This window comes from Pseudomonas sp. 05N433 (assembly GCF_056396925.1).
In genome coordinates this window covers 1-83,503 of sequence record NZ_JBFTML010000025.1, presented here as the reverse complement: position 1 = coordinate 83,503, position 83,503 = coordinate 1, and the positions used below count along the sequence as shown (strand labels likewise).

Here is an 83,503-nt window from a genome sequence, read left to right as displayed (position 1 = left end):
TTGCCCGCGATGAGGTCATCAGCATCACCCAAAAGACAGGCATGAAAAAGGCGACCCGAAGGTCGCCTTTGTATTCGCTCAGCCAGCGTTGATCAGAACTCGTGATCAGCGTTGTCCGGGTTCAGGTCGCTGATGCCCAGTTTGCCGGCGGCAGCTTCGATCGAACCGGTCTGCTTGACCAGAGAGGCAATGGCGTCGCGCACGATCTGATTGCCAGCGGTGTTGCCGGCAGCGATCAGTTGGTCGTAGTGCTCACCCTTGTTGGCGTGATCGACCATGATCTGGATCTTGGCTTCGGTCGCAGCCAGGTCGGCTTTCAGCGTGGTGTCGGCAGCAGGGTCAGCCTTGGCCACCAGGGACGACAGGCTGGCGCCGGTCATTTTGGTGCCGTCGACACGGGTGTATTCGCCCAGGTACACGTTACGAATGCCTTTGGCATCGTAGAAGTGCGAGTTGTGGGTGTTGTCGCTGAAGCAATCCTGTTCGTCTTCCGGGGAGTTGGCTTCCAGGGAAACCTTCATGCGCTCGCCCGCCAGTTCGCCCAAGGACAGGCTGCCCATGCCGAACAGCATTTTGCGCAGACCGGATTCAGCCGGTTCCGCTTCCAGGGTGGCGCGGTAGTTGTCGGCCACGTTCGGCTTCCAGTTACCGACCATTTCTTCCAGGTCGTTGACCAGCAGTTGGGTCACGGATTTCAGGTAAGCGCGACGACGATCATTGTGACCGCCGGTAGCGCCTTTGCCTTCCAGGTAGTCGGAGGCTGGGCGGTTGCCGGCGCCAGGGCCGGTGCCGTTCAAGTCCTGGCCCCAGAGCAGGAATTCGATGGCGTGGTAGCCGGTGGCGACGTTGGCCTCGGAACCGCCCAGCTCGTTCAGGCTGGCGAGTTTTTCCGGGGTGATGTCTTTCACGTCGACCTTGTCTTCGCCAATCTGAATCTGGGTGTTGGCGATGATGTTGGCAGTAGCGCCCGGGTTACCCAGTGCGTGTTCGTAGGATTTGTCGACGTAGTCGATCAGGCCTTCGTCCAGTGGCCAGGAGTTCACCTGACCTTCCCAGTCGTCGATGATGGTGTTGCCGAAGCGGAACACTTCGCTCTGCAGGTAAGGCACGCGGGCCGCGACCCAGGCAGCCCGGGCGGCTTTGAGAGTGTCGGCGTCCGGCTTGGCGAGGAACGCGTCGACGGCGGTTTGCAGGGTTTTCGCGGTGGATTCGGCATCGCTGTAAACGGCAAAGACCATGTCGGCGTAATGCGCGACCACAGCCTTGGCGGCGGCTTCATCGACTTTAGCTGTGGTAGCAGGCGCAGCTGTGCTGGCGGCCGGGGTCGGCGCTTGTTGAGCGGCAGCCTTGTCTTTGCCTTCGCCGCAACCGGCGAGGGAAATAGCGATGGCCAGCAGACTGGCGGTGGCCAGAGGCATACGAATCATGGCGAACATCCTGCTTCGGTGATGGAGTGGGCGCGCACGGGCGGCGCGCAAAAGTGCGACATAATGCAAATCTTTCGCATTACCTGTAAAGGGTTACGCCTGCAAATATTTCTTATTCACGCAGATCAAAAGATCGCCGTTGTTTCAGAGGATGGCCGCGTTACTGCGCTGGGCCTGCTTGAGGTAGACGCTCAATTCCCGCGCCGGCAGCGGTTTGCTGTAGTGATAACCCTGACCTTCGTGGCAGCCTTCGGAGATGATGTAGGCCTCTTGCTCGGCGGTTTCCACGCCTTCGGCAATCACCTGCATGCCCAGGCTTTTGCCCAGCTGGATGATGGCCCGGACGATGGTCGCATCGTCGTCGTCATCGAGCAGGTCCTGAACGAAGCTCTTGTCGATCTTGATCTTGTCCAGCGGCAGGCTTTTCAGATAACTCAATGACGAATAACCGGTGCCGAAGTCGTCGATGGCGATCAGCGCGCCGGAGCGACGCAGGCTCAGCAAGTGCTGGGCGGCGGTGCTGATGTCTTCCATCAGGCCGGTTTCGGTGACTTCCAGCTCCAGGCTGCGCGGTGGCAGGCGGTAGATCTGCAGCAGGTTATTGACCACCCGCGGCAACTCGGCGTGGTGCAATTGCACGGTGGACAGGTTCACCGCCATGCGCAGGTCGACGAAGCCCTGATCGTGCCACTCGCGCAGTTGTTTGCAGGCCTGGTCCAGCACCCATTCGCCAATGGCAATGATGGTGCCGTTCTGCTCGGCCAGCGGGATGAACWGGTCCGGCGGCACCAGCCCATGCTCGGGATGCTGCCAGCGAATCAACGCCTCGACACCTACCACGCGATGATCGCGGTAGCTGATCTGCGGCTGGTAGACGAGGTAGAACTGGTCGCGGATCAAGGCGTCACGCAGATCTTTTTCCAGCTCGCGACGCCGACGCATTTCCGTGTCGACGCTGGCGATATAGAACTGATAGCGGTTGCGCGAGCGCGTCTTGGCCAGGGTCATGGTCTGCTCGGCTTTTTGCAGCAGCTTCTCGGTGCTGTCACCGTCCTCGGGGAACAGGGTGATGCCGATGGTGGCGCGCAGGCGGATTTCCTGATGATCGAGGGCGAACGCCGCTTCCAGATCATCGAGAATGCTTTGGGCCAGTTCGGCGGCTTCGTAGGGTTGTTCGATGTCGGCCTGGACCAGCGCGAACTGGTCGCCACCCAAGCGGGCGAGGGCGCCGAGGCGGCCGCTGTGAGCCCGCAGGCGATCGGCCAGGGCCAGCAGCAACTGGTCGCCGGTCTGGTAGCTGAACTGTTCGTTGACGCCTTTGAAGTCATCGAGCCCGACACACAACACCGCGACCCGACGCTGCAGTTTGCCGGCGTCGACAAGGATCTTGTCCAGCTGTTGCTGCAATTGCTGGCGGTTCGGCAGACCGGTGAGAAAATCGTACTGGGCCATGCGTAACAGGCTGTTTTCTGCTTCGTGGCGCAGGTGAGTGTTGCGCTCAATGGATTCGAGCAGCTGGTTGGCGGTGTTGATCCAGACCCCCAGCTCGTTTCTTTCATGACCCTTGAGCTGTGGGATCTTGTGGGCGCTGGGCCGGTCCGGGTTGATTTCAGTCAGATGTTCGATGATCCGCGACAATGGTTTGGTCAGCAGCCAGTGGTAAACCAGATACAACACCAGGCTCATGGCCAGGGCGCGCAAGACGCCAGAGATGAAGATGATCACCGAACTGACGATGAAGCTCTGGCCGTAGGTGGCGGTGTCGAGGGTAATGCTCAGGTCGCCGTAGTACTCGCTGTAGGGACCGCGACCCACCAGTTGGGTGGTGAACGTGCGTTCCTGGCCGAGGATCAGGTCAGTCAGCCAGCGGCTGTGGGACTGCTGAAGCTCGCGGGATTTTTGCGCGAGCATGGCTTCGTGGGGGTGGCCGATGGAGGCCATGCGCACGGCGTCATCCTGGAACAGGCCTTCGATCACCTGCATGCCCATTTCCCGATCCAGGCTGTAGACCGCCTGAGTGGAGGGATCGCGGAACATGTCGAGGATGCGCTGGGCATCGTTGGCAACCGCCTGACGTGTTTTATAGGCATCGAAAACAATCTGTGCGCAGCTCAAGACCACGCCGACGATCAATGCCGACAGGAGCACGACCCGGAGTAACTTCACCGACAAGCTGTTCTTGAGTTCCAGCTTCAAAGGGTTATTCCTTGTTCCGTGCGGGTAGCGTCAAGTTGCCATGAGTATTGGCAATCCCGTGATGGCAGTCAAAGGGACAATCCAACCCGGGGGATATTGCCGGTAGCTTGGCCGCTAGGCTGCTGTTTGGAGTATTTGCCCTATTAACACTGTGTCGGTTGCCGGGGCCTTCAACTTGAGGAGGTTGAGGCAATTTTTCCTTGTGTTGATGTTAGACCGCTGTGCTGCGGGGGCAAGAGGGCGAATGCGGTTCGCGTTGTGGGAAAGCACGCCCCACGTACGGATTTTCGATGGCGTAAAAAACCCGGCATAAAAGCCGGGTTTTTTGACTGGCGCGAAGCTTAAGCGGTGAAGGTTTTGCCTTCGAACTGCTCAGCCACGAATTTCCAGTTGACCAGGTTCCAGAACGCTTCGACGTACTTCGGACGAAGGTTGCGGTAGTCGATGTAGTAAGCGTGTTCCCAGACGTCGCAGGTCAGCAGCGGGGTATCGCCGCTGGTCAGCGGGTTGCCGGCGCCGATGGTGCTGGCCAGGGCCAGGGAACCGTCAGCCTTTTTCACCAGCCAGCCCCAACCGGAACCGAAGGTGCCGATGGACGTTTTGCTGAACTCTTCCTTGAACTTGTCGAACGAACCGAAAGCAGCGTTGATGGCATCAGCCAGAGCGCCGGTTGGTTGACCGCCGGCGTTTGGCGCCAGGCAGTTCCAGTAGAAAGTGTGGTTCCAGACCTGAGCGGCGTTGTTGAAGATACCGCCCGAGGAAGTCTTGACGATTTCTTCCAGGGTCTTGCCTTCGAACTCGGTGCCTGGCACCAGGTTGTTCAGGTTCACGACATAGGTGTTGTGGTGCTTGTCGTGGTGGTATTGCAGAGTTTCCTCTGAAATGTGCGGCTGCAGGGCATTGTGCGCGTAAGGCAGCGGCGGCAATTCGAAAGCCATGATGATTCTCCTAATCAGGTCAGTTGCGGTGAGCGCAAGGCCGATCACGGGCGGCCAGACATGCGCCGGGGAGTTTGTACTCTTTGCGGCGCAGGGATCGGATCATAGCACCGGGGGTGCGGCATAACCACGCAACAACTGTGTGGAATAGAGGTTCCAGAGCCTTTTGGAATAAATCATGAAGCGATGATCAACTGGAACGCTACGGTGAACATCATTACGGCCACCAACAGGTCGAGGATTCGCCAAGTGCTTGGCCGTGCCAACCACGGTGCCAACCACGCTGCGCCAAGGGCCAGGGTAAAAAACCACAGCAACGAAGCACTGGCCGCGCCCACGACATAAGCACCGGGCTCGGTCTGTTGTGCGCCAAGGGAGCCGATCAGCAACACGGTGTCCAGATAAACGTGCGGGTTGAGCAGGGTCACCGCCAAAGCGCTGAGCAGTACCGCCCGCAATGAGCGCACGGTCTGGTTCTCACCTTGTTGCAGGCTCTGTTTCGAGCACGCCCGACGCAGCGCCAGGCTGCCATACCACAGCAGAAACGCCGCGCCACCCCAACGAGCGATGGCCAACAGAGTCGGGTTCTGCGCCAGCAACGTCGCCAGGCCGAACACCCCGGCGGCTACCAGCAACGCATCGCAGGTGACGCAGAGCGCCGCCACCGGCAGGTGATGTTCACGTCGAAGACTCTGCGCCAACACAAACGCATTCTGAGTGCCGATCGCCATGATCAGCCCGGCGGCCACCAACAGGCCGTTCACATAGCTTTGCCACATAAGATTTTTACTCCGCGTTGGCCGCCAGATCCCGCAGTACCTGCAGGGCGCGTTCGGCATCGGCCTGGCCGACGAACAAATGGTCGTGGTAGTAGCCGGCAATCACGTTGCAACTGATGCCGGCCTGGCCCAGTGCCGTGGCGAACGCGGCGGTCAGGCCGACGGCTTCAAGGGCTGAGTGCACGTCCAAGGTGATCCAGGCAGCGATGTAGTCGAAGCTGAAACTGGCCTTCTCGGCGTGGGAACGTTGCAGAATCACCGTCAGCCCTTCCTGTTCGCGGAAGCTGCCGACAATCTCAAGGCCTGCGGGCAGCTTGCCGTCAGGCAACGTGCAGAACACGTATTCGCCGTCGTTGAGTTGCGGGCTCATGCTGCGCAGCAGGGTTGCCAAAGAGGTTTCGCCAGCCATGTCGGTGATCCTTGTTCAAGAGTTCTTGCTGGCCATTCTCCGGTGGGAAGTTGTATAAGAAAAACCAATAGTGCTGATCGCTCATTAGGAAAACTGATGTTAGACTACAAATTACTGTCCGCCCTCGCCGCCGTGATCGAGCAGGCCGGATTCGAACGCGCCGCGCAGGTCTTGGGCTTGTCCCAATCGGCCATCTCCCAGCGCATCAAACTGCTCGAGGCGCGGGTCGGCCAACCGGTGCTGGTGCGGGTCACGCCACCGGCTCCGACGGAGATTGGCCGGCGATTGCTCAACCATGTGCAGCAGGTGCGATTGCTGGAGCGCGATCTGCAAAGCCTGGTGCCGGCGCTGGACGAAGAAGGCCTGCCGGAACGCCTGCGCATCGCGCTGAACGCTGACAGCCTGGCCACCTGGTGGGCTGCGGCGGTGGGGGATTTTTGCGCGCAGGAGCATCTGTTGCTCGACCTGGTGGTGGAAGACCAGACCGTCGGCCTCAAACGCATGCGTGCAGGCGAAGTGGCGGGGTGTCTGTGCGCCAGTGAGCGGCCGGTGGCCGGTGCGCGCAGCGTGCTGTTGGGGGCGATGCGCTACCGTGCGTTGGCCAGCCCTGCATTCATTGCCCGGCATTTTCCCCAAGGTGTGCGTGCCGATCAGTTGGCCAGAACCCCGGCGCTGGTATTTGGCCCGGACGATTTCCTGCAGCATCGTTACCTCGCGTCAGTCGGCGTGAATGGCGGTTTCGAACACCATTTATGCCCGTCTTCCGAAGGTTTTCTTCGTCTCACGGAAGCAGGGCTTGGCTGGGGCCTGGTGCCTGAATTGCAAGTGCGCGAGCAACTGGCGCGCGGCCAATTGGTGGAGCTTTTGCCAGATAAGCCGATCGATGTGCCGCTGTACTGGCATCATTGGCGCAATGGCGGTCAGCTGTTGGGGTTACTCACCGATCAATTGGTGCGTTCGTCGAAGCAATGGCTGGTGCCGTTGGACTGACGGCTGGCGTCAAGACCTCACGCCCTATGCAAAACGAAAAACGCAAAACGAAATATTCGGAGCAATACATGAAGATTCTGGTCACCGGCGCAAGCGGCTTCATTGGCGGACGCTTTGCGCGTTTTGCCCTGGAGCAGGGCCTGGATGTGCGGGTCAACGGTCGCCGGGCCGAGAGCGTCGAGCATTTGGTGCGCCGTGGTGCCGAGTTCATCCAGGGCGACTTGAGCGACCCGCAACTGGCGCGCGACCTGTGTTCCGACGTCGAAGCCGTGGTCCATTGCGCAGGCGCTGTCGGTTTGTGGGGGCGCTATCAGGATTTCCATCAAGGCAACGTCGAGGTCACCGAGAACGTGGTCGAGGCCTGCCTGAAACAACGGGTGCGGCGCCTGGTGCACTTGTCGTCGCCATCGATTTACTTCGATGGCCGCGATCACCTGGGGTTGACCGAAGACCAGGTGCCCAAGCGCTTCAAGCATCCTTACGCCGCAACCAAATACCTGGCCGAGCAAAAAGTTTTCGGTGCGCAGGAGTTCGGCCTCGAAACCCTGGCCTTGCGCCCGCGCTTCGTGACGGGCGCAGGCGACATGAGCATTTTCCCCAGGTTGCTGAAGATGCAGCGCAAAGGGCGGTTGGCGATTATCGGCAATGGCCTGAACAAGGTTGACTTCACCAGTGTGCAAAACCTCAATGAGGCGTTGTTCAGTAGCTTGCTGGCCAGCGGTTCGGCCTTGGGCAAGGCCTACAACATCAGCAACGGAGCACCGGTGCCGTTGTGGGATGTGGTCAATTACGTGATGCGCAATATGGATGTGCCACAGGTGACCCGTTACCGTTCCTACGGCTTGGCCTACAGCCTTGCCGCGCTCAACGAGGGTGTTTGCAAGCTGTGGCCGGGTCGTCCCGAGCCGACCCTGTCGCGGCTGGGCATGCAGGTAATGAACAAAAATTTCACCCTGGACATCAGTCGCGCCCGGCATTATCTGGATTACGATCCGAAAGTCAGCCTCTGGACCGCCCTCGATGAATTTTGCGCCTGGTGGAAGGCTCAGGACATTCGCTGACACACAAGGGCCGGCCCTCACTGAACCGAGTTCGGGGTTCAGGGTCAACCGGTGCGGCAGCGAGGGTTATACTTCGCCGCATCAAGCCATCACCGCGTTTTACAAAGGTTGACTCAATGTCCATGCGTAACGATGCCAACGACGACTTCGACGATGTACCGAGCCTGCGTGCCGACAGCCTCGACGACGATGATTTTCCGACCACCGCGCGCACTTCCGTGCATTCGCGCACCACACCGGTAGTCAAGGTCAAAGGCCCGAGCACCGGCCCGCTGTGGGCGTTGGTCGGTGCGTTGTTCTTTGCCTTCGCTGGCCTTGCCTGGTGGAGTTTCCAGCAGATATCGCTGATGGAACAACAACTGGTGGCGACCCAGGAAAGTTTCGCCCGTATCAGTGAGGAAGCGGCGGGGCGCTTGCAGGACATTTCCGGCAAGGTCGTGGCCAGCCAGTCCACGGTCAACACCGGCAGTGAAGCGTTGAAGCTGCAAATCAAACAACTGGAAGGCAAGCTCCAGGACCAGAGCAAACAGCTGGAAAGCAAACTCCAGGATCAGAGTAAACAGCAGCAAGGCGTGCTCGGCCAGACCTCCGATCTGGACAAGCGCCTGGCGCAAATGACCACGCAGGCCAGCGAACAACAAGCCGCCAATGCTCAGTTGCAGGCCCAGGTCAAAGCCTTGAGCGGCGAGCTGGCCGCGTTGAAGAGCGCACCGGCCGATACCAGCAAAGTCGACGCCCAACTCAAAAGCCTTGGCGCCGATATCGCTGCGCTGAAGCGGCAAGGCAACCCGAGCGCTGCAGTCGAGCGTCTGGAGCAAGACATGATCGTGCTCAAAAGCCAACAGGACAACCGCCCGGCCGCCGCGCAAGGTGGTAACAATACTGCCGAGTTCGACGCCTTCCGTGGCCAGGTCACCCGCAACATCAACACCCTGCAGGCGCAGATCCAGAACCTGCAACAACAGCTGCACGCCCGGCCTCAATAGCCCGATGCGGTGATGTTGTGTGGAGTGGGCCTGTGGAGTGGGACTTTTGTGGCGAGGGAGCTTGCTCCCGCTCGACTGCGCAGCAGTCGCAAATCAGGCACCGCAGGTTATCTGAATAGCGGTGTTGAATGGGTTTGGGGCGGCTGCGCCACCCAACGGGAGCAAGCTCCCTCGCCACAGAAAGCAACACAACGCCTGGTCGTTAGTGGTGTCCGGGTTGACGTCTTCGCGGGCAAGCCTCGGTCTTTCTAGCGAACCTTGTCTTCCCGCCCGCGCAACACCCTGTTCGGCATGGCAATCGCCGCCACCAACCCCAGCAGCGACACCGCCGCGCTGACCATCAGCAAATGCCTGAAGGTCAGCAGCAGCTCGGCGCGCAAGGCGTTTTGCGCATCCCCCGGCGCGGCGTTCAAACCATCGAGCAAGACATTCCCCGAACGCCCCTCGGCAATCAGCGACGAGCCGGCCAGGTGCGCGAAACTGGAATCCTGCAACAACGCCAGCAACAGTGCCGACATCAACGCCACGCCCACTGCGCCGCCCAGAGCGCGGAACAGATTGGTGGTGCTGGTGGCAACGCCAATGTCCCGTTGATCCACCGAGTTTTGCGTGCCCACCAACGACGTCGGGAACTGCATTCCGCTGGCGATGCCGCTGAGCAACATGAACAGGCTGCTCAGCACGAACGCCTGCGGCGCACTGAACGCCATGCCGAGAATYGCCAACGGCATGAGCAACGCGCCGGTCAGGATCATCGGTTTGTAACGACCGGTCACCGAGGTCCGGCGCCCGGCGAAATAGGCGCCTATCGGCAAGCCCATGGCCAGCGGCAACAGGTGCAGTGCCGCGCTGTCGGCCCCGGCGCCGGTGACGCTCTGGAAGCGCAGCGGCATCAGCACGATCAGGGAAATCGCCTGGAAACTGGTGAAGAAAATCGTGCACCAGCAAAGGATCGCATTGCGGTTGGCGAACAAATGCATCGGCAGCAACGGTTCCCGCGCCCGCCGTTCATGCCAGACGAACACCGCCAGCACCGCCACCGCACAACCGAGCAAACCCGCCACTTCGGGACTGCGCCACGAATGCCCCTGGCCAACCTGAGTGATGCCCAGCAACAACGCCGTCAGGCCAATGATCATCAGCAACGTACCGAGGTAGTCGATGATCGGCTTGCGCTGCGGCACCGGCAGCCCTACCAGCGTGCGATAAGCCACCCACCAGGCACCCAGGCCCAACGGCAGGTTGATCAGGAATACCCAGCGCCAGGACAGGTATTCGGTCATGTAGCCACCGAGTACCGGGCCGGCCACGCTGGCCACCGCGTACATGCTGCTGAAATAGCCCTGATAGCGACCGCGTTCGCGCGGTGGAACGATGTCGCCGATGATCGCCTGGCTCACCGAAATCATTCCGCCGGCGCCGATGCCTTGAAAGATCCGCGCCAGCACCAGTTGCTCCATGCTTTGCGCCATGCCGCAGAACAATGAAGCCAGGGTGAACAAGCCCATGCCGAACAGCATCAACCGGCGGCGGCCATACAGATCGCCGAGCTTGCCGTAGATCGGCACCGCCACGGTCATCGCCACCATGTAGCCGGAAATGACCCAGGCCAGCAGGCTGACGTCCTTGAACTGCGCGGAAATCGCCGGCATCGACACAGCGACGATGGTTTGGTCCAGCGCGCCCAGAAAGATCGCCAGCATCAGGGCGATCAGCACGCTGCGAATAGCCGGTTTGGGCGTTTCAGGCCGGTTGAGATTGGTCACGGTAAAACCTGCGGACAGTAATGGACCCGCAAGGAGCAAGGCGAGCGGGAGTGCTCGCCAGTGTAAGTCGGTAGGAGCCTATTCGATAGCCTCGTATGGAAGGCCGACGTAGTTTTCCGCGATGGTTTTTCGGCCCGCCTCGGAGTCAACGAAATAGGCCAGTTCCGATTCGCTGATGCGCTGACTGAACGCGTCGTGCTCGTCGAAGCGATGCAACATCGAGGTCATCCACCAGGAAAACCGTTCGGCTTTCCACACCCGCCGCAGGCAGATTTCGGAATACTTCTCCAGCAAATCAACACGGCCTTCGCGGTAAACCTTCAGCAGAATATTGAACAACGTACTGACGTCGCTGGCCGCCAGGTTCAGGCCTTTGGCACCGGTGGGCGGGACGATGTGCGCGGCGTCGCCGACCAGGAACATCCGCCCGTACTGCATCGGCTCGACCACGAAACTGCGCAGCGGCGCGATGCTTTTCTCGATCGACGGGCCGGTCACCAGCACATCGGCGAGGGCCGCTGGCAGACGGGATTTGAGTTCGTCCCAGAAGCGTTGGTCGGACCAGTCATCGACCTGATCCTGGGCCGGTACCTGAAGGTAATAACGGGTGCGTGTCGGCGAACGCATGCTGCACAACGCAAAGCCCCGTTCATGCCGCGCATAGACCAACTCCTCGTGAACTGGCGGAGTGTCAGCGAGAATCCCCAGCCAGCCGAACGGATACACCCGCTCGAATACCTTCAGGCAGTCGGCAGGAATCGACTGTCGCGCCACGCCATGGAAACCGTCGCAACCGGCGATGTAGTCACAATCGAGTCGATACGTTTCGCCGTCCTTGTCGAAGGTCACATAGGGTTCAGCGCTTTTCATGCCGTGGGGGACGACGTTGCCGGCCGAATAAATTGTCTGCGCGCCAGTGTCCCGACGAGCGGCCATCAGGTCGCGGGTGACCTCGGTCTGGCCATACACCATCACGGTTTTGCCACCGGTCAATGTTTGCAGATCGATGTGTACCCGGCGCCCGTCCAGGGCCAGTTCGAAGCCGGTGTGAACCAGCCCTTCGGCGTCCATGCGCTGGCCCACTCCGGCCTGACGCAACAGCTCTACCATGCCTTGTTCGAGGACACCGGCACGGATGCGTCCCAGCACATAGTCCGGGGTCTGGCGTTCGAGAATCAGGGTGTCGATGCCGGCGTTATGCAGCAATTGGCCGAGTAGCAAACCAGAGGGGCCGGCGCCGATGATGGCGATTTGGGTTTTTAGTGTTTTCATTGTTTTTATGACTCGCAAGCTCCACGCGACCAACGCCGGTGGATGATTTTTATGGATCGAGTGCTTGCATTTTTCACTTGCGGGTCCGTCAATTGAAGGTGAAAACTGAGCCGATACCTGTACATTCTGCCAATCGGTGCGATTATCGCCCCGTTACCTTCGAGGCCTGGATTGAAGTGATGAACAAGCCCGCCCTGCCATCGATTCCGGTGTTCAAACTCTACGGTGAAAGCCTGGATTGGCCGACCCCCGATTTGCTCCACTGTGAAACCATTTCAAAACGCAGCCGCGAACATCAATGGGAAATAAAACCCCATCGCCACGCTGATTTGTGTCAGTTGCTCTTCGTCTTCAAAGGTCAGGCAGAGCTTGAGATCGAAGGGAAACGCTCACAATTGGCTGAGCCGGCAATCATCATTCTGCCGCCGTTATCGGTGCATGGTTATCGGTTTTCCGAGGACGTCGAAGGGTTCGTCGTCACCCTGGCCGCGCCACTGGTCGCCCATCTTCAGGCGCAGTTGGGCAATTCGGTAAATGCCCTGGCCCAAGCCGAAAGCTACCCGGCGGGCAAGGACAGCGAGTACCTCAACAGCCTGTTTTCAGCGCTGCAAAGCGAATACACCGGCCATCAACCGGCGCGGGAAATGCTCATGCATTCTCTGGTCAGCGTGATCATGGTGTGGGTCAGCCGCCAGGTGATCCAGCGCCGCGCTGCCAATCAGCGTCCGCAGCGTGCCCGGGAATACCTCAACGGTTTTATCCAGCTGGTGGAGGAGACCTATCGCCAGCACGTCAAGGTCGAGGACCTGGCCCATCGGCTGGGGATTTCCGTGTCTCACCTCAACGGCACGTGCCGTGAACTGGCGGGGCAGCCGGCGTTGCAGATCATGCACGAGCGTCAGTTGCTGGAGGCCAAGCGCTTGCTGACCTACACCAGCATGACCATTTATGAAATGTCCGATGTGCTGGGGTTTTCCGATCCGACCAACTTCACACGCTTGTTCCGACGTCGGGTGGGGATCTCGCCCAAGGCTTTTCGCGACCGCTTGAAAGCCGATCAGGACGCTGCCGATCAGAAGAGCGAGGCCTGACCCCCTCGCCACAAGGTGTTCGTCAGCGGAGGGCGTTGAGGCTTGCGCTGTGGGGGATGCAGCGCTCGAAGTTGCAGCTCGCGAAGTCATGGGGCACTTTGCGCAACTGTTCGACACGCCAGGCGGCTGTGCCATACAGCGCCAGCGTCGCCGCGCAGGTGATGAAAATGGCGAGGTATCTTCTTGTTTTGATGTTCATGGCGTTGACCTCTGAACGAATACCCTTGGGTACTGCTTTGAGCATAGGTCAGCGCCGGTGAGTTGCCATCAAAACCACCCCACATTCACTCCGGTTAAAGGCCCACATCCCATGCCGGTTCTTCGGGAAATCTGAGCACCAGAAAATCCAGCATGCTGCGCAACGCCACCGGCATGTGCTTGCGTGAGGCATACACCGCATAGATGTTCATCTGACGGGGCTCGGCCTGGGGCAGCAGGCGGATCAGTTCGCCGCTGTGGATATGCATGCCGGCCAGGTAACTGGGCAGCATCGCCACACCGGCCCCGGCCATCGCCGCGCGCAACAGCGTGCTGGCTTCGTTGGCGCTGATGTTGCCCTGTACCGGCACCGAGACCGGTTCGCCATCCTGCTCGAAATGCCAGAGGCTTTTGCCGAAGTAGGAGTGGGTCAGGCAATTGTGCAGGCTCAGGTCTTCGACCCGCTGCGGCGCCGGGTGCTCGCGCAGGTAAGCGGGGGAGGCGCAGATCACCGAGCGGCACACCGTCAGGCGCCGGGCGATCAGGTTCGGGTCCAGGTCGTTGCTGGTGCGGATGGCCAGGTCGATGCGCTCATCCACCAGGTTCACCGTGCGGTCGAGCATTTGCAGATCGATGCTTACGCCGGGGTAACGTTTGACGTAGGCGGCCATGGCATCGGCCAGTTGCGCCTGGCCGAACGAGGTGCTGACGCTGATCCGCAGCAGGCCGCGCGGTGCGTCGTCCGGCTCGCTGACGGCGGCTTGCATGTCGCTGGATAAATCGAGCATCTGCCGGCACCGGGGCAGGATTTCACTGCCGGCGGCGGTCAGGCTCAATTTGCGCGTGGTGCGGTGCATCAGGCGTGCGCCGACCCAATCTTCCAGCTCCGCCAGATACCGTGAAACCACCGGCCGCGACAGGTCCAGGTGATCGGCGGCGGCCGATTGGCTGCCCAGGTCCACCACCGTGACGAACACCCGCATTGCTTGTAGACGATCCATGATTTGCCCGCTTTCAGAAACAAACTATGTTCAAGCATCGCATTTTTTGTATCGAACCAGGCAACTAAGCTCTGTCCCATCGCCAAGCACGGCATTCGGACAACGGAGCAACAGATGATCGGCTTCACTTCAATCAAACGCATTCTTCTGGCAACCGCCGCACTGGGCTTCGCGGCCCACGCCGCTGCGGCGTCGACCCTGACCCTGGACGTCTACAACCCGGGCACCAACGCGATCTTCCCAGTGACCTCGGTACTGGTCAGCGGCGAGAAGGAAGCGATTCTGGTGGACGCACAATTCGGCAAGTCCCAGGCCGAACAAGTGGTGGAAAAAATCCGCGCCAGCGGCAAGCAACTGACCACCATCTACATCAGCCACGGTGACCCGGATTACTACTTCGGCCTCGACACCCTCACCCAGGCGTTCCCGAACGCCAAAGTGCTGGCCTCGCAACCGACCGTTGATCACATCAAGAAAACCGTCGACGGCAAACTGGCGTTCTGGGGTCCGAAAATGGGCGCCGACGTGCCGAACAAAACCATCGTGCCGCACGTGCTCAAAGGCGACAGCCTGATGCTGGAAGGGCAGAAACTGCAGGTGCTCGGCCTGGATGGCAAGCAACCGGATCGCAGCTTTGTGTGGATTCCGTCGATCAAGGCAGTGGTCGGTGGCGTGGTTGTCGCCGAAAACATTCATGTGTGGATGGCTGATACCCAGACCGCGCAGTCCCATGCCGATTGGCTGACGACGCTGCACACGATCGAAGCCTTGAAGCCGAACACCATCGTGCCGGGTCACTACCTGGGCGACTCCCGCTGGAGTGCGAAGCGCTCCCTGCACTCCATCAGGCACACCGCATTTACAGGTTTTACGACTGCTTCGCAGCCGAGCGGGAGCAAGCTCCCTCGCCACAAAGGTTGTGCTGATTACACACACGCTATACATCACAGTTACATCAACTGGAGAACGTCATGAGCAAAATCGCAATCATCGGTGCCACCGGTCGTGCCGGTAGCCAACTGTTGGAAGAAGCCCTGCGTCGCGGTCACAGCGTCACCGCCATCGCCCGCGACACCTCTAAAATCGGCCAGCGTGCCGGTGTCGTCAGCAAAAACGTCGACGTGCTCGATGCTGCCGCTTTGCAAGCCGCCGTCGCTGGTCATGATGCAGTAATCAGTGCTGCACATTTCTCCACCATCCCCGCCAGCGCCGTCATCGAGCCGGTGAAGCAGGCCGGGGTCAAGCGTCTGCTGGTGGTGGGCGGTGCCGGTTCGTTGTTGCTGCCGGGTGGCACCCGGGTGATCGACAGCGAAGGTTTTCCGCCGGAGTACAAGGCTGAGGCCAGCGCCGGTGCCGATTTCCTCAACACCTTGCGTCAGGAACAGAACCTGGACTGGACCTTCCTGTCGCCGTCGGCGGAGTTTGTCGAAGGTGAGCGTACGGGCACGTTTCGAGTCGGCAAGGATGACTTGCTGGTGAGTGCGCAGGGCCGCAGCTGGATTACCTTTGCCGATTACGCGATCGCGTTGCTGGATGAAGTGGAAACACCGAAGCATTCCCGCCAGCGGTTTACGGTCGGGTATTAATTTCGCAACACCACATCCCCTGTAGCAGCCGAACGCAGGCTGCTACAGGGCGATTTCGGTTCAGCGTGCCTGCGCCTGCTCCACCAACCACCCCATCAATTCGCGCAACTTCGGCGAAGGCGCAGGTTTTTCGGGGAACACCAGGTAATACGCCAATCCGGTTTTCACCTTCAAATCAAAGGGCATGACCAGCCGCCCGGCGCTCAGGTCATCGCCGATCAACGACCAATCGCCAATCGCCACGCCTGTCCCCTGGGACGCCATCGACATCGCCAGGTCCAGGGTTTCGAAATGCTGGCCCTTGCCGACATTGCTCAGATGAATATCCGCCGCTTTCAACCAGGCTTTCCAGTCCCGTTCATCCCGGGTCGGATGCAGTAACAAGTGCTGTTGCAGGTCTGCCGGTGTCTGCAAGGCCAGTGGCCCTTCAAGCATCGGCCGGGAACACACGGGCGTCAGTTGCTCATCGAACAAATGATGGGAGGCCAGTGAGCTCTCCGGCGGCGGGCCATACATCACCGCCGCGTCGAATTGTTCACGATGAAAGTCCACGCCGTGTTTCACCGTGGTGGTCAATTCCACCGGCACATCCGGGCGTTCCTTTTGCCACTGCAACAGGCGCGGCAACAGCCAGCGCATCACGCAGGTCGGCGCCTTGAGTTGCAAGGTTTCGCGCTTCTCGCCGATCTGCTCCACGGCCTCATCGATCAGGCCGAAAATCTGCTGCACCCGTGGCAACCACTCACGTCCTTCGGCGGTCAGGCTCAAGCCCCGCGCCTGGCGAATGAACAGTTCATAGCCCAGATGATCTTCCAGCCCGGCGATCTGCCGGCTCACCGCGCCTTGGGTGATGTGCAGCTGTTCGGCGGCCCGGGTGAAGTTGCAGCACTGCGCGGTGATCAGAAAAGTGTGCAGCGCCGGCAGGGGAGGCAGTCGTTTCATTGGGATCCAAGGTATGACGTGAGGACATGGCTAGTATGACTTTTTATCCATTGTTGCGGCTACGTGTCGCCCGTTCCAATGAGGCCATTCCCGGGCCTGCCAATCCATCATAAACACTGCGCAGGCCCGGCGTCTCAAACGAACAAAAAGGGCAAACACATGGCGACGTGCGGCGAAGTATTGGTCAAGTTACTCGAAGATTACGGGGTCGAGCAGGTGTTCGGCATTCCCGGGGTGCATACCGTGGAGCTGTATCGCGGGCTGGCCCGTTCGAGCATCAACCACGTCACTCCACGTCACGAACAGGGCGCCGGGTTCATGGCCGACGGCTATGCCCGCACCAGCGGCAAACCGGGCGTGTGCTTCATCATCACCGGTCCAGGCATGACCAACATCACCACCGCCATGGGCCAGGCTTACGCCGACTCGATCCCGATGCTGGTGATCTCCAGCGTGCAATCGCGCAGCCAATTGGGCGGCGGGCGCGGCAAGCTGCATGAGCTGCCGAACCAGAGCGCACTGGTCGGCGGCGTGGCGGCGTTCTCCCATACCTTGATGTCGGCGGCGGAATTGCCGGGCGTGTTGGCGCGGGCCTTCGCGCTGTTCCAGGCCGGGCGTCCGCGTCCGGTGCACATCGAAATCCCGTTGGACGTACTGGTCGAAGAGGCCGATGACCTGCTCTCCAGCGTGCCAGTGAACATCGATCGTGCCGGTGCTTCGCCCAGCGCGATCAGCCGCATGACCGACCTGCTGGCCGGTGCCAAACGCCCATTGATTCTCGCGGGTGGCGGCGCCATCGATGCGGCGGCCGAGCTGACTGAACTGGCCGAGCTGCTGGATGCGCCAGTGGCCCTGACCATCAATGCCAAAGGCATGCTCGAATCCAGCCATCCGCTGCTGATCGGTTCGACCCAAAGCCTGGTGGCCACCCGTGCGCTGGTGGCCGAGGCTGACGTGGTGCTGGCCATCGGCACCGAACTGGCCGAAACCGATTACGACATCACCTTCGCCGGCGGTTTCGAAATCCCGGGCGTGCTGCTGCGCGTGGACATCGACCCAGACCAGACCGTGCGTAATTACCCGCCGAAGGTGGCGTTGGTGGCCGACTCGCGCAATGCCGCCCAGGCCCTGCTGAGTGCGCTGTCCCACAAGTCGCTGGCCGAGCGCCGCAATGACTGGGGCCAGGTGCGCGCCGCTCGCTTGCGAGAAGAGCTCGCCGCGACCTGGGACGCCCCGACCCTGGCCCAGACCCGCTTCCTGGAAACCGTGCTGTACGAATTGCCGAACGCGGTGTTCGTCGGCGATTCGACCCAACCGGTGTACACCGGCAACCTGACCTTCAACCCGGAGCGTCCGCGTCGCTGGTTCAACTCGTCCACCGGTTACGGCACCCTCGGTTACGCCTTGCCGGCGGCGATTGGCGCCTGGCTCGGTGGCAGCGTCGAAGGCGGCACGCGCCCTCCGGTGGTGTGCCTGATCGGCGACGGCGGCCTGCAATTCACCTTGCCGGAACTGGCCAGTGCGGTGGAAGCGCGTACGCCGGTGATCGTGTTGCTGTGGAATAACCAGGGCTACGAAGAGATCAAGAAATACATGGTCAACCGCGCCATCGAGCCGGTGGGCGTGGACATCTATACCCCGGACTTTATCGGTGTGGCCAAGGCCCTGGGCTGTGCGGCCGAAGCGGTCAACAGTGTTGACAGCTTGCGTGATGCGTTGCGCCTGGCCACCGATCGTCAGGGCCCGACCCTGATTGAAATCGACCAGACCCAGTGGATGAAGGCGGTGTCGCAATGAGTGCTCCCATGACCTTTCCGACGACCCTCGACGGCCTGTTCATCGATGGCCAATGGTCCGCTGGCAACGAACATCTGCGCGTGATCAACCCGGCGACCGAAGCCCTGCTGACCACCGTTAACGGCGGCGATGCACACGCTGTCGATCAGGCCGTCACCGCGGCGGCCAACGCTTTTAAGCAATGGTCGAAAACCACCGGAGCCGAGCGTGGGGCGATCCTGCGCAGAATCGCCGCAGGCGTGCAGGCCGGGCGTGAACAGTTGATGAAGTTGCAGTCGAGCAACAACGGCAAACCGCTGTTCGAAGCGGCCATCGACGTCGACGACGTGATCGCCACCTTCGAGTATTACGCCGGTCTGGCTGAAGGCCTGGACGCGAAACAAGACAGTGTCGTGGCATTGCCGAGCGACGATTTCAGCGCCCGTTTGCGCCGCGAACCGTGCGGTGTGGTGGGGCTGATCGTGCCGTGGAATTTCCCGATGGTCACCACCGCCTGGAAACTCGCCCCGGCCCTGGCCGCCGGTTGCTGCGTGGTGCTCAAACCGTCTGAAGTGACGCCGCTGCCGGAACTGGAACTGGCGACGATCATTGCCGAGGCCGGTGTGCCAAACGGTGTGTTCAACCTGGTCTGCGGCACCGGCCTTGCGGTCGGCGCACCGCTGTCGGCTGACCCGCGCATCGCCAAGATTTCCTTCACCGGCAGCAACGCGGTGGGCGTGCAGGTGATGCAGCGGGCAGCGGAAACCGTGAAAGGCGTGAGCCTGGAACTGGGCGGTAAATCCTCGCTGCTGGTGCTCGCCGATGCCGACATCGAACTGGCTGTGGAAGTGGCCTGCGGCGGCGGTTTCTTCAACGCCGGGCAGATGTGTTCGGCGACCAGTCGTGTGCTGGTTGCCGATGAGTTGGCGGATGAATTTGTCGCGCGATTAAAGGCCCGTGCCGAAGCCATTCGCGTGGCCGACCCGTTCGACCCGAACGTGGAAATGGGCGCACTGGTCAACCAGGCGCAATACCAGCGGGTGCTGGGCCACATCGATCGCGGTTTGAGCGCTGGCGCGAAGCTGATCTGCGGCGGCAATCGTCCGGCAGACCTGTCGCGCGGCTACTTTTTGCAGCCGACCGTTTTCATCGACGCGCCCCTCGACAGTGCGTTGTGGTGCGAAGAGATTTTCGGCCCGGTGATTTGCGTGCGCAGTTTCAGCTCTGAAGCCGAGGCGATCGCCTTGGCCAACGACAGCCCGTTCGGTCTGGTGGCCAGTGTGGTCACGCGCGACAGCGAGGCCGCCGATCGGGTCGCCAACGCTTTGCAGGCGGGGCTTGTGTGGATCAACGCGCCGCAAGTGATCTTCCCGCAGACCGCCTGGGGTGGCTACAAACAGAGCAGCATCGGCCGCGAATTGGGGCCGTGGGGCTTGCAGGCTTTCCAGGAAATCAAACACGTGATTCGGGCCGTCTGACAGCACGAAAACAGTGAGCGCATGCCTCTTGATGAGGCATGCGCCAACGTCATGGCTTCAATGAGTATTTATCGATAGTCAGGTGTTTTGCACGACCTCAGGATGAACCCGCCGGTCAAGCTCAAGTCCTTTGAAACCGGGGACTTCAAGCCGAACTGGCCGCGCGGATGCAACGGTTGCGACCAACCTCATACTTAAAAAAACAAAGGGAGTCCTTCATGGGCGAGCACGATCTGAACAGACGTCAATTCATCAAAACCGTGGGCGTGGCCTCGGTTGCCGCGGCAGCCATGAGCATGCCGTTCATCAAGGCCAACGCCAGCGACACGCGCTTTGCGGGCAAGACCCTGCGCCTGCTGACCTGGTCCGATGACACTGGCCTTGCAGCACTGCGCAACATCGCGGCGACCTTCGAAGACAAGTACGGCTGCAAGGTCATCGCTGACCGCACCGGCAGTACCTCGGAAATGGTCGCCAAACTCAAGGCCGGCGGTGATCGTCCACAGTACGACATCATCACCCTGGCCGGCGTCGGCGCCGAAGGCCTGGCCGCCGCCAACCTGCTGGAAAAACCCGACCTCAACCGCATCCCCAACCTGGTGGACGTGCCGGAGAAATATCGCACCGGCGCCAATGGCCACGGTATCGGTTACCTGCTGTGGTGCAACAGCCTGGTCTACAGCACCCGTACCCAGAAAGAAGCCCCGGACAGCTACGCCGCGATGTGGGACGCCGACCTGGCGCCGAACATTTTCCTGCCGCCGCCGAACTGGACCGAGGCCATGGACCTGATCATCATCGCCGCCAAACTGGCCGGTGGTGACGAACACAACATCGAGCCGGGCTTCAAGAAACTCGCCGAGCTCAAGAGCCGCGTGGTGACCCTGGGTGAAAACCCGAACCAGATCGCCGAGCTGTTCCGTACCGGGTCCCTGGACATGGGCGGCTTGTACGCACCGGCGTTTTTCCCCAAACAGATCCGCGACCCGGCCTACGGTCTGGGCGCCACGTTCGGCATGAAGGAAGGTTTCTACACCGACCTGATGCTCTCGGTGATGCCGAAAAACCGTCCGGGCGATACCGACCTGGCCTACGCCTTCATCAACCACTCTCTGGACCCGCTGGTGCAGGGCAAGATGGCCGAAGACATCTACAACGGTCCGGTCAACGCCAAGGCGATCATCTCCGCCGAAGCCCGCAAGAGCCCGTATATCCTTACGCCGGAGCAGATCGCCGAGAAGGCGATCATGCACGACAACGCCTTCCTGGCCACCGTGCATGACCAATGGATTCGTCGTTACACGGAAATCTTTTCTTCCTGATTTCTGCGGTTTGAAGATTCATTGTGGCGAGGGAGCTTGCTCCCGCTCGGCTGCGTAGCAGCCGCAAAACCAGGCACCGCGTTCTATCTGAAAGGGCGCGGTGATTGATTGGGGTCGCTGCGCAACCCAGCGGGAGCAAGCTCCCTCGCCACAGGTTTTGCCGAATCTCAGTCTTGCTGCTTTCCATTGACGAGACCCTTGCTATGGAACACCAACCTCTGACCCATCCGGTAAGCGTCGCACCCACGCGCGCTAATCGGGGTGTCTCACCGACAGTGCGTGCGTGGTTTTTCCTGTCGCCGTCGATGCTGTTTCTCGGCGTGCTGATTGCCGCCAGCCTCCTGGTGCTGCGCATGAGCGTGGGCACCAAAGGTGCGGAGTGGTCCGGCTTCAGCCTGGCCAGTTACGCGCAATTGCTGGAACCGTACTACCTCAAATCCTTGCTGCTGACCCTGCGCCTGGCGCTGATCAGCGCGGTGATCGCGGTGCTGCTGGCGATCCCGGTGGCCTACACCATGTCGCGGCTGACCTCACCGTTCGTGCGGCGGATTTTCCTGGCGGCGGTGCTGTTGCCGTTGCTGGTCAACCTGTTGCTGCAAAGCTACGGCTGGCTGGTGATTCTCGGCCCGGGCGGGATGCTCAATCAGGCGCTGATGGGCCTGGGCCTGATCAAGCGGCCGATCATGCTGCTGTACAACCAGAACGGCGTATTGATGGGCCTGGTGCAAACCGCGTTCCCGTTGGCTGTGCTGCCGATTGCCAGTGCCATGCGCGGAGTCGCCCGCACTTACGAAGAAGCCGCTGCAACCTTGGGCGCCAGTCGCCTGCAGGTGTTTCGCCAAGTGGTGTTGCCGATGAGTTTTCCGGGGATCATCACCGGCGCGACGTTGGTGTTTGCCTACAACGCCAGCAGCTTCGTGGTGCCTTTGCTGCTCGGCGGTCGGCGCGTGCCGATGCTGGCGGTGATGGTCCATGACCAGATCGCCCCGCTGATGAATTGGCCCGCCGCGTCCGCTGCCGGCGTGGTGCTGATCGTTACCACCCTGGCAATCATGACCTTGTCCGAATACATCACTGGCCGTCGTCGGCGCATGCTGGAGGCTTCCCAATGAGCACTTTGATCAAGAAGCGTCAGTCGTTGCTGCCGGGCGATACCGGCAAGTTCGCCGGCATCCTCTCGGGCTTCATTTTGCTGTTGGCGGTGCTGCCGATCCTGACCATGATCGTCATGTCGTTCAGCGGCGCCTCGAACCTCGACTTTCCGCCCAGCAGCTACAGCCTGCAATGGTACAAGGCCGCCTGGCACACGTTCGTCTCACCGGATGCCAGCGACGTGCTGAGCCTGGGCAAAGCCATGAGCACCAGCCTGATGGTGGCCTGCCTGACCATGATCTTCGCCACGATCATCGCGGTGCCGGCGGCTTACGCGCTGACCCGTTGCGAGTTCCGCGGCAAGGCCGTGGCGCTGCAATTGATGTCGCTGCCACTGGTGTTCCCGATGGTGGTGTTGGGCCTGGCCTTGCTGCTGGTGTTCGACAGCCTGCCATTCCAGATCACCACCTCGCGGCTGGTGATTGCCCATGTGATTCTAGCGCTGCCGTTCGTGGTGAAGAACTGCACGGCAGCGATGCTCTCCATCGGCAGCGAAGTCGAAGAGGCCGCGCAAATGCTCGGCGCTTCACCGACTCGGGCGATTGTCGATGTGGTGGTGCCGTTGATGAAGTCGGGGATTCTGGCGGGCATGCTGCTGGCGTTCATCGTCTCGTTCAACGAATTCACCGTGACCTATTTCCTCTACACCATCGACGTCATGACCGTGCCGATCTGGATGTACAGCCGCACCGTGTCTTCGCTCGACCCTACCGTTTTCTCGTTTGCCGTGCTGATCGTGCTGATCGACTTCGTGCTCATTTGGGCGCTGGAAAAGTTGGTTGGCGAAGGCGGCGTTTCGTTCTGATTTCTTGAGGTGATTCAAATGACTGGTCTGATTCTGGAAAACGTCGAGAAACATTACGGCTCGGCCTGCGCGGTAAAGGATGTAAACCTGCATTTGCCCGAGGGCAAACTGGTGTGTTTCCTCGGCCCGTCGGGCTGCGGTAAAACCACTTTGCTGCGGATGATCGCCGGGCTCGAAACCCTGACCGGCGGCGAGATTCGCCTGGACGGTGAAGACATCGGCCATACCCCTGCGCATCAGCGCAATTTCGGCATGGTGTTTCAATCCCTGGCGCTGTTCCCGCACATGACGGTGGGGGAGAACATTGCCTATCCRCTGAAACTGCGTGGGGTCAGCAAGGCTGATCAGCAGGCGCGGGTGGTGGAGTTGCTTGAGCTGATTCAACTGCAGGAAATGATTGATCGCCCGGTGGCGAAACTCTCCGGCGGTCAGCGTCAGCGTGTGGCGATTGCCCGGGCGATTGCTTCGCGGCCGAAAATCCTGCTGCTCGACGAACCGCTGTCGGCGCTGGACGCCAAGTTACGCGAGTCGATGCAGGTGGAAATCCGTCAGCTGCAACAGCGCTTGAACATCACCACCATCATGGTCACCCACGACCAGCGCGAAGCCATGACCATGGCCGACATCGTGGTGGTGCTGGGTGAGCATCGGGTGCAGCAGGTGGGCACGCCGATTGAGATTTATCGGCACCCGGCCAACGAATTCGTCGCGGACTTCATCGGTTCGGGGAATATTTTCCCGGCCACGGCGTTGGGCAATGGCAAGGTCAGCCTGCCCGGCGGTGATGCGCTGCAAGTGCCGATCTGCAGCAGCATCGTGGTGGGGGAGAAGGTGAAAATGCTGATTCGCCCCGAAGACCTGCAGCTGTCGCAACCGCAGGCCACGGCGGGGAATCGCTTGCTGGGCAAGGTGACGTTTGTGCGGGATATCGGCGCGACCATCGAAACCACCGTCGAATGTTCCGGGGTGTCGTTTACCGCGTTGAGCACGCCGTGTCAGGACGTTGGGTTGAGCATTGGCAATCCGGTGTCGGTGACCTTGCCGGCTGAGGCGTGCCGAGTACTGAGCGCCTGAACAAACACCCCCATCCTCGTAGGAGCGAGGCTTGCCCGCGAAGGCTATTTCATACTCAGCATTGATGCTGGCTGATACGACGCCTTCGCGGGCAAGCCTCGCTCCTACAGGGTATGAATCTGATTACACGGACAACCGCAACCGCGCCAAATCCCGCAGCGGCGGTGCCCCGAACAATCGGCTGTACTCGCGGCTGAACTGCGAAGGGCTTTCATACCCCACCCGATACCCTGCCGCCGACGCTTCCAGCCCTTCGGCCAGCATCAACCGCCGCGCTTCTTGCAGGCGCAGCTGTTTCTGATATTGAAGCGGACTCATCGCCGTCATCGCCTTGAAGCGGTGATGCAGCGTCGACACGCTCAGGTTCACTTCCCGCGCCAGATCATCGATGCGCAGCGGTTGCTCATAATTGCCGTTGAGCCATTTGATCGCCTGGCCGATGCGATGGCTCTGGCTGTTGGCGATGGCAATCTCATACAGCCGATGCCCCTGCTGGCTGCGCAACAGCCGATACAGAATCTCCCGACGAATCAGCGGCGCCAGCATGGCGATGTCTTTCGGTGTGTCCAGCAAACGCGCCAGGCGCAGCACGGCGTCGAGCATGGCCGCGTCGATCCGCTCGACATACAGGCCTCGGCCCGTGGGCCGTGTGGGCAGGCCGATGGGGCCGGCGTCGGCAATCAGCGCGGTGATTTCCGCCGGGTCGATGTCCAGCCGCACCGCGAGGATCGGTTCTTCGGGCGAGGCATTCACCACCCGCCCGCTCAGGGGCATCGAGACCGATACCACCAGGTAATTCAGCGGGTCGTAATTGAAGTGTTCGTCCGCCAACCGAACTTCCTTGCGTCCCTGGGCCATGATGCACAGGGCCGGTTGGGCCAGCCCCGGGGCGAAATCATGGGATTTGCTGTGACGCGACATGAACAGCGAACCGACGGCGGTGGCGTAGGAACCATCGTCCAGCGTGTTGCGACGGATGAGGTCGGCCAGTTCCGCGCGCTGTTTTTCCATGTCAGCGGGAAGCGGAGCCTGAAAGTGATCGAGCGACGACATGCAGGGAATCCTCCGTGAAGTGTTGGTCATGGGCCGAGCTTAAATTTGTGCAAGGGACAGCGGTAGACACATCCTGTCAAAAGCTTGCCTGATTCTGCGCGGGGTGAATACACGAGGCTGCCATAGCAGGGCAACGTGGATGAAACTTGCTTAAAAGTGGTGTGACAGCGGTGTGACAATACTTTGCGCGCTGTTACAGAGGCTTTTTGCAGTTGCGCAGGATTGTGCAATAAGCCGGCAGAAATCGACTAACGCTGACTGTGATGCGCCGCCTAATCTTGGATCCTGTCGCAGCCCGTCCCACGGCTGCCACTCGACTCCCTGGGAGGGTTGAACATGTCTACGCAGATCCCCGTCAGTCATATGGCCTTCGTTCGCGCCCGCGCCGGGCGTTCGGCAGAACTCGGTGCGCGCCTGAGCGCCCTGATCGAACCGTCGCGCAACGCGCCGGGTTGCCTGAGCTTCGCCCTGCAGCACTCGCAATGTGATCCCGAGCTGTGGCTGGTGTCCGGTTTCTGGGCCAGCCAACAGGCGATGACCGCTTACTTCGGCAGCCCGGCGATGCAGATTTTTGCCGAACTGGTGCAGGAAATGGTGGTCAACAGCCTGGATTTCCATACTTTCAAGGATGTCTCGGCGACCCAGGCCCTCGGCCAGTCCCAGGCAGCGGTACACAAACTGGCCGGTTGAGGGTTTAATGGCGCAACTCTCCATTAGCCAGGATCCGCGACATGGCACGTAAAGCCTTTGAACACTTCGAAGCCGTTTCAGCAGTAGTACCGAGCGAGGGCGGTTACCACGCCGCGATTGCCGTCAAAGCCCTCGGTGGTTCCGGTGCCCCGGTTTTTCACAAAGTGCTGGAAGGCCAGACGTTCAAGACCGCTCATGAAGCCGACGAGGCCGCGGCCAAAGAGCTGACCCACCTCAAAGACGTCAAACAAGACGCCGACCTGCTCTGGTAATCACTTGACCGCCCCCGGGCGGAACATCTTGAACAGTGCCTCTGGCCCCAGCTGAAAATAATCCGCTGGCCCGCCGCCGCGCAGAATCGGTTCTGCCGCGGCGGTGTCGTACACCCCATCCTTCAACAGCCATTTGGCGATGTGCACGGCGACCACTTCGCCGAGAATCAGCCAGCTCGGCACCACTTCCTTGTTGGCGCGCTGCAACTGAATGATCTGCGTGACCTTGCACTCGAAGGACACCGGGCTTTCGGCGACCCGTGGCACCTGAATGATCTTCGACGCGGCGGTGGTCAGCCCGGACAGTTCGAACTCGTTGACTTCCGGCCCGACCATGGCGCAGCTCTGGTTCATCTGCTCGGCCAGCGGACGCGTCGCCAGGTTCCAGGCGAACTCGCCGGTCTGCTCGATGTTGTTCAGGCTGTCTTTGCGCCCGACACTGGAAAACCCGATGATCGGCGGGATGTAGTTGAAGGCGTTGAAGAAGCTGTAGGGCGCCAGGTTCAGGCGACCGTTGGCGTCCTGGGAGGAAATCCAGCCGATGGGACGCGGGCCGACGATGGCGTTGAACGGGTCATGGGGCAGGCCATGGCCGTTGGCGGGTTCGTAGAAATGGATATCGTCGGGCATGGAGTGAATTCCTGAGGGCGTCCGGGAGGTGAGCATGGTGCAAGGGCCAGCGGCAGATTTCAATCAGTGGGAGTGGGGCTTCTGTGGCGATCACCGGGTTTTGCTTTCCCCAGAAATGACTAAGCCCGGCCAGAGCCGGGCTGTGTGGTGCGTACAGGGATCAGTTGGTACGGGCAGCGTCGGTGCGATCGACGCTGTCGGTAGCGACTTTGGCCGCGTCGGTGCGGCTGTCGTCTGCGGTGTTGCTTTGCGCAGTGAAGACGGCGGAACCGGTGCGGTCGTAACCATCGGCGGCGAAGGTATTGGCCGCCAGCACAGAGAGGGTCAGGGCAAGCATCAGTTTGGTTTTCATGGGTAACTCCAGTTTGCACATTGCAATGAATTGATCGACGGGGGGCAGGATGCGTACTGGGCATTAACCAGCGATTAATCGGGCTCTCTTGTCTGCGTGACAGAATTTTCATCCTGCACTTACCTATTTTTCACCGCTCCACCGCCAGTCTGCGCACCGGTCAATAACCCGAAGAAACGACTGCCACGAACTGGAGCTTGCCTTGAATGAATAAACTTCCTCAGATCACCCTGGCGTTCTGGGTCATGAAAATCTGCGCAACGACCCTGGGTGAAACCGCGGGGGATTTGTTGTCGATGACCCTTAATGTCGGTTACGCCATCAGCTCGCTGATTCTGATCAGCGTCTTTGTGCTGACGCTGGTCACGCAGTTGATGTCCAAAACCTACAAGCCGGTGCTGTACTGGATCGTGATTCTGTYGACCAGCACCGCAGGCACCACCATGTCCGACTTCATGGACCGCACCCTTGAATTGGGCTACGCCACGGGTTCGATGATCCTGATTGCGATTCTGCTGGGGATATTCGCGGCCTGGCGCTTGAGCGGCGATTCGCTGAACGTCACCAAGGTCCAGACCTTCCGGGGCGAGATGTTCTATTGGATGGCGATTCTGTTTTCCAACACCCTGGGCACGGCGCTTGGCGATTACCTGGCCGACGACTCGGGCCTGGGTTTTGCCGGCGGCGCACTGTTGATCGGTTCGACCATTGCGCTGGTGGTGCTGTTGAAATACTTCACGAAGATTTCGTCGGTGCTGCTGTTCTGGGTGGCGTTCGTGTTGACGCGGCCATTCGGCGCAACCTTGGGCGACTTCCTGACCAAACCCCATGCAAAGGGTGGCCTGGATTTGGGCACCATCGGTTCTTCGCTGGTGTTGGCGGGGGTTCTGGTGGTGATGATTGCGGGGGCGTCTTACGTGCAGGGCAAGTACGCGAAGCAGACGGCGGCTGAGTTGACCTGATACCGAGGTGTCCCGTTCGCGGGCAAGCCTCGCTCCTACAGATGATCGCGTACCCCTGTAGGAGCGAGGCTTGCCCGCGAAGAGGCCGGTACAGCCGCCATCAATGTTGCTGTCAGTCGGTCTCGATCCGCGAATGCTTGCGGGTGTCTTTCATGGTCACGTACACCAGCAACGACACCGCGATGCACGCCGTGACATACCAGTAGTAACCGGTTTCCATGCCGATGCTCTTGAACCACAGGGCGATGTATTCAGCGGTGCCGCCGAAGATCGACACGGTCAGTGCGTACGGCAGGCCGACGCCCAGGGCGCGGATTTCGGTCGGGAACAATTCGGCTTTGACCACCGCGTTGATCGAGGTGTAGCCGCTGACGATGATCAGCGCCGCCATGATCAGGAAGAACGCGCCCCACCAGCTCTGGATGGTGTGCAGGGTGGTCAGGATCGGTACGGTGAACAGCGTCCCGAGAATGCCGAAGGCAATCAGGATCGGCCGCCGACCGACTTTATCCGACAGCCCGCCGATGATCGGTTGCAGGCACATGAACAGGAACAGCGTGGCCGCGGAAATCGTGGTGGAGTCGGAGATGCTCATGCCGACGGTGTTCACCAGGTATTTCTGCATGTACGTGGTGTAGGTGTAGAACGCCAGCGTGCCGCCCATGGTCAGGCCGACCACGGTCATCAGTTCCTTGGGATGGCGCAGCAAGGTGCGCATCGCGCTTTCTCGGGCTTTCTCTTTCTTGGTGAACGACTCGGTTTCTTCCATGCCGCGACGCAGGTATAGCGCGACCACGGCACACAGCGCGCCGATGGCGAACGGAATGCGCCAGCCCCAGGCGTACAGCTCTTCGGTGGTCAGGAAGTTTTGCAGCACGATCAGCACACCCAGGGCGATGAGCTGGCCGGAGATCAGCGTCACGTACTGGAAACTGGAGTAGAAGCCGCGACGTTCCTTGGTCGCCATCTCGCTGAGGTACGTTGCCGAGGTGCCGTACTCACCCCCCACCGACAAACCTTGCAGCAGGCGGGCGAACACCAGCAGGATCGGCGCGCCGATACCGATGGTTTCATAGCCCGGGCTCAGGGCGATCAGCAGCGAGCCGAAGCACATCAGGTAGACCGACGCCATGAGCGCGGCTTTACGGCCGGCCTTGTCGGCGTAGAGGCCCATCAGCCAACCGCCGATCGGGCGCATCAAAAAGCCCACGGCGAAGATTGCGGCGGTGTTGAGCAGTTGGGCGGTGGTGTCGCCTTTGGGGAAGAAGACTTTGGCGAAGTACAGGGAGAAGGCGGCGTAGACGTACCAGTCATACCACTCGACCATGTTGCCGACAGAGCCGCTGAAGATCGATTTGATCCGGCTGGCGGTGCTTCTTTCTTTAGCCGGCACGGCAGCCGACCCAAGGGGCAGGGCGTTGGAGTTATCCATTGAAGGATCCTTCGTTTAATTGTTTTTGTGGAGCGCGTGTAAACGCAGCCTGCAGGGGCTATAGCAGGAGCTGTGCCAAGGGGAGGAGGGCCGGTTTAGAGGGGGTGAGAGGTTTTGTTGAGCGGATAGTCGCTCAAGGTATGCGTAAGTATGAGCGGATTTCCGCCGATCACTTGTGGCGAGGGGGCTTGCCCCCGTTGGAGTGCGAAGCRCTCCCCGGCATTTTTTCAGGTACACCACATTTGCAGATTTTACGACTGCTTCGCAGCCGAACGGGGCGATGCGGCGTTCCGACAAGCCCCCTCGCCACAGGTCATGTGTCGGATATGAACATCTCCCGGCTCAAGCCATGGCGCTGCATCTTTTCATTGAAGGTCCGGCGCGGCAGTTGCAGTTCTTCAAGCACCGCTTTCACATCGCCCTTATGCCGGGTCAGCGCCGCGCGCAAGCAATGCGCTTCGAAGGCTTCCGCCTGCGCCGCCAGTGACTGGCCGGGATCGATCCCCACCGGTTCCGGTTCGCCGAGGCCCAGCACCTGGCGCTCGGCGACGTTGGCCAGCTCGCGCACATTGCCTGGCCAGTCGTGGCTCAGCAGATGGCTCAATTGCGGCCCGCTCAACGGTGGAAAGGTACGGCCAAGACGTTCGGCGGCACTTTGCGCGAAGAACTCGAACAACAGCGGAATGTCTTCACGCCGATCGCGCAACGGCGGCAGCCGCAGCTCGGCGACGTTCAAGCGATAGGCCAAATCCTCGCGAAAACGCCCGGCCCGGGCTTCATCCAGCAAGTCGGGTTTGGTCGCGGCGATGATCCGCAAATCCACGTGGATACTCTGATTGGAGCCCAATCGCTCGAGCTTCTGCTCCTGCAACACCCGCAGCAGTTTCACCTGCTGCGCCAGCGGCATGCTTTCGATTTCATCGAGAAACAGTGTGCCGCCGTCGGCGTATTCGAGCTTGCCGATGCGTTTGCCCTGGGCGCCGGTGAACGCGCCGCTCTCATGGCCGAACAGTTCGGCCTCGAACAACTGCTCGGGAATCGCCGCGCAGTTCAGCGCGACAAAGGGTTGGTCGGCGCGGGGGCCGAAGTCGTGCAGGCAGCGGGCAACCAGTTCCTTGCCGCTGCCGGTTTCGCCACGGATCAGCACATTGACCGGCAGCGTCGCCAGATCCAGCACTTGCCGGCGCAGCGTCTGCAAACCACGGGACACTCCCAGCAGGGTGGCATCGAGTTTGGCGCGATTGTCGGCCTGTTCGTGCAGGGCACGGTTTTCCAGCACCAGCCGGCGCTTGTCCAGCGCCCGACGCAGGCTGCTCAGCAGGGTTTCCGGGCTGAAGGGTTTTTCGAGGAAATCGTAGGCGCCATCGCGCATCGCTTCGACGGCCATCGGCACATCGCCGTGACCGGTCAGCAAGATCACCGGTAAATCGGCGTCGCGGCGCTGCACTTCGGCCAGCAGTTCCAGCCCGCTCATGCCGGGCATGCGCACATCGCTGAGAATCACCCCAGGGAAGTGTTTCGGCAGTTGCGCCAGGCACTCATCGGCGCGGCTGAACAGCTGCACCTCGAACCCCGACAGGCTCAGCCACTGTTCGACGGCGCTGCGGATGCTGCTTTCGTCATCGACCACCATCACCGAATTGAGCATCAGGCAGCTACCTCCAGATCAATGGGCAACGTCAGGCTGAACACCGCGCCTTTTTCGCCATTATCGGCGCTCAGGCGTCCGCCCGCTTCGTGGACGATGGCAAAGGACACGGCCAGCCCCAAGCCCAGGCCATCACCCACCGGCTTAGTGGTAAAGAATGGATCGAACACCTGGCTCAAGTGTTCTTCGGCAATGCCGCCGCCATTGTCGATCACACTCAGGCGCCATAGCTGTTCATCGGCTTCGAGACGAATTTCCAGACGCTTGCAGGGTTTGCCCTGCATGGCGTCCAGGGCGTTGCGCAGCAGGTTGATCAGCACCTGTTCCAGACGAATCGCATCGCCACGTACCCAGGCCGGACGGGTCAGGTGCAGCACCAGGCTGACCTGTTCATCGCGCAGGCGCGCGTCGAGCAATTGCAGGGCCTGATCCACCACCGCCGCCAGATCCAGTCGTTCGCGCAAACCGCTGGGGCTTTTGCGCGCGAAGGTTTTCAGGTGGCCGGTGAGGGCGGCCATGCGCGTGAGCATGTCGTCCACCGGTTTGAGCGCCTTGTAGGCGTCGTCGACCCGGCCGTGATCGAGTAGCAACCTCAGCGTAGCAAGCTGCATGCGCTGGGCGGTCAGGGGCTGATTGATTTCATGGGCCAGCGCTGCGGACATCTGCCCCAGCGCCGCGAGTTTGGCCGATTGCACCAGTCCGTCCTGAGCGGTGCGCAGGTCACGGGTGCGTTCTTCCACCAGTTGTTCGAGTTCTTCGCGGCTGCGTTGGCGCATTTTGGCCAGGCGCCAGCGTTGATTAAGGAACAGCAACAGAAACACCAGCGCCAGCCACAACCCGGCAGCGGCGAGCGCGGCGTTACGGATGTCTTCGAAGGCGACTTGCGGGCGGCGCAACAGGTGCAAGGTCCAGCCTTCAGTGCTCAGCGGCAGCGATTCCCACAGGTAGTTTGCCGTGCCGTCAGGTCCGACGACGCGCGCCAGATCACTGTTGTCGTCAAAGCGCTGCAGCGATTGGTAATCCAGCGGTGTCAGCGGTTGTTTGTCGTATTGGCGGGTGGCCTTGAGCTCGGTGTGATCGCTGTCGTTCAACGGTTTCAACAGGCGATAGCGCCAGCCCGGCTGGTTGGCAATGAAGATGATCCCGCGCGCATCGCTGACCAGCAACGTGTCGCTGCCCTGACGCCATTCGCGCTCCAGTTCCGGGAATTCCAGTTTCACCACCATGGCGCCGAGGAACTCGCCGCTGTCGCGGGTCACCGCGCTGGAGAGAAAGTAACCGGGAATGCCACTGGTGACGCCTACCGCATAAAAGCGCCCGGCGCCCTGGGTGCGGGTCTGGCTGAAGTAAGGGCGAAAACCGTAGTTGTGGCCGACGTAACTGCTGGGCAAACGCCAATTGCTGGCGGCCACGGCCAGGCCGGTGCGGTCGAGCAGTTCCAGAGTCGAGGACTGCGCCGCACCGTTGATTTTTTCCAGTTTGCGGTTCAGTGCGTCCTGTTGCTCAGGCGTTACCGGGCCATCGAGCGCGGCGCGCAACTCCGGGTCSAGTGCCAGCACGGCGGGCAGGGCTCGGTAGCGGTCGATCAGGGTRTGCAGSGAMKTGGCRTACAGCSCCAGTTGCTGGTTGGCGCGGGCGGCGTCTTCTTCCAGCGCCTGGCGTTCGGCGTGGCGGATGGCCAGGGTGGCGGCGAGGACGGCACCGGCGACGATCAGCAGGGAGTACAACGACAGACGCAGGGTACGGGAGGTCGGCAGCATGCTGGCGCAAACAGAGAGTAAGTCGGGCGGGCACCATACCATGCAGGTGATCGGCTCGGCGTCCTGTTCGCGCACTCACCGATCGTTCGGGCGACTGACAGGCTTGAGAGTTGCCAAAGTACCAGGTTTTTCTATCGCGAACGGTTTGGACACTGGATAAAAAAAACGGCCGGGTCATCCATAACGATGAGCCGGCCGTACGGGCAGACTGAAGCGCTTACTGCACTTCCACCGCCAGGCTTTCGCTGATCTTCTGCTGCCAGATCGCAGGGCCAGTGATGTGTACCGACTCACCCTTGCTGTCCACCGCAACGGTGACCGGCATGTCTTTCACGTCGAACTCGTAGATCGCTTCCATCCCCAGTTCGGCGAACGCCACCACGCGGGATTTCTTGATCGCTTGCGCCACCAGGTAAGCCGCGCCGCCGACTGCCATCAGGTAAACGGCTTTGTGGTCCTTGATCGCTTCGATTGCGGTCGGGCCGCGCTCGGATTTGCCGATCATGCCCAACAGGCCGGTTTGCTCGAGGATCTGACGGGTGAACTTGTCCATCCGCGTGGCGGTAGTCGGGCCAGCCGGGCCAACCACTTCTTCGCGCACCGGATCAACCGGGCCGACGTAGTAGATGAAGCGACCTTTCAGGTCCACCGGCAGGGCTTCGCCCTTGTTCAGCATCTCGACCATGCGCTTGTGCGCGGCGTCGCGGCCGGTGAGCATCTTGCCGTTGAGCAGGACGGTTTCGCCCGGCTTCCAGCTCTGCACTTCTTCCGGTGTCAGGGTGTCGAGGTTGACGCGACGGGCCGATGGGCCGGCTTCCCAGACGATTTCCGGGTAGGCGTCCAGCGGTGGCGCTTCCAGCGAGGCCGGGCCGGAACCGTCGAGCACGAAGTGCGCGTGACGGGTGGCGGCGCAGTTCGGGATCATGCACACCGGCAGGGAGGCGGCGTGGGTCGGGTAATCCATGATCTTCACGTCGAGCACGGTGGTCAGACCGCCCAGGCCCTGGGCACCGATGCCCAGTTGGTTAACCTTCTCGAACAGCTCCAGGCGCATCTCTTCGATACGGTTCTGCGGGCCGCGTGCTTTAAGCTCGTGAATGTCGATGGATTCCATCAACACTTCCTTGGCCATCACGGCGGCTTTCTCGGCGGTGCCGCCGATGCCGATGCCGAGCATGCCCGGTGGACACCAGCCGGCGCCCATGGTCGGAACGGTTTTCAAAACCCAGTCGACGATCGAGTCGGACGGGTTGAGCATGGCCATTTTCGACTTGTTCTCGGAACCGCCGCCCTTGGCCGCCACGTCCACTTCCACGGTGTTACCCGGAACGATGGAGTAGTGGATAACGGCCGGGGTGTTGTCCTTGGTGTTTTTACGAGCGCCCGCCGGGTCGGCGAGGATCGAGGCACGCAGGACGTTTTCCGGCAGGTTGTAAGCCCGGCGCACGCCTTCGTTGATCATGTCGTCCAGGCCCATGGTGGCGCCATCCCAACGTACGTCCATGCCTACGCGCACGAACACGGTGACGATGCCGGTATCCTGGCAGATCGGGCGGTGGCCGGTGGCGCACATGCGCGAGTTGATCAGGATTTGCGCGATGGAATCGCGGGCTGCCGGCGATTCTTCACGCAGGTAGGCCTCGTGCATCGCCTGGATGAAATCCACGGGGTGGTAGTAAGAAATGAATTGCAGGGCGTCAGCAACGCTCTGAATCAGGTCGTCTTGCTTGATCACGGTCATCGAGTCGCGCTCCTCTAAAAGACGGGAACATTCAATAAGGTGCCTGCGGCTTGGGTGCATCGGTCGGTCGCAGACACCTTTCAAGGCACGCCGGGCATGCTGGCGCGACGCTAAAAAGGCGCGGCAGTATACCGCGCATCAAAGGCGGGTACATCCGTTGACAGTCAAACGTTGGTCGCATACATCGCCGGTGCGGATCGCCACGAATCCTGATATAGCCGCACAACGCGAACCTGTAGCAGCTGCCGAAGGCTGCGTTCGGCTGCGAAGCAGTCGTAATATCAGAGATTTGCGGTATGTCAGGCAGACCGTGTCAGCCGGATTCACGACTGCTTCGCAGCCGAACGCAGCCTCGCAAGCTCGACAGCTGCTACAGCGAACGCAGTCTTCGGCAGCTGCTACCTGGAATGCAGCAAGGCTCGACTCACAGGAAGCGGGTCATGGGTTTGACGCCAGATTTTCGCCACAAAAATTGAATGGTCATTTATCAGACTCGCCACTAAAGTGGCATCCGGCCTGTAGAGTAGGACACTCTGACAGCCTCCTTTCGCACGGTGAATCAACGATTGACCCATAACGCCATCCAGCGGCTTTTGCTCAAACGCTTTGCCCTTGCGGCCGGCACTTATGCCCTGGCCTTGCTGCTGGTGTGGCTGGCGTTTTTCACCGGCCATTACAACGACTCCCTTGCTGGCATGGTGATCGGCAGCGTGTTGACGGTGTTCAGTCAGGCCGTGTTGTTCGCGGTTTTTTACAGCGGCACGAACCTGCGGTGTTCCGACCCCAGCCTGACCGAAGTGCAAATTCTGCTGGGGCTGGGTTGGCAATCCTGGCTGATCGCCCATCTGGACGAGGCGCGCGGTGCGTTTCTGGTGTTTTACCTGCTGATCCTGTTGTTCGGGCTGTTTCATCTGTCGCGTATTGCTTTTGTGCGTTGCGCGTTGCTGGTGTTTTTCAGTTTCAGCGCCATCACGTTATGGGAGCTCTACCACTTCGAGCTGCACGACCCGACGCAGTCCCTGTTGCAGGTGTGCGTGCTGTTTGTGGTGCTCGGCTGGCTGGTGCTTTATGCCCGTTACGTCCAGGTGTCGCGCCAGCGTATGCGGCAGCGGCGGTTCGCCTTGCAGGCGCATCAGGACACCCTGCGCGGGATGATGCGCCAGCTCGAAGGCCTGGTGGCGACCGACGAACTCACCGGGCTGTTCAACCGCCGGCATTTCCTGCGCCTGGCCTCCCGCGAGCTGAACGCCATGGAAGTCGGTGTGGTGCATGGCCTGGCGCTGATCGACCTCGACCACTTCAAACGCATCAACGATGTTCACGGCCACGCCGCCGGTGATCAGGTGCTGCAAGCGTTCGCCGGAGTGGCCACGGCCTGCCTGCGCGATGGCGATATTCTGGCCCGTTACGGCGGTGAAGAATTCGTGGTGCTGTTGCCCGATTGCGATGCCGAGCGCCTGACGGCCTGTTGCGAGCGCTTGCGCATAGCCTTCATGGATGTCGAATTGGTCGGCCTGGAGATCGCCCACCTCAGCCTGTCGGCGGGCATGACCTTGTTGGAACTGGGCCACGATCTGGATCACGCCTTGCACCGCGCCGATCAGGCGCTGTACCGCGCCAAGCGTGACGGCCGTAACCGTTGCGCGGCCGCCTGGGAGAATGTCGATGCCTGAGTTACGGGTCGGCGAACGCCAATGGGCAGTGGCGGCGGGCAGTAACCTGCTCGATGCCCTCAATCAAAACGGCGTGCCGGTGCCCTATAGCTGCCGCGCCGGCAGTTGCCACGCGTGCCTGGTCAAATGTGTCGAGGGCCTGCCCAGCGACAGCCGTCCCGATGCCTTGAGCAATGAACAGCGCCAACAGGGCTGGCGGTTGGCCTGTCAGTGCCAGGTGGTTGACGATCTGCAAGTCGAAACTTTTGACCCGCTGCGCGATGGTCTTGCCGCGCAAGTGGTCGCCAGCGATTGGCTGAGCGCCAGCGTGTTGCGCTTGCGCCTGAGCAGCGAGCGCCCGTTGCGCTATCAGGCGGGGCAGCATCTGGTGTTGTGGGCGGGGCAGGTGGCGCGGCCATATTCCCTGGCCAGCCTGCCGGAAGAAGACCGCTTTCTGGAATTCCACCTCGATTGCCGCCAACCGGGGAAGTTCAGTGACGCGGCGCGTCGCTTGAAAATCGGCGATCCGATCCGCCTCGGCGAGTTGCGCGGCGGGGCGCTGCATTACGATCCGGACTGGCACACCCGCCCGCTGTGGTTGCTGGCGGCCGGCACCGGTCTGGGGCCGTTGTTCGGCATCTTGCGTGAAGCGTTGCGTCAGCATCACCAGGGCGCCATCCGCGTCATTCACCTGGCCCATGATGCCAGTGAACATTATCTGGCCAAACCCCTGCAAGCCATGGCCGAGGGCCGTGAAAACCTTAATGTCGAGCTGTGGACGGCGGCCGAGTTGCCCGCGGCTTTGGCGCAACTGCGCCTTGTTTCCCGGCAAACCCTGGCCTTAGTCTGCGGAGCACCCGACAGCGTCGACGCCTTTGCCCGGCGCCTGTACCTGGCGGGTTTGCCGCGCAATCAACTGCTGGCGGATGTCTTTGTACCCCATGGTTGAGCGCTGATTGCTGTGGCGAGGGGGCTCGCCCCCGTTGGGCTGCGAAGCGGCCCCAAAAGTTTGTGAGCGCTGCGCACTGGAGCGCCAGCCCGGTCAAGCGGGAGCAAACTCCCTCGCCACAGTTGATCCTCTCAGATCAGGACACGCCATGCCCGACGCCATCCAGTTTGAACGTGAGCGCGGTTTACTGACCCTGCGCCTCAACCGCCCGGAAAAGAAAAACGCCCTGAACCGTGCCATGTACAGCCAACTGGCGGAGGGCTTGCGGCTTGCCGACAGCGATCCCGACATCAACGCCGTGCTGATCACCGGCAGCTCCGAGTGCTTCACGGCTGGCAACGACATTGCCGACTTCATCCAGCAACCGCCGGGCAACCTCGACAGCCCGGTGTTTCACTTCATGCTCGGCCTTCTTGAGTGCCGCAAGCCGGTGATCGCTGCGGTAGCCGGCGCGGCGGTGGGGATCGGCACGACGATGCTGCTGCATTGCGATCTGGTTTATGTCAGTGCGGCTGCGAGGTTGCGCATGCCATTCGTCAATCTGGGGTTATGCCCGGAGTTCGGCTCCAGCCTGATCCTGCCGCGCTTGCTTGGGCAGGCCAAAGCGGCGGAGTTGTTGCTGTTGGGTGAAGGGTTCAGCGGTGAACAGGCTGCGGCGTGGGGCATTGCGACTGAGGCCTTGGGCAGTGGCGAGGCGGCGTTGGCCAAGGCGCGGGAGATGGCGTTGCGGTTCGAGTCATTGCCACCGGAAGCGGTGCGCATCAGCAAGCAATTGATGAAAGCGCCGGACCGGGAACAGCTGCGCCAGGTCATAGAAGAAGAGGGCGCGTTGTTCACCCAGCGGTTGCGCTCGCCGGAAGCGATGGCGGCGTTGTCAGCGTTTATCAGCAAACACTAACCGATCGTTCCCACGCTCTGCGTGGGAACGATCACCACAGACGAAAAAAGCCCCACCATTCACATGGCGGGGCTTTTGTTTTTCAGCTATCGGTCACTCAGACCTGCGGGTCGCCCACGTGCAGGATCTTCATGCCGTTGGTACCGCCGGTGGTGTGGTAGCTGTCGCCCTTGGTCAGGATCACCCAGTCACCTTTCTGCACGACGCCGCGCTTGACCAGCTCGTCGATGGCTTTCTGGCTGACTTCGTTCGGTGCCAGCGAGGCCGGGTCGAACGGAACGGTGTACACGCCACGGAACATCGCTGCGCGGGCCTGGGCTTCGCGGTGCGGGGTGAACGCGTAAATCGGCACCGACGAGCGGATACGCGACATGATCAGCGGGGTGTAGCCGCTTTCGGTCAGCGCGATGATCGCTTTCACGCCTGGGAAGTGGTTGGCGGTGTACATGGTTGCCAGCGCGATGCTCTCGTCGCAGCGCTCGAATTCCTTGCCGATGCGGTGGCTGGAGGTCTTGCTGGTCGGGTGCTTTTCAGCGCCGATGCAGATGCGCGCCATGGCTTGCACCGCTTCCAGCGGGTACAGGCCAGCAGCACTTTCAGCCGAGAGCATCACGGCGTCGGTGTAGTCGAGCACGGCGTTGGCTACGTCGGACACTTCGGCGCGGGTCGGCATCGGGTTCTGGATCATCGACTCCATCATTTGGGTCGCGACGATCACGGCCTTGTTGTGGCGACGTGCGTGCAGAATGATTTTCTTCTGAATGCCCACCAACTCAGCGTCGCCGATTTCCACACCCAGGTCACCACGGGCCACCATCACCGCGTCGGAGGCCTTGATCAGGCCGTCGAGGGTTTCGTCGTCGGCCACGGCTTCGGCGCGTTCGATCTTCGCCACCAGCCAGGCGGTGCCGCCGGCTTCGTCGCGCAGTTGACGGGCATATTCCATGTCGGCGGCGTCACGGGGGAAGGACACGGCGAGGTAGTCGACTTCCATTTCGGCGGCGAGCTTGATGTCGGCCTTGTCTTTCTCGGTCAGGGCCGGTGCCGTCAGGCCACCGCCGCGACGGTTGATGCCTTTATGGTCCGACAGCGGGCCGCCGATGGTCACGGTGCAGTTCAGTTCGGTGGCGGTGGCGGTATCGACGCGCATCACCACGCGGCCGTCGTCGAGCAGCAGCTCGTCGCCCACGCCGCAGTCTTTCACCAGGTCCGGGTAGTCGATGCCGACCACTTGCTGGTTGCCTTCGGTCAGCGGATGGCTGGTGGAGAAGGTGAATTGATCACCGATCTTCAGCTCGATCCGCTTGTTGGCGAATTTGGCGATACGGATTTTCGGGCCTTGCAGGTCACCCAGCAGGGCGACGAAGCGGCCGTGCTTGGCAGCGAGGTCACGCACCAGCTTCGCGCGAGCCTTGTGCTCGTCGGGGGTGCCGTGGGAGAAGTTCAGGCGGGCGACGTCCAGGCCAGCCAGAATCAGCTGTTCGAGAACTTCCGGCGAGTTACTGGCCGGGCCAAGGGTAGCGACGATTTTGGTACGACGAACGGACATGCAAAGACTCCTGAGTTCAAGCGCTAGCAGAGGCTACTATGGTCTTTGGGTGTAGTCATTGTTCGTTTGCACTACTTATTGCTTTCTTTATTGAACGTGACAACTTTGCAGCACGCCATCCTGAAGATTTCCGACAACGGGTCGATACAAAGCGCAAGACAGGAGATCCCCTTATGCGATTCGTGCTCATTGCCGTCCTTGCCCTCAGTGCTGCGGGCTGCACCCATTGGTCGATGGACCATCATTTGAACAATGCCTACAGCGCCTACGAACGCGGCAACTGCGAACAGGTGATGCTCGAACTGTCCAAGGTCGATCGTGAAAGTCGTTCCCGCCGCTACGTACAGCCGGAAGTGTCGATGATGCGCGGCCAGTGCCTGGAACGGCAGAAGCTGTTCATCGATGCGGCGCAGACTTATCAGTTCATCATTGCCTCGTACCCGCAAAGCGAATATGCCTATCGCGCCCGTGCCCGTCTGGAAACCTTGCAGAGCCTGGGCCATTACCCAGCGCGCAGCGCGGCGGCCGTGCGCCCGACGCAGTTCTGATGGCCACTGTCATGCAACGGCTGGCGGCCCGGCGGTGGTGAGCTATAGTCGAATGGATCGGTTTTAGAGCCTTGCCTCTAAACCGGGGTGATACCTGTGATCGGCAGCAGTAAGCGTCAGCGTTGTAAGGACTGACGCACCAGGATCGGGGAGAGCGCGCCCAGGCTTATCAAGCAGCCGGCACGTTCCGAAGCATTAGTGCGGCCCTGCTTAAGGGCCTTGCTGGGCCATTTGCGCATGTTTACCGACCGCCGGATCGAGCGGCATCAACTGCCGTATTTTCTGAAAGTGTTCAACAGCGTCACCGACAAACCCATCGGCTTTCTGGGCAACTTGTCCAGCGACGGGCTGATGCTCATCAGCCAGTTGCCGATGATGGTGGGCGTCGACTTTGACCTGCGATTGAAAATCCCCGCCAGCGACGGCTGCCAGCAGGTCATTGACCTGAAGGCGTGTTGCCTGTGGTGCCATGAAGACGCCACGCCCCACCATTACGACACCGGGTTCAGCCTGCAACGGGCACCGCCGGAGTATGGGCAATTGGTGGAGGCGTTGACGCAGTACTTCAGTTTTCAGCCGTTGCCTGCTTCGGCCTGAAGTTCTGTGGTGCCTGTACTGACGCTATCGCGGCCTTGCCCGCGAAGGCGTCAGCCCAGGCGCCAGCTATTTAAGCCCCGGCCACCTTGATCGCCTTCTCGTTATCCAGCGACCGCTCCACCAGCATCAACCCCAACTCACTCATCCGGTAAATCGCCATCGCCAGATGTCGCGGCTTGTCGTCCAGGCTTTCCGCCAGGTCGAGCAGCAGAATGCTGACCGTCGAAAAGGTTTCGTAGGTCTCGATGGTCAAGGCTTCGGGATTGGCATCGGGGACAACGGTGAACATTTTCATGGATCGTTCCTCGGTGGGGCGTTCGTTGGCAAAACGCGGCTCAGTGTTTTCCTGTTTGAGATAGTGATCTAGAGCCCTGTTGGCAGCGTCTTGGAGTTTTCTTGAGTCGAGGGATCCGTAGGGGGAACGCGGGATGGTATTGAGTGAATTGGGTCGAGGCATTGACACGGTTAACTCCTTGTTGGAGCTACCGCCGATTCGGAGGTAGACGAATGGACGGCAGCGAGGGAAGGAGAACCTTATGTTGGGACGGACACCACCCACAATCAGCCTGGGTCGCTGACACTTGTAGGCAGATGCGCTTCATTCTGTAGCCGTTAGCGCTGCTATTCGAGAAGTCGGGAGGAGGACAACAAGCATATTACTGACCATGAACGTCAGTTGTTACCCGATGAGGAGCATCGGGTAACAGCCGAGGAGAATTACGACTCTTGATGGTTAGCTAGTCATTAGGGTCATGCTTTTTTGGAGCTTGTGATTCTTTAAAATCGGTGGAGATAGAAATAAGTGCCAAAGAGATGAATTCTTGGTTTCGATCTATCGCTTGCAATGCACATCGGATGTTATCCGCTATTTCGGTAGCACCTCGTTGCGCTATCCAATTCGATAGTTCTTCTATAGCGGCCCCCAAAGCCAGTTGGTTCTCATTGATCTGCGTTAGCACTGAAGCAAATAGTTTTGTCTCGTCCATGATGGATTCCTTGCGATAGAGCTTTCAGGTTGTTGAGTGGGACTGGTTTTCGTAAGTACCCGGATTGAGGGCTTGTCGTACGTGCTCGCACGTCATATCCATGTCGGCATCGTGATATGACGATTTTATATACGATTCGACGTTACATCGTTCCAGCTTTTTTCCACCCCAAGTACGCCGTCACCAACTCGGCCCCCAACTCTTGGGGCCGAGCATCCACCACCGGCACTCCATGAGCACTCAACCGCTCATGGAGCTGCGCCCGGTCATTCAAATAATCCACCGTCCCGCAATAGGCCAGCGCTTCAGGCAAGGTCTGCACCGGGGCGTGCCGTAGATTGTCGAGCAAGTCTTCACGCAGGCTCGCCACCAACACCCGATGCAGTTTGCTCAGGCGTTTGACCGCAGTCAGCAGTTCTTCGTCGTCTTCATCCCTTAGGTTGGTCACCAGCACTACCAGTGCCCGGCGTTTTTGTCGGGCCAGTAGCTGTGTGGCGGCAGCCTGGTAGTCGGCCGGGCGTTGGGTGCTGTCGAGGTCGTAGACGGTGTTGAGCAACACATTGAGCTGGCCTGTGCCCTTGACCGGGGCAAGGTAGTGCGGATGGTTGCTGGCGAAGGTGCTCAAGCCCACCGCGTCGCCCTGGCGCAACGCGATGTAGCTGAGCAGCAGGCAGGCATTGAGAGCGTGATCGAAATGCGCGAGCTCGCCGTCCTGGCTGCGCATGCGACGGCCGCAATCGAGCATGAAGATGATTTGCTGGTCGCGCTCGTCCTGGTACTCGCKGGCGATGGGGGTGCGTTGGCGGGCGGTGGCTTTCCAGTCGATCTGGCGCAGGCTGTCGCCTTCGCGGAATTCGCGCAGTTGATGGAATTCCAGGCCCAGGCCGCGACGTTGGCGCTGGCGTACGCCGAGTTGGCTGAGCCAGTTGTCTACCGCCAGCAACTGGCCGCCGTAGAGGCGGGCGAAGTCGGGGTAGACGCGGGTGGTGTCGGGTATGTTGAGCAGGCGTTTGTCGGACCACAAACCCATGGGGCTCGGCAGGTTGATTTCGCAGTATTCGAAGCTGAAATGGCCGCGCATGAGCGGGCGCAGGCGGTAGCTGATCTGGCTCTGTTGGCCGGGTTGCAGTTCGACCGACAGGGGCAGGTTTTCGACGCTCAGGCCGTCGGGTACGTGGTCGAAGATCTGAATGTTCAGTGGTTGGGTAAAATCATGCTCGACCTCCAATCGCACTTCGCTCCAGCGACCGAGTGCCAGGCTGCCGGGCATTTGTCGCTGGAGGCGCGGTGAGGGCAAACGCTTGAGGCGAATGGCGTCGAGTATCGCCAGGGCCAGCAGGGCCAGCAGTAATCCCCAGTTGATCGATAAAAGGCTTGATGGAACGGCGATGTCCAGCGCCCGTAAGGCGCCCAGCACGATGCCGATGGCTAGCAAGGCCGCAAGCCAGGCCAGTAGAAGCCGGGATGGTTTCATCGGCACACAGTTCCTGTGGCGAGGTAGCTTGCTCCCGCTCCAGTGCGCAGCGCTGGCAAGTTCTTCGCCCTATCAGAAATGTTGGGGCCGCTTCGCAGCCCAGCGGGAGCAAGCTCCCTCGCCACAGGGGTGGTCCGGATGGCCATGTTCACAGGCGTGGCGCCGGCACTTGGTCGAGCAGTTGCTTGAGCACCTGATCGACGTCCAGCCCTTCGATGTCCAGCTCCGGGGCAATCCGCACGCGGTGACGCAGTACCGCCAGGGCGCAACCTTTGATGTCGTCGGGAATCACGAACTCGCCTCCTCGCAACAAGGCGCGGGCGCGGGCGCAACGTGCCAGGGCGATGGAGGCGCGAGGCCCGGCGCCGAGGGTCAAACCCGGCCAGGTGCGGGTGGTGCGGGCCAGGCGCACGGCGTAATCGAGCACCTGATCGTCCAGCGGCAGGTCACTGGCAATGCGCTGCAAGGCCAGCACGTCCTTGGCTTGCAACACGGTGCGCAGCGGTTGTACATCGAGCATGTCGGCGCGGGTCGAGCGGCTGACCTGACGCACCATGTCCAGTTCCTGATCGGCCTCGGGGTAGTCCATGCGCACCTTGAGCATGAAGCGGTCGAGCTCGGCTTCCGGCAGTGGGTAGGTGCCTTCCTGCTCAATCGGGTTCTGGGTGGCGAGCACCATGAACGGTTGCACGATGGGCAGGGCGCGGCCTTCGAGGGTGACCTGGCGTTCCTGCATGGCTTCGAGCAACGCGGCCTGGGTTTTTGCCGGGGCGCGGTTGATTTCATCGGCCAGCAGCAGGTTGGTGAACAACGGGCCTTTGCGCAGTTTGAATTGCTCGGTTTGCAGGTCGTACACCGCATGCCCGGTGACGTCGCTGGGCATCAGGTCCGGGGTGAACTGGATGCGGGCGTATTCACCACCGAAGCACCGGGCGAGGGCGCGCACCAGCAATGTCTTGCCCAACCCCGGCACGCCTTCGAGCAGCACATGGCCGCCGGCGATCAGGGCGGTGAGCACATCGTCGATCACGGTGTTCTGGCCAATCACCGCTTTTTGCAATTCCGTTCTTATCGCCAGGGCCAACTGGCCGGCGCGCTGGCGCTGCTGGGCGGCGTGGGTCTGGGTGCCGGGCTCGATCTGTTCACTCATAAGGCGTTCCTCAAGGTTTGCAGGTGGGCGACCTGACGGCTGAATTCAGCGCTGGACAGCCGCTGTTTCGGTCGCGGGCTCATGGCCTGGCTGATGGCGCGTGTGGGGTGGCCGGTCAGGCGTGCGAGCACCAGCCATTGTTCGGCGACGCCGAGTTGTTCAAAACCGGGATGACGGTGGCGGACACGACGCAGGATGTCTTGCTGCAAGGCGTGCAACAGGCTGTGCTGACCGCTGCGGCGCAGCATGAAATCGGCGCTTGCGCGCAGGTGTTCCTGAAGATGCCGACGCGCCCTTGGGGCCGGCTCCAGCAAAGGGCCGCTGCGCACGCCAACGTGCCAGAAACCCAAAGCGATCAAGGCGATCAGGGCCACCAGGGCTTGGGGAAAGTAACGCCACAACAAGGTCAGCAGACTGTCGTGCTCGGTATTGAACAGCAGGGTCACATCGGTGTCGGCCGTCAGGTACCACAGCAGCCAGGCGTTGTCGTATTGGTTGATGGCCGGGGTTTTCCAGAGGTCGGCGTCGGTGACCACGGTGATTGAACCCAGCCCGTGGCTCAGCTGCATCATGTGCGTGGCCTTGCCACTGTTGGCCCAGGCCTGGGCGAGGTTTTTCGGGTCGTCGAGGTGGAACGCGGTATCGAAGCTGAAGTAGGCCGGCGCCTCTTCGTTTTCCAGATAGAGCTTGGTCAGTTTGGGGTAGGGATCATCGCGCAGATCGGGAGGCGAGTCCTTGAGGTCTTTGCTCAGGAACTGGTGCAACTGCACCCGGTCGAGCAGCAGGTCATTGCTTTGGCCGGTCTTTTCATCCCACAGGGCTTCGGCGACGAATACCAGGCGCCCACCGGCCCGGGTCCAGTTCAACACCTGATCCACCTGGCGCGGCGACATGTTCGAGCGGTCGCCGAGCAACAACAGGCTGTGCTGACGCGGTTCGAGGGTCGGCAGGATGTCGAGGCTGTTGGCGTGGCTGACGGTCAGGCCCTGTTTGCGCAGAAAATGCTCGGCGGCCAGGTAGGGATTGGCCTGGGCTTCAGGGGACGGGCCGTGTTCGATTTGTACCTGATAGGGTGTGGCCTTGAAATACAGGTAAACACTCAGCGCACCCAAGAGCACGACGATGAACACGCCGACCGCCAGCCATGCCCTGCGATTCAACGGACCGCTCCGGGGCCGAACAATGCGCGCCAGCCGTCACACAGTTCCTGTTGCAAATGCGCCGGTGGCAGGCGATGCCCGTAGGCCATGTTCTGCCAGTGTGCGGTCAGGCTTTTACTGAAGGCCAGCAACGCCGGTTGCTTCAAATGTTCAACGCGCTGAAGCACTTCGCCTTCGGTGTCGGCGGGCTTGAGCGTCATGTCGAAGTCGTTCAACAAGTGGCTGAGCAAGGCGCGATAGAGCAAGCCAAGGGCTTCACGCGGGTTGGTTTGCCAGAGGCTTTCGGCGCTGGCCGCAATATCGGCGGGCAGGGTTTCGCGGTTGAGGTCCAGGCCGAACGCCTGCTGCGGCAATGGTCGCGTCACTTTTCGGTTGAGCGCTGGCCGGCGGCTGACGAACGCCTGCAACCAGTCGCGGTAACGCCAGATCAACAGGCCAATGGCGCCGATCACCGCGCCCCACAGCAACACCTCGATCAGGTTGGCCAATGCGCCGAAACGTTGGCTGTCGAGCAAACTGAACAGCGCTTTCAGCCAGGCGGGTGTTTGACCACCGTGCGCAGTATCGTCGTTGGGCTTGTCTTCGCCAAACCGATAGCGGGTCACCGTTTCCTTGTTCTTGAACGGTGGCTGATCGAGGATGGCCTTGATGCTGTCTCGGGATGCCTGACTGGTCAGCGGTTGCTCCAGCAGACGCGGGCTGTCCGGTGACATGCCCGGTTCGGCGGCCCATACGCTTTGCCCCGTCGGCACCAGCACAAACGCCGCCAGCAGTAGCGTGATGACTGCGCTGCTCAGGCGTTGGCGCAAGCGGCGGAACACCAGTTCGATGTCCCAGGCTTCCAGCCGTGTGCGCCGGTTCAGGTAAAGGCTGAAACCACAGGCGACATAAATCGGTTCCCAGACCACCAGCACCAGGGCGTAAAAAGCATTGGTCAGGTGCTCCAGCCAGCGCCAGTCTTGTGTGGCGGCGGCAATCAAGGTCTGCCAGCCCCAGTCGAGTTCGACCTGCAGCGGCAAGAGCATGTAGAACAGCACCATCAGGCCGATCCACAACGCGGTTTCCAGGTGCACGCCGATGATCGTCAGCCATTGCGCGGCACCGGCATTGCGCTGCAACAGCACGCGTAAACGCTGTTGTCGTGCTTCGCCCTCCAGGCCTTCGAGTTGTACCACCGGCATCAGAAAGCTGCGGCTCAGGCTCAGGCGGCGCCAGGTCAGGCTGGCCAGCAGTTGCGGCGGGAGCAGGCGCGGCCATTGGCGCAGGGCCTGTTTCAGTGTGGGTGTTTCGCCGAACATGGCTTTGGACAGGATGTACAGCGGTAGCCGGTCGAACGCCGGTTTGAGCCACCAGAACAGGAGCAGGGCGAGGGAGGGCGACTCCCACAGCATCAAGCTGAGCAAGGTAAAAATCGGTAGGGTCACGATCGCCCAACTGGTCATCAACAGGCGTCGATGGCGCTGACTCAGCAGCACCCCCAGGTCCATGGCTTCCCAGTTTGTGCGTGGGCGAATCACTGCACTGGCGTCACTCAGGCGCATGGCGGGTCCGTCCGGCAAACAGCAGATAAGTCGCGACCAACACCCAGAGCGCTGCGCCGACCAGGTATTTGGTCAGCGGCGTGACTCCGGTCCGCGACGACCAGTAGGCTTCTATAAACGCTGCAATCAACAAAAACAGCATGACCCCGCAAATCAGCAACACGCTCTTGCTCGCCGCCACTCGCAGGGCTTCGGCGCGGGGCAAACGTCCCGGCGCGATCAACGCCCAGCCCAGTTGCAGGCCGGCGGCACCGGCCAGGGCAATGGCGCTCAGTTCGAAGGCGCCGTGCCCGATCACGAATGACCAGAAGGTTTGCCCGTAGCCGATGTGCGTCAGGTGCCCGGCCACCGCACCGATCATCAAGCCGTTGAAGAACAGGAAAAACGCGCTGCCCAGGCCAAACAGCAAACCGCTGGCGAAGGTCTGAAACGCGATGCCGATGTTGTGCATGATGTAGTAACCGAACATCTCCCAGTCTTCACTGGCCGCCCGTTCTGCCAAGCGCCCCAGATGACCGGCGACAGGGTCGTACATGCTTTGCATTTCACTGACCTGCTCGGCCGGGATCAGGTTGTAGACCAGTTCCGGGAACAGATACACCAGCAGCCCGATGYCAATTAGGCTGCCAAAAAATATCAGGCTGGCGGCAAGCACGAAGGGCCATTGTTCGCGCACCAGACGCGGGAAGTCGGCAAGGATGAAGCTCAGTACGTTGGCCCTCAGCCAACTGCGATGCCGATAAAGCTGTTGATGCCCGCGCAGCACTTGTTGCTGTAACGAGTCGACCAAAAAGCTGCTGTAACCACGCTCCTGAGCCAGGGCCAGGTGTTGGCAGAGCCGTCGATAGTCGCTGGGGAAGCTGGCGACTCGCGAGGTTTCCTTGCCGCGTTCCAGCCGTTCGAGCATGAGTGCAAATTGCTCCCATTCGGTCTTGTGGCGGCTTTCGAATAGGCTTTGCTTCATGTCGGGCCCAACAGTCCGCGGGCGATGCCGTTGAGTTCGGCCACGGCCTGCGGCGCTGAAACGTGCAGCGGTTGCGCGAGTATCGAGGCGAGTTCACCTGCCCGCGCCTCGGAGAGTTCACCCTGGCGCTCGGCAAACCCGAGGATGGCGCGTTGCTCGGTCAGCGTCAGCGCGAAAGCGGCACGGCGCGGCGGGGCATCGGGTAACTGCGGTCGGGTGAGCGGTTGTTCGCGGTAGATCACCAGCGTGCCGGCGGCCAGGTCGCCGAGGCGTTTGAAGGTGGGATGTTGCAGGCAACTGATCGCCCCGAGGAAGTAGCCGAACGGCAACATGTCGACAAATCGCAACAGGTTGCGCAGCAAGGACGCGGACCAGCCGATCGGGGTGCCATCGTCGTGCACCACGCGCAATCCCATCCATTGCTTGCCCGGCGAGCGCCCCTGATTGAGCACCTCGAACAGCACCATGTACCACCAGCTCACCACGAACAGCAAAATCGAGCCAAGCCCCGCGCCGAGTTTGCCGAGGAACGCCAGCACCATGAACAGCAGGCCCAGGATCAACCCGCGCAGGCCCAGGTCGATGGTGAACGCCAGCGCACGGACCATCAACCCGGCCGGGCGCAGTGGCAAGTCGATGCCTTCGGGCGTTTCGACCTGATACCGCGTATCCAGTGGCGGGGCCAGCGTTGCTTTCCGTGGCAGTGCTGTGGTCTCGAGCATGGGCAACCTTGCTGTGGCCGGTTTGCGATTCGATGTCCGTTCGATGCTAGCAGCCTCTCGGGGGGAAACGACATAACTATGTATTGCACGGTATGCGGCCGGAGGTGATTGAATGACAACATTTCTGGTCGAGGCAGCCTGTGTGCGCCTAGACTTCGCCGGTCTTCTGTTCAGGAACAACCCGTGACCTCGATCTTCTGGTACGACTACGAAACCACTGGCATCAACCCCCGTTGCGACCGTCCGTTGCAAGTGGCGGGGATTCGCACCGACTTCGATCTCAATGAAATAGACGAGCCGGTCAATCTCTACTGCCAGCCCAGTGACGACATCCTGCCGCATCCGGCGGCTTGCGCGATCACCGGTATCACGCCTGGTCTTCTGGCCGAGCAAGGTTTGAGCGAAGCCGATTTCATGACACGGGTTCATGCCCAGCTCGCCCTGCCCGGCACTTGTGGGGCAGGGTACAACACGCTGCGTTTCGACGACGAGATGACCCGTTACAGCCTGTATCGAAACTTTTTCGACCCCTACGCACGGGAGTGGCAGGGCGGCAACAGCCGCTGGGACCTGATCGACATCGTGCGCGCGGCTTATGCGTTGCGTCCCGATGGCTTCGTCTGGCCCACGGATGACGAAGGGCGGGTGACGCTCAAGCTCGAACGCCTGACCGCCGCCAATGGCATCGATCACGGAAATGCCCACGAGGCGCTATCGGATGTTCGCGCCACAATCGCCCTGGCGCGTCTGATTCGTGAAAAACAGCCGAAGTTGTATGACTGGCTGTTTCAGTTGCGCAGCAAACAAAAGGTGATGGACCAGATTCGGCTGTTGCAGCCGATGGTGCACATTTCCGGGCGCTTTTCGGCGGCCCGCCATTATGTCGGCGTGGTACTGCCACTGGCCTGGCATCCACGCAATCGCAACGCGCTGATTGTCTGTGACCTGCACCTGGACCCTCAGGGGCTGCTCGATCTGGATACCGAAACCTTGCGTCAGCGGCTTTATACACGCCGTGACGATCTGGCCGAAGGCGAACTGCCCGTGCCGCTCAAGCTCATACACATCAACAAGTGCCCGGTCGTGGCGCCGTTATCGGTACTTCGTCCCGAAGATCAGCAACGTTTGGGGCTGGACATGGCGCTCTATCAGGAACGGGCGCTGCGGCTAAGTGCCGCACAACAACTTTGGCAAGATAAAGTCTCGGGAGTTTATGCCCGCGAGGATTTCGCCGCGAGCCTGGACCCCGAGCAACAGTTATACGACGGTTTTATCGGCGATCGGGATCGGCGTCTATGTGAGCAAGTCAGAGCCGCCGACCCTGCGCAATTAGCACAAGAGCAGYGGCCTTTCGATGATGAACGTTTGCCCGAATTATTGTTTCGTTATCGCGCACGCAACTTTCCGGATACGTTGAGCCCGGAAGAGCAAGAACGCTGGCGAATATTTTGTCAGCAGCGTTTGTCCGTGCCGGAGTGGGGCGCTCCCAATACGCTGGAAAGTTTTCTGACAGCTGCCGCCCAATTGACGATTAGTCCTACATCGTTTCAGCAAGAGGTTCTGGATGAATGGCAGATTCATGTCCAGGCATTACGCAAACGTTTGAATATTTGAAAACGAAAATGACTTGCGATTGAATTCCGGGCATAAAAAAACGCCAGCATTTGCTGGCGTTCTTTTGGTCGCGGATCAGTCTGCGACGCGCTTGCGGCTTAGCCCAGCAGGGTAGCCCAGCCTTCAACCACGTCACCGCCCCACTTGGCTTTCCACTCTTTCAGAGTTTTGTGGTTGCCACCTTTGGTTTCGATGACTTCGCCGTTGTGCGGGTTTTTGTATTGTTTAACTTTGCGAGCACGCTTGGTGCCAGTAGTTTTTACTGCGCCGCCACGTGGAGCCTTGGTTTTGGACTCTGGATCCAATAGGGCAATGATGTCACGCAGGGATTTGGAGTATTCGCCCATCAGGGTGCGCAATTTGCCTTCGAATTCCAGCTCGGTTTGCAGTTTGTCGTCTTGGGACAGGTTCTTCAAACGGGCTTGCAGCTCTTTGATAGCTTCTTCGGTGGCGCGATATTCGTTGATCAAGGACATGAGGACTACCTTATGTTGGCGCTGGATGACAGGGTGACAGTGCGACAATAATAGTCAGGGTGTTTCATCAAGTAAACATTTAACCGAAGTTTTACTTAAATTAGTTGCGGTGAATAGGACACACATTGGAGAGGCAGTTAAATAGCGTCACAAATATTCACAGTTAACCTCTTGAAGGCTGGCTACAAGAGCACCATGCACTGGCGTATGGCACCGCCGGAACCTGTGCCGATGACCGCAATCCGCAGCCGCGCGTCATCAATACTGCAGTTTTGCTGCGCAATCGCTAGAATGGCGGCCTTTGCGAAGTTCTGGAGTTTCCCCCTCATGCGCACTTTTCGGCTGGTGATTGCTTGCCCGGACCGCGTCGGTATCGTTGCTAAAGTCAGTAACTTTCTGGCGTCACATAACGGCTGGATCACTGAAGCGAGCCATCACTCGGACAATCAGAGTGGCTGGTTCTTCATGCGTCACGAAATTCGTGCTGATTCGCTGCCTTTCGGTATCGAAGCCTTTCGCGAAGCGTTTGCACCGATTGCCCAAGAGTTCTCGATGGACTGGCGCATCACCGACACCGAGCAGAAGAAGCGCGTGGTGTTGATGGCCAGCCGTGAGTCCCATTGCCTGGCTGACTTGTTGCACCGCTGGCACAGCGACGAACTGGACTGCGAAATCGCCTGCGTGATTTCCAACCATGACGATTTGCGCAGCATGGTCGAGTGGCACGGTATTCCTTACTACCATGTACCGGTCAACCCACAGGACAAGGAACCGGCCTTCGCCGAAGTCTCGCGCCTGGTCAAACAGCACGACGCCGAAGTGGTGGTACTTGCTCGTTACATGCAGATTCTGCCGCCTGACTTGTGCAGCGAATATGCCCACAAAGTCATCAACATTCACCATAGCTTCCTGCCGTCGTTCGTCGGCGCCAAGCCGTATCATCAGGCTTCGATGCGCGGTGTGAAGTTGATCGGTGCCACTTGCCACTATGTCACCGAAGAGTTGGACGCCGGTCCGATCATCGAGCAGGACGTGGTGCGTGTCAGCCACAGCGACAGTATTGAAGACATGGTGCGCTTCGGTCGTGACGTCGAGAAAATGGTGCTGGCCCGTGGCCTGCGTTACCACCTGGAAGACCGGGTGTTGGTGCACGGCAACAAAACCGTCGTGTTCTGACAACCATACGGTTGAAATCCGAAGGGCCTGGGCGTTCAATCGCTTCAGGCCCTTCGCCGTTTCTGCACCGAGGACATGACCATGGCCGATCCGCTGGATAAAGCCGTTTCCAAGGCGCCCGCCACATTGGGCGAGGGCTGTTTGAGCCGCTACGATCCGGACGACCTGAGCCCCGAAGACGGCACGGAGTTTCCCGGCGCCGCCGAGTTGTGGGAGCAGTTGCAGGACGATTCCGACGATACAGCCAGGGGGGCCTGAAAAGACCCTGTGGCGATCTTTAAGCTTGCTTGAACTTCATCAACTTCTTCAGCAATGGCCGCCCGAGCATCAGCAGAAACACCGGGCCACCGACCACCAGATAGAAGTAATAAGTCACCGTCCGCCAGATCAGAATCGCTGCCGCCGCGGTGGATTTCCCCACCATCGGCGCCAGCAGCGCCGCCGATGTCAGTTCCGCCGCCCCGGCACCGCCCGGCAACAGACTGAATTGCCCCGCACTCAATGACAGCATCTGGATCAGAACGCACCAGGCCCATTGCAAGTCCACGCCCAGCCCGCGTAATGCCAGATACAGCACGCTATACCGCAAGATCCAATGCAGGCAGGTCAGGGCAAACACCGTGATCAATGTTTGAAAGGGTAACTTCAGTGTGTCGGTGAATGCCGCCAGGAAGTGCAGGAGCTTTCGCGCCCAACGAAGCCGGGTCGCTTCCTTGACATTGAAACGGGCGAGCAACCGACCACTCAGGCGAATCAGCGAACGGTGGCAGCGAGCCATCAATACACAGCTGAACAGCCCGCCGAACAACGAGATGGCGCTGACCGTCAGCATCCATTCCAGGCGCTGACTGAGGTGCTGGAACAGTGCATAAATCAGAATCGCGCTCAGCGCGCAGAGAAAAAACAGCAAGTCGCTCAACTGGTCCATGGCGAACACGGCGCTGCCCCTGGCCGGCCGCACGCCGTGGCGCGCCAACAGGGCCATGATGGTCAGCGGTCCACCACTGCCGCCGGGGGTGGCGCAGTAGGCGAACTCGGCGGACATCACCACCCCGAGGCTTTTGAGTCGGCTCACCTTGTCACGCTGATCGCCCAGCAACAGGCGCAAGCGCAGGGTGTTGAGCACCCAGCACAACAGGATCATGCCGAACATGATCAGCAGCCATTCCAGCGGGAAGCGTTGCAACCGCGACCATGTCTCGCCGCCGCCCAGCAACGCCGGGATGAGCACCGCAGCGAGCAGCGCGATGACCAGCAGAATTCCCCGGCTCATGCTGCGCGACCGATGGGGTCGCGTTGCAGTTTCAACCAACCGGCCTTGGTCATCGGCACACGGCCCTCGTCGAGCAAGCGCTTGAGCGTTTGCAGCCAATATTGACGCGAGAACTCATGGCGCATGTCCACCGGGTGCAAGCCGAGACGAATCACCGGCGCCTGGCGCCAGCGCTGTTCGCGCTGATCGCTGACGATTTTCGACAGGCCACGGCGCCAGGCGCTGCGTGCGCTCCAGACCAGGCCTGGGGCATCGATCGCAGTGAAATCCGGCAAACGATACAGGTGCTGCGAATCGCTGGTGTAGCGCAGCGGTAACTGACGCAACGCCTGACGGGTGCCTTCGCTCATCAGCCAGGCGGGGGCGACAAAGCCTTCGAGCGGCCAGTTGTAGCGATGGAATACCTCGATTCCGGCGCGCAGGCGGGCGAGGGCGGCGTCTAGAGGCAGGTCATAGAACTCGCCTTCATGGGTATAGATCCTGCGCATGAACCAGTCTCGGGGAGTGGTGGGAATCGCCCCTTCATCGCAATGGTAGTAACCGTGCAGTACCAGTTCGTCGCCGCGAGCGACGCGACGGCTCAGCAAACGTCGAAACTCCGGATGTGCGTCAAGGTCGTCATGTTTGTGGAAATTCGGCACCACCAGCCAGGTCATCGGCACTGTACCCAGTGCGTCGACGGCTTCGACGAAGGCCTGGTAATCGGGCCAGGTCTGCGGTGCAACGTCGTGTAGCACCAACAACAGACTGGGTGTGTTCATGGGCTCAGCCATTGGCGATCAGCGGCCATTGCGTGCCGAGTACGGCGTGATAGTGCCCCAGCAGGCTGTGGACCACGGTGTCCCAGGCGTAATGTTGCTCGACATGCCGTCGGGCCTGTTTGCCCAACGCGGCGCTGCCTTGGCTGAACAGTTCGCGAACGGTGTTGGCCATCGCCACTGGATTGTTCGGCGCGCAGAGCAAGCCGCATTGATCGGTGACAATCTCCTGGAAAGCCCCGGCCGCCACGGCCACCACGGGAATGCCACTGGCCATGGCTTCGAGAACCACCAGGCCAAAGGTTTCCTGGTCGCCGGCATGCACCAGCGCGTCGGCGCTGGCCATCAGGCGTGCGACTTGCGCTGCCGGGCAGAATTCATCGAGGACGGTGACATTGCGCGGCACCAGGGTCGGCATCGACGAGCCCACCAGCAGCAAGTGGTAGCGACGCCCCAGGCGTTTCATGCAGTTGAGCAGCACCGGCAGGTTTTTTTCCTTGGAGCCGCGGCCGGCGAAGATCAGCAGGTGAGTGTTTTCATCGATGCCCAATTCGGCCCGCAGGCCTGGATCCCGAACGCTGGGGTTGAACGTTTGCAGGTCGACGCCCAAGGGCTGTACGAAAACGTTCTTCACCCCCAACCCGATCAGTTTGTCGGCCATGACCTGGCTTGGCGCCAGAACCCGGTCGAAGTTGCCGTAGAGCTTGCTGACATAAGCCTCGACATTGGGTGTAACCCAGTTGCCCATGCGATTGCTGACCAGCATCGGCAGGTCGGAGTGATAAAAACCGATTACCGGCACATCGAGTTGGCGCTTGGCGTCCAAAGCGGCCCAGGCGGTCAGGTAAGGGTCGCCGACTTCAATCAGATCGGGTTGTAAATCTCGCAGAACATTGCGCCACGGCCCGAGACGGAGGGGGAAGCGATAACCCTTGCCGAAGGGCAGGGCGGGGGCCGGAACCGTATAGACACCATCCTGTTCACTCAAATGCGCCCCTGGGATCAGCAGGCTATGGCAAATGCCGGGTTTGATGCCCAAACGACGGTGCTTGGCATCCAGATACGTGCGCACGCCACCGCTGGCAGGGGCGTAGAACATGGTTATGTCAGCGATATGCACGATGAACATCCCTCCGGGTTCGATGTGCTCCCTTTGGTTGACCTATATGAAGGATAGATGTTCGGTTGGGTTTTGCGGCGATGCCGAGGGCTTTGGACTGTTGTGTGGCGAGGGAGCGTGCTCCCGCTCGGCTGCGAAGCAGTCGTAAAATCAGCTGGTGTGTTCAATCTGACACACCTTCAATCCCGATTTTTGGGTCGCTTTGCGACCCAGCGGGAGCAAGCTCCCTCGCCACGGTGTCTGTGAACAGACGCTAGATACGGAAACTGCCCACCAATTGCTTCAAGCGCGAGGCCTGCTGCTCAAGGTCCGAGCACGCCCGCAGGGTCGATTGCAGGTTTTCCACGCCTTCCTGGTTCAGCGTGTTGATCTCGGTGATGTCCACATTGATCGACTCCACCACTGCCGTCTGTTCCTCGGTCGCCGTGGCCACCGACTGGTTCATGCCGTCGATTTCGCCGATGCGCAACGTCACGCTGTTCAGGCGCTCGCCCGCCAGGTTGGCGATTTCCACGCTGTCCTGGCTGTGGCGCTGGCTGTCGCTCATGGTGCTGACGGATTCACGGGCGCCGACTTGCAGCTCCTCGATCATGGTCTGCACCTGTTGCGCCGACTCCTGTGTGCGGTGCGCCAGGTTGCGTACCTCGTCGGCCACCACGGCAAAACCGCGCCCGGCTTCACCGGCCCGCGCTGCTTCGATGGCGGCGTTGAGCGCCAGCAGGTTGGTTTGCTGGGAAATGCTGGTGATCACTTCGAGAATCTGCCCGATGTTCACGGTTTTGCTGTTCAGCGATTCGATGTTGGTGCTCGAAGCGCTGAGCATGCTCGACAGCTGATTCATCGCGGCAATGCTGCGATCCACCACTTGCTGGCCGTCTTCGGCCAGGCTGCGGGCATCGCTGGCCTGATTCGATGCCTGGGCGGCGTTACGGGCGATTTCCTGAGCCGCGGCGCCGAGCTGGTTGATGGCCGCGGCGACGCTGTTGGTGCGCGAAGCTTGCTGGTCGGAGTTGAACATCGACGAGTTCGAGGCCGCCACCACCCGCAAGGCCACTTCGTTGACCTGGCCGGTGGCCGAGGACACTTCGCGGATCGATGTATGAATTCGCTCCACGAAACGATTGAACGCCGTGCCAAGGACGCCGAATTCGTCCTGATTCTGGATGGTCAGGCGTTTGGTCAGGTCGCCTTCACCGTCGGCGATGTCTTCCATGGCGCGGGTCATCACGTGCAGCGGCTGGATCAGCAGGCGGATCAGCATGCCCAGCAAGCCAATGATGATGGCCACTGCAATCAGGGTCGCGATGATCGCCGAGGTGCGGAATTCGCTGAGCATGGAGAAGGCTTTGTCCTTGTCCACCGACAGGCCGATGTACCAGTTGACCGAGGACAGTCCCTTGATCGGGGTGAAGGTCACGATGCGGGTTTTGCCGTCGACTTCGATCTCGCTCGGCTTATTACCGATGACGGGCGTGTCTTGTGGGTAGACGTCCTTGAGGTTTTTCATCGCCAGCGTTTTGTCCGGGTGGACCAGGATCTTGCCGTCGGCGCTGACCAGGAACGCATAGCCCATGCCGTCGAAGTCCAGCGCGTTGAGGCTGTCGGTGATCGCTTGCAGGCTCAGGTCGCCACCGACCACACCGATGTTCTGACCGTCCTTGAGAACGCTGTCGACGATGGAAATCACCAACTGGCCAGACGCCAGGTCGATGTAAGGTTCGGTCAAGGCTGACCCGCTGGTGCTTTGCGCGCTCTTGTACCAAGGGCGGACGCGAGGGTCATAGCCGTCGGGCATCTTGCTGTCCGGACGGATAATGAAGGTGCCATCCTTGTTGCCCAGGTAGGCACCCATGAAGGTCGATGTGACAGCCTTCTGTTCCAGCAGTTTGGCGACGTTGTCGGTCTCGGCGTTCAGGGCAACGGTCTGTGACAGGTTTTCGATCAACAGGCTACGACCCGCCAGCCAGGTCTGAATGTTCTTGGCGGTGACGTTACCCATTTCTTGCAGGTAGTTGTCCAGGTCGCGGCGTATCGCATTGCGCTGCAAATAGTCGTTGTACAGTGTGAACGAAGCGAATGCGGCGATAACGATCAGGGCGGCGGCAAGCAGTATTTTATGGCTGAAGCGCAGGTTTTTATTCATGGCTTGGGGTCCGCTAGGTCTTAATGTCCAGGGCGTGCTTTTATAAAGGCACGCAAATTGGGCAGTGTTGAAAGTAAGCTGATAGTTCCGTCTCTCCTTAGGGAATTACCGACGCTATTTTCAGTCTGGTCTCTCGGTTGTTATCGGCCATGCAGGATCAAAGATTAACCATGGGTGACAAAATGCCTGACTCATCGCAACTCGTTATCGGCGCTGACCTCGCTGGCCAGCCAATCGCCCAGGCCATGCGCCTGGCGAACCGTCACGGTTTGGTAGCGGGCGCTACCGGGACCGGTAAAACCGTTACGTTGCAGCGCCTGGCCGAAGCGTTCAGCGATGCAGGCGTGGCGGTGTTCGCGGCGGATATCAAAGGCGACTTGTGCGGCCTGGGCGCCGCCGGTAACCCTCAAGGCAAGGTCGCGGAGCGGATCGCCGGCATGCCCTGGCTGAACCATAAGCCTCAGGCGTATCCGGTAACCCTGTGGGATATTCACGGTCAGTCCGGTCATCCATTGCGCACCACCTTGAGCGAAATGGGGCCGTTGCTGCTCGGCAGCCTGCTGGAGCTGACCGACAGTCAGCAGTCGGCACTTTATGCCGCGTTCAAGGTGGCCGACCGCGAAGGGCTGTTGCTGCTGGATTTGAAGGATTTGAAGGCGCTGCTCAATCATCTGCGCGATAACCCCGAATTGCTGGGCGATGACGCGGCACTGATGACCACCGGTTCCAGCCAGGCACTGTTGCGCCGTTTGGCGACGCTGGAACAGCAGGGCGCCGAAGCGTTGTTCGGTGAACCGGCACTGCAACTGGAAGATATTTTGCAACCGGCGATGGACGGTCGCGGGCGCATCCATTTGCTCGACGCCAGCCGTCTGGTGCACGAAGCGCCGAAGGTCTACGCGACGTTCCTGCTGTGGTTGCTGGCTGAATTGTTCGAGCAACTGCCGGAACGCGGCGATGCCGATAAACCGCTGCTGGCGCTGTTTTTCGACGAGGCGCACTTGTTGTTCGCCGGTACGCCCAAGGCGTTGCAGGATCGTCTGGAACAAGTGGTGCGGCTGATCCGTTCGAAAGGCGTGGGCGTGTATTTCGTCACCCAATCGCCGGGGGACTTACCGGATGATGTGCTGGCTCAGTTGGGCCTGCGTGTTCAGCATGGCTTGCGCGCGTTCACCGCCAAAGAGCAGAAATCCCTGCGGGCAGTGGCCGAGGGCTTCCGGCCGAACCCGGCATTTGATGCCTTGTCGGTGTTGACTGAGCTGGGCATCGGCGAGGCGTTGGTCGGCACCTTGCAGGACAAGGGCACGCCGGAGATGGTCCAGCGTGTACTGGTCGCACCGCCGCAATCGCGGATCGGTCCGCTGACCGAGACTGAGCGCACGGTGCTGATTGCCGGTTCGCCGTTTAAAGGGCGATATGACAAACCGGTTGATCGCGAATCGGCCTATGAAGTGCTGATGGGGCGCAAGGGGTTGGCGCCGGGGCCTGAAACCGCGCCGGGCAAACCTGCCCCCGAAGAGCCGAGTTTCACCGAACAGGCTGGGGAATTCCTCGGTACGGCCGCAGGACAGGCGCTTAAATCGGCGATGCGACAGGCGGCCAATCAATTGGGCCGACAACTGGTACGCGGGTTGATGGGGTCATTGCTTGGGGGCAGTAAGCGCCGCTAGCGAGTGTACGCAGTCAAAATGTGGGAGCGGCGGTGTGGCGCTCCCACATTAAATTTGAGTCAGGATTTAGGTTTTGCGTGCGCCGCAAGGCGCTCCAGCGCCGCCCTTAGATTCGGGTCGGTAATCCCGTCAGCCGTCGCCTGAATGGTCGCCGCGGCATCCGTCGACAAATCCATGGTATGCCCAGCCGCTCCTTGCTGAACGGTCGGTGGCTGCACCTTGAACAGGATCCGCGTCAGGCTGGCGAACTCGTCGAACAGCTGTAACTGGCGTTGCAGACGCTTTTGTTGATAACGCAGGCGGGTGGCCCAGTGACCGTCGGTGACAATCAGCAATAAACTGCCTTCGCGCCACGACGCCACATGGCAATGCTCGCGGGCGGCCGGTTGCAGCTGGCTTTCCACCAGACGTTGCAAATGACCCAGGCGTTGAGCGTGGCCAAAGATGGCTTTCAGCGGTTTGGCTTCGCGAAGCAGAACGGCGGGTGCTCTGGCCGTGAGAGGGCGAAATGCCATGATCGAACACCTGAAGTAACAGAACGGCCATGGTAACAGAAAGCACCCGCTGGTCCCGACCCATTGCTTTACGAGCGCTTTACCCATTAAATCAACGAGTAACTTGTACCCTCAATGGGTTGAAGTTCAGTAAAAAGCCCTTATTTTAAGTGAGCCCCGTCACAGCGCAGTGCATGCATCGTGGAACAACGCCACTTTCCTCACCATCGTTTCCGGGTAGAATGCTCGTTCGCATGCGGCCATGAGGGCTGCACGGGCGACTCACGGGGCCGCCCTCCATCCCTTTAGTGTGGAAGATCCTGCCGATATGTTTGCGCCTTTGTTAAAGAAACTTTTTGGAAGCAAGAACGAGCGTGAAGTCAAACGCATGCTCAAGACGGTGCAGCTCGTCAATGCCTTCGAAGAGCAAATGGTGGCCCTTTCGGACGATCAATTGCGTGCCAAGACCAACGAGTTCAAGGCCCGCCTCGCCAAAGGGGAAACCCTCGACAAGCTGCTGCCAGAAGCCTTTGCGGTCGCCCGCGAAGCCGGTAAGCGCGTCATGGGTATGCGCCACTWCGAYGTCCAGCTGATCGGCGGCATGACCTTGCATGAAGGCATGATCGCGGAAATGCGTACCGGTGAAGGCAAGACCCTGGTGGCAACACTGGGCGTTTACCTCAACGCGCTGTCCGGCAAGGGCGTGCACGTTGTGACGGTGAACGACTACCTGGCCCGTCGTGACGCCAACTGGATGCGTCCGCTCTACGAATTCCTTGGCATGACGGTCGGCGTGGTCACGCCATTCCAGCCGCCGGAAGAGAAGCGCGCCGCTTACGCCGCCGACATCACCTACGGCACCAACAACGAATTCGGTTTCGACTACTTGCGCGACAACATGGCGTTCAGCATGGAAGAAAAATTCCAGCGCGAACTCAATTTTGCCGTGATCGACGAAGTCGACTCCATCCTCATCGACGAAGCCCGTACCCCGCTGATCATCTCCGGTCAGGCCGAGGACAGCTCCAAGCTGTACATCGAGATCAACAAACTGATCCCGCAGCTTGAATTGCACATCGAGGAAGTCGAAGGGGAAGTCACCAAGGCCGGCCATTACACCATCGACGAGAAGACCCGTCAGGTCGAACTCAACGAAGCCGGTCACCAGTTCATCGAAGAAATGCTCACCCGCGTCGGCCTGCTGGCTGAAGGCGAGAGCCTGTATTCGGCGCATAACCTGGGCTTGCTGACTCACGTCTATGCCGGCCTGCGTGCGCACAAACTGTTCCATCGCAATGTCGAGTACATCGTGCAGGACGGTCAGGTGGTGCTGGTCGACGAACACACCGGCCGTACCATGCCGGGTCGCCGTTTGTCCGAAGGTCTGCACCAGGCCATCGAAGCCAAGGAAAACCTGAACATCCAGGCCGAGAGCCAGACCCTGGCGTCGACCACGTTCCAGAACTACTTCCGTCTGTACAACAAGCTGTCCGGCATGACCGGTACCGCGGACACCGAAGCGTTCGAATTCCATCAGATCTATGGCCTGCAGGTCATGGTCATCCCGCCGAACAAGCCGTTGGCGCGTAAAGACTACAACGACCTGGTGTTCCTGACCGCCGAAGAGAAATACGCGGCGATCATCGGCGACATCAAGGAGTGCATGGCTCAGGGCCGTCCAGTGCTGGTGGGTACCGCCACCATCGAAACGTCCGAGCACATGTCCGGCCTGCTTCAGAAGGAAGGCATCGAACACAAGGTTCTGAACGCCAAGTTCCACGAAAAAGAAGCCGAAATCATCGCTCAGGCCGGTCGTCCGGGTGCACTGACCATCGCCACCAACATGGCCGGTCGTGGTACCGACATCCTGTTGGGCGGTAACTGGGAAGTGGAAGTGGCGTCCTTGGAAGACCCGACCCCTGAGCAGATTGCCCAGATCAAGGCCGACTGGCAGAAACGTCACCAGCAAGTGCTGGAGTCGGGCGGCTTGCAGGTGATCGCTTCCGAGCGTCACGAATCGCGTCGTATCGATAACCAGTTGCGCGGTCGTGCCGGTCGTCAGGGCGACGCCGGTTCCAGCCGTTTCTACCTGTCGCTGGAAGACAGCCTGATGCGCATCTTCGCCTCTGACCGGGTGAAGAACTTCATGAAGGCGCTGGGCATGCAGTCCGGTGAAGCGATTGAACACCGCATGGTGACCAACGCCATCGAGAAGGCTCAGCGCAAGGTTGAAGGCCGCAACTTCGACATCCGTAAGCAGCTGCTTGAGTTCGACGACGTCAACAACGAACAACGTAAAGTGATCTATCACATGCGTAACAGTTTGTTGGCCGCCGACAACATTGGCGAAACCATTGCCGATTTCCGTCAGGACGTGCTCAACGCAACCGTCAGCGCACACATTCCGCCACAATCGCTGCCTGAGCAGTGGGACGTGTCCGGTCTGGAAGCGGCGTTGCAGAGCGACTTCGGTGTGGCGCTGCCGATCCAGCAATGGCTCGACGAAGACGACCACCTGTACGAAGAAACCCTGCGTGAGAAGCTGCTCAACGAACTGATCGCCGCGTACAACGAGAAAGAAGACCAGGCCGGTGCCGAAGCACTGCGCTCCTTCGAGAAGCAAATCGTACTGCGCGTGCTCGACGACCTGTGGAAAGACCACCTGTCGACCATGGATCACCTGCGTCACGGCATTCACTTGCGTGGTTATGCGCAGAAGAACCCGAAGCAAGAGTACAAGCGCGAGTCCTTCACCTTGTTCTCCGAGCTGCTGGATTCGATCAAGCGCGACTCGATTCGTGTGCTGTCGCACGTTCAGGTGCGCCGCGAAGATCCGGAAGCCGAAGAGCAACGTCTGCGTCAGGAAGCCGAGGCGCTGGCTGCGCGCATGCAGTTCCAGCACGACGAAGCGCCTGGCCTGGAGCAACCGGAAGTGTTGGGTGAAGAGATCGATGTAGCTCTCGCCACCGCACCGGTACGCAACGAGCAGAAACTGGGCCGCAACGAGCTGTGCTACTGCGGCTCGGGCAAGAAGTACAAGCATTGCCACGGGCAGATCCAGTAAACCCCGTTTCAAACGCTGAAATACCCGCGCCGCGACCGGCTTCTGCCGTCGCGGCGTTTTGCCATTTAAACCACCGTCCATCGCACTGACGGTGCCAACATTTTTTAAGGAGCGCATTCATGGCTGTTGGTCTTGGTCCTTTGCCAACGTTGCACCCGGTTGCCGGTTTTGAACTCGGTATCGCCTCGGCCGGTATCAAGCGCCCGGGGCGCAAGGATGTCGTGGTCATGCGCTGTGCCGAAGGTTCCACAGTGGCGGGCGTGTTCACCCTGAACGCCTTTTGCGCCGCTCCCGTGATCCTGGCCAAGCAACGCGTGCAAGGTCCGGTACGTTACCTGCTGACCAACACTGGCAATGCCAACGCCGGCACCGGCGAACCAGGCCTGGCCGCCGCCGAGCGCACCTGCGCCAAGCTGGCTGAGCTGACCGGCGTTGATGCCAGCCTGGTGCTGCCGTATTCCACCGGCGTGATCGGCGAACCGCTGCCGGTCGAGAAAATCGAAGGCGCGTTGCAAGCTGCCCTCGATGATTTGTCGGAAAACAACTGGGAAGCTGCCGCCACCGGCATCATGACCACCGACACCCTGCCCAAGGGCGCCAGCCGTCAGTTCCAGCATGACGGCGTGACCATCACTGTCACCGGCATCAGCAAAGGCGCGGGCATGATTCGCCCGAACATGGCGACCATGCTCGGTTACATCGCCACCGACGCCAAAGTCTCCCGCGAGGTGCTGCAAAACCTGCTGCTGGACGGCGCCAACAAGTCGTTCAACCGCATCACCATCGACGGCGACACCTCGACTAACGACTGCTGCATGCTGATCGCCACCGGCAAGGCCGCACTGCCGGAAATCACCCGTGCCGAAGGCGAGCTGTTCGCCAAGTTGAAACAAGCGGTATTCGAAGTGTGCATGGACGTAGCCCAGGCCATCGTGCGTGACGGCGAAGGCGCGACCAAGTTCGTCACCGTTGAAGTCAACGGCGGCGGCAATCACCAGGAATGCCTGGACGTCGGTTACACCGTGGCCCACTCGCCGCTGATCAAGACTGCGCTGTTCGCCTCCGACCCGAACTGGGGCCGCATCCTGGCCGCTGTAGGCCGTGCCGGTGTACCGAACCTGGACGTGAGCAAGATCGACGTATTCCTTGGCGAGGTGTGCATCGCCAGCCGTGGCGCGCGTTCTGCCACCTACACCGAAGCCCAGGGCGCGGCGGTGATGCAGCAGGAAGAAATCACCATCCGCATCGAGCTGGGTCGCGGCGATTGCAGCGAAACCATCTGGACCACCGACCTGTCCCACGAATACGTGAAGATCAACGCCGAGTACCGCACGTAAGACAGATCGCTTTCGCGGGCAAACCTCGTTCCTACAGGTCACACCACCTGTAGGAGCGAGCTGTGCGGCGATCCGACTTGCCCGCGAAGACGGACCACCAGACGCTAAAGATTCTGGCTTGTACTCTTACCAAAAGGCGCCCGAACATGAGCCTCCACCTGATCATCGGCGACAAACTGTATTCTTCCTGGTCCCTGCGCGCCGCGCTGGCCCTCGACCTGACCGGCGCGTCCTACACCGAAGAACTGATCAAGCTGAACCAGCCGGACACCCGCGCACGCGTGCTCAAGCATTCGCCGACCGGGAAAGTCCCGCTGCTGAAAAGCGAACACGGCACCATCGCCGATTCGCTGGCGATTGCCGAGTACCTGGCCGAGCAATTCCCCGATGCCGGCCTCTGGCCCAAAGACACCGCCGCCCGAGCCCAAGCGCGTTCGGCTTGCGCGCAGATGCACAGCGGTTTCTTCGCCATGCGCGGCAACATGCCGTTCGACCTGAGCCACAATGCGCCGTTGGTGCCGACTCCGCCTGACGTTCAGGCCGAGATCGAGCGCATGCTGGCGTTGTGGGCTGAATGTCGTGCGGCCGCGACTGAAGCCGGCCCGTTCCTGTTCGGTGGCGCGACCCTGGCCGATGCGTTTTTCGCACCGATCGCCGTCCGCCTGCGCACCTATCAAGTGAAGCTGCCCGAGGTCGATGCAGCCTATGTCGAAACCATTTACCAATGGCCAGCTTTCAAGGCCTGGCAGAAGGCAGGTCTGGAGGAGGTCGGGCAGTGAAACGAGTACACGTGGCCGCGGCGGTTATCCGCGATAGCAACGGCAAGATCCTCATCGCCCGGCGTGCCGACACCCAGCATCAGGGCGGCTTGTGGGAGTTCCCCGGTGGCAAGGTCGAGGATAACGAATCCGTCGAAACCGCCCTGGCCCGCGAGCTTCACGAAGAGTTGGGCATCGTGGTCAATACCGCGCGACCGTTGATCAAGGTTCGCCACGACTACCCGGACAAGCAGGTGTTGCTGGATGTCTGGGAAGTCTCGGCGTTTACCGGCGAACCCCATGGTGCCGAAGGTCAGCCTTTGGCCTGGGTGACTGCGCGGGAACTGCTGGACTACGAGTTTCCGGCCGCCAACCAGCCGATCGTCTCGGCAGCACGCTTGCCTGGCGAGTACCTGATCACCCCGGACGGTCTGGAAACCCCGGCCTTGCTGCGCGGTATTCAGAAAGCCATCGCGGGCGGCATCAAGCTGATTCAGTTGCGTGCGCCCAATGGCTATGACCCGCAATACCGCGATTTGGCGGTGGACGCGGCAGGGCTGTGTGCCGGCAAGGCGCAGTTGATGATCAAGGGGCCGTTTGAATGGCTGGGGGACTTTCCGTCCGCCGGCTGGCACATCACTGCCGCGCAGTTGCGCAAGTACGCGGCGGCCGGCCGACCGCTACCGGCGTCGCGCTGGTTGGCGGCGTCCTGCCACAACGCTGAAGAGCTGGCGCTGGCCGAGCAGATGGGCGTGGACTTTGTGACCCTGTCGCCGGTGCAGCCGACCCAGACGCACCCGGATGCTCAGCCGCTGGGTTGGGAGCTGGCGTCGACTTTGATCGAAGGCTTCAGCAAACCGGTGTTCTTGTTGGGTGGTGTTGGCCCGGTAGAGCGGCAGAAAGCCTGGGAAGCGGGCGCGCAAGGTGTGGCGGGGATTCGGGCGTTCTGGCCTGAGGCTTGATTTGCAGTGCTGTGATCATTCCCACGCTCCGCGTGGGAATGATCAGTCGATCAGTTTGAAGGTTTCGCCGCAGGCTGCCATAAAATCTCGGCAATCCCCTGGCGCTTGGCAATCAACCGTGCCGCCACAAACAACAAATCCGACAACCGATTGATATACGCCAGGCCCACCCCGGCCAACGGTTCGATCGTATTCAACTGCTGACACCGGCGTTCGGCACTACGCGCCAGGCTGCGGCACACGTGGGCCTGGGCAATCAGCGCCGAACCGCCGGGCAGAATGAAATTCTCCAGCGGCCCCAGCTCTTCATTCCACACATCAATGGCCGCTTCCAGCCGTTCGATTTCTGCCGTGTTCAGTGCCTGATACACCGGCATCGCCAGTTCGCCACCGAGGTCGAACAACCGATGCTGGCAGGGCGCCAATACCTCGATCACTTCGCCAAGCCCGGGAAACTCGCCACTTTGCGCCGCCAACCCGGCCAACAGCACGCCCACCTGGCTGTTCAGCGTATCGACCTCGCCAATGGCCTCGATTCGCGGATGGTCCTTGGGCACCCGGCGGCCGTCACCAAGCCCGGTTTCGCCTTTGTCACCGGTGCGGGTGTAAATCTTCGACAAACGAAAGCCCATGGTTACCTCGACAGCTGATTGAGTTCTTGAGAGTTCACCGCAGTGCCCGACAAAGGCAGGCGCAAGGTGAAGCAAGTGCCTTGGCCCGGCGTCGATTGCACTTCCATCTGGCCCTTGTGGTTGTTGGTGATGATGAAATACGAAACCGAGAGCCCAAGACCGGTGCCCTGACCGATTTCCTTGGTGGTGAAGAACGGCTCGAACGTGCGTTTGCGCACGCTTTCGCTCATGCCGATGCCGTTGTCCTCGACCTGGATTTCCGCCCACGGCGGATTCAGTTTTGTGCGCAGAATGATCCGCCCCGGTTCGCGGTCGTCTGTACGCTGGTGAATGGCTTGCGCAGCGTTTTTCAGCAGGTTGAGCAGCACCTGTTCCAGTTCGTTGGCGGTGCCGGGTACCGGGCCCAGCGCCGGATCGAACTGGCGAATGATCGCCTGGCCCTTGAAGTCGAAGCCGATGGCCAGGTCGAAGTCGTTGCCGGCGATTTCCACCGCTTGATCGATCAGTGCCGGCAGGTCGCATGGCGCCATTTGCCGAGTGCTGCGGCGGCTGAAGCTGAGCATGTGGGTCACGATCTTCGCCGCCCGCGCGCCAGCCTGCTGAATGCCGTCGAGCAGCTGCGGTACTTCACGCGCTTTCAGGTACTTATTGACCGTTTCCAGTTCGATGCCCATTTGCTCGGCCTGTTCGAGGTTCTTCGGCAGGTCGGGGGACAGACGTCGACGAATGTTCTGCACGTTGTGCAGGATCGCGCCCAGCGGGTTGTTGATCTCATGGGCCATACCGGCGGCGAGGCCGCCGACCGAGAGCATTTTTTCCGACTGCACCATCATCTCTTCCAGGGACAGACGCTGGGTGATGTCGTCGATCCGGATGACCACGCCACGTCCGGCACCGCCCATCAACGGGTAGAACGTCAGGGCGTAATGCCGGGGTTCGTCGTCCTTGGGCCAGGTAACGCGTTCGATCTTGGCCACCGTATGCTGCTCGACGGTTTGCTTGAGCTGCGGCAGGAACGGCTTGAGGGGTTTGAAGGCGAGAAAGATCGGCTGGTTCAAGGCTTCGTCCAGGCGCGTGCCGGACAGTGCGCTGGCCTCCTGATTCCACTGGGTCACGTAAAGCTGCTCGTCGAGGGCGATCAGTGCCGATGGCATGGAGTCGATGATGCTGTTGAGGTAGTTCTGGAAACCGGTAAGTTTTTTCTCGATCTTGCTCCGCACCTGAACTTCCAGTTCCAGCTTGCGGTTGGTGTGACGGGTTTCTTCGGCCAGCCCCTGGGCCTGGTCGTAAGCCGCCTGGGAATCGTCGCGGGCGCGTTTGAGCTGCTGCTCCCGGGCCTCGATGCGCGAGAGCATGGTGTTGAACGCTTCGGCGAGGCTGCCGATTTCGTCGTGGTTGCCGCGAGAGGCGCGCAGGGCGTAGTTCTCTTCCCGGGTGACTTGCCGGGACAGCTCTTCGAGCTGATGGATGGGGCGGGTAATCAGGCGTTTGATCTGCCGGGCGATCACCAGCCACAACAGCACGCTGAAGATCAGAATCCCCAGGCTGGCGGTCAGGGTCCCGGTGTAGAACGCCATCGGCAATTCGCTGCTGGCCACCAGCAGCAAATGCCCGGGAGCGGTGCCGGGGCGGGGCAGGGTGATCACTTGATTGCTGCGAAACTCCGTGGCTTGCCAGGCTTCGAGGTGCTGGTAGTGCTCTGGCAGGCTCAGCATGTCGCCGTGTTGCAGCTGCGCCAGACGCGTACCCGTGCCGTCGTAAAGGGCTGCCGCACGCAGTGGTGAATAACTGTTGAGTTCGTTGAGCAGGCGTTCGGCGTTTTGCGGCGACTTCAGGGCGTCGGACACCAGGCTCGGGTTGGACACCAGTCGGCCGATGGTCTGCAGGGCCTGGGGGGCCATGCTTTCCTGGGAGATGTAATACGCGGCACTGATAAAGGTCAGGTTGGCGACCAGCAAAACGGTGGTCAACAGCACCAGCAGGGCGGCCAGCAGTTTCTGGCCGACCGGAAGGTTTTCAAGGCGCTGGCGCAATGGCATCAGGTTCATCGCTGAAAAGGAACAAGTGGCCAGCGTAGCCGCTGCTCAGTCGCTGGGCAATCCAAGGCTGTGCAGATGATCGATCAAGCGCTGCTGCAATTGATTGAGGTGGGGCAGGTTCAACTGATGCCGCGACGCAACTTTGCAGGCATGGCCCAAGAGGTAGCTGATTTCGGTGCGGCGCTGATTGGCGACATCCTGGTACATCGAGGAGAAATTGGTCGCGGTAGCCTTGATCACCCGTTCGACTTCCTCCCGGAGGTTTTCGGCTGCCGCTGGCTGGCCGCAGCGCTCCAGCAGTTCGGTGAGTTCGGCGCACAGGGTGGCCACTTCGCACTGATGTTGCTGCAAACCGCCGTTGCGGCATTCGTGCAGGACGGTCAACGGGTTGATCGCACAATTGAGCGCCAGCTTGCGCCACAGCCTTGTGAGAATGTCGGTGCTCCACTCATGGGGAATGCCGGCGTCGCTCAAGTCCTCCAGCCAGAACGGTGCCACTGGATGGCCGGCATCTCCCAGCCAGGTGTAACCATGACCGGCAAACACCACACGCCAGTCGCCATCGCGAAACGCGCCTTCGGTACTGGAAGCGAAGATGCAGCGGGCATGCGGGACTTGCGCGGCGACGGCGTCCTGGCTGCCAAGGCCGTTTTGCAACAGGATCAGTTCGGCGTCCGGTGTCAGTCGGTGGGAGAGTTGGGCCACGGCTGTTACGGCGTCATAGGCTTTACAGGCCACCAGCAGACGGCTGATCGGTCCGTCGCTGTCGGCTGTTTCGCCGGGCACCGGGTACAGCTGCGCTTCGCCGTGCTCGACCAGCGTCAGCCCGCCCGCCGCCTGATAGGCCTGCAGGCGCGCCGCGTCCCGTACGATCAGCCTGACCGGTACTGAAGCCCGTGCCAGACGGGTGGCCCACAACGTGCCGAGGCTGCCGGCGCCCAGAACATGCCAAGGGGTAGACATCAGCTTTTTACTCGGTTTGTCGCTGGCATGTGAGGCTCGCAGTATCGGTTGGAAAAGACCCGTTATAATGAGCCCGATTTTAACCGCAAGCCAAGCGCGCTCCATCGTTATCGAGCGCGCCTTTTTATTGGAGAAATTACATGCCGTCGTTCGACGTGGTATCCGAACTGGACAAACACGAAGTCACCAACGCGGTCGAGAACGCCGTCAAGGAACTCGATCGTCGTTATGACCTGAAAGGCAAGGGCAGCTTCGAGTTCAAGGAAAAAGACCTGACCGTCAACCTGACCGCTGAAGCCGATTTCCAGCTCGAAGCGATGATCGAGATCCTCAAGCTGGCCCTGGTCAAGCGCAAGATCGACGTGCAATGCCTTGAAGTCAAGGATGCCTACGCGTCGGGCAAGCTGATGAAGCAGGAAGCGGTCCTCAAGGAAGGCATCGACAAAGAGCTGGCGAAGAAAATCGTCGCCCACGTCAAAGATGCCAAGCTCAAGGTCCAGGCTGCCATTCAGGGTGAGCAGGTACGTATCACCGGTAAAAAGCGTGACGATCTGCAGGAAGCCATCGCCGCCCTGCGCGCCAAAACTTTCGACATGCCGCTGCAGTTCAATAACTTCCGCGACTGACCTTTCAAGCGGGAACCTCTCGGCGATTTCGACGTCCGAGGCCCAAGCAACGGCAGAAACGATCGGGCCTTATGGGGTCGGTCTTTCTGCCGCTCATTTTTTGCGTGCCGGGTAGCCGGAAATCAGGAGAAAGAAGATGGATTTGAATGCTGAAGTGGACAACCTCGTCAAGGCGTCTCAAGCCTGGATTCCGATGATCATGGAATACGGCAGCCGCGTGTTGCTGGCGGTGATCACCCTGGCCGTTGGCTGGTGGCTGATCAACAAAGTCACGCAAAAACTGGGCGGCCTGCTGGCGTTGCGCAACGCCGACCTGGCGCTGCAAGGCTTCATCAGCAGCCTGGCGAACATCATCCTCAAGGTTCTGCTGATCGTCAGCGTGGCGTCGATGATCGGTGTGGAAACCACCTCCTTCGTCGCGGCTATCGGTGCGGCCGGCCTGGCCATCGGTCTGGCCCTGCAGGGCAGCCTGGCGAATTTCGCCGGCGGCGTGTTGATTCTGTTGTTCCGTCCGTTCCGTATCGGTGACTGGATCGAAGCCCAAGGTGTTGCCGGTACTGTCGACAGCATCCAGATCTTCCACACTGTTCTGCGCACAGGCGATAACAAAACCATCATCGTGCCTAACGGTAATCTGTCGAACGGCATCATCACCAACACCAACCGTCAGCCGACCCGCAAAGTAGTATTTGATGTGGGTGTGGACTACGAGGCGGACTTGCAGAAGGCCCGTGAAGTGTTGCTGGACCTGGCCAAGGATCCGCGAGTGTTGACTGAGCCGGCACCGGAAGCGGTGATTTCCACACTGGGCGACAGTTCGATCACTGTTTCTCTACGGGTGTGGGTGAAGACTGCCGACTACTGGAATGTGATGTTCATGTTTAACGAACAATCGCGCGATCGCTTGAAGACTGCCGGCATCGATATTCCATTTCCGCAGCGGGTTATTCGCGTGGTGCAGGAATCGGCGGCGGTGTAAGGAACAGTCAATCAACTGATGTCTGACCTTTTGGTCAAACATTTTGCAAGCCCCGATCCTTTAAACACAATGCTGTAGCCAATAAAAAAGGCCCATCCGAAGATGGGCCTTTTTTTGATTACCGCGAACTAACTTTCTGCAATTACAGAATGTTGAGCGGGTAGTCGGTGATCAGGCGGAACTCAGAGATATCGCCTTCGCCTTCGTCTGCGTTGGCGGTGTGCCATGCTTGACGGATGCGGAACGACAGATCTTTAGCTGGGCCGGACTGAATTACGTATTTAACTTCCACGTTGGTTTCGTGGTGTTTACCGTCTGCACCGTACAGGCCAGCGTAAGGGCTGCCTGCTGGAGTGTTGGTGCCGTCAATGTCCCAACCTTTCACGTAACGGGTCATGAAGCTCAGACCAGGGATGCCGTATTCGGCCATTTTCAGGTCGTAACGGGCCTGTACCGATTTCTCGCCAGGGGCGTTGAAGTCAGAGTACTGGATGGAGTTGGCGAGGAAGATCGAGTCGCCACCACGGTTGTTTTTACCCACGCCGATATAGTCGAACGGAGTGTCGCCATTCACTTTCTGGAAGCCCAGGGTGATGGTGTGTGCCTTCAGGAACGAGAAAGCAGCAGCGAGGGAGTAGGCGGTGTTATTGATTTCGCCTGCTTTAGCGCTACCAGTGTCCCTGGTGTTGTAGATGTTACCGTCGAAGTTGATCGACTGATCGCCACCCAATGCGAGGGTGTAGTTCGCGTTGGCGTAGTACTGGTTCCAGATGTCTTCGAGCTTGGCACCGTAGAGCGACACGCTCAGGTCTGGGGTAATGCCGTACTTGCCACCGAAGTAGTCGATGGAGTTGGCTTTCACGCCAGCGTAGGTTGCCCACAGGTCGCCATCACGGGCATTTCGGTCCTGACTGGTCGCCGAGTAGAAGTGACCGGCTTCGAGGTCGAGGTCTTTGACTTCGCTGCTCTGCAGTTGGATACCGCTGGCAGTTTGGTGAAGGATGCGGGAGCCGCCTACAGCGAACACCGGAGAAGTGCTTGGCTGCATGTCGCCGATTTTCAGCTCGGTCTTGGAGATGCGGAACTTGGCGGCAGCGCCGGCTTTGCCCTGGTTGTTTTCGACTTCGCCATCATTGCCCACGGGCATGTTGCCGGTACCCGAATACTTGTCGGAACCGTCCAGCTTAATGGCCAGTTGGCCCCAAGCTTCAACGCCAACACCGATCAGACCTTGGGTGTAGCCCGAGCTGTACATGCCCTGGATGCCCTGGGTCCAGTCTTTGTCATCGACGGCGCCGTCTTTCTTGTTACGGTTGTAGTAGTAGTTGCGAACCAGCAAGTCGAGCTTGCTATCTTCAACAAAACCTTTGGCGTCAGCCTGGTCACTTACGAAAGGTGCGGCCGTAGCCAATTGAGTACTGGCTGCTGCTGCAACTGCCAGTGCGATCATGCTCCACTTCATCACGCGCATCGTGATTTGCTCCTTTGGTTTTTAGAAGAGTACTGCCGTCCCACCTGTTTTATTATCTGGGCGGCTCTTTCTTTTTGTGTCGGCGCAAACTTATATCACGCCGACCCTATTGGCGATACTTGCACATCTAACCTTTCAGCTTCTTTACGACCCTGTCGCAAATGGCTGGGTAGATGTCGCAAATTCACAGTCCCGACGCAATCGGACTGACAACTTCAGCGCTGTTTTCCAGGGCTTGAGCATCGGTAAAAAAGAGTCCCTGGTCCTGCACTTGAATCTCCATCGGGCAACCCTGCCACTGTTTTTATTGGCCTTAAGGCTTCCACTTCCAGCGGAGCACTTATAGACGATACGGGGGTGAATGCAACAAGCGTGCACAAACCAGAGTTCTGTTGCTGTTTTTTTCTGAAAGCCTGCCTGTTGCTGTAAAAACCTCATAAAACCGGGGGGGTCAAGCTCGTTTTTCTTAGGCTTGACGCCATGCTTTGCATCGTGGTTACCACATTGGAGCTGCGAGGTGACAACCAAAAACGTTACCGGTTCACCCCGTCAGTGAGTAATTGGCGGATGCTGACGCACTGAGCGTAGACGCGTTGTGCGGTTTTGGTGCAAAAAATTTTATTTCCTGTACTGAATTCACACATGGTGGCGTTGCCGTGGGTTCGAACAGTGCGTTGTTTATGGGCTGTTTCGGCGTTTTTTCCGTGATGGCCGGTTCCGTCATGGTGCGTCCCGAATCAAAATGGCGCATCTCGGCGCGCCCGCAGGGCGGTGCTGGCGGCAGTTCGTCGTGAAGCGCATGGCATTCGCAGGTATGCTGCCGTCCTGTCGCTTGGTGCGCCGTCTTTCGGTGGGGGCGCTAAGCTGAAAAAGGATGACCAGAGGGGAGTGTGCGCTGTGTTCGCTTTAGATCCACGACTTCAACAAGACACGTTGCCAATCGGCGATTTCCCGCTCTGCCGGTTACTGCTGTCCAATGATTCGAATTACCCCTGGTTCATCCTCGTGCCACGCCGCGAGGATATCAGTGAAATATTTCAGCTGGATGGCGCAGATCAACAGCAGCTGTGGCGGGAAACGACTGAGCTGGCGGAAATCCTCAAGGACTCTTTCGACGCGGACAAGTTGAACGTCGCGGCCCTGGGTAACGTCGTCAATCAGTTGCATATGCATGTGATTGTGCGCAAGCGTGAGGACGCCGCCTGGCCAGCTCCGATCTGGGGCAAACAGGAGGCCAAGCCATACAGTCCAGAGCAGATCGCGACGATTCGCGAGCGACTGCGTCTGGTGTTGACCGACGATTTCAAGTTTCTGGAGGGCTGAATCATGAGCCTGGGCGAACGCGTTACCGATCTGGAAAGCCGACTGGCATTTCAGGATGACACCATCCAGGCATTGAATGATGTGCTGGTGGCGCAGCAGCGGATGGTCGAGCGTCTGCAATTGCAAATGTCGGCGTTGCTCAAGCGGCAGGAGGAAATGGCCGGCCAGTTTGCGACGCTTGAAGAAGAAGAGGCACCACCGCCTCATTACTAAGAAACAGGCAATAAAAAACCGCGAACAGCCAAGCTGTTCGCGGTTTTTTTTAGCCTTGAATCAGCGGCGCGGCAGTGCGGCGATCACATCTTCGGCTTGCAGGCCTTTGTCACGATTCATGACGGAGAACTCCACGCGCTGACCTTCCACCAGAACGCGGTGGCCTTCACCGCGAATCGCCCGGAAATGCACGAAAATATCATCGCCGGAGTCGCGGGAAATAAAGCCGAAGCCTTTGGAGGTGTTGAACCATTTGACGGTGCCAGTATCGCGGTTGCTCATGTCATAGCTTGGCGCGGCGGCGGCTGGTGAAGATTTGTAGAAGCTGATGGCCAGGTGCAGGAATACGGCGATCAGGGCAGCGACCAGGCTGAACAGAACGGCAGGTTGACCGGCGATGACAGGCATCGGAGCGATCAGCGTCAGGGTTTGCAGTACGACAGCCAGAACCAGCAAAGCGCTGACCAGGTTTTGCAATTGATGACGCGGGCCTTTGTTCCAGTAAGGGATAACAGGCGCGAGGGTGAGGTTGAGCAGGCCGAAAAAGGCCAGGTAAAGCGCATCGGGTTGTTGCAGGTAAGGTACCGCTTCGGATCGCAGGCTAGGGATGAAGGACAGCAGCAGGGCTGCTGCGCCCATTAGCAGGTGGACGATTTTCAACATTTTGATTAACTCACGTTAAGACGGATCACAAGGAAGAGCTGATAGAGCACGGTTCGCTTCAGAACAATAAGAGGCGTTGGGCACGTACCTGATATCAGCCTATGCGCAGCCCCCGGAAAATAGGTGGTAGCGACACACTGCCTATTTAACAGCAAAGCCTGCGGCTACTCAAATCAGGCGGTCCGGCGGTGTTTCCATTGGCATGGCGCGCGGATGACGATGCCAAGTGTTATTCGTGCGCTGTGTTTCTCGGATCTTTCGCCTTTTCGTTGAGTGATATTGCGTCAGTTTTCGTAGGAAATCGTCCGGCCTAGGACGAGCTCCATGATCGCCCCTTCGTTGTTGGCTTATCCTACGTTGATGGTCATAAAGTCATCTGGATATACCGTAGCGCCTGCGCTTTTATAAGGAAACGGAGTATGGCCCTTACAAGCAGCAAGGATGACAAAGGAGTGTCAACGGTATGGTTCATGAAGACAGGCAAGGCGAGGGGAGGAACGGTCCACTCAAGGATATAAGGATTGATTCACTTGTCGGCGAATTCGATATGGGGCTGGCCCAGCCCTTATCCCGGTCGGTGCGTTTGAATGGTTTTGCGACCTGTTTGCGGCTTGAGCAGGTCTATTGGGATATTTTGGGCAACATGGCCAAGGTCAATTGCTGCTCGGTCAGTGCGCTGTTGTCTCAGGTGGATCGCGAGGTGCACTTGCGCCATGGCGGGGTGAAAAATTTCACCGGGCTGGTGCGGGTTGTCTGCGTCGTGCACAGCCTGAAGGAGGGCAGTTGCCCCATCATGGCTTAGCGAGAGCGGCTGAATGAGTCGAGTGTCGGTCTGTGCAGTCTTACGGCTGCACAGGCTGCATTTAATGGATATAATCCCGCTCTTTGCCGCGAAGCCCTGCATGCGCGGTAGCAATCTGATCGCCGAGACAACCCCCATGCCGATGTACGATTACCAATGTGCTTCCTGTGGTCATCAGTTGGAAGCCATTCAAAAGATCAGCGCAGCACCGCTGGTCGACTGCCCTGCCTGCCAGGCGCCAGAGCTTAAAAAGATGCTGTCCATGCCCGGTTTCCGCCTCAGTGGCACCGGCTGGTACGAAACCGACTTCAAGACCGGTTCCAAGAAAAATCTGGCCGGTGGCGACAAAGCTGACTAGGGTCTAGCGCCCGGGTTGAACGACAAGCGCGAGCTCTTGCATCATCTGGCACCTTATTCAAGTGCGGTGGTGTGGCAAGACCTCCACCCGAATTTCGAATTACGAGAAGTGAAACCACTACCATGATGCGCAGCCATTATTGCGGCCAACTGAACGAAAGCCTGGAAGGCCAGGAAATTACCCTTTGCGGATGGGTTCACCGTCGCCGTGACCATGGCGGGGTGATTTTCCTCGATATCCGTGATCGTGACGGTCTGGCCCAGGTGGTGTTCGATCCGGACCGTGCCGAGAGCTTCGCCGCCGCCGATCGCGTGCGCAGCGAGTACGTCGTGAAGATCACCGGCAAGGTTCGCCTGCGTCCGGCCGGTGCAACCAACGCCAACATGGCGTCGGGCATGATCGAGGTCCTGGGCTACGAGCTGGAAGTGCTGAACGAATCGGAAACACCGCCGTTCCCGCTGAACGAGTTCTCTGACGTTGGCGAAGAAACCCGCCTGCGTTATCGCTTCCTTGATCTGCGTCGCCCTGAAATGGCCGAGAAGCTGCGTCTGCGTTCGCGCATGACCACCAGCATCCGCCGCTACCTGGACGAGAACGGTTTCCTCGACGTCGAGACGCCGATCCTGACCCGTGCGACGCCGGAAGGCGCGCGTGACTATCTGGTGCCGAGCCGTACTCACGCCGGTTCGTTCTTCGCCTTGCCGCAATCGCCTCAGCTGTTCAAGCAGCTGTTGATGGTGGCCGGCTTCGACCGTTACTACCAGATCGCCAAGTGCTTCCGCGACGAAGACCTGCGGGCTGATCGCCAGCCGGAATTCACTCAGATCGACATCGAGACCAGCTTCCTCGATGAAAAAGACATCATGGGCCTGACCGAAGGCATGATCCGCAACCTGTTCAAGGAAGTGCTGGGTCTGGAATTCGGCGAATTCCCGCACATGACCTTCGAAGAGGCCATGCGCCGCTACGGTTCCGACAAGCCAGACCTGCGTAACCCGCTGGAACTGGTGGATGTTGCCGATCAGCTCAAGGAAGTCGATTTCAAGGTGTTCAGTGGCCCGGCCAATGACCCGAAATGCCGTATCGCCGCCTTGCGCGTTCCAGGCGGTGCGAGCATGCCGCGCAAGCAGATCGACGATTACACCAAGTTCGTCGGCATCTACGGTGCCAAGGGCCTGGCGTACATCAAGGTCAACGAGCGTGCTGCCGGTGTTGAAGGTCTGCAGTCGCCGATCGTGAAAAACATCCCGGAAGCCAACCTGAACGTGATCCTCGATCGCGTGGGTGCGGTCGATGGCGACATCGTGTTCTTCGGCGCCGACAAAGCCAAGATCGTCAGCGAAGCCCTGGGCGCGCTGCGGATCAAGCTGGGTCATGACCTCGAGCTGCTGACCTGCAAGTGGGCGCCAATGTGGGTCGTCGACTTCCCGATGTTCGAAGAGAACGACGACGGCAGCTTCAGCGCCTTGCACCACCCGTTCACCGCGCCGAAGTGCACTCCYGAAGAGCTGGAAGCCAACCCGGCTGGCGCTTTGTCCCGTGCCTACGACATGGTTCTGAACGGCACCGAGCTGGGTGGCGGTTCGATCCGTATCCACCGTAAGGAAATGCAACAGTCGGTGTTCCGTCTGTTGGGTATCAACGAAGCGGAACAGGAAGAGAAGTTCGGCTTCCTGCTCGACGCCCTGAAATATGGCGCGCCGCCGCACGGTGGTCTGGCCTTCGGTCTGGATCGTCTGGTGATGCTGATGACCGGCGCCCAGTCGATCCGTGAAGTGATCGCCTTCCCGAAAACCCAGAGTGCTGCGGACGTGATGACGCAGGCTCCGGGCGTGGTAGATGCCAAGGCGTTGCGTGAGCTGCACATTCGTCTGCGCGAAACGCCAAAGGCAGAGTAAGGCTGACCGCAAAGGCGCATCCTGTGGGATGCGCCTTTTCTTTAGGTCAAGATTTTTTTGTTGCTGGCCGACACTCCCTGTGTGGCGGGCGATGTTTCAAAGAGAAATTCGGAGCGAGTTATGGCGGGTCATTCCAAGTGGGCGAACATCAAGCACCGCAAAGAACGTCAGGATGCCAAGAAGGGCAAGATTTTCACCAAGTGGATTCGTGAGCTGACGGTCGCTGCCCGTCAGGGCGGCGCTGATCCGGGCTCCAACCCGCGTCTGCGTCTGGCGCTGGATAAAGCGCTGGGTGCGAACATGAGCCGCGACATCATCGACCGCGCGGTGGCCCGTGGTGCCGGCGCTGCCGATACCGATGACATGGTCGAGCTGACCTACGAAGGCTATGGCCCGGGCGGTGTGGCGGTGATGGTCGAATGCATGACCGACAACCGCAACCGTACCGCAGCCGCTGTTCGCCATGCGTTCAGCAAGTGCGGCGGTAACCTCGGTACCGACGGTTCGGTGGCTTATCTGTTCGAACGCAAAGGGCAGATTTCCTTCGCGCCAGGGGTTGATGAAGACGCGCTGATGGAAGCAGCCATGGAAGCCGACGCCGATGACGTGGTGACCAACGAAGACGGCTCCATCGACGTGTTCACCTCGTTCGCCGGCTTCTATTCCGTGCGTAACGCCTTGGAGGCCGCAGGCTTCAAGGGCAGCGATGCGGAAATCGTCATGTTGCCGACCACCAGTGCCGAACTGGATCTGGAAGGCGCCGAGAAGGTTCTCAAGCTGATCGACATGCTCGAAGACCTGGATGACGTGCAGAACGTGTACTCCAACGCGGACATTCCAGAGGCGGTGGCCGCGCAGCTCGGTTGATGCCTTTATAAAGATCGCAGCCTTCATCAGCCCTGCAGGCGCTGGCGAAGCCTGCGATCTTTTGATTTACAGTTATTTATTTTAAAGATCGTCCGAACGCGGCCCGAGCCTTCGGCAGCTCCTACGGTTACTCTCAGATATTCGCACTAGCTTCGCAGGCGTTATGACTTTAATTCTTGGTATCGACCCCGGCTCGCGTATCACCGGTTACGGCATTGTTCGCGATACTGGCCGTGGTTGTGTTTACGTGGCATCGGGCTGTATCCGCACCGGTGCTGGCGAGTTGCATGAGCGTCTGCAGATCGTCTATCGCGGCGTGCGTGAAATCATTCAGACTTATGGTCCGGTCACCATGGGCATCGAAAAGGTGTTCATGGCGCGCAATGCCGACTCCGCGCTGAAACTGGGGCAGGCCCGTGGCGCGGCGATTGTCGCCGGCGCCGAAGAGAGCCTGGAAATTGCCGAGTACACCGCAACCCAGGTCAAGCAGGCCGTGGTCGGCACCGGCGCCGCCAATAAAGAACAAGTGCAAATGATGGTCATGCACATGCTGAAACTGACCAGCAAGCCGCAAATCGATGCCTCGGATGCCCTGGCCATCGCGATTTGCCACGCTCACACCCGTTCCAGCCTGTTGCCTCATGGCCTGGGCGCGGCACGCAGTCGTGGCGGGCGCCTGCGTCTCTGATAGCATCAGCAATCATTTTTTGTGGGATGAGGGTTTTGCRCCTGTGTTGTCGGCGCAAAACCCTTGTTCTGTCAGTCGCCAGCACTGATCTGGCCAACGCTCAAGGATCTGAAACGTGATTGGACGCTTGCGCGGCACTTTGGCTGAGAAACAGCCGCCGCACCTGATTCTGGATGTAAACGGTCTGGGGTATGAGCTGGAAGTGCCCATGACCACGCTTTATCGCTTGCCGTCGGTCGGTGAACCGCTGACCTTGCACACCCATTTGGTCGTACGTGAAGACGCGCAGTTACTCTATGGCTTCTTCGGCAAGCGTGAGCGAGACTTTTTTCGCGAACTGATCCGTCTCAATGGGGTAGGGCCGAAACTGGCGCTGGCCCTGATGTCGAGCCTGGAAGTCGACGAGTTGATCCGTTGCGTGCAGTCCCAGGACACCTCGGCGCTGACCAAGGTGCCGGGGGTGGGCAAGAAGACTGCCGAGCGTTTGCTGGTGGAGCTCAAGGATCGCTTCAAGGCCTGGGAAACCGTACCGAGCATGTTTGCGTTGGTGCCGAACCAGCCGGATGCACCAGCGCAACAAGTCGCTGCCGCCGAAAATGACGCGGTCAGCGCGCTGATTTCCCTGGGCTACAAGCCGCAGGAAGCCAGCAAGGCGATTTCCGCGATCAAGGAGAAAGGTTTGAGCAGTGAAGACATGATTCGTCGTGCCCTGAAGGGAATGATCTAAGTGATTGAAGCTGATCGTCTGATCGCCGCTACGGGTGGCCCCCGTGAGCGCGAAGAAGTCCAGGACCGGGCGATTCGTCCCGTCAGCCTGGCCGAATACATTGGCCAGCCGACTGTTCGCGAGCAAATGGAGTTGTTCATCCAGGCCGCGCGCGGGCGCAATGAATCACTGGATCACACCCTGATTTTCGGCCCGCCGGGCCTGGGTAAAACCACCCTGGCCAACATCATTGCCCAGGAAATGGGCGTGTCGATCAAAAGCACCTCGGGGCCGGTCCTCGAGCGTCCTGGTGATCTGGCTGCATTGCTGACCAACCTTGAGCCCCATGACGTGCTGTTCATCGACGAGATCCATCGGTTGTCGCCGATCGTCGAAGAAGTGCTGTACCCGGCCATGGAAGATTTCCAGCTCGACATCATGATCGGCGAAGGGCCGGCCGCGCGCTCGATCAAGCTCGATCTGCCACCGTTTACCCTGGTTGGCGCAACGACCCGTGCCGGTATGCTGACCAACCCGTTGCGCGACCGTTTCGGGATCGTCCAGCGCCTGGAGTTCTACAGCACCGCCGATCTGGCAACGATTGTCAGCCGTTCGGCGAACATTCTCGGTTTGCCGCTGGACCCGGAAGGCGCCTTTGAAATCGCCCGGCGTGCCCGCGGTACACCGCGAATCGCCAACCGCTTGCTGCGCCGGGTCCGGGATTTTGCCGAGGTTCGTGCCAAGGGCCACATCACTAAACCGATCGCCGACCTGGCCTTGAACCTGCTGGATGTCGATGAGCGTGGCTTCGACCATCAGGACCGACGCCTGCTGTTGACCATGATCGAGAAGTTCGACGGTGGGCCGGTGGGGGTGGACAGTCTGGCCGCTGCGATCAGCGAAGAACGCCACACCATTGAAGACGTGCTGGAGCCGTACCTGATCCAGCAGGGCTATATCATGCGCACGCCGCGGGGGCGGGTAGTGACCCGGCATGCGTATTTGCACTTCGGCTTAAACATTCCGTCACGATTGGGCGAGATGCCCGTGGTAGACGAGTTCCTCGATGCCGTGGACGATTAATCACCTTTGCGTGCTGATTTATTCGGGGTTTGTGCTGTCCCAGGACGGTACTTTAGCCAGAAAGCCGCGAATCAATGAAAAACAGTTGCCTGGCCGGATTGGCAACCTGAGGAGTAAGCACTAGAGTATGCGCGCGCAAAACGGGCTTGAGCCGTTCGCACATCGTTGTCGCGTTTATTACGAGGACACCGATGCCGGCGGCATCGTGTATTACGTCAATTACCTCAAGTTTATGGAACGGGCTCGAACCGAGCGGCTCCGAGAGCTGGGCTTTGCCCAGTCGGCGCTGGCAGGGGAGGACCTGTTGTTCGTCGTGCATTCCAGCGAAGCGCGTTACCACGCGCCGGCGCGACTGGACGACGAACTGCTGGTAAGCGCCGAAGTAATTGAATTGAACCGGGTCAGCCTGCGCTTCAAACAGCAGGTCAGGCGGGCTACGGATAACGTGCTGCTCTGCGAAGGGCAGTTTCTGGTGGCCTGTGTGCGCACTAACAGTTTGAAACCCCGGGCCATTCCCGAAGCTCTACGTGCGGCCTTTGCCGACGTGAGCGGCGCGGGTACACACTCAAAGCAGGAGATAAAGCGTGGAAGCTAACGTCGTCGACCATTCCTCCATGTGGAGCCTGGTCAGCAATGCCAGTGTCGTGGTGCAACTGGTAATGCTGATCCTGGTAGCCGCATCGGTGACCTCGTGGATCATGATCTTTCAGCGCAGCAACTTGCTGCGCGCCGGTCGACGTGCCCTGGAGAGCTTTGAAGAGCGCTTCTGGTCCGGTATCGACCTGTCCAAACTCTACCGTCAGGCTGGCAGCAACCCTGATCCGGATTCCGGTGTCGAGCAGATCTTCCGTGCCGGCTTCAAGGAATTCTCCCGTCTGCGCCAGCAGTCGGGCGTTGATCCGGAAGCGGTCATGGAAGGCGTGGCGCGTGCCATGCGCGTAGCCATCTCCCGCGAGGAAGAGAAGCTCGAGCAGAGCCTGCCGTTCCTCGCCACCGTCGGTTCCGTCAGCCCGTACATCGGTCTGTTCGGTACAGTCTGGGGCATCATGAACTCCTTCCGTGGTCTGGCGACTGCCCAGCAAGCGACCCTGGCCACTGTGGCTCCAGGTATCGCCGAAGCACTGGTTGCTACTGCGATCGGTCTGTTTGCCGCCATTCCGGCCGTTATCGCCTACAACCGTTTTGCTGCCCGCAGCGAAACCCTGCTGGGCCGCTATTACACCTTCGCCGACGAATTCCAGGCGATCCTGCACCGCAAAGTGCACACCAGCGAAGAATAAGCAGGTAATTTCCAATGGCTTTAATCGCTCGAGCTCGCAAAAAGCGCAAGCCGGTTGCCGAGATGAACGTGGTGCCTTACATCGACGTGATGCTGGTACTGCTGGTCATCTTCATGGTGACCGCGCCGATGCTCAATCAGGGCGTGAAAGTTGATCTGCCCAAGGTTTCCAGCGAAGCCTTGCCGCAGGACAACAACACTCAGGTCCTGACCATTTCGATCAAGGCTGACAAGACCTACTACTGGAACCTTGGCAGCGAAGTCGACACCGAAAAGCAGCAGGACAAGGCCATGACCTTGCCGCAAATGACCGACGCCGTGACCAAGATCATTCGCGTTGGCAACGGTAACGGTAAGCGCACGCAGGTGTTCATTCGTGGCGACAAAACCGTCGATTATGGCTCCGTCATGGGCGCCATGGGCGGGTTGCAGAAGGCCGGGGTCGGTAATGTTGGCTTGATTACCGAGGCGCCCTGATGCAGCAACTGCGAGAGCCGTCCGCCTCGGAAAGCTACTTCTGGCCTAGTGTCTGGGCGATTGTCTTGCACGTGCTGGTGTTCGGCATGCTGTTCGTCAGTTTCGCCTTCACACCGGAGCTGCCGCCGGCCAAGCCGATTGTCCAGGCAACCCTGTACCAGCTGAAATCGAAAAGTCGGGCGACCACCCAGACCAATCAGAAGATCGCGGGTGAGGCGCAGAAATCTGCTGCGCGTCAGACCGAAGTCGAGCAGATGGAACAGAAGAAGGTCGAGCAGGAAGCGGTGAAGGCTGCGGAACAAAAGAAAGAAGAAGCGGCTCAAAAGGCCGAGGAAGCCAAGAAGGCCGACGAGTCGAAGAAAGCGGAAGAGGCGAAAAAGGCTGATGAAGCCAAGAAAGCCGACGAAGCGAAGAAGACCGCCGAAGCCAAAAAGGCCGAAGAGAAACAATTGGCTGATATAGCCAAGAAGAAAGCCGAAGAAGAAGCCAAAAAAGCTGCTGAAGAAGAGGCCAAGAAAGCGGCCGCTGAAGAAGCGAAGAAAAAGATCGTCGAAGACGCGAAGAAGAAAGCCGCGGAAGACGCCAAGAAGAAAGCTGAAGCGGAAGAGGCGA

General features: G+C 60.1%; 79 protein-coding genes and 2 pseudogenes. 43 read left to right on the top strand and 38 right to left on the bottom strand.

Translation table 11 applies throughout. The features are described 5' to 3' along the window. Positions 1–92: 92 nt before the first annotated feature. The 5 genes from AC1DIS_RS15270 to AC1DIS_RS15250 form a co-directional block, all read right to left on the bottom strand. On the bottom strand, positions 93–1,427 hold the full coding sequence (locus AC1DIS_RS15270; RefSeq protein ID WP_305411326.1) for an imelysin family protein: 1,335 nt from the start codon (positions 1,425–1,427) through the stop codon (positions 93–95). A gap of 144 nt (positions 1,428–1,571) precedes the next feature. Further along, positions 1,572–3,623 (bottom strand): putative bifunctional diguanylate cyclase/phosphodiesterase, encoded by a 2,052-nt coding sequence (locus AC1DIS_RS15265; RefSeq protein ID WP_477780953.1) that lies wholly within the window; start codon positions 3,621–3,623, stop codon positions 1,572–1,574. A 341-nt stretch (positions 3,624–3,964) separates the two neighbouring features. Further along, positions 3,965–4,561, bottom strand: coding sequence for a superoxide dismutase (locus tag AC1DIS_RS15260; protein WP_007938876.1), 597 nt, complete (start codon positions 4,559–4,561; stop codon positions 3,965–3,967). A gap of 176 nt (positions 4,562–4,737) precedes the next feature. Beyond that, entirely contained in the window at positions 4,738–5,340 is a 603-nt protein-coding gene (locus tag AC1DIS_RS15255; protein ID WP_086944475.1) for a LysE/ArgO family amino acid transporter, read from the bottom strand. A gap of 7 nt (positions 5,341–5,347) precedes the next feature. After that, positions 5,348–5,749: an ACT domain-containing protein gene (locus AC1DIS_RS15250; RefSeq protein WP_477744533.1), complete on the bottom strand. Its 402-nt coding sequence runs from the start codon at positions 5,747–5,749 to the stop codon at positions 5,348–5,350. A 96-nt stretch (positions 5,750–5,845) separates the two neighbouring features. Between AC1DIS_RS15250 and AC1DIS_RS15245 the strand changes: the two genes are divergently transcribed. From AC1DIS_RS15245 to AC1DIS_RS15235, 3 genes are all read left to right on the top strand, one after another. Continuing rightward, entirely contained in the window at positions 5,846–6,739 is an 894-nt protein-coding gene (locus tag AC1DIS_RS15245; RefSeq protein WP_477744534.1) for a LysR family transcriptional regulator ArgP, read from the top strand. A gap of 68 nt (positions 6,740–6,807) precedes the next feature. After that, positions 6,808–7,800 (top strand): NAD-dependent epimerase/dehydratase family protein, encoded by a 993-nt coding sequence (locus AC1DIS_RS15240; protein WP_018926571.1) that lies wholly within the window; start codon positions 6,808–6,810, stop codon positions 7,798–7,800. Positions 7,801–7,916: 116 nt separating this feature from the next. Beyond that, positions 7,917–8,786, top strand: coding sequence for a hypothetical protein (locus AC1DIS_RS15235; protein ID WP_018926570.1), 870 nt, complete (start codon positions 7,917–7,919; stop codon positions 8,784–8,786). Positions 8,787–9,034: 248 nt separating this feature from the next. Here the strand turns inward: AC1DIS_RS15235 and AC1DIS_RS15230 are convergent, their stop codons facing one another. Both AC1DIS_RS15230 and pobA read right to left on the bottom strand, forming a co-directional pair. Next, positions 9,035–10,552 carry an MDR family MFS transporter gene (locus tag AC1DIS_RS15230; protein ID WP_477744535.1) on the bottom strand — a complete coding sequence of 506 codons (1,518 nt, stop codon included), beginning with the start codon at positions 10,550–10,552 and terminating at the stop codon, positions 9,035–9,037. Between the two features lie 78 nt (positions 10,553–10,630). Then, entirely contained in the window at positions 10,631–11,824 is a 1,194-nt protein-coding gene (gene pobA, locus AC1DIS_RS15225) for a 4-hydroxybenzoate 3-monooxygenase (RefSeq protein WP_018926568.1), read from the bottom strand. Between the two features lie 179 nt (positions 11,825–12,003). On the opposite strand from pobA, the gene AC1DIS_RS15220 reads away from it, so the two are divergent. Continuing rightward, complete coding sequence (locus AC1DIS_RS15220) at positions 12,004–12,915, top strand: helix-turn-helix domain-containing protein (RefSeq protein ID WP_019581529.1); 912 nt, start codon at positions 12,004–12,006, stop codon at positions 12,913–12,915. Between the two features lie 22 nt (positions 12,916–12,937). Here AC1DIS_RS15220 and AC1DIS_RS15215 read toward each other — a convergent pair whose 3' ends face one another. Together AC1DIS_RS15215 and AC1DIS_RS15210 are read right to left on the bottom strand one after the other, a co-directional pair. After that, positions 12,938–13,114 (bottom strand): hypothetical protein, encoded by a 177-nt coding sequence (locus AC1DIS_RS15215; protein ID WP_167331182.1) that lies wholly within the window; start codon positions 13,112–13,114, stop codon positions 12,938–12,940. Positions 13,115–13,208: 94 nt separating this feature from the next. After that, the gene (locus tag AC1DIS_RS15210; RefSeq protein WP_019581528.1) at positions 13,209–14,114 is read right to left on the bottom strand and encodes a LysR family transcriptional regulator; all 906 of its coding nucleotides are present in this window, start codon (positions 14,112–14,114) and stop codon (positions 13,209–13,211) included. A 114-nt stretch (positions 14,115–14,228) separates the two neighbouring features. Here AC1DIS_RS15210 and AC1DIS_RS15205 point away from each other — a divergent pair. Then, a pseudogene (locus tag AC1DIS_RS15205) lies at positions 14,229–14,972 on the top strand (MBL fold metallo-hydrolase); the annotation flags it as partial. Positions 14,973–15,085: 113 nt separating this feature from the next. Further along, positions 15,086–15,700 carry an NAD(P)-dependent oxidoreductase gene (locus tag AC1DIS_RS15200; RefSeq protein ID WP_138866899.1) on the top strand — a complete coding sequence of 205 codons (615 nt, stop codon included), beginning with the start codon at positions 15,086–15,088 and terminating at the stop codon, positions 15,698–15,700. 60 nt (positions 15,701–15,760) lie between these two features. On the opposite strand, the gene AC1DIS_RS15195 is transcribed toward AC1DIS_RS15200, so the two are convergent. After that, on the bottom strand, positions 15,761–16,642 hold the full coding sequence (locus tag AC1DIS_RS15195; protein WP_018926562.1) for a LysR substrate-binding domain-containing protein: 882 nt from the start codon (positions 16,640–16,642) through the stop codon (positions 15,761–15,763). Between the two features lie 159 nt (positions 16,643–16,801). Here AC1DIS_RS15195 and AC1DIS_RS15190 point away from each other — a divergent pair, with 159 nt between their 5' ends. From AC1DIS_RS15190 to AC1DIS_RS15165, 6 genes are all read left to right on the top strand, one after another. Then, positions 16,802–18,439, top strand: coding sequence for a 5-guanidino-2-oxopentanoate decarboxylase (locus AC1DIS_RS15190; RefSeq protein ID WP_018926561.1), 1,638 nt, complete (start codon positions 16,802–16,804; stop codon positions 18,437–18,439). 8 nt (positions 18,440–18,447) lie between these two features. Next, complete coding sequence (locus tag AC1DIS_RS15185) at positions 18,448–19,896, top strand: aldehyde dehydrogenase family protein (protein ID WP_305411337.1); 1,449 nt, start codon at positions 18,448–18,450, stop codon at positions 19,894–19,896. Positions 19,897–20,114: 218 nt separating this feature from the next. Then, complete coding sequence (locus tag AC1DIS_RS15180) at positions 20,115–21,218, top strand: extracellular solute-binding protein (RefSeq protein ID WP_258672554.1); 1,104 nt, start codon at positions 20,115–20,117, stop codon at positions 21,216–21,218. 203 nt (positions 21,219–21,421) lie between these two features. After that, a complete protein-coding gene (locus tag AC1DIS_RS15175) occupies positions 21,422–22,330 on the top strand; it encodes an ABC transporter permease (protein ID WP_019581522.1) in 909 nt (302 codons plus the stop codon). Beyond that, complete coding sequence (locus AC1DIS_RS15170) at positions 22,327–23,175, top strand: ABC transporter permease (protein WP_258613202.1); 849 nt, start codon at positions 22,327–22,329, stop codon at positions 23,173–23,175. Before AC1DIS_RS15175 ends, AC1DIS_RS15170 begins: the two co-directional genes overlap by 4 nt. An 18-nt stretch (positions 23,176–23,193) precedes the next feature. Beyond that, entirely contained in the window at positions 23,194–24,249 is a 1,056-nt protein-coding gene (locus AC1DIS_RS15165; RefSeq protein WP_018926556.1) for an ABC transporter ATP-binding protein, read from the top strand. A 123-nt stretch (positions 24,250–24,372) separates the two neighbouring features. Here AC1DIS_RS15165 and AC1DIS_RS15160 read toward each other — a convergent pair whose 3' ends face one another. Next, entirely contained in the window at positions 24,373–25,302 is a 930-nt protein-coding gene (locus AC1DIS_RS15160; RefSeq protein WP_476212286.1) for an AraC family transcriptional regulator N-terminal domain-containing protein, read from the bottom strand. 336 nt (positions 25,303–25,638) lie between these two features. On the opposite strand from AC1DIS_RS15160, the gene AC1DIS_RS15155 reads away from it, so the two are divergent. Together AC1DIS_RS15155 and AC1DIS_RS15150 are read left to right on the top strand one after the other, a co-directional pair. Next, positions 25,639–25,992: a putative quinol monooxygenase gene (locus tag AC1DIS_RS15155; RefSeq protein WP_026286455.1), complete on the top strand. Its 354-nt coding sequence runs from the start codon at positions 25,639–25,641 to the stop codon at positions 25,990–25,992. Between the two features lie 41 nt (positions 25,993–26,033). Then, positions 26,034–26,264 (top strand): hypothetical protein, encoded by a 231-nt coding sequence (locus AC1DIS_RS15150; protein ID WP_018926553.1) that lies wholly within the window; start codon positions 26,034–26,036, stop codon positions 26,262–26,264. Here AC1DIS_RS15150 and AC1DIS_RS15145 read toward each other — a convergent pair whose 3' ends face one another. Together AC1DIS_RS15145 and AC1DIS_RS15140 are read right to left on the bottom strand one after the other, a co-directional pair. Continuing rightward, positions 26,265–26,894: a flavin reductase family protein gene (locus AC1DIS_RS15145; RefSeq protein ID WP_018926552.1), complete on the bottom strand. Its 630-nt coding sequence runs from the start codon at positions 26,892–26,894 to the stop codon at positions 26,265–26,267. It abuts the gene before it with no gap. 160 nt (positions 26,895–27,054) lie between these two features. Continuing rightward, positions 27,055–27,246, bottom strand: coding sequence for a hypothetical protein (locus AC1DIS_RS15140; RefSeq protein WP_018926551.1), 192 nt, complete (start codon positions 27,244–27,246; stop codon positions 27,055–27,057). Positions 27,247–27,452: 206 nt separating this feature from the next. Here AC1DIS_RS15140 and AC1DIS_RS15135 point away from each other — a divergent pair, with 206 nt between their 5' ends. Further along, positions 27,453–28,208, top strand: coding sequence for a COG4705 family protein (locus tag AC1DIS_RS15135; RefSeq protein ID WP_477780952.1), 756 nt, complete (start codon positions 27,453–27,455; stop codon positions 28,206–28,208). 112 nt (positions 28,209–28,320) lie between these two features. On the opposite strand, the gene AC1DIS_RS15130 is transcribed toward AC1DIS_RS15135, so the two are convergent. The 4 genes from AC1DIS_RS15130 to AC1DIS_RS15115 form a co-directional block, all read right to left on the bottom strand. Beyond that, on the bottom strand, positions 28,321–29,640 hold the full coding sequence (locus AC1DIS_RS15130) for an MFS transporter (RefSeq protein WP_018926549.1): 1,320 nt from the start codon (positions 29,638–29,640) through the stop codon (positions 28,321–28,323). A 313-nt stretch (positions 29,641–29,953) separates the two neighbouring features. Beyond that, complete coding sequence (locus AC1DIS_RS15125; RefSeq protein WP_477744538.1) at positions 29,954–31,288, bottom strand: sigma-54-dependent transcriptional regulator; 1,335 nt, start codon at positions 31,286–31,288, stop codon at positions 29,954–29,956. After that, positions 31,288–33,048: a sensor histidine kinase gene (locus AC1DIS_RS15120; protein WP_477780954.1), complete on the bottom strand. Its 1,761-nt coding sequence runs from the start codon at positions 33,046–33,048 to the stop codon at positions 31,288–31,290. Before AC1DIS_RS15120 ends, AC1DIS_RS15125 begins: the two co-directional genes overlap by 1 nt. A 217-nt stretch (positions 33,049–33,265) precedes the next feature. Then, entirely contained in the window at positions 33,266–34,789 is a 1,524-nt protein-coding gene (locus tag AC1DIS_RS15115; RefSeq protein ID WP_018926542.1) for a fumarate hydratase, read from the bottom strand. A 566-nt stretch (positions 34,790–35,355) separates the two neighbouring features. On the opposite strand from AC1DIS_RS15115, the gene AC1DIS_RS15110 reads away from it, so the two are divergent. The 3 genes from AC1DIS_RS15110 (at position 35,356) to AC1DIS_RS15100 (ending at position 38,288) form a co-directional block, all read left to right on the top strand. Then, positions 35,356–36,462, top strand: coding sequence for a GGDEF domain-containing protein (locus tag AC1DIS_RS15110; RefSeq protein ID WP_026286454.1), 1,107 nt, complete (start codon positions 35,356–35,358; stop codon positions 36,460–36,462). Next, positions 36,455–37,390, top strand: a complete 936-nt coding sequence (locus AC1DIS_RS15105) for an iron-sulfur-binding ferredoxin reductase (RefSeq protein WP_477744540.1) — start codon at positions 36,455–36,457, stop codon at positions 37,388–37,390. Before AC1DIS_RS15110 ends, AC1DIS_RS15105 begins: the two co-directional genes overlap by 8 nt. 148 nt (positions 37,391–37,538) lie before the next feature. Further along, a complete protein-coding gene (locus AC1DIS_RS15100) occupies positions 37,539–38,288 on the top strand; it encodes an enoyl-CoA hydratase-related protein (RefSeq protein ID WP_477744541.1) in 750 nt (249 codons plus the stop codon). A gap of 97 nt (positions 38,289–38,385) precedes the next feature. Here AC1DIS_RS15100 and pyk read toward each other — a convergent pair whose 3' ends face one another. After that, on the bottom strand, positions 38,386–39,837 hold the full coding sequence (pyk, locus tag AC1DIS_RS15095) for a pyruvate kinase (RefSeq protein WP_018926537.1): 1,452 nt from the start codon (positions 39,835–39,837) through the stop codon (positions 38,386–38,388). Positions 39,838–40,010: 173 nt separating this feature from the next. On the opposite strand from pyk, the gene AC1DIS_RS15090 reads away from it, so the two are divergent. Next, positions 40,011–40,385 carry a tetratricopeptide repeat protein gene (locus tag AC1DIS_RS15090; RefSeq protein WP_018926536.1) on the top strand — a complete coding sequence of 125 codons (375 nt, stop codon included), beginning with the start codon at positions 40,011–40,013 and terminating at the stop codon, positions 40,383–40,385. 237 nt (positions 40,386–40,622) lie between these two features. Then, on the top strand, positions 40,623–40,982 hold the full coding sequence (locus tag AC1DIS_RS15085) for a PilZ domain-containing protein (protein WP_018926535.1): 360 nt from the start codon (positions 40,623–40,625) through the stop codon (positions 40,980–40,982). Between the two features lie 70 nt (positions 40,983–41,052). On the opposite strand, the gene AC1DIS_RS15080 is transcribed toward AC1DIS_RS15085, so the two are convergent. From AC1DIS_RS15080 to AC1DIS_RS15045, 8 genes are all read right to left on the bottom strand, one after another. Further along, the gene (locus tag AC1DIS_RS15080) at positions 41,053–41,445 is read right to left on the bottom strand and encodes a DUF6124 family protein (protein ID WP_477744542.1); all 393 of its coding nucleotides are present in this window, start codon (positions 41,443–41,445) and stop codon (positions 41,053–41,055) included. Positions 41,446–41,719: 274 nt separating this feature from the next. After that, the gene (locus AC1DIS_RS15075) at positions 41,720–41,968 is read right to left on the bottom strand and encodes a hypothetical protein (protein ID WP_064616337.1); all 249 of its coding nucleotides are present in this window, start codon (positions 41,966–41,968) and stop codon (positions 41,720–41,722) included. Positions 41,969–42,110: 142 nt separating this feature from the next. Next, entirely contained in the window at positions 42,111–43,442 is a 1,332-nt protein-coding gene (locus AC1DIS_RS15070) for a DUF58 domain-containing protein (protein ID WP_477780951.1), read from the bottom strand. Between the two features lie 148 nt (positions 43,443–43,590). Continuing rightward, the gene (locus tag AC1DIS_RS15065; RefSeq protein ID WP_477744543.1) at positions 43,591–44,592 is read right to left on the bottom strand and encodes an AAA family ATPase; all 1,002 of its coding nucleotides are present in this window, start codon (positions 44,590–44,592) and stop codon (positions 43,591–43,593) included. After that, positions 44,589–45,752 carry a DUF4350 domain-containing protein gene (locus AC1DIS_RS15060; RefSeq protein ID WP_064616340.1) on the bottom strand — a complete coding sequence of 388 codons (1,164 nt, stop codon included), beginning with the start codon at positions 45,750–45,752 and terminating at the stop codon, positions 44,589–44,591. The genes AC1DIS_RS15065 and AC1DIS_RS15060 overlap by 4 nt, the downstream gene beginning before the upstream one ends. Continuing rightward, positions 45,749–47,293, bottom strand: a complete 1,545-nt coding sequence (locus AC1DIS_RS15055; RefSeq protein ID WP_477744544.1) for a DUF4129 domain-containing protein — start codon at positions 47,291–47,293, stop codon at positions 45,749–45,751. Before AC1DIS_RS15055 ends, AC1DIS_RS15060 begins: the two co-directional genes overlap by 4 nt. Further along, positions 47,280–48,257: a stage II sporulation protein M gene (locus tag AC1DIS_RS15050; protein ID WP_477780950.1), complete on the bottom strand. Its 978-nt coding sequence runs from the start codon at positions 48,255–48,257 to the stop codon at positions 47,280–47,282. Before AC1DIS_RS15050 ends, AC1DIS_RS15055 begins: the two co-directional genes overlap by 14 nt. Beyond that, entirely contained in the window at positions 48,254–48,979 is a 726-nt protein-coding gene (locus tag AC1DIS_RS15045; RefSeq protein ID WP_018926528.1) for an RDD family protein, read from the bottom strand. Before AC1DIS_RS15045 ends, AC1DIS_RS15050 begins: the two co-directional genes overlap by 4 nt. A gap of 183 nt (positions 48,980–49,162) precedes the next feature. Between AC1DIS_RS15045 and sbcB the strand changes: the two genes are divergently transcribed. Then, positions 49,163–50,593 (top strand): exodeoxyribonuclease I, encoded by a 1,431-nt coding sequence (sbcB, locus tag AC1DIS_RS15040; protein WP_477780949.1) that lies wholly within the window; start codon positions 49,163–49,165, stop codon positions 50,591–50,593. Between the two features lie 98 nt (positions 50,594–50,691). Here the strand turns inward: sbcB and mvaT are convergent, their stop codons facing one another. Beyond that, positions 50,692–51,069 carry a histone-like nucleoid-structuring protein MvaT gene (gene mvaT, locus AC1DIS_RS15035; protein ID WP_007933316.1) on the bottom strand — a complete coding sequence of 126 codons (378 nt, stop codon included), beginning with the start codon at positions 51,067–51,069 and terminating at the stop codon, positions 50,692–50,694. Positions 51,070–51,396: 327 nt separating this feature from the next. On the opposite strand from mvaT, the gene purU reads away from it, so the two are divergent. Together purU and AC1DIS_RS15025 are read left to right on the top strand one after the other, a co-directional pair. Continuing rightward, a complete protein-coding gene (purU, locus tag AC1DIS_RS15030) occupies positions 51,397–52,245 on the top strand; it encodes a formyltetrahydrofolate deformylase (protein ID WP_018926525.1) in 849 nt (282 codons plus the stop codon). A gap of 81 nt (positions 52,246–52,326) precedes the next feature. Beyond that, positions 52,327–52,503: a hypothetical protein gene (locus tag AC1DIS_RS15025; RefSeq protein WP_258613212.1), complete on the top strand. Its 177-nt coding sequence runs from the start codon at positions 52,327–52,329 to the stop codon at positions 52,501–52,503. A 19-nt stretch (positions 52,504–52,522) separates the two neighbouring features. On the opposite strand, the gene AC1DIS_RS15020 is transcribed toward AC1DIS_RS15025, so the two are convergent. The 5 genes and pseudogenes from AC1DIS_RS15020 to AC1DIS_RS15000 all read right to left on the bottom strand — a co-directional run. Then, complete coding sequence (locus AC1DIS_RS15020; protein ID WP_477748811.1) at positions 52,523–53,518, bottom strand: lysylphosphatidylglycerol synthase transmembrane domain-containing protein; 996 nt, start codon at positions 53,516–53,518, stop codon at positions 52,523–52,525. Further along, the gene (locus AC1DIS_RS15015; RefSeq protein ID WP_477744546.1) at positions 53,515–54,291 is read right to left on the bottom strand and encodes a DUF2334 domain-containing protein; all 777 of its coding nucleotides are present in this window, start codon (positions 54,289–54,291) and stop codon (positions 53,515–53,517) included. Before AC1DIS_RS15015 ends, AC1DIS_RS15020 begins: the two co-directional genes overlap by 4 nt. After that, a complete protein-coding gene (locus tag AC1DIS_RS15010; RefSeq protein ID WP_018926521.1) occupies positions 54,284–55,405 on the bottom strand; it encodes a glycosyltransferase family 4 protein in 1,122 nt (373 codons plus the stop codon). Before AC1DIS_RS15010 ends, AC1DIS_RS15015 begins: the two co-directional genes overlap by 8 nt. A gap of 244 nt (positions 55,406–55,649) precedes the next feature. After that, complete coding sequence (locus AC1DIS_RS15005; protein WP_477744554.1) at positions 55,650–56,414, bottom strand: methyl-accepting chemotaxis protein; 765 nt, start codon at positions 56,412–56,414, stop codon at positions 55,650–55,652. A gap of 93 nt (positions 56,415–56,507) precedes the next feature. After that, a pseudogene (locus AC1DIS_RS15000) lies at positions 56,508–57,539 on the bottom strand (HAMP domain-containing protein); the annotation flags it as partial. A gap of 182 nt (positions 57,540–57,721) precedes the next feature. Between AC1DIS_RS15000 and AC1DIS_RS14995 the strand changes: the two are divergent. Then, positions 57,722–59,209 (top strand): helicase HerA-like domain-containing protein, encoded by a 1,488-nt coding sequence (locus AC1DIS_RS14995; RefSeq protein WP_477744547.1) that lies wholly within the window; start codon positions 57,722–57,724, stop codon positions 59,207–59,209. 59 nt (positions 59,210–59,268) lie between these two features. Here the strand turns inward: AC1DIS_RS14995 and AC1DIS_RS14990 are convergent, their stop codons facing one another. Then, entirely contained in the window at positions 59,269–59,724 is a 456-nt protein-coding gene (locus AC1DIS_RS14990) for a DUF721 domain-containing protein (protein ID WP_018926518.1), read from the bottom strand. A 307-nt stretch (positions 59,725–60,031) separates the two neighbouring features. Between AC1DIS_RS14990 and secA the strand changes: the two genes are divergently transcribed. The 4 genes from secA (at position 60,032) to AC1DIS_RS14970 (ending at position 65,824) form a co-directional block, all read left to right on the top strand. Next, positions 60,032–62,767: a preprotein translocase subunit SecA gene (secA, locus tag AC1DIS_RS14985; RefSeq protein ID WP_477780948.1), complete on the top strand. Its 2,736-nt coding sequence runs from the start codon at positions 60,032–60,034 to the stop codon at positions 62,765–62,767. A 119-nt stretch (positions 62,768–62,886) separates the two neighbouring features. Continuing rightward, complete coding sequence (argJ, locus tag AC1DIS_RS14980) at positions 62,887–64,104, top strand: bifunctional glutamate N-acetyltransferase/amino-acid acetyltransferase ArgJ (RefSeq protein ID WP_019581492.1); 1,218 nt, start codon at positions 62,887–62,889, stop codon at positions 64,102–64,104. Between the two features lie 146 nt (positions 64,105–64,250). Continuing rightward, a complete protein-coding gene (locus tag AC1DIS_RS14975; protein ID WP_064616347.1) occupies positions 64,251–64,883 on the top strand; it encodes a glutathione S-transferase family protein in 633 nt (210 codons plus the stop codon). After that, complete coding sequence (locus AC1DIS_RS14970) at positions 64,880–65,824, top strand: Nudix family hydrolase (protein WP_258613217.1); 945 nt, start codon at positions 64,880–64,882, stop codon at positions 65,822–65,824. Before AC1DIS_RS14975 ends, AC1DIS_RS14970 begins: the two co-directional genes overlap by 4 nt. 50 nt (positions 65,825–65,874) lie before the next feature. Here AC1DIS_RS14970 and AC1DIS_RS14965 read toward each other — a convergent pair whose 3' ends face one another. Genes AC1DIS_RS14965 through AC1DIS_RS14955 form a run of 3 tightly spaced genes read right to left on the bottom strand, consistent with a single transcriptional unit; the run spans position 65,875 to position 69,458 of the window. Beyond that, positions 65,875–66,456 (bottom strand): cob(I)yrinic acid a,c-diamide adenosyltransferase, encoded by a 582-nt coding sequence (locus tag AC1DIS_RS14965; RefSeq protein ID WP_018926513.1) that lies wholly within the window; start codon positions 66,454–66,456, stop codon positions 65,875–65,877. A 2-nt stretch (positions 66,457–66,458) separates the two neighbouring features. After that, positions 66,459–68,495 carry a sensor histidine kinase gene (locus tag AC1DIS_RS14960; protein ID WP_064621203.1) on the bottom strand — a complete coding sequence of 679 codons (2,037 nt, stop codon included), beginning with the start codon at positions 68,493–68,495 and terminating at the stop codon, positions 66,459–66,461. Positions 68,496–68,540: 45 nt separating this feature from the next. Further along, positions 68,541–69,458 (bottom strand): putative 2-dehydropantoate 2-reductase, encoded by a 918-nt coding sequence (locus AC1DIS_RS14955; protein ID WP_064616351.1) that lies wholly within the window; start codon positions 69,456–69,458, stop codon positions 68,541–68,543. A gap of 140 nt (positions 69,459–69,598) precedes the next feature. On the opposite strand from AC1DIS_RS14955, the gene AC1DIS_RS14950 reads away from it, so the two are divergent. Then, entirely contained in the window at positions 69,599–70,084 is a 486-nt protein-coding gene (locus AC1DIS_RS14950; RefSeq protein ID WP_018926510.1) for a YajQ family cyclic di-GMP-binding protein, read from the top strand. A gap of 136 nt (positions 70,085–70,220) precedes the next feature. After that, positions 70,221–71,063, top strand: coding sequence for a mechanosensitive ion channel family protein (locus AC1DIS_RS14945; RefSeq protein WP_064616353.1), 843 nt, complete (start codon positions 70,221–70,223; stop codon positions 71,061–71,063). A 142-nt stretch (positions 71,064–71,205) separates the two neighbouring features. Here the strand turns inward: AC1DIS_RS14945 and AC1DIS_RS14940 are convergent, their stop codons facing one another. Further along, on the bottom strand, positions 71,206–72,534 hold the full coding sequence (locus AC1DIS_RS14940) for an OprD family porin (protein WP_018926508.1): 1,329 nt from the start codon (positions 72,532–72,534) through the stop codon (positions 71,206–71,208). An 897-nt stretch (positions 72,535–73,431) separates the two neighbouring features. Between AC1DIS_RS14940 and AC1DIS_RS14935 the strand changes: the two genes are divergently transcribed. Next, positions 73,432–73,857 (top strand): HIT family protein, encoded by a 426-nt coding sequence (locus AC1DIS_RS14935; RefSeq protein ID WP_018926507.1) that lies wholly within the window; start codon positions 73,432–73,434, stop codon positions 73,855–73,857. Positions 73,858–73,860: 3 nt separating this feature from the next. Continuing rightward, positions 73,861–74,070: a SlyX family protein gene (locus AC1DIS_RS14930; RefSeq protein ID WP_018926506.1), complete on the top strand. Its 210-nt coding sequence runs from the start codon at positions 73,861–73,863 to the stop codon at positions 74,068–74,070. Between the two features lie 60 nt (positions 74,071–74,130). Here the strand turns inward: AC1DIS_RS14930 and AC1DIS_RS14925 are convergent, their stop codons facing one another. After that, the gene (locus AC1DIS_RS14925; protein ID WP_019651434.1) at positions 74,131–74,733 is read right to left on the bottom strand and encodes a cold-shock protein; all 603 of its coding nucleotides are present in this window, start codon (positions 74,731–74,733) and stop codon (positions 74,131–74,133) included. Positions 74,734–75,196: 463 nt separating this feature from the next. Between AC1DIS_RS14925 and AC1DIS_RS14920 the strand changes: the two genes are divergently transcribed. The 11 genes from AC1DIS_RS14920 to tolA all read left to right on the top strand — a co-directional run. Beyond that, a complete protein-coding gene (locus AC1DIS_RS14920; RefSeq protein ID WP_477744549.1) occupies positions 75,197–75,535 on the top strand; it encodes a ribbon-helix-helix domain-containing protein in 339 nt (112 codons plus the stop codon). Positions 75,536–75,671: 136 nt separating this feature from the next. Next, on the top strand, positions 75,672–75,893 hold the full coding sequence (locus AC1DIS_RS14915) for an FmdB family zinc ribbon protein (RefSeq protein WP_010457489.1): 222 nt from the start codon (positions 75,672–75,674) through the stop codon (positions 75,891–75,893). Positions 75,894–76,015: 122 nt separating this feature from the next. Further along, entirely contained in the window at positions 76,016–77,791 is a 1,776-nt protein-coding gene (gene aspS / locus AC1DIS_RS14910) for an aspartate--tRNA ligase (protein WP_018926502.1), read from the top strand. Positions 77,792–77,911: 120 nt separating this feature from the next. After that, the gene (locus tag AC1DIS_RS14905) at positions 77,912–78,658 is read left to right on the top strand and encodes a YebC/PmpR family DNA-binding transcriptional regulator (RefSeq protein WP_018926501.1); all 747 of its coding nucleotides are present in this window, start codon (positions 77,912–77,914) and stop codon (positions 78,656–78,658) included. A gap of 163 nt (positions 78,659–78,821) precedes the next feature. Then, positions 78,822–79,346 carry a crossover junction endodeoxyribonuclease RuvC gene (gene ruvC / locus AC1DIS_RS14900; protein WP_018926500.1) on the top strand — a complete coding sequence of 175 codons (525 nt, stop codon included), beginning with the start codon at positions 78,822–78,824 and terminating at the stop codon, positions 79,344–79,346. A 115-nt stretch (positions 79,347–79,461) separates the two neighbouring features. After that, positions 79,462–80,073, top strand: a complete 612-nt coding sequence (gene ruvA / locus AC1DIS_RS14895; RefSeq protein WP_007933256.1) for a Holliday junction branch migration protein RuvA — start codon at positions 79,462–79,464, stop codon at positions 80,071–80,073. After that, complete coding sequence (gene ruvB, locus AC1DIS_RS14890) at positions 80,074–81,135, top strand: Holliday junction branch migration DNA helicase RuvB (protein ID WP_018926499.1); 1,062 nt, start codon at positions 80,074–80,076, stop codon at positions 81,133–81,135. It abuts the gene before it with no gap. A gap of 127 nt (positions 81,136–81,262) precedes the next feature. Next, positions 81,263–81,730 carry a tol-pal system-associated acyl-CoA thioesterase gene (ybgC, locus tag AC1DIS_RS14885; protein WP_007933231.1) on the top strand — a complete coding sequence of 156 codons (468 nt, stop codon included), beginning with the start codon at positions 81,263–81,265 and terminating at the stop codon, positions 81,728–81,730. Further along, complete coding sequence (tolQ, locus tag AC1DIS_RS14880; protein ID WP_018926498.1) at positions 81,720–82,415, top strand: protein TolQ; 696 nt, start codon at positions 81,720–81,722, stop codon at positions 82,413–82,415. The genes ybgC and tolQ overlap by 11 nt, the downstream gene beginning before the upstream one ends. A 23-nt stretch (positions 82,416–82,438) precedes the next feature. Further along, entirely contained in the window at positions 82,439–82,891 is a 453-nt protein-coding gene (tolR, locus tag AC1DIS_RS14875) for a protein TolR (RefSeq protein ID WP_167331185.1), read from the top strand. Continuing rightward, on the top strand, positions 82,891–83,503 hold a 613-nt coding region (gene tolA / locus AC1DIS_RS14870), incomplete at its 3' end, for a cell envelope integrity protein TolA (protein WP_477780947.1). The genes tolR and tolA, both read left to right, overlap by 1 nt.

What these genes read in the sequence shown, in the direction of transcription:
- AC1DIS_RS15270 (WP_305411326.1), bottom strand. Translation starts at nt 1,427, where the DNA reads ATGATTCGTATGCCTCTGGCCACCGCCAGTCTGCTGGCCATCGCTATT.
- AC1DIS_RS15260 (WP_007938876.1), bottom strand. Translation starts at nt 4,561, where the DNA reads ATGGCTTTCGAATTGCCGCCGCTGCCTTACGCGCACAATGCCCTGCAG.
- AC1DIS_RS15255 (WP_086944475.1), bottom strand. Translation starts at nt 5,340, where the DNA reads ATGTGGCAAAGCTATGTGAACGGCCTGTTGGTGGCCGCCGGGCTGATC.
- AC1DIS_RS15250 (WP_477744533.1), bottom strand. Translation starts at nt 5,749, where the DNA reads ATGGCTGGCGAAACCTCTTTGGCAACCCTGCTGCGCAGCATGAGCCCG.
- AC1DIS_RS15245 (WP_477744534.1), top strand. Translation starts at nt 5,846, where the DNA reads ATGTTAGACTACAAATTACTGTCCGCCCTCGCCGCCGTGATCGAGCAG.
- AC1DIS_RS15240 (WP_018926571.1), top strand. Translation starts at nt 6,808, where the DNA reads ATGAAGATTCTGGTCACCGGCGCAAGCGGCTTCATTGGCGGACGCTTT.
- AC1DIS_RS15235 (WP_018926570.1), top strand. Translation starts at nt 7,917, where the DNA reads ATGTCCATGCGTAACGATGCCAACGACGACTTCGACGATGTACCGAGC.
- pobA (WP_018926568.1), bottom strand. Translation starts at nt 11,824, where the DNA reads ATGAAAACACTAAAAACCCAAATCGCCATCATCGGCGCCGGCCCCTCT.
- AC1DIS_RS15220 (WP_019581529.1), top strand. Translation starts at nt 12,004, where the DNA reads ATGAACAAGCCCGCCCTGCCATCGATTCCGGTGTTCAAACTCTACGGT.
- AC1DIS_RS15215 (WP_167331182.1), bottom strand. Translation starts at nt 13,114, where the DNA reads ATGAACATCAAAACAAGAAGATACCTCGCCATTTTCATCACCTGCGCG.
- AC1DIS_RS15210 (WP_019581528.1), bottom strand. Translation starts at nt 14,114, where the DNA reads ATGGATCGTCTACAAGCAATGCGGGTGTTCGTCACGGTGGTGGACCTG.
- AC1DIS_RS15200 (WP_138866899.1), top strand. Translation starts at nt 15,086, where the DNA reads ATGAGCAAAATCGCAATCATCGGTGCCACCGGTCGTGCCGGTAGCCAA.
- AC1DIS_RS15195 (WP_018926562.1), bottom strand. Translation starts at nt 16,642, where the DNA reads ATGAAACGACTGCCTCCCCTGCCGGCGCTGCACACTTTTCTGATCACC.
- AC1DIS_RS15190 (WP_018926561.1), top strand. Translation starts at nt 16,802, where the DNA reads ATGGCGACGTGCGGCGAAGTATTGGTCAAGTTACTCGAAGATTACGGG.
- AC1DIS_RS15185 (WP_305411337.1), top strand. Translation starts at nt 18,448, where the DNA reads ATGACCTTTCCGACGACCCTCGACGGCCTGTTCATCGATGGCCAATGG.
- AC1DIS_RS15180 (WP_258672554.1), top strand. Translation starts at nt 20,115, where the DNA reads ATGGGCGAGCACGATCTGAACAGACGTCAATTCATCAAAACCGTGGGC.
- AC1DIS_RS15175 (WP_019581522.1), top strand. Translation starts at nt 21,422, where the DNA reads ATGGAACACCAACCTCTGACCCATCCGGTAAGCGTCGCACCCACGCGC.
- AC1DIS_RS15170 (WP_258613202.1), top strand. Translation starts at nt 22,327, where the DNA reads ATGAGCACTTTGATCAAGAAGCGTCAGTCGTTGCTGCCGGGCGATACC.
- AC1DIS_RS15160 (WP_476212286.1), bottom strand. Translation starts at nt 25,302, where the DNA reads ATGTCGTCGCTCGATCACTTTCAGGCTCCGCTTCCCGCTGACATGGAA.
- AC1DIS_RS15155 (WP_026286455.1), top strand. Translation starts at nt 25,639, where the DNA reads ATGTCTACGCAGATCCCCGTCAGTCATATGGCCTTCGTTCGCGCCCGC.
- AC1DIS_RS15150 (WP_018926553.1), top strand. Translation starts at nt 26,034, where the DNA reads ATGGCACGTAAAGCCTTTGAACACTTCGAAGCCGTTTCAGCAGTAGTA.
- AC1DIS_RS15145 (WP_018926552.1), bottom strand. Translation starts at nt 26,894, where the DNA reads ATGCCCGACGATATCCATTTCTACGAACCCGCCAACGGCCATGGCCTG.
- AC1DIS_RS15140 (WP_018926551.1), bottom strand. Translation starts at nt 27,246, where the DNA reads ATGAAAACCAAACTGATGCTTGCCCTGACCCTCTCTGTGCTGGCGGCC.
- AC1DIS_RS15130 (WP_018926549.1), bottom strand. Translation starts at nt 29,640, where the DNA reads ATGGATAACTCCAACGCCCTGCCCCTTGGGTCGGCTGCCGTGCCGGCT.
- AC1DIS_RS15125 (WP_477744538.1), bottom strand. Translation starts at nt 31,288, where the DNA reads ATGCTCAATTCGGTGATGGTGGTCGATGACGAAAGCAGCATCCGCAGC.
- AC1DIS_RS15115 (WP_018926542.1), bottom strand. Translation starts at nt 34,789, where the DNA reads ATGACCGTGATCAAGCAAGACGACCTGATTCAGAGCGTTGCTGACGCC.
- AC1DIS_RS15105 (WP_477744540.1), top strand. Translation starts at nt 36,455, where the DNA reads ATGCCTGAGTTACGGGTCGGCGAACGCCAATGGGCAGTGGCGGCGGGC.
- AC1DIS_RS15100 (WP_477744541.1), top strand. Translation starts at nt 37,539, where the DNA reads ATGCCCGACGCCATCCAGTTTGAACGTGAGCGCGGTTTACTGACCCTG.
- pyk (WP_018926537.1), bottom strand. Translation starts at nt 39,837, where the DNA reads ATGTCCGTTCGTCGTACCAAAATCGTCGCTACCCTTGGCCCGGCCAGT.
- AC1DIS_RS15090 (WP_018926536.1), top strand. Translation starts at nt 40,011, where the DNA reads ATGCGATTCGTGCTCATTGCCGTCCTTGCCCTCAGTGCTGCGGGCTGC.
- AC1DIS_RS15085 (WP_018926535.1), top strand. Translation starts at nt 40,623, where the DNA reads ATGTTTACCGACCGCCGGATCGAGCGGCATCAACTGCCGTATTTTCTG.
- AC1DIS_RS15075 (WP_064616337.1), bottom strand. Translation starts at nt 41,968, where the DNA reads ATGGACGAGACAAAACTATTTGCTTCAGTGCTAACGCAGATCAATGAG.
- AC1DIS_RS15065 (WP_477744543.1), bottom strand. Translation starts at nt 44,592, where the DNA reads ATGAGTGAACAGATCGAGCCCGGCACCCAGACCCACGCCGCCCAGCAG.
- AC1DIS_RS15055 (WP_477744544.1), bottom strand. Translation starts at nt 47,293, where the DNA reads ATGCGCCTGAGTGACGCCAGTGCAGTGATTCGCCCACGCACAAACTGG.
- AC1DIS_RS15045 (WP_018926528.1), bottom strand. Translation starts at nt 48,979, where the DNA reads ATGCTCGAGACCACAGCACTGCCACGGAAAGCAACGCTGGCCCCGCCA.
- mvaT (WP_007933316.1), bottom strand. Translation starts at nt 51,069, where the DNA reads ATGTCCTTGATCAACGAATATCGCGCCACCGAAGAAGCTATCAAAGAG.
- purU (WP_018926525.1), top strand. Translation starts at nt 51,397, where the DNA reads ATGCGCACTTTTCGGCTGGTGATTGCTTGCCCGGACCGCGTCGGTATC.
- AC1DIS_RS15025 (WP_258613212.1), top strand. Translation starts at nt 52,327, where the DNA reads ATGGCCGATCCGCTGGATAAAGCCGTTTCCAAGGCGCCCGCCACATTG.
- AC1DIS_RS15020 (WP_477748811.1), bottom strand. Translation starts at nt 53,518, where the DNA reads ATGAGCCGGGGAATTCTGCTGGTCATCGCGCTGCTCGCTGCGGTGCTC.
- AC1DIS_RS15015 (WP_477744546.1), bottom strand. Translation starts at nt 54,291, where the DNA reads ATGGCTGAGCCCATGAACACACCCAGTCTGTTGTTGGTGCTACACGAC.
- AC1DIS_RS15010 (WP_018926521.1), bottom strand. Translation starts at nt 55,405, where the DNA reads ATGTTCATCGTGCATATCGCTGACATAACCATGTTCTACGCCCCTGCC.
- AC1DIS_RS15005 (WP_477744554.1), bottom strand. Translation starts at nt 56,414, where the DNA reads ATGTTCAACTCCGACCAGCAAGCTTCGCGCACCAACAGCGTCGCCGCG.
- AC1DIS_RS14995 (WP_477744547.1), top strand. Translation starts at nt 57,722, where the DNA reads ATGCCTGACTCATCGCAACTCGTTATCGGCGCTGACCTCGCTGGCCAG.
- AC1DIS_RS14990 (WP_018926518.1), bottom strand. Translation starts at nt 59,724, where the DNA reads ATGGCATTTCGCCCTCTCACGGCCAGAGCACCCGCCGTTCTGCTTCGC.
- argJ (WP_019581492.1), top strand. Translation starts at nt 62,887, where the DNA reads ATGGCTGTTGGTCTTGGTCCTTTGCCAACGTTGCACCCGGTTGCCGGT.
- AC1DIS_RS14975 (WP_064616347.1), top strand. Translation starts at nt 64,251, where the DNA reads ATGAGCCTCCACCTGATCATCGGCGACAAACTGTATTCTTCCTGGTCC.
- AC1DIS_RS14965 (WP_018926513.1), bottom strand. Translation starts at nt 66,456, where the DNA reads ATGGGCTTTCGTTTGTCGAAGATTTACACCCGCACCGGTGACAAAGGC.
- AC1DIS_RS14960 (WP_064621203.1), bottom strand. Translation starts at nt 68,495, where the DNA reads ATGCCATTGCGCCAGCGCCTTGAAAACCTTCCGGTCGGCCAGAAACTG.
- AC1DIS_RS14955 (WP_064616351.1), bottom strand. Translation starts at nt 69,458, where the DNA reads ATGTCTACCCCTTGGCATGTTCTGGGCGCCGGCAGCCTCGGCACGTTG.
- AC1DIS_RS14950 (WP_018926510.1), top strand. Translation starts at nt 69,599, where the DNA reads ATGCCGTCGTTCGACGTGGTATCCGAACTGGACAAACACGAAGTCACC.
- AC1DIS_RS14945 (WP_064616353.1), top strand. Translation starts at nt 70,221, where the DNA reads ATGGATTTGAATGCTGAAGTGGACAACCTCGTCAAGGCGTCTCAAGCC.
- AC1DIS_RS14940 (WP_018926508.1), bottom strand. Translation starts at nt 72,534, where the DNA reads ATGCGCGTGATGAAGTGGAGCATGATCGCACTGGCAGTTGCAGCAGCA.
- AC1DIS_RS14930 (WP_018926506.1), top strand. Translation starts at nt 73,861, where the DNA reads ATGAGCCTGGGCGAACGCGTTACCGATCTGGAAAGCCGACTGGCATTT.
- AC1DIS_RS14925 (WP_019651434.1), bottom strand. Translation starts at nt 74,733, where the DNA reads ATGTTGAAAATCGTCCACCTGCTAATGGGCGCAGCAGCCCTGCTGCTG.
- AC1DIS_RS14920 (WP_477744549.1), top strand. Translation starts at nt 75,197, where the DNA reads ATGGTTCATGAAGACAGGCAAGGCGAGGGGAGGAACGGTCCACTCAAG.
- AC1DIS_RS14915 (WP_010457489.1), top strand. Translation starts at nt 75,672, where the DNA reads ATGCCGATGTACGATTACCAATGTGCTTCCTGTGGTCATCAGTTGGAA.
- AC1DIS_RS14905 (WP_018926501.1), top strand. Translation starts at nt 77,912, where the DNA reads ATGGCGGGTCATTCCAAGTGGGCGAACATCAAGCACCGCAAAGAACGT.
- ruvC (WP_018926500.1), top strand. Translation starts at nt 78,822, where the DNA reads ATGACTTTAATTCTTGGTATCGACCCCGGCTCGCGTATCACCGGTTAC.
- ybgC (WP_007933231.1), top strand. Translation starts at nt 81,263, where the DNA reads ATGCGCGCGCAAAACGGGCTTGAGCCGTTCGCACATCGTTGTCGCGTT.